The 115343-nt window shown below is 68.7% G+C and carries 104 protein-coding genes, 1 pseudogene and 2 riboswitches (2 of these 107 cut by a window edge); of the genes and pseudogenes, 52 read left to right on the forward strand and 53 right to left on the reverse strand.

Annotated elements, in window-relative coordinates; translation table 11 throughout:
- From BKA16_RS14505 to BKA16_RS14520, 4 genes and pseudogenes are all read right to left on the reverse strand, one after another.
- Window positions 1–458 (reverse strand): IS3 family transposase gene (locus BKA16_RS14505; protein WP_183373082.1). Its coding sequence is split into 2 segments (ribosomal slippage): window positions 1–171 and window positions 174–458, totalling 1167 coding nucleotides (it extends 711 nt beyond the left edge of the window); the frame shifts between segments, so codons are not numbered across the junction.
- A 172-nt stretch (window positions 459–630) separates the two neighbouring features.
- Window positions 631–1919 (reverse strand): IS3 family transposase gene (locus tag BKA16_RS14510; RefSeq protein WP_183369294.1). Its coding sequence is split into 2 segments (ribosomal slippage): window positions 631–1625 and window positions 1625–1919, totalling 1290 coding nucleotides; the frame shifts between segments, so codons are not numbered across the junction.
- A 20-nt stretch (window positions 1920–1939) separates the two neighbouring features.
- Window positions 1940–3016, reverse strand: a pseudogene (locus tag BKA16_RS14515) (IS256 family transposase); the annotation flags it as partial.
- Window positions 3017–3116: 100 nt separating this feature from the next.
- On the reverse strand, window positions 3117–3506 hold the full coding sequence (locus tag BKA16_RS14520; protein WP_183368810.1) for a helix-turn-helix domain-containing protein: 390 nt from the start codon (window positions 3504–3506) through the stop codon (window positions 3117–3119).
- 340 nt (window positions 3507–3846) lie between these two features.
- On the opposite strand from BKA16_RS14520, the gene BKA16_RS14525 reads away from it, so the two are divergent.
- The 4 genes from BKA16_RS14525 to BKA16_RS14540 all read left to right on the forward strand — a co-directional run bounded on the left by BKA16_RS14525 (window position 3847) and on the right by BKA16_RS14540 (window position 7114).
- The gene (locus tag BKA16_RS14525) at window positions 3847–4677 is read left to right on the forward strand and encodes a hypothetical protein (protein ID WP_221246854.1); all 831 of its coding nucleotides are present in this window, start codon (window positions 3847–3849) and stop codon (window positions 4675–4677) included.
- The gene (locus tag BKA16_RS14530) at window positions 4674–5291 is read left to right on the forward strand and encodes a hypothetical protein (RefSeq protein WP_221246855.1); all 618 of its coding nucleotides are present in this window, start codon (window positions 4674–4676) and stop codon (window positions 5289–5291) included. The genes BKA16_RS14525 and BKA16_RS14530 overlap by 4 nt, the downstream gene beginning before the upstream one ends.
- On the forward strand, window positions 5288–6088 hold the full coding sequence (locus BKA16_RS14535; RefSeq protein ID WP_183371358.1) for a YihY/virulence factor BrkB family protein: 801 nt from the start codon (window positions 5288–5290) through the stop codon (window positions 6086–6088). The genes BKA16_RS14530 and BKA16_RS14535 overlap by 4 nt, the downstream gene beginning before the upstream one ends.
- Before the next feature lie 612 nt (window positions 6089–6700).
- On the forward strand, window positions 6701–7114 hold the full coding sequence (locus BKA16_RS14540) for an SRPBCC family protein (RefSeq protein ID WP_183371359.1): 414 nt from the start codon (window positions 6701–6703) through the stop codon (window positions 7112–7114).
- An 83-nt stretch (window positions 7115–7197) separates the two neighbouring features.
- Here the strand turns inward: BKA16_RS14540 and BKA16_RS14545 are convergent, their stop codons facing one another.
- Window positions 7198–8325 (reverse strand): FAD-dependent oxidoreductase, encoded by a 1128-nt coding sequence (locus BKA16_RS14545; RefSeq protein ID WP_183371360.1) that lies wholly within the window; start codon window positions 8323–8325, stop codon window positions 7198–7200.
- A complete protein-coding gene (locus tag BKA16_RS14550; protein WP_343067431.1) occupies window positions 8322–9251 on the reverse strand; it encodes a DUF1295 domain-containing protein in 930 nt (309 codons plus the stop codon). Before BKA16_RS14550 ends, BKA16_RS14545 begins: the two co-directional genes overlap by 4 nt.
- 173 nt (window positions 9252–9424) lie before the next feature.
- Between BKA16_RS14550 and BKA16_RS14555 the strand changes: the two genes are divergently transcribed.
- Entirely contained in the window at window positions 9425–9862 is a 438-nt protein-coding gene (locus BKA16_RS14555; RefSeq protein ID WP_183371361.1) for a hypothetical protein, read from the forward strand.
- 20 nt (window positions 9863–9882) lie between these two features.
- On the opposite strand, the gene BKA16_RS14560 is transcribed toward BKA16_RS14555, so the two are convergent.
- Complete coding sequence (locus BKA16_RS14560) at window positions 9883–10239, reverse strand: hypothetical protein (RefSeq protein ID WP_183371362.1); 357 nt, start codon at window positions 10237–10239, stop codon at window positions 9883–9885.
- Window positions 10240–10481: 242 nt separating this feature from the next.
- Between BKA16_RS14560 and BKA16_RS14565 the strand changes: the two genes are divergently transcribed.
- The 5 genes from BKA16_RS14565 to BKA16_RS14585 are packed head-to-tail and all read left to right on the forward strand — an operon-like array spanning window position 10482 to window position 15190.
- Window positions 10482–11528 (forward strand): hypothetical protein, encoded by a 1047-nt coding sequence (locus tag BKA16_RS14565; RefSeq protein WP_183371363.1) that lies wholly within the window; start codon window positions 10482–10484, stop codon window positions 11526–11528.
- Window positions 11513–12280 carry a hypothetical protein gene (locus tag BKA16_RS14570; protein ID WP_183371364.1) on the forward strand — a complete coding sequence of 256 codons (768 nt, stop codon included), beginning with the start codon at window positions 11513–11515 and terminating at the stop codon, window positions 12278–12280. Before BKA16_RS14565 ends, BKA16_RS14570 begins: the two co-directional genes overlap by 16 nt.
- A gap of 8 nt (window positions 12281–12288) precedes the next feature.
- Window positions 12289–12783, forward strand: coding sequence for a hypothetical protein (locus BKA16_RS14575; protein WP_221246856.1), 495 nt, complete (start codon window positions 12289–12291; stop codon window positions 12781–12783).
- The gene (locus BKA16_RS14580) at window positions 12783–14438 is read left to right on the forward strand and encodes an asparagine synthetase B family protein (protein ID WP_183371366.1); all 1656 of its coding nucleotides are present in this window, start codon (window positions 12783–12785) and stop codon (window positions 14436–14438) included. Before BKA16_RS14575 ends, BKA16_RS14580 begins: the two co-directional genes overlap by 1 nt.
- Window positions 14435–15190, forward strand: coding sequence for a hypothetical protein (locus BKA16_RS14585; protein ID WP_221246857.1), 756 nt, complete (start codon window positions 14435–14437; stop codon window positions 15188–15190). The genes BKA16_RS14580 and BKA16_RS14585 overlap by 4 nt, the downstream gene beginning before the upstream one ends.
- Before the next feature lie 88 nt (window positions 15191–15278).
- Here BKA16_RS14585 and BKA16_RS14590 read toward each other — a convergent pair whose 3' ends face one another.
- The 4 genes from BKA16_RS14590 to BKA16_RS14605 all read right to left on the reverse strand — a co-directional run bounded on the left by BKA16_RS14590 (window position 15279) and on the right by BKA16_RS14605 (window position 18896).
- Window positions 15279–15947 carry an LGFP repeat-containing protein gene (locus tag BKA16_RS14590; RefSeq protein WP_183371367.1) on the reverse strand — a complete coding sequence of 223 codons (669 nt, stop codon included), beginning with the start codon at window positions 15945–15947 and terminating at the stop codon, window positions 15279–15281.
- A 170-nt stretch (window positions 15948–16117) separates the two neighbouring features.
- A complete protein-coding gene (locus BKA16_RS14595; RefSeq protein ID WP_183371368.1) occupies window positions 16118–16624 on the reverse strand; it encodes a flavin reductase in 507 nt (168 codons plus the stop codon).
- Window positions 16625–16627: 3 nt separating this feature from the next.
- Window positions 16628–17227 carry a superoxide dismutase gene (locus tag BKA16_RS14600; RefSeq protein ID WP_183371369.1) on the reverse strand — a complete coding sequence of 200 codons (600 nt, stop codon included), beginning with the start codon at window positions 17225–17227 and terminating at the stop codon, window positions 16628–16630.
- Window positions 17228–17351: 124 nt separating this feature from the next.
- Entirely contained in the window at window positions 17352–18896 is a 1545-nt protein-coding gene (locus tag BKA16_RS14605) for an acyl-CoA carboxylase subunit beta (RefSeq protein WP_183371370.1), read from the reverse strand.
- A gap of 99 nt (window positions 18897–18995) precedes the next feature.
- Here BKA16_RS14605 and BKA16_RS14610 point away from each other — a divergent pair, with 99 nt between their 5' ends.
- The 3 genes from BKA16_RS14610 (at window position 18996) to BKA16_RS14620 (ending at window position 22160) form a co-directional block, all read left to right on the forward strand.
- A complete protein-coding gene (locus BKA16_RS14610; RefSeq protein WP_221246858.1) occupies window positions 18996–19538 on the forward strand; it encodes a DapH/DapD/GlmU-related protein in 543 nt (180 codons plus the stop codon).
- A 143-nt stretch (window positions 19539–19681) separates the two neighbouring features.
- Entirely contained in the window at window positions 19682–19963 is a 282-nt protein-coding gene (locus BKA16_RS14615; protein ID WP_183371371.1) for a DUF1490 family protein, read from the forward strand.
- A 4-nt stretch (window positions 19964–19967) separates the two neighbouring features.
- On the forward strand, window positions 19968–22160 hold the full coding sequence (locus BKA16_RS14620; protein WP_183371372.1) for a heavy metal translocating P-type ATPase: 2193 nt from the start codon (window positions 19968–19970) through the stop codon (window positions 22158–22160).
- A 17-nt stretch (window positions 22161–22177) separates the two neighbouring features.
- On the opposite strand, the gene BKA16_RS14625 is transcribed toward BKA16_RS14620, so the two are convergent.
- The 3 genes from BKA16_RS14625 to BKA16_RS14635 form a co-directional block, all read right to left on the reverse strand.
- Window positions 22178–22993 (reverse strand): ABC-2 transporter permease, encoded by an 816-nt coding sequence (locus BKA16_RS14625; RefSeq protein WP_183371373.1) that lies wholly within the window; start codon window positions 22991–22993, stop codon window positions 22178–22180.
- On the reverse strand, window positions 22993–23928 hold the full coding sequence (locus BKA16_RS14630) for an ABC transporter ATP-binding protein (protein WP_183371374.1): 936 nt from the start codon (window positions 23926–23928) through the stop codon (window positions 22993–22995). The genes BKA16_RS14625 and BKA16_RS14630 overlap by 1 nt, the downstream gene beginning before the upstream one ends.
- Before the next feature lie 145 nt (window positions 23929–24073).
- Window positions 24074–24790 carry a TetR/AcrR family transcriptional regulator gene (locus BKA16_RS14635; RefSeq protein ID WP_387995953.1) on the reverse strand — a complete coding sequence of 239 codons (717 nt, stop codon included), beginning with the start codon at window positions 24788–24790 and terminating at the stop codon, window positions 24074–24076.
- Window positions 24791–24796: 6 nt separating this feature from the next.
- On the opposite strand from BKA16_RS14635, the gene BKA16_RS24315 reads away from it, so the two are divergent.
- Window positions 24797–25222 (forward strand): oxygenase MpaB family protein, encoded by a 426-nt coding sequence (locus BKA16_RS24315; RefSeq protein ID WP_382427477.1) that lies wholly within the window; start codon window positions 24797–24799, stop codon window positions 25220–25222.
- Window positions 25207–25485, forward strand: a complete 279-nt coding sequence (locus tag BKA16_RS24320; protein WP_382427479.1) for a hypothetical protein — start codon at window positions 25207–25209, stop codon at window positions 25483–25485. The genes BKA16_RS24315 and BKA16_RS24320 overlap by 16 nt, the downstream gene beginning before the upstream one ends.
- Here the strand turns inward: BKA16_RS24320 and BKA16_RS14645 are convergent.
- Complete coding sequence (locus BKA16_RS14645) at window positions 25439–26839, reverse strand: sensor histidine kinase (protein ID WP_343067433.1); 1401 nt, start codon at window positions 26837–26839, stop codon at window positions 25439–25441. The genes BKA16_RS24320 and BKA16_RS14645 overlap by 47 nt on opposite strands.
- Window positions 26840–26956: 117 nt before the next feature.
- Here BKA16_RS14645 and BKA16_RS14650 point away from each other — a divergent pair, with 117 nt between their 5' ends.
- Both BKA16_RS14650 and BKA16_RS14655 read left to right on the forward strand, forming a co-directional pair.
- A complete protein-coding gene (locus BKA16_RS14650) occupies window positions 26957–27631 on the forward strand; it encodes a response regulator (protein ID WP_183371376.1) in 675 nt (224 codons plus the stop codon).
- Window positions 27632–27685: 54 nt separating this feature from the next.
- The gene (locus tag BKA16_RS14655; protein ID WP_183371377.1) at window positions 27686–28462 is read left to right on the forward strand and encodes a COG4705 family protein; all 777 of its coding nucleotides are present in this window, start codon (window positions 27686–27688) and stop codon (window positions 28460–28462) included.
- A gap of 187 nt (window positions 28463–28649) precedes the next feature.
- Here the strand turns inward: BKA16_RS14655 and BKA16_RS14660 are convergent, their stop codons facing one another.
- Window positions 28650–29273: an LGFP repeat-containing protein gene (locus tag BKA16_RS14660; RefSeq protein ID WP_183371378.1), complete on the reverse strand. Its 624-nt coding sequence runs from the start codon at window positions 29271–29273 to the stop codon at window positions 28650–28652.
- A gap of 226 nt (window positions 29274–29499) precedes the next feature.
- Between BKA16_RS14660 and BKA16_RS14665 the strand changes: the two genes are divergently transcribed.
- Both BKA16_RS14665 and BKA16_RS14670 read left to right on the forward strand, forming a co-directional pair.
- A complete protein-coding gene (locus BKA16_RS14665; protein WP_183371379.1) occupies window positions 29500–30360 on the forward strand; it encodes an alpha/beta fold hydrolase in 861 nt (286 codons plus the stop codon).
- A gap of 153 nt (window positions 30361–30513) precedes the next feature.
- Entirely contained in the window at window positions 30514–31911 is a 1398-nt protein-coding gene (locus BKA16_RS14670) for an MFS transporter (protein ID WP_343067434.1), read from the forward strand.
- A gap of 72 nt (window positions 31912–31983) precedes the next feature.
- Here BKA16_RS14670 and BKA16_RS14675 read toward each other — a convergent pair whose 3' ends face one another.
- The 5 genes from BKA16_RS14675 to BKA16_RS14695 all read right to left on the reverse strand — a co-directional run bounded on the left by BKA16_RS14675 (window position 31984) and on the right by BKA16_RS14695 (window position 38997).
- Window positions 31984–34218 (reverse strand): NADP-dependent isocitrate dehydrogenase, encoded by a 2235-nt coding sequence (locus BKA16_RS14675; protein ID WP_183371380.1) that lies wholly within the window; start codon window positions 34216–34218, stop codon window positions 31984–31986.
- Between the two features lie 423 nt (window positions 34219–34641).
- Window positions 34642–36159, reverse strand: a complete 1518-nt coding sequence (locus tag BKA16_RS14680) for a flavin-containing monooxygenase (protein ID WP_183371381.1) — start codon at window positions 36157–36159, stop codon at window positions 34642–34644.
- 8 nt (window positions 36160–36167) lie between these two features.
- Window positions 36168–37091 carry a ferritin-like domain-containing protein gene (locus BKA16_RS14685; RefSeq protein WP_183371382.1) on the reverse strand — a complete coding sequence of 308 codons (924 nt, stop codon included), beginning with the start codon at window positions 37089–37091 and terminating at the stop codon, window positions 36168–36170.
- 20 nt (window positions 37092–37111) lie between these two features.
- A complete protein-coding gene (locus tag BKA16_RS14690; RefSeq protein ID WP_183371383.1) occupies window positions 37112–38014 on the reverse strand; it encodes an SDR family NAD(P)-dependent oxidoreductase in 903 nt (300 codons plus the stop codon).
- Window positions 38011–38997: an alpha/beta hydrolase gene (locus BKA16_RS14695; RefSeq protein WP_183371384.1), complete on the reverse strand. Its 987-nt coding sequence runs from the start codon at window positions 38995–38997 to the stop codon at window positions 38011–38013. The genes BKA16_RS14690 and BKA16_RS14695 overlap by 4 nt, the downstream gene beginning before the upstream one ends.
- A gap of 118 nt (window positions 38998–39115) precedes the next feature.
- On the opposite strand from BKA16_RS14695, the gene BKA16_RS14700 reads away from it, so the two are divergent.
- The 6 genes from BKA16_RS14700 (at window position 39116) to BKA16_RS14720 (ending at window position 43194) form a co-directional block, all read left to right on the forward strand.
- A complete protein-coding gene (locus BKA16_RS14700) occupies window positions 39116–40168 on the forward strand; it encodes a threonine aldolase family protein (protein ID WP_343067435.1) in 1053 nt (350 codons plus the stop codon).
- Complete coding sequence (locus BKA16_RS14705) at window positions 40165–40665, forward strand: LysE family transporter (RefSeq protein WP_343067436.1); 501 nt, start codon at window positions 40165–40167, stop codon at window positions 40663–40665. Before BKA16_RS14700 ends, BKA16_RS14705 begins: the two co-directional genes overlap by 4 nt.
- 3 nt (window positions 40666–40668) lie before the next feature.
- Window positions 40669–40791 (forward strand): hypothetical protein, encoded by a 123-nt coding sequence (locus tag BKA16_RS24090; RefSeq protein WP_281378418.1) that lies wholly within the window; start codon window positions 40669–40671, stop codon window positions 40789–40791.
- 96 nt (window positions 40792–40887) lie between these two features.
- On the forward strand, window positions 40888–41424 hold the full coding sequence (locus BKA16_RS14710; RefSeq protein ID WP_183371386.1) for a hypothetical protein: 537 nt from the start codon (window positions 40888–40890) through the stop codon (window positions 41422–41424).
- The gene (locus tag BKA16_RS14715) at window positions 41421–42680 is read left to right on the forward strand and encodes a flotillin family protein (RefSeq protein ID WP_183371387.1); all 1260 of its coding nucleotides are present in this window, start codon (window positions 41421–41423) and stop codon (window positions 42678–42680) included. The genes BKA16_RS14710 and BKA16_RS14715 overlap by 4 nt, the downstream gene beginning before the upstream one ends.
- A 52-nt stretch (window positions 42681–42732) precedes the next feature.
- A complete protein-coding gene (locus tag BKA16_RS14720) occupies window positions 42733–43194 on the forward strand; it encodes a carboxymuconolactone decarboxylase family protein (RefSeq protein WP_183371388.1) in 462 nt (153 codons plus the stop codon).
- A gap of 17 nt (window positions 43195–43211) precedes the next feature.
- Here the strand turns inward: BKA16_RS14720 and BKA16_RS14725 are convergent, their stop codons facing one another.
- Genes BKA16_RS14725 through BKA16_RS14740 form a run of 4 tightly spaced genes read right to left on the reverse strand, consistent with a single transcriptional unit; the run spans window position 43212 to window position 45883 of the window.
- Window positions 43212–43544, reverse strand: coding sequence for a GNAT family N-acetyltransferase (locus tag BKA16_RS14725; protein WP_183371389.1), 333 nt, complete (start codon window positions 43542–43544; stop codon window positions 43212–43214).
- The gene (locus tag BKA16_RS14730; RefSeq protein ID WP_183371390.1) at window positions 43541–44524 is read right to left on the reverse strand and encodes a pirin family protein; all 984 of its coding nucleotides are present in this window, start codon (window positions 44522–44524) and stop codon (window positions 43541–43543) included. Before BKA16_RS14730 ends, BKA16_RS14725 begins: the two co-directional genes overlap by 4 nt.
- 28 nt (window positions 44525–44552) lie before the next feature.
- Window positions 44553–45182: an LON peptidase substrate-binding domain-containing protein gene (locus BKA16_RS14735; protein WP_183371391.1), complete on the reverse strand. Its 630-nt coding sequence runs from the start codon at window positions 45180–45182 to the stop codon at window positions 44553–44555.
- Complete coding sequence (locus BKA16_RS14740; RefSeq protein WP_183371392.1) at window positions 45179–45883, reverse strand: VOC family protein; 705 nt, start codon at window positions 45881–45883, stop codon at window positions 45179–45181. Before BKA16_RS14740 ends, BKA16_RS14735 begins: the two co-directional genes overlap by 4 nt.
- 9 nt (window positions 45884–45892) lie before the next feature.
- On the opposite strand from BKA16_RS14740, the gene BKA16_RS14745 reads away from it, so the two are divergent.
- Together BKA16_RS14745 and BKA16_RS14750 are read left to right on the forward strand one after the other, a co-directional pair.
- A complete protein-coding gene (locus BKA16_RS14745; protein ID WP_387995945.1) occupies window positions 45893–47683 on the forward strand; it encodes an alpha/beta hydrolase in 1791 nt (596 codons plus the stop codon).
- 27 nt (window positions 47684–47710) lie between these two features.
- Window positions 47711–48568 (forward strand): crotonase/enoyl-CoA hydratase family protein, encoded by an 858-nt coding sequence (locus tag BKA16_RS14750; RefSeq protein ID WP_183371393.1) that lies wholly within the window; start codon window positions 47711–47713, stop codon window positions 48566–48568.
- A gap of 84 nt (window positions 48569–48652) precedes the next feature.
- Here the strand turns inward: BKA16_RS14750 and BKA16_RS14755 are convergent, their stop codons facing one another.
- Both BKA16_RS14755 and htpG read right to left on the reverse strand, forming a co-directional pair.
- Window positions 48653–49108: a nitroreductase family deazaflavin-dependent oxidoreductase gene (locus BKA16_RS14755; protein WP_183371394.1), complete on the reverse strand. Its 456-nt coding sequence runs from the start codon at window positions 49106–49108 to the stop codon at window positions 48653–48655.
- Window positions 49109–49121: 13 nt separating this feature from the next.
- On the reverse strand, window positions 49122–51089 hold the full coding sequence (gene htpG, locus BKA16_RS14760; protein ID WP_183371395.1) for a molecular chaperone HtpG: 1968 nt from the start codon (window positions 51087–51089) through the stop codon (window positions 49122–49124).
- Between the two features lie 29 nt (window positions 51090–51118).
- Between htpG and BKA16_RS14765 the strand changes: the two genes are divergently transcribed.
- Window positions 51119–51886 carry a PIG-L family deacetylase gene (locus BKA16_RS14765; protein ID WP_183371396.1) on the forward strand — a complete coding sequence of 256 codons (768 nt, stop codon included), beginning with the start codon at window positions 51119–51121 and terminating at the stop codon, window positions 51884–51886.
- A 43-nt stretch (window positions 51887–51929) separates the two neighbouring features.
- Here the strand turns inward: BKA16_RS14765 and recD are convergent, their stop codons facing one another.
- From recD to BKA16_RS14785, 4 genes are read right to left on the reverse strand one after another with little or no spacing between them, the layout of a single operon-like run.
- On the reverse strand, window positions 51930–53792 hold the full coding sequence (gene recD / locus BKA16_RS14770; protein ID WP_183371397.1) for an exodeoxyribonuclease V subunit alpha: 1863 nt from the start codon (window positions 53790–53792) through the stop codon (window positions 51930–51932).
- Window positions 53789–57136, reverse strand: coding sequence for a UvrD-helicase domain-containing protein (locus tag BKA16_RS14775; RefSeq protein ID WP_183371398.1), 3348 nt, complete (start codon window positions 57134–57136; stop codon window positions 53789–53791). Before BKA16_RS14775 ends, recD begins: the two co-directional genes overlap by 4 nt.
- Window positions 57133–60462, reverse strand: coding sequence for an exodeoxyribonuclease V subunit gamma (gene recC / locus BKA16_RS14780; protein WP_183371399.1), 3330 nt, complete (start codon window positions 60460–60462; stop codon window positions 57133–57135). Before recC ends, BKA16_RS14775 begins: the two co-directional genes overlap by 4 nt.
- Window positions 60463–60469: 7 nt before the next feature.
- The gene (locus BKA16_RS14785) at window positions 60470–60925 is read right to left on the reverse strand and encodes an acyl-CoA thioesterase (RefSeq protein WP_343067438.1); all 456 of its coding nucleotides are present in this window, start codon (window positions 60923–60925) and stop codon (window positions 60470–60472) included.
- A gap of 61 nt (window positions 60926–60986) precedes the next feature.
- Between BKA16_RS14785 and BKA16_RS14790 the strand changes: the two genes are divergently transcribed.
- Together BKA16_RS14790 and BKA16_RS14795 are read left to right on the forward strand one after the other, a co-directional pair.
- Window positions 60987–61598, forward strand: a complete 612-nt coding sequence (locus BKA16_RS14790) for a GNAT family N-acetyltransferase (protein WP_183371401.1) — start codon at window positions 60987–60989, stop codon at window positions 61596–61598.
- 68 nt (window positions 61599–61666) lie between these two features.
- Window positions 61667–63097: an NAD(P)/FAD-dependent oxidoreductase gene (locus tag BKA16_RS14795; RefSeq protein WP_183371402.1), complete on the forward strand. Its 1431-nt coding sequence runs from the start codon at window positions 61667–61669 to the stop codon at window positions 63095–63097.
- Window positions 63098–63266: 169 nt separating this feature from the next.
- Here BKA16_RS14795 and BKA16_RS14800 read toward each other — a convergent pair whose 3' ends face one another.
- Together BKA16_RS14800 and BKA16_RS14805 are read right to left on the reverse strand one after the other, a co-directional pair.
- Complete coding sequence (locus BKA16_RS14800) at window positions 63267–65027, reverse strand: BCCT family transporter (RefSeq protein WP_221246859.1); 1761 nt, start codon at window positions 65025–65027, stop codon at window positions 63267–63269.
- A 138-nt stretch (window positions 65028–65165) separates the two neighbouring features.
- Window positions 65166–65585 (reverse strand): PaaI family thioesterase, encoded by a 420-nt coding sequence (locus BKA16_RS14805; protein WP_183371404.1) that lies wholly within the window; start codon window positions 65583–65585, stop codon window positions 65166–65168.
- Between the two features lie 299 nt (window positions 65586–65884).
- Here BKA16_RS14805 and BKA16_RS14810 point away from each other — a divergent pair, with 299 nt between their 5' ends.
- The 8 genes from BKA16_RS14810 to BKA16_RS14845 all read left to right on the forward strand — a co-directional run bounded on the left by BKA16_RS14810 (window position 65885) and on the right by BKA16_RS14845 (window position 75690).
- Window positions 65885–66277, forward strand: a complete 393-nt coding sequence (locus BKA16_RS14810; protein WP_183371405.1) for a BlaI/MecI/CopY family transcriptional regulator — start codon at window positions 65885–65887, stop codon at window positions 66275–66277.
- Between the two features lie 55 nt (window positions 66278–66332).
- Complete coding sequence (locus tag BKA16_RS14815) at window positions 66333–67274, forward strand: M56 family metallopeptidase (protein WP_183371406.1); 942 nt, start codon at window positions 66333–66335, stop codon at window positions 67272–67274.
- Window positions 67275–67330: 56 nt separating this feature from the next.
- Window positions 67331–68767, forward strand: a complete 1437-nt coding sequence (gene guaB1, locus BKA16_RS14820; RefSeq protein ID WP_183371407.1) for a GMP reductase — start codon at window positions 67331–67333, stop codon at window positions 68765–68767.
- Window positions 68768–68777: 10 nt separating this feature from the next.
- A complete protein-coding gene (locus tag BKA16_RS14825) occupies window positions 68778–70160 on the forward strand; it encodes a hemolysin family protein (RefSeq protein ID WP_183371408.1) in 1383 nt (460 codons plus the stop codon).
- The gene (locus tag BKA16_RS14830) at window positions 70153–71229 is read left to right on the forward strand and encodes a hemolysin family protein (protein ID WP_183371409.1); all 1077 of its coding nucleotides are present in this window, start codon (window positions 70153–70155) and stop codon (window positions 71227–71229) included. The genes BKA16_RS14825 and BKA16_RS14830 overlap by 8 nt, the downstream gene beginning before the upstream one ends.
- On the forward strand, window positions 71229–72113 hold the full coding sequence (locus BKA16_RS14835; RefSeq protein ID WP_183371410.1) for a 3-methyladenine DNA glycosylase: 885 nt from the start codon (window positions 71229–71231) through the stop codon (window positions 72111–72113). The genes BKA16_RS14830 and BKA16_RS14835 overlap by 1 nt, the downstream gene beginning before the upstream one ends.
- 113 nt (window positions 72114–72226) lie before the next feature.
- Window positions 72227–74401, forward strand: coding sequence for a malate synthase G (locus BKA16_RS14840; protein ID WP_183371411.1), 2175 nt, complete (start codon window positions 72227–72229; stop codon window positions 74399–74401).
- 113 nt (window positions 74402–74514) lie between these two features.
- Window positions 74515–75690: a hypothetical protein gene (locus BKA16_RS14845; RefSeq protein WP_183371412.1), complete on the forward strand. Its 1176-nt coding sequence runs from the start codon at window positions 74515–74517 to the stop codon at window positions 75688–75690.
- 139 nt (window positions 75691–75829) lie between these two features.
- Here BKA16_RS14845 and BKA16_RS14850 read toward each other — a convergent pair whose 3' ends face one another.
- Window positions 75830–76468, reverse strand: coding sequence for a dihydrofolate reductase family protein (locus BKA16_RS14850; RefSeq protein WP_183371413.1), 639 nt, complete (start codon window positions 76466–76468; stop codon window positions 75830–75832).
- Between the two features lie 227 nt (window positions 76469–76695).
- Between BKA16_RS14850 and sfnG the strand changes: the two genes are divergently transcribed.
- From sfnG to BKA16_RS14880, 6 genes are all read left to right on the forward strand, one after another.
- Entirely contained in the window at window positions 76696–77862 is a 1167-nt protein-coding gene (gene sfnG / locus BKA16_RS14855; RefSeq protein WP_183371414.1) for a dimethylsulfone monooxygenase SfnG, read from the forward strand.
- A gap of 75 nt (window positions 77863–77937) precedes the next feature.
- Entirely contained in the window at window positions 77938–79134 is a 1197-nt protein-coding gene (locus tag BKA16_RS14860; protein ID WP_183371415.1) for an acyl-CoA dehydrogenase family protein, read from the forward strand.
- A 4-nt stretch (window positions 79135–79138) separates the two neighbouring features.
- Window positions 79139–80308, forward strand: coding sequence for an SfnB family sulfur acquisition oxidoreductase (locus tag BKA16_RS14865; RefSeq protein ID WP_183371416.1), 1170 nt, complete (start codon window positions 79139–79141; stop codon window positions 80306–80308).
- A 29-nt stretch (window positions 80309–80337) separates the two neighbouring features.
- Window positions 80338–81528 carry an LLM class flavin-dependent oxidoreductase gene (locus BKA16_RS14870; protein ID WP_183371417.1) on the forward strand — a complete coding sequence of 397 codons (1191 nt, stop codon included), beginning with the start codon at window positions 80338–80340 and terminating at the stop codon, window positions 81526–81528.
- A 41-nt stretch (window positions 81529–81569) separates the two neighbouring features.
- Window positions 81570–82082, forward strand: coding sequence for a flavin reductase family protein (locus BKA16_RS14875; protein WP_183371418.1), 513 nt, complete (start codon window positions 81570–81572; stop codon window positions 82080–82082).
- Window positions 82079–82495, forward strand: coding sequence for a hypothetical protein (locus tag BKA16_RS14880; RefSeq protein ID WP_183371419.1), 417 nt, complete (start codon window positions 82079–82081; stop codon window positions 82493–82495). The genes BKA16_RS14875 and BKA16_RS14880 overlap by 4 nt, the downstream gene beginning before the upstream one ends.
- Before the next feature lies 1 nt (window position 82496).
- Here BKA16_RS14880 and gcvP read toward each other — a convergent pair whose 3' ends face one another.
- From gcvP to secA2, 8 genes are all read right to left on the reverse strand, one after another.
- Window positions 82497–85379 (reverse strand): aminomethyl-transferring glycine dehydrogenase, encoded by a 2883-nt coding sequence (gcvP, locus tag BKA16_RS14885; protein WP_183371420.1) that lies wholly within the window; start codon window positions 85377–85379, stop codon window positions 82497–82499.
- 47 nt (window positions 85380–85426) lie between these two features.
- Window positions 85427–85532, reverse strand: a riboswitch (glycine riboswitch).
- Window positions 85533–85633, reverse strand: a riboswitch (glycine riboswitch).
- A 105-nt stretch (window positions 85634–85738) separates the two neighbouring features.
- The gene (locus tag BKA16_RS14890) at window positions 85739–86344 is read right to left on the reverse strand and encodes a MerR family transcriptional regulator (protein WP_183371421.1); all 606 of its coding nucleotides are present in this window, start codon (window positions 86342–86344) and stop codon (window positions 85739–85741) included.
- Window positions 86345–86814: 470 nt separating this feature from the next.
- Window positions 86815–87327 carry a bifunctional nuclease family protein gene (locus BKA16_RS14895; RefSeq protein ID WP_183371422.1) on the reverse strand — a complete coding sequence of 171 codons (513 nt, stop codon included), beginning with the start codon at window positions 87325–87327 and terminating at the stop codon, window positions 86815–86817.
- Between the two features lie 75 nt (window positions 87328–87402).
- Window positions 87403–88131, reverse strand: a complete 729-nt coding sequence (gene ftsR / locus BKA16_RS14900; protein ID WP_455550831.1) for a transcriptional regulator FtsR — start codon at window positions 88129–88131, stop codon at window positions 87403–87405.
- Window positions 88128–88589, reverse strand: coding sequence for a glycogen accumulation regulator GarA (garA, locus tag BKA16_RS14905; protein WP_343067440.1), 462 nt, complete (start codon window positions 88587–88589; stop codon window positions 88128–88130). Before garA ends, ftsR begins: the two co-directional genes overlap by 4 nt.
- A gap of 263 nt (window positions 88590–88852) precedes the next feature.
- On the reverse strand, window positions 88853–89257 hold the full coding sequence (gene gcvH / locus BKA16_RS14910; protein ID WP_183371424.1) for a glycine cleavage system protein GcvH: 405 nt from the start codon (window positions 89255–89257) through the stop codon (window positions 88853–88855).
- Window positions 89258–89333: 76 nt separating this feature from the next.
- A complete protein-coding gene (locus BKA16_RS14915; RefSeq protein WP_183371425.1) occupies window positions 89334–89984 on the reverse strand; it encodes a CDP-alcohol phosphatidyltransferase family protein in 651 nt (216 codons plus the stop codon).
- Window positions 89981–92275 (reverse strand): accessory Sec system translocase SecA2, encoded by a 2295-nt coding sequence (secA2, locus tag BKA16_RS14920; RefSeq protein ID WP_183371427.1) that lies wholly within the window; start codon window positions 92273–92275, stop codon window positions 89981–89983. The genes BKA16_RS14915 and secA2 overlap by 4 nt, the downstream gene beginning before the upstream one ends.
- A 99-nt stretch (window positions 92276–92374) precedes the next feature.
- Between secA2 and BKA16_RS14925 the strand changes: the two genes are divergently transcribed.
- The 5 genes from BKA16_RS14925 to BKA16_RS14945 all read left to right on the forward strand — a co-directional run bounded on the left by BKA16_RS14925 (window position 92375) and on the right by BKA16_RS14945 (window position 96894).
- Window positions 92375–93232, forward strand: coding sequence for an META domain-containing protein (locus BKA16_RS14925; protein ID WP_183371429.1), 858 nt, complete (start codon window positions 92375–92377; stop codon window positions 93230–93232).
- 113 nt (window positions 93233–93345) lie between these two features.
- Entirely contained in the window at window positions 93346–94176 is an 831-nt protein-coding gene (ppk2, locus tag BKA16_RS14930) for a polyphosphate kinase 2 (RefSeq protein WP_183371430.1), read from the forward strand.
- Window positions 94177–94208: 32 nt separating this feature from the next.
- Entirely contained in the window at window positions 94209–95459 is a 1251-nt protein-coding gene (locus BKA16_RS14935; RefSeq protein WP_183371431.1) for a polysaccharide pyruvyl transferase family protein, read from the forward strand.
- An 82-nt stretch (window positions 95460–95541) separates the two neighbouring features.
- Window positions 95542–96600: an IS630 family transposase gene (locus BKA16_RS14940; protein ID WP_183371356.1), complete on the forward strand. Its 1059-nt coding sequence runs from the start codon at window positions 95542–95544 to the stop codon at window positions 96598–96600.
- A 27-nt stretch (window positions 96601–96627) separates the two neighbouring features.
- Entirely contained in the window at window positions 96628–96894 is a 267-nt protein-coding gene (locus BKA16_RS14945) for a DUF503 domain-containing protein (protein WP_183373091.1), read from the forward strand.
- Here BKA16_RS14945 and BKA16_RS14950 read toward each other — a convergent pair.
- The 3 genes from BKA16_RS14950 to BKA16_RS14960 all read right to left on the reverse strand — a co-directional run bounded on the left by BKA16_RS14950 (window position 96845) and on the right by BKA16_RS14960 (window position 102046).
- Window positions 96845–98239, reverse strand: a complete 1395-nt coding sequence (locus BKA16_RS14950) for an MFS transporter (RefSeq protein ID WP_183371433.1) — start codon at window positions 98237–98239, stop codon at window positions 96845–96847. The genes BKA16_RS14945 and BKA16_RS14950 overlap by 50 nt on opposite strands.
- Before the next feature lie 92 nt (window positions 98240–98331).
- The gene (locus BKA16_RS14955) at window positions 98332–100725 is read right to left on the reverse strand and encodes a Tex-like N-terminal domain-containing protein (protein WP_183371434.1); all 2394 of its coding nucleotides are present in this window, start codon (window positions 100723–100725) and stop codon (window positions 98332–98334) included.
- A gap of 55 nt (window positions 100726–100780) precedes the next feature.
- Complete coding sequence (locus BKA16_RS14960; RefSeq protein WP_183371435.1) at window positions 100781–102046, reverse strand: MFS transporter; 1266 nt, start codon at window positions 102044–102046, stop codon at window positions 100781–100783.
- 173 nt (window positions 102047–102219) lie between these two features.
- Here BKA16_RS14960 and BKA16_RS14965 point away from each other — a divergent pair, with 173 nt between their 5' ends.
- Window positions 102220–103248, forward strand: a complete 1029-nt coding sequence (locus BKA16_RS14965; RefSeq protein ID WP_183371437.1) for a zinc-dependent alcohol dehydrogenase family protein — start codon at window positions 102220–102222, stop codon at window positions 103246–103248.
- Here the strand turns inward: BKA16_RS14965 and BKA16_RS14970 are convergent.
- Together BKA16_RS14970 and BKA16_RS14975 are read right to left on the reverse strand one after the other, a co-directional pair.
- Window positions 103217–104020 (reverse strand): ABC transporter ATP-binding protein, encoded by an 804-nt coding sequence (locus BKA16_RS14970; RefSeq protein WP_183371438.1) that lies wholly within the window; start codon window positions 104018–104020, stop codon window positions 103217–103219. The two genes, BKA16_RS14965 and BKA16_RS14970, sit on opposite strands and share 32 nt — an antisense overlap.
- Complete coding sequence (locus tag BKA16_RS14975; protein ID WP_183371440.1) at window positions 104017–104691, reverse strand: FadR/GntR family transcriptional regulator; 675 nt, start codon at window positions 104689–104691, stop codon at window positions 104017–104019. The genes BKA16_RS14970 and BKA16_RS14975 overlap by 4 nt, the downstream gene beginning before the upstream one ends.
- Before the next feature lie 204 nt (window positions 104692–104895).
- Between BKA16_RS14975 and BKA16_RS14980 the strand changes: the two genes are divergently transcribed.
- Window positions 104896–106449 (forward strand): 2-isopropylmalate synthase, encoded by a 1554-nt coding sequence (locus tag BKA16_RS14980; RefSeq protein WP_183373092.1) that lies wholly within the window; start codon window positions 104896–104898, stop codon window positions 106447–106449.
- Here BKA16_RS14980 and BKA16_RS14985 read toward each other — a convergent pair.
- Complete coding sequence (locus BKA16_RS14985; RefSeq protein ID WP_343067610.1) at window positions 106410–106865, reverse strand: MarR family winged helix-turn-helix transcriptional regulator; 456 nt, start codon at window positions 106863–106865, stop codon at window positions 106410–106412. The two genes, BKA16_RS14980 and BKA16_RS14985, sit on opposite strands and share 40 nt — an antisense overlap.
- Before the next feature lie 170 nt (window positions 106866–107035).
- Between BKA16_RS14985 and BKA16_RS14990 the strand changes: the two genes are divergently transcribed.
- The gene (locus BKA16_RS14990; RefSeq protein WP_183371442.1) at window positions 107036–108475 is read left to right on the forward strand and encodes an MFS transporter; all 1440 of its coding nucleotides are present in this window, start codon (window positions 107036–107038) and stop codon (window positions 108473–108475) included.
- Window positions 108476–108552: 77 nt separating this feature from the next.
- Here the strand turns inward: BKA16_RS14990 and BKA16_RS14995 are convergent, their stop codons facing one another.
- From BKA16_RS14995 to BKA16_RS15015, 5 genes are all read right to left on the reverse strand, one after another.
- The gene (locus BKA16_RS14995) at window positions 108553–109560 is read right to left on the reverse strand and encodes a glutathione S-transferase family protein (RefSeq protein ID WP_183371443.1); all 1008 of its coding nucleotides are present in this window, start codon (window positions 109558–109560) and stop codon (window positions 108553–108555) included.
- A gap of 19 nt (window positions 109561–109579) precedes the next feature.
- Window positions 109580–110158 carry a hypothetical protein gene (locus BKA16_RS15000; RefSeq protein ID WP_183373094.1) on the reverse strand — a complete coding sequence of 193 codons (579 nt, stop codon included), beginning with the start codon at window positions 110156–110158 and terminating at the stop codon, window positions 109580–109582.
- A 66-nt stretch (window positions 110159–110224) separates the two neighbouring features.
- Window positions 110225–110728 carry a M15 family metallopeptidase gene (locus tag BKA16_RS15005; protein WP_183371445.1) on the reverse strand — a complete coding sequence of 168 codons (504 nt, stop codon included), beginning with the start codon at window positions 110726–110728 and terminating at the stop codon, window positions 110225–110227.
- Window positions 110729–110737: 9 nt separating this feature from the next.
- Window positions 110738–112894, reverse strand: a complete 2157-nt coding sequence (gene helR / locus BKA16_RS15010; protein ID WP_183371446.1) for an RNA polymerase recycling motor ATPase HelR — start codon at window positions 112892–112894, stop codon at window positions 110738–110740.
- A gap of 113 nt (window positions 112895–113007) precedes the next feature.
- Window positions 113008–115343, reverse strand: the 3' portion of a protein-coding gene (locus BKA16_RS15015; protein WP_183371448.1) for an FHA domain-containing protein. 187 nt of this gene lie beyond the right edge of the window; the window shows 2336 of its 2523 coding nt (coding positions 188–2523); the start codon falls outside the window, past its right edge; the stop codon is at window positions 113008–113010.

Below are 115343 nucleotides of genomic sequence, written 5' to 3' on the forward strand. Positions count from 1 at the left end.
ATGGGCGTCGAACAGGGCATCCGCCCGTTGCGCTTCGACACGATCAGAGGTGGTGACCGGGTCTTTGAGCCACCGGTAGTAAGGCTGGCGGGAGAGCTTAAGCACCCGGCACGTCACCGTCACAGGAATCCCAGCTTCGGCGAGCTCTGTCACGAGCGGGTAGAGCCTTTTCCCGGCAGGTTCGCCTGCGACAGATACGCCGCGGCTCTGCGCAGGACCTCATTCTCCTGCTCCAGCAACCGGATTCGCTTGTTCGCTTCCCGTAGCTCCGCCCACTGCCCGCTCGTCACCCCGGGCTTGTTGCCGTCGTCGATATCGGCGCGGCGCATCCACTTCTGCAAGGTCATCGGGTGCACCCCGAAGTCCTTCGCAATCTGCTCGATCGTCACACCGATTTCACGGTCCCGGGCAACCCGAACCACGTCATCACGGAACTCTTTCGGATAAGGCTTGGGCACGATGGTCATCCTTCCAGGCCGGCCTTCCCAGGCAAGCCAGATCAGATGTCACCTATCCGTGCAGCAGTCCCCCCGGAGTTCGGGTACCGGTTCCTCGAGCTTGTCAACTTTTCTGTGTAAGTCGATTAGGTATTCGATCTACAAGTGATCCATCCCGGTGTTTCCGGAGAGCTCAGGTCGTGAGTGCCTCCTCCGGATTGAGGGTGGCGATCCGATCGTAGTGGAGTCGCTCGGCGTGGTCGGGGGTGAGGTCGTGGCAGTAGCTGTGAGGCCGCTGCCGGTTGTAGAACGCGACCCATTCGGCGGTGGCCAGTGACAGTTCCGCGACGCCGTGGAATCGGGGCTGGTTGTCGACGAGTTCGTTCTTGTAGTCGGCGTTGACCGATTCGGCTAACGCGTTGTCGTAGCTGTCACCGATGCTGCCGATCGAGGCGGCGATCCCCGCTGCGGCCAGCCGTTGCCCGAACGCGAGAGCCGTGTACTGCGACCCCGCATCGCTGTGATGAATCAGATGATCGAAAGCCGTTGTGCCACAACGTTTCCGGTTGTCAATCGCGTTGTCGATAGCGGTGGTGACCAGGTCGGAGGTCATCTCCGCGGCGACTTTCCAGCCGACGATCTTGCGGGCGAAGACGTCGGTGACGAACGCGGTGTAGGCCCAGCCGCCGACGGTGCGGCAGTAGGTGAAGTCGGCCACCCACAGCCGGTTGGGTGCGGCCGCGTAGAAGTGGCGGTCGACCAGGTCGGCCGGCCGGTGATGCTCGGGGTTGGGGGTCGTGGTGCGCGGGGACTTTTTCTTCGACGCCCCGCGCCAGCCCATCTCACTCATGAGACGCTCGACGGTGCAGCGCGCCACATCAATTCCATTGCTGCGCAATATGATCCATGTCTTGCGTGAGCCCAGGACGCGGGTCAGCGGGTGCTGCCGGCGCATGGTGAAAATCGCGTCGATGACGCGAGCATCCGCCCGCATGCGCGCCGACGGACTCCGCCGACGGTACTCGTAGTACGTGGACGGGGCGATGGCCATACCGTGCTCGGTGAGCACCTGGCACATCGAATCGACTCCCCAGACAAGACCATCGGCGCCCACCCGGTTTCCCTGGTGAGCGCCGATGAACCCCACGATCAGCGATGTGGCCGGTCGATCTCGGCCGCGAAGAAAGCTGATGCCGCCTTCAGGATGCCGTTGGCACGTTTGAGTTCGGCGACTTCCTTGCGGAGCCGACGCACCTCCTCAGCCGTATCGGCCGAAGCGCCGCCCGAGGAGACCGAGGCGGCCCCGACGCCGGGGGCCTTACGCACCCACTGGCGCACCGTTTCGGCTGCGCCCACACCGAGCAGGTCCGCGGTCTTCTTCATCGCCGCCCACTCCGTCGAACCCTGACCCACCAACTCCACCACCATCGTCACCGCGTCACGCTTCAACTCCGCCGAGTAGTGCTTCGTTCCTGCTGCCATGAGATCCATCTTCCCTTGAGACGAACCCTCCGGAAATCCCGGGACGGATCATTCAACGATTCGATGCTGTTGGTGGTGTAGATGACCCGCCGCAGCTCTGGCGGGAACGCCAGGAACGGAATGAACCGCTCCCACGCGTCCCGGAAGGTCTTGACCGCCGAGGGGTACTTGCGACCGAGGTCGGAGTCGGCGAACGCATCCAACGCATCGGCAGCGGCCTGTTCGGTCGAGGCCTGGTAGATCGGCTTGAGTAATGCGGCGACGGCTTTGCGGTCGCCGTAGCCGACGAACCGCATCGATGCCCGGATCAGGTGCACCACACACGTCTGAACGGTCGCCTGCGGCCAGGTCGCCTCTACGGCCTCGGCGAACCCGGTCAGGCCGTCGCAGCACACGATCAACACGTCCTCGACCCCGCGATTGCGTAGTTCGGCGCATACGGCGGCCCAGAATTTGGCGCCCTCGGTCTGCTGAATCCAGATCCCCAGGACGTGCTTAACGCCCTCCATATCGACGCCGACGGCGAGGTGGGCGGCCTTGTTGCGCACGTGTCCGCCATCGCGGATCTTGACGATGATCGCATCGAGGTAGATCACCGGATACAGCGCTTCGAGGTCGCGGGTCTGCCATTTGGCGACCTCGTCGGCGACTTCCTCGGTGATCTTCGAGATCGTCTCGTGCGACAGGTCGGTGCCGATCGTCGACGCGAGATGATGTTGGATGTCGCGGATCGTCATGCCGCCGGCGTAGAGCGAGACGATCATCGCATCGAGGCCGTCGAGGCGGCGTTGGCCCTTGCGGACCAGCATCGGGGTGAAGCTGCCGTCGCGGTCCCGCGGGACCGACAACGCCACATCGCCGATCTCGGTCGCCACGGTTTTGGCGGCGTATCCGTTGCGGGAGTTCGGAAACGACGCTGCATCCGGGTCCCCGGCCTCGTAGCCGAGGTGCTCGGTCAGCTCGGTGTTCAGGCCTCGTTCGAGGGTCGCTTTGAGTAGCGAGTTCAGCAGGCCGTCCTGCCCGCCGACCGGTTCTCCGGCATCGATCCGAGCGAACACGTCGTCGAGTGCTCCCGAGGCGATCAGTTCGTTGGCCATCTCGGTCTGCCGACGGCGTTTCTCTGCACGCGAATCATCCACGCTCACATCATGATTGACAGTCACTACAGCGGTTCCCTTCAGGGTTGAACCTCACCGCTTACACAAACCATCTGACACGCCCGATTCCGAGGTGCCCGGCCAGCAGCCGCGAGGACCAATGCGTGACCCCGTACTTTCTCGGTGGCGGCATCAACGTCGCCGACACGACATCGGCGTGATTGAGATACCTTGGGCGACCGGTCCTTTCAGCGTCGAGCAGACCATCGAGTCCGTCCTGGAGATACCGTGAACGCCACTTGAGGACCGTCGGTACCGACGTCCCGACGGCCTCACTGATTCGCGTATTAGCCATCCCATCGGCAGCAAGCACGACGATCCGCGCCCGACGCGCCAGACCAGCCGACGTCGTGGTCGACCTCAACAACTGATCGAGCTCGTCCGCATCACCATCACGCAGTTCCAGGGCCGGGGCTGGAGTATTAGCCATAACCAATTCTCTCAACCCAACAACCCTAAACTAATTAACGACACGCGACACTAGTGCTGATCGTCGACCCGGCTTACTGGGACGGATCCGGTCTCAATGAGTGGTCGTCGGAGTCGGATCGAAATCCGGTACCTCAGGCAGCGCCGAAGCACACAGGCCCGAGATACGACGAGACCACCACCGGACGACTGCACGATCCTGAGACCGCCCGTACATCGATCATGGGACGATATATAAACGAAAGAAGGGACATTCGCCTCGCCGCGCGTGGGCGCCGACCGGAACGACAGACGATCGACAAGCATTGTCGCGATCCGGGACCGACCGGAAGGACGGCAGCATGGACCAGAACGACTCGGTTGATGCGCCCGCGGCCGGTCAGTCCGCGATCTGGGCGAGCGTCGCGGCAGCGCGCCGACCTCGTCTCCATCGGCCCCGTGACATCCCCCGACCGGAGTCGGTCGACGAGGTCGCCGCATGGGCCGATCACGGGACTCTGCGCCGGACCGAGTACGTCTACGCACCGGTGTTCTGGTTGCTGCTCCCCGTCGCCGCGCTCGGATTCCTCGTCCACCATACGATCACGGACCCGACCGGAGCCGGGTGGAACATCACCGTCAACGGTGAGCACCGCGACTCCTGGCCGACCTGGGCGCCGTGGCTCGCCTGGATCGGCGTCGGCGTCTGGCTGCTCGTCGCCGTAGGGGTGCTCGTCGTGCGGCTGAGCATCCTGCGGGACCTGCGTGCGGAGAGCCGGCGGATCTACCGGCACGGTGTCGCGCATTCGATCCACCGCGCCTCGGTCGACTTCGACGACGGCGAGGGCCGCTGGGCGACGTACATCGCCCTGGACCACCGCTTGGACGACACGCAGGCCGCTCGGATCTTCCAGGCGTTCGACCAGTGGCTGCATGAAGCGGGTATGCCACCGCAGGGATCCGATCCGATCTCGTCGGACACGCTCTTCGGCGCACGGGCGGCAGGCGGGTATTTCATGCTGTACTTCCCCGGATCTCAAACGGCGGGAGAGACCACAGAGCATCAATGGGTGCTCATCACCGAACCGCACGCGGAGGACGACTACGCGATCTTCACCCTCGTGCCCACGCCGAAGACCATCGCGAGGATCCGCCGCAGGCTCCATCGGAGAGCACGAAGGAGCGCTCCGTGATCGGACGGAAGACTCCCGTCGAGTTGCGCGCCCTGTTCGTCTCCGACGAGGACGTCCGGGGCTGGATGTCTCCGCGGTCCACGCCGGCGGCCCGCACACGAGTCCGGCGATGGGTGAGAGTCGAGAACGTCGCCATGACGACGATCGTCGTCGGCGCCGCGCTGATGGTCCTCGCCCCGGTCGCGTCGATCGCGGTGGCCGTCTGGTCCACTGTCACCGACATCGGCCGACCGGACCTGTACTGGTGGATCTGGGGCATCGCGATCGGCGTGTTCGCGTGCGGGATGATCGCCTGGGTGATCGCCACCTCTCGGCGAGTATCGGCCCGCTATGCCGACGGGCACGTCTCAGTGGGCACCGTCGACCGAGCCGTCGAGCACCCTGGCGAAGGAGACGACCACACCTGGTACGACCTGCGGATCAGCGCCGACCTCCCGGACGGAACCACACTGCACCGCAGGCTGCAACGCGAGGGCGAGGGCCTCGATCGCCGCGTCGGCGGCCGCATCCGGTTCCGACACGACACGCTCGACCCCGACGACGTCCACGACGTCCACTTCGCGGGTTGGCCCGATAAGAAGAGACGACGCCGCCGCGAGAGGAGCGACCGATGAGCAGACGAGTCACGATCACCACCGGTAGGCGCACCGTCGCCCATGACGAAGACGACGCGGCGCCGTTCTGGCTCGAACATCTCGTCGCGCTCGTCATCGCCGGCGTGATCGTCGTCGCCGGCGCACTGGTGCTGCTGTCTCTGACCGATCGGGGTCGGGCCGCGTTGGTGTGGCTCGGTCTCGCGCTCGGCCTGGTCATGGCCTGCGGGCTTGCGATCGGACCGTGGCGCAGTCGGCGTGCAGGCAAGCCCCCGACGGTCTGGATCGGGGAGGCGCTCTCCGCTTTCGGCTGGAGCGCGACGACCGTCTGCCTCGCCGCGGGCATCCCGTACGTCTTCTGGCGCGGCCCGGACACTATCCCCGAGTGGGCGTTCGCCGTGCCGGGTGTCGGGGCGGTGGTCTTCATGACGATCGCGGGTCTCGGGGTACGGATCAGAAGGCAGCTTCCTGCCCTGAACCTAGATCCGCGGCGCGCGACGGTGCTGTTCAACGACAGCGATGCCGACGGACGTCAGAGTATCGCTCTGCGTTACCAGGGTGTCGACGGCGAGGAACACGACGCGGAGCTCGCCGACATGATCGACGACTCCTGGCTCGACAGATTCGCCCCGGGGACGATCTGGCAGGTGTACGCCTTTCGAGACCCGATGCTCGCGACCTCCGTCCTCTTCCTCACCGAGGCTCACGACGACGTCTGGCGCAACGGCTACAAGCTCGACGGCGTACGCCTCGGAGGAGAAGGCGGACCCGTACGACCCGGCCCGGGGTCACCGTTCTTCGGCGAAGACTCGACGTAGACGTTCGAATCGTGAATCGAACGGCGACCGAGCACAACGAACGATCGTGCCGAATCCGACGAGCGTCGGGACGGTGTCGGACTCGCCATCGACGACCCGGTCGACGCCGCTGACACGTCGGCAGTACAGCACTCGTGCCGACATCGTCACCGCCGAAGGCAACGAGCGAACAGGGAGCGGAACCTCGTGGACCACGTCGTCGTGCCGCGCGTGCGGGGCTGCAATGGAGGAACAGGCATCTGCCCCGCTCGATAGAACACGTGGAGTTCCTCTCCGGGAATCACAGTTGGAACTCCGCCATAGTCCACCATCGCATCCATTCCCGGCGGATCTTCGATCGACAATCTGTACCCGCCCCTCGAATATTCATCCCTTCGGTCGACGTGAGCGTGATACCGCTGTTTCCGATATCCGTTTCCGGACAGACGGGAAAGGTCTCACCGACGCCAAGAATCACGAACGAAGACCGGAAGAAGGCGATGTGATCGTGGTGACGGCCCGTCGGTGTCGGCGGCCGGAGCGTGTTGAACGCGGACGCGACGGATCGTCCGGCGTCCGCCGCTACCGAGAATCTCTCACTGCTGTCGACCGACCGCATGTAGCGTCACCGGTATGAGTCCCAGCGACGAATCCACTGTGGCGAGCCGGCACGTCAGCGCGGTGATCCGGTGTTCACCGGACCAGGTGTACCGGTACGCGGCCGATCCCGCGAACCTGCCGACATGGGCGGCGGGGCTGGCCAGTTCTGCGGTGACCGTCGACGGAGACACGCTCATCGCCGACTCGCCGATGGGCGAGGTGACGGTCCGCTTCGTCGAGCGGAACGCATTCGGCGTTCTCGACCACGACGTCACCCTGCCGTCGGGTACCACGGTCACCAATCCTGTTCGCGTACTGAGCCACCCGGACGGCGCCGAGGTCCTGTTCACGGTCCGCCAGATCGAACTCAGCGACGACGAGTTCGAGCGCGACGTCCGCCTGGTGGCCGACGATCTCAACAGACTCAAAGGCGTGTTGGAGAGGTAGGTCCTCGGTCCCCGACGACGCTCCGAGGTGACCGCCGAGTCGATCGCGAGGCGACGGTCGATACGTCGTTCTCGGTTCGCGAGTCATTCTCGGTCCGCGGACCGAATTCCTCCGTAGATGCCGCGCCGCACGATCCACGGTTGCAGGATCGTCTCGATCGTCCACGCCGGGAACCGGAACGCGTGCCCGGTGGCAGCGAACACCTGCAAGCCGTCCGCTTGCACGCCGAGCACTGAACCCCACCGCCGCTCGCGTGCGACGAAGCTCTTGGAACGTTCGGGACGGCCTGCGAAGTCCGCGCGGATGTTGTGCGCGAGCAGCCGATCCGCGCGATTGCGCGCCGAACTCCGTAGGTCATCGGTGGCGGCGACGTCGCCGATCGCGTATACGTGCGGCAGCCGGGGCACGCGCAGCTGCGGCGTCACCACGACGAATCCTTTCTCGTCGAGCAGGTCCGCGGGAAGCCACGACGTGTTCGGGACCACCCGACCGACGGCCCAGAGGACCGCATCCGCATGGGTGGAGGCCTGCCCGGTGGACCACTCGACGGGCGCCGAGGTGATCTCGTCGCAGACGGCGTCGTCGGGAATCACGGCTCGGTGCCCGGGATGCACGCCCACATCCTGCCGTTCCAGTCGCGTACGGACGGTCCGCCAGACGCGCGGATGATGCCGGGGCAGCGCTCGCGTTCCGGGATGGAACAGGTCGACGCGCTTGTCGGGCCACGTCGCGCTCAGGTTCGCGGCCGCACTCACCGCGGCCGCACCGCCGCCGACGATCGCCACGGATCGCGCGGCCGACAACGTCCGGTTGACCCCCGACAGATCGGCGTCGACGTCCGCGGTGGTCTGAATCCCCGGACGACGCCAGAACCCGTTCTGGACTCCGGTCGCGACGACCAGCGCGTCGAAGGGTTCGACTGTCTCGCGTCCGTCGACTCCGAGGACGGTGACGATCCGTTCCTCGACGTCGACCGACCGCACGAAGCCGTGCACCGTCCGGACCACGTCGAGCCGTCGGAAGCGATCGAACGGAATCCGATGGTCACGCGCCCACACGTCGGGTCGGCTCACCCGCAGACCCAGCTCCTGCCCGGACACCAGTCCCGGTTTGGAGGAGATGCCGACGACCTCGAAGTGCGACGCCAGGTGGATGGCGGTGAGCAGACCCGAGTCACCGAGCCCGGCGACGAGGATTCGGGGTCGGCTCATACGCTCGCCGTACCCCGTCGTTCCGGATCGGCACGCCCCGCACCGCGCGGCGGACGCGGTACGAACATCGGCACGCGATCGATGACGTCCTGGTATCCCGGTCGGCGGTCGAGGCTCCTGGCCTCCATCATCGGTATGCTCGCGCCGAGGAACATGGCCAGCATGACCAGTGCGCCGACGAACAGCCACCACCAGTCGCCGGGTACCGCTGCGATGCCGAACAGCGCGATCGACACCCAGAAGCCGAACTCGCCGAAGTAGTTGGGGTGTCGCGACCACGACCACAGACCCGTGTCCAGCACGGCCCCCGGCGCCCGGTCCGCGACGAACCTGTGCAGTCGGCGATCGGCGAGATACTCGATCGCGACGGACCCGAACCCGACGACCGTCGCGACGACGGTCAGCCACACCACGGTCTCGCCGGTGTGCGTCACCGCCACATACGCTGGAATCATGCCGACGAAGACCTGGACGGTCGGAACGAGGTGGATCGCCACGAGGTCGACGACGAGTTCGGCCCTGCCGCCTCGACTTCTGAGCATCGAGTAGCGCCAGTCCTCGTGACGCAGCCCCGGCCAACCGACGGCCCAGTTCGCCGTCAGCCGCACGGCCCACACGCCGACGACCATAGCCAGCAACCAGCAGTGTGCGGCGGCGATCCCCGCGTCGCCCGCCGCCCACCAGTAGATGAGCAGGGCCGGCGGGATCACGCTCCAATACGCGTCGTACATACTCGAATTCGAGAACGCGCGGCTGAACCCGAAGATCACCAGAGTGGCCCACACATCGGCGATGAAGGTGTCCAGCAGGAGGCGGCCGGAGTCGGGACCCCACGTCAGCCACGCCCCAGCGGCGACGAAGGCCAGGCAGTAGGCCACGATCACGCGGACGAACGACGCCGACCTCCCCGGAGTTCCGTCGCGCACAGGCAGTCCTTTCCGGTAGTCGGTCGGCCGATTCACAGAATCAGACGTCCGCTGGTGGGAGCCTATCAACTCGCCGGGGGCGAGAAGTGTCATCACGAGTTCGCGGTGGCGTACGACGGGCGGTCAGGCGCAGACTGGAGCGCGGAACCGACGTCGAGACACGAGGAGCGCCCATGCCGTCACAGATCCGGAGAAGCACGGCGGCCGTCGCCGCCGTCTGCCTGATGGTCGTCGGCGCGGCGGCCTGCTCCTCCGAATCCGACTCGGCGGACTCGGCGTCGCACAGCACCGCGCGACCCGCAGACGAACCGGGGACCCTCGATCCGGCGACGCCCGCACAGATCGTCGACAGCTATGCGGAGGCGGGTCTGGCCGCGACGAATCCGCACGATGTGACCTCGAGCGTGTGCGCCGACGCGCATTGCTCGGCGGCGGTCGCCACCGATGAGACCACCGTGATGCAGTTCGACGCACCGCGCGGCGCGATGATCTACTACCAGACGCACGGCGACGTCCTCGCCGTCGAGGACGTCATCGTGTCGTACTCCCCGAATGTCGACTCCGACGCGAGGAAGAAGTACGAGCAGGTCACGACGCTGGCCGTCGGATAGTGTCGCGCCCCGCCGGGACGTCAGCGCTTGGGTGTCAGGGTGATCGATCCGATCCTCGCACCGCCGAAGTACGCCGGACCGCGGTATCCCCCGTGCCCGTCGCGGTTGAGGACGACTCGGTGTCCGGGAAACAAGTCCACGTAGCCGCCGCTCGTGGTCGGGTGGATCCGATAGCGGCCGATGAGCACCAGGTCGCCGCCCTGCACGTGCGCATCACGCTTGAGCAGCACCGTGCCGCCCGACCACGTCGTGGACGTATAGGTGCCGGGCCGAACGTCGGCCGAGGCGTGCCCGACCGCTCCCAGCGTCAATGCGGTTCCGACGGCCACCGCGACGGAGCCGGCGCGGACCAGATTCCGGCGGGCACGTGTTCTCATGGCGCTCTCCTCTGGTCATCCCTGCTGATCGGGAACTCTCACACTACGCGCCGGAACGCGCCGTCGAGCAGCATCGTTCGACGACGCCGCGGCGAGCGGCACCGGATACGACGAATCGCCGAAACGGACCGCCTCCGGTGTCATGCCGTCTTCTGCGAGTATCGAACATCTCTCGTAATATGGTTCGAACGGACGACACCCCCACGTTGTCGACCTCGCCTCCGACGAAGGATTCACGACTGATGCTCTGCCCGCACTGCGGTGTCGACGTCCTCTACCGTGAGCGGCCGGACCGGACATGCGGCAAATGCGGTCGGGTGTTCGCGTTCGAGCCCAGGACGTCGCGTTACCGCCTGCACGACACCCGTGCACTACGCCTGGCCGCGCGGCTCCGCACCGACGAGAACTACCGCTTCACCTACGAACAGCTGCACTATCTGCTCGGCAAGAAGGGTCTCGATCGCCGGATCGATTCCGCTTGGCGTTCGGTGTTCTGGGGGACGCCCGCGGTGATCGTGGCCTTGACGATCGTCCCCGGCATGCCGTTGACGTTCGGACTCGGTGTCGCGGCACTGCGGCTCGACGTGGGCCTGGCGGTCGGTTGGCTGTTCGGGACCAGTGCGACATTGATCGTCCTGAGTCTGATCGTCAACGGTCTGTGTCGCCCGTCGATGCTGCGCGACCGCCGGATCACGATGGAGTACTCGGCCGCGGAGTTCGCCGAGCAGTTCTCGACTCGATGGAGGTCGGTGTACGGGCACGATCTCCCGGGCGTCGTCGACGAGCGGCGGGCGCCGATACGGCAACCCGAGCATCCGCGGTACACCGTTCTCTGTCCCGACCGCAGCGTGCTCGTGTGTCTGGCGTCGAACGCGATCTCGCAGACCCGCGCCCTCGCCCTCGTCTCGCATCCCGACCAGGCGCCGCCGGACACACCGGTCCTCGTGGTCCACGACGCCAGCCCGGCGGGCGTGCACCTGGTCGCCGAGGCCCGTCGCCGGTTCGGATCGCACGCGGTCGACGTCGGTCTCTCGCCGACCACGGTCCGTGAATCCGGCACCGCGCTGCCGCAGCTGCGCGAGCCGACCCTCGCACCGGAGGTCGCCGCGTCGCTGCCGCCGGACCTGTCCGACGACGACCGCGCCTGGCTCGAGATCGGCTGGTGGTCGCCCGTCGCGGCGGTGCCGCCGCGCAGACTGATCGCCGCCGTCGACCGCGCCGTCGACCGTTTCGAGCCCGCGACCGCAGCCGCCCGATCCGTAGGATTTCTCACATGGCCGACCGTCTGACCTCCCGACTGGTGCTGTCGGCGGCGGCGCGAGCGGGTGCGCCGACGAACCTGTGGTTCACCGAACGCCAGTTGTACTACGAGATCTGCCGCCTGATGGTGCCCGGTCACCTGATCCCGCGGTGGATCGGATTCACCGTGCCGCCGGTCCTTCCGTTCTCTCTCGTCCGCACCTGGATCCGACGCTGTCCGGGCGTGGACGGGCTCCTCGGCGACCCCGAGCCCGTCTCCTCCGATACCGGGGCCGCGACCGCCGAGCCCGACCTCTTCGACTACGCGCTCCCCCGACTGCTGATCTGCCAGTCCCCCGCAGTCGCCGACATGCTGCGCGCCAACGGACTTCCGATGGAATCCGCGTGCCCGGTGATCTGCGTCGACGACCTCCCGCTGCACTCGGGTCTGGCCCGAATGCTCCACACGACATCGCTGACCGACGACGGTGCGCGCATCTACGTCCTGCACGACGACTCCCCCTCCGGACTGACTCTCCCCGCGTCGATCGCGGCCATGATCGAGGTCCCCGATTCGGCGACCGTCGTACCGATCGGGCTGCGCCGGTCGCAGACCGCGCCGCTGCACCTGGCCCGAACGGGACTGGGGCGCCGCTCTGCCGTCGACGTCGAATCGGTGCCGCCCGCCATGCTGTTGCGCAGCGTGCACCGCCTCGTGCGCGATGTGACCCGCCGCCGCGAGCCCGCCGTCGACCTGCGCGCGGCACGAGCCGCGGGCTTCCTCACCTGGCCCGACCATTAGGAGACATGATGCGACAGCCTCCCCGCGAAGTGACCTACACCGATGAGCTGCTGGCCGACGGCACCGTGTACCGACGGTATTCCGACGGCCGCCAGGAGTGGCGGACGAAGGCGGCGGAGGGGCGCGCGTCCTGGCATGACGACCGCGGGCGCACCGGGGTCGACGAGCCGCTCGGACCGAAGATCGTGAAGCGGGAGTTCGGCGACGGAATGGTGATCTACGGCCGCGAGAACGGATTCGGCCGCACCGTCTGGAGCGACGGGATCATGACGGTGAACCGCTCCCGCTTCGGCGGACGATTCGGTGCGCTGGTCGCCGGTGTGGCGGGTACCGTGCTCGTCGCGGGACTCGTCTATCCGCCGGACAGCCTGGCTATCGGCGAGGAGGAGGCGCTGCGCGCACAGGGCGATCCGTCGAGCTCCGGCGGCGACGGCTCGAGCGGCGACACCTACTCCGACTGGGGCGACGGCGACGGCGGGAACGACGGCGGCGACTTCGGCTGATGGCGCGATTCACCGTGACGGGCGGAGTCCCGTCTCTCATCTCCGGACCGGGGGCGGCCGACGGGCCGTACCGCGCAGGCGGACTCGTCGCAGTCGGCGAGGCGACCGTGTTCGATCGGACCGCCGTTCGGCGCGCGCTGTCGTGCGATCTCCCGGACGACGTCACCGACGTCGAGCTCCTGCTGCAGGCGTACGTCGAACGCGGGTCGGCGGGTATCGCCGATGTCGAGGGCATGTTCGCGCTGGCGATCGTCGACGGCGACGATCTCGTGCTGGTCCGCGACCACGTCGGATCCCGGACCCTGTTCTATGCGCGCACGGTGAGCGGGTGGGCGGCGTCGACGTCGATCCGGGACCTCGCCCGACAACCCGGCTGCGACGACGGGCTCAACGTGCGCGCGGTCCGCTCGTTCCTCACGTTCGCGTATCTGCCGGGAGCCGAGACGTTCTTCCGCGGCGTCACCGAAGCACTTCCCGGACGAGTCCTGCGGCTGCGAGCGGACGGAACGAGCATCGAGGAGGTGTTCTGGGAGCCGGCCGAGGTCGACGATCCGCGCGATGCGCACCAGCACGCACGGGAACTCCGCCGACTGCTGGAGCGGGCCGTCGCACGCCGCCTGCCCGACGGCGAGCCGGTCGGAGTACTGCTGTCCGGAGGGGTCGACTCGAGTCTGGTCACCGCGCTCGCGGCGACCCTGCACGAGAATCCGGTCACCGCGTACTCGATCTCGTTCGACACCGACACCCCCAACGAACTCGGATACGCCGGAATGGTCGCCGCGCACTGCGGCGTCGGCCATCACGTACTGACGGTGCCGGGACAGGCGCTGGCCGACCGCATGGCCGAGACCGTCGCACTGCTCGACTGCCCGGTGGGCGACCCGTTGACCGTCCCCAACTTGATGCTCGCCGAAGCCGCTGCCGCGCAGGGGCATTCGGTGATTCTGAACGGGGAGGGCGGCGATCCGGTGTTCGGCGGTCCCAAGAATCTGCCGATGCTGATCTTCGAGTTGTTCCGCCATGAGCCCGGGACGCGGGCACGAGCGCAGGCGTACCTGCAGAGCTACCGCAAGTGTCTCGACGACCTTCCGGTGCTCCTGACGGTCGACGCGCTCGCCGATCTCGAGCAGACGGCGCCGTCGACCGAGGTCTTGGTTCCGTACCTGCAGCAAGGCGCGATGACGAGTCTGCTCAATCAGCTGCTGCACACGAACCTGCGTACGAAGGGTGCGCACCACATCCTGACCAAGGTGGAACGGTTGACGGCGGCGAGCGGCGTCGAGGGGCGCGCTCCGCTCTTCGACCGCGACATGATCGACTACGCGTTCCGGGTGCCGCCCGCACAGAAGTTGTACGGGACGAGTGAGAAGTGGATCCTCAAGCAGGCGGTGCGCGACGCGTTGCCCGCGACGATCGTCGATCGCCCGAAGAGCGGTATGCGGGTGCCGGTCCAACAGTGGCTCGACGGACCGCTCCGCGATCTGACCCATGACGTCCTGGGCTCGCGCGCGGCACTCGACCGGGGACTGCTGAACCCGGAGACCGTCCGCGCCTGGTTGCGCAAGGACGGTGCGCTGCTTCCCCGCCAGGGTGGGAAGCTGTGGCTGGTGTTGACATTGGAGTTGTGGTTGCAGTCATTCGAGGTGGGTAGATGAGCGCGCAGCGCGGGGCGTCCGACGGCGTCCGGATGAAGACCGACGCCGACTCCGTCGACGAGGTGATCGACGTCGCGAACTTCTCCGATGCGGCGTACAACGTGGTGACGCCGGTGCTCCGACTGGAACCCGCCGTCGCGCTGGCGGTGGTGTCGGCGTTCGCGGCGGTGGTGACGCGAGGCAAGGCGAGCGCGGCCGCCACCTCACCCGACGAGGACGGTGTCACCCGCTCACAGGTGTTCGAGGAGGGCGACGTCTACATGGTCGACAAGCCGTTCGACGGCTACGTCGCCGACCGGTACATCATGGACTTCTACGATGTCGCGGACGGCGACCTGTGCTCGCGGATGCACCTGCACACCGGGCTGCGATTCGTCCGCATCATGACCGGCCCGGACACCCGGGTGCGGGTGAGCAGCCTCTCGCCGATCCGGGTGACCGACGTCCCGGGCGTGACCGACGTCGAGTTGGATGCGTTCACCGACGACCTTCCTGACACCCCGCCCGGGGTGCACCGCACCCGCTACAACGTGGTGGTGCCTCCCTGCGCGTTCGTCGACATGCAGGTGCCGCGTGGGGTGAGCCACCAGTTCAACGCGATCGGACCCCACGCGGTGATCGACTCGGTGCATCCCGAGGAGTCCATCGAGGTGTTCCGCGAGTCGATGTCCGGCTATCGCATGATGGCGCAGACCCAGTTCCTGGCGGATACTCTGCCCGACGCGCAGTCGTGCGCGTTGGACCGAGAGTAGGACGCCGCGCCGGTCTCAGAGCTCCGCGACGTCGATCGGATCGCCGGGCGGGACGATCGAGACGTGGGTGGCAGCGCGGACTACGACGCTACAGACCGGACGGGACCGTCTTTCCCTTCACCGTGACGACGACCTTGCCGGTCTTCGTGTCGTAGGTGATCTTGCCGTGCTCGAACGTCGCCTCTTCACGGTCGCCGACGGTGTGCACGTCACTGGTGGGAACGCCCAGCGGACCCGCGGAACCGTTGCTGCCGGTCTGCGACGGCGCGCCGGACGCGTCGCGCTCGATGTTCCAGGCCTCACGGATCTTGCCCCAGACGATGTACGCGGGCGTGCCGTCGTCGTCGTTCGCGGCGACGATCGCACCGCCCTCGAACTGCTGGAACACGACTCCGCTGGCGCGCTTCTCGCCGTTGTGGTCGCCGGTCAGCACCAGCCCGAGCTGCTCCTTCTGCGCGGGTGTCGCCGCCGCGTACTTGACGGCGATCGGGCCGGTGAGCGTCACCTTCACATCGCGCTGTCCGACGATGGTCACGTCGGTCGAATCGGCCGACTCCGTCGACGTCGCGGTCGGGGTCGTCGACGCCGGCGCCTCCGACGAGGTCCGCGCGGCTTCCGACGTCGCCGACACCGTCGTCGTCAACGACGACGGCGCCGCATGATCGTCGGAGCCGCTGTCGGAACATCCGGTCGCGATCACCGCGGCCGCGGCCAGTCCGGATACGAACATCCCTCGGCGGTATGCCACCGTCGTCATCAGAAATCCCCTCGGGTCGTCGCGCCGACACGGGAGTGTCGGCGGTCACTCGGTACGCACCGACTGTACCCAGACCACCGCTGGCGATCCGACGGCGGGCCACGTTCGTCCGCGTCCGTTATGTCGGTTCGGGCCGGCTTCGTGTCCTGACCGGCGGAACCGCCGGCAGGTCAGGCGGCACGCTCGCCGGGGAGCGCGGAGACCGAACCGAATCGGCGACCCCACCTCATCAGTGGTGCACCGTCACCGATCTCTCCGACGCGCAGCACCTCGCCGACGACGAGCACCTGATCGTTGACCGGTGTCGCCGACACCGTCCGACACCAGAAGCTCGCCAGGGCGTCCGGCAGCCAGAGCGGTCCCTCGGTCGATCGTCGCGCGCCCGCCGCGATCACCGCCTCACGGCGTTCACCGGGAGACGTCCGGCCGGTGAGCCGCGAGACCAGTTCGACGTGCTGCACGCCCAGGATCGACAGACTCCACGTGGCGCCGTCCGTCATCGGGGTGAGCGCGTCGCGTCGCTCGCCGACCGACACGGCGAGCGTGAACGGGCTCACCGAGGCGGTCAGTACCGACGCCGCGACGAAGAACCCGTCCTCGTCATCGTCCCGAACGGAGACGAACGTGACGCCGCTGCCGTATCGCGAGAAGGCGTCGTACCTCGAATCGGCTCCCACCGGTCAGCCCGCGACCGCGGCGAAGCGCTCCTGCGCGTCGGCCCAGTTCACGACGTTCCAGAACGCCGTGACGTAGTCGCCCTTGACGTTGCGGTAGTCGAGGTAGAACGCGTGCTCCCACATGTCGAGCATGAGGATCGGGACCAGGGTGGCCGGGATGTTGCTCTGCTGGTCGTAGAGCTGGATCATGACCAGTCGCCGACCGAACGCGTCCCAGGCGAGGATCGCCCAGCCCGATCCCTGGATGGTCAGCGCGGTCTGCTCGAAGTGCGCGCGGAACTTGTCGAAGGATCCGAAGTCGTCGTCGATCGCGGCGGCCAGCTCGCCGGTCGGCTTGTCGCCGCCGTCGGGCGACAGGTTCGTCCAGAAGATCGAATGGTTGATGTGTCCGCCGAGGTTGAACGCGAGGGTCTTCTCCAGCCCCGCGACCGCGCTGAAGTCGCCGGTGTCTCGAGCCTCGTCCAGTTCGGCCAGTGTCGTGTTGAGCCCCTTGACGTAGGTGGCGTGGTGCTTGGAGTGATGCAGCTCCATGATCGTGCCCGAGATGTGGGGCGCCAGGGCGTCGTAGTCGTAGGGCAGGTCGGGCAGTGTGTAGTCGGTCATCGTCGAGCTTCCTTTCGATCGGTCGTGACCGCCACACTAAGACCTCAAGTGAAGTTGAGGTCAAGGTCGCCGAGAGAGACCTACGACACGTCGACCCCGAGGTCGGCGGCACCCGGCGACGCGATCACGCCCGGCCGATGGTCGCGACGATCAGCGCGCGGGTCTCGATCGGATCGATGACGTCGTCGATCTCGAAGTAGCGCGCCGCGTTGAGGGCTTTGGCGTGCTCGCGCATCGCGACCGTCGCCTGCGCGACGACGGTCTCACGGCGGTCCGCGTCCATCGCCGCGAGCTCTTTGGCCATGCCGAGCCGGACGGCGCCCTCGAGCCCCATCGGCCCGAGATGCGCGTCCGGCCAGGCCGCCGTCATGAGCGGCCGGTGCGTGCTGCCTCCCAGCATCGCCTGCGCACCGAGACCGTAGCCGCGTCGCAGCACGATACCGACCAACGGGGTGGTCAGCCGTGCACCGGCGTTCACCATCCGCGAGGCCTCCCGGACGAGACCCGTGCGTTCGGCGTCCGGTCCGACCATGAAGCCCGGGGTGTCCACGAGCGAGACGACCGGCAGCCGCCAGCGTTCACACAGCTCCAGGAAGTCCGCGGCCTTCGTCGACGCGGCGTGCGTGATCGCCCCGGCTTCGGCCGTCGACTGATTGGCGATCACACCGACCGGGATTCCACCGACCCGCGCCAGCGCCGTGACCAGTTCCGGCGCGAACGCCGAACGCAACCAGATCACAGTGTCCTCGTCGGCGATCGTCTCGACGACGGGTCGGACGTCGAACGCCTCGCGGTCGTTCGCAGGCAGCGCGTCCCGCAGATCCAGCTGACGTCCGTCGTCGATCGAGGTGCCCGCGATCGGACCGTCGAGCAGGCCGAGGATCTCCTTGACCACGGTCACCGCGTCCTCCTCGTCGTCGACGACGACGTCGAGCACCCCGTTGGGCTCCTGGTCGGCGACGGGACCGATCTGTTCGGGAGCGAACTCGCCGAGGCCTCCTCCCGCGATCATCGCCGGTCCGGCCATGCCCAGATTCGCTTCCGGGGTGGCGATCCGCAGGTCCGCCGATCCCGCGAGCACCGCATTCCCGGCGAAGCAGCGTCCGGACACGACGGCGATCCGCGGGGTCGTCATCGCTCCCCACAGGGCGAACGATCCGACGTCGAGCGCCGAGACCAGCGGCCAGTCGACGTCGCCGGGGCGCCCTCCCCCGCCCTCGGTGAAGAACACGGTCGGCAGATCCATCCGCGTCACGATCTCGATGAGCCGATCGGATTTACGATGCCCGCGCATGCCCTGGGTCCCGGCCATCACCAGGTAGTCGTAGGAGAAGACCGCGCACGGCGTGCCGTCGACCGTCGCCGTTCCGCCGATGATGCCGTCGGCGGGTCCGTCCAGGACGAGGTCGGCGACCTCGCGCTTGCCCTCCTGCGCGGGAGTCACGAACCGGCCGTACTCGACGAACGACCCGGCGTCGACGAGATCGGCGATGTTCTCGCGGGCGGTACGGCGCCCCTTGGCGTGCCAGGCGTCGACCTTCTCCGGTCGTGCGGCGTCGGTGGTGAGGAACCGGCGGACGATGACCTCGTCGGTTCCCTCGACCGGATTGTCCGAATGGTGATCGTTGATCGCAGGCTCCTTCGTCGCGCACGGCTGTCGATCCCCCATTCTGGCACCGTCGGCCGCGTGCCTCCGGTACCCGGACCCGCGGTCGAAACGGTCCCGAGCGAATCCCGGCGAGTTCGGCCCTGTGCGAGAATCGACGACGTGCGGAACGAACATCGGATGCGGACTCGTACCCCCGAGTCGAAGGCCTTCGCCGAGCGCGTCCAGACCGCGATGAGACTCTGCGCCGAGCTGAACGCTCTCGGATTCGACGACCTCGCGGGCCGCACCGCGAAGCTGACCGAGATCTTCGGTCGGGACGTACCCGATTCGCTGTCGATCCTGCCGCCGTTCCACTGCGACTACGGCCTCCACGCATCGTTCGGCGAGCGCGTGTTCATCAATCAGGGCTGCTACCTCCTCGATTTCGGCGGGATCACCATCGGTGACCGTGCGCTGATCGGCCCCCGCGTCACGCTCAGCACGGCCGGGCATCCGGTCGACCCCGACGAGCGATTCGACTACATCACGCACGCGCCGATCGCCATCGAGGACAACGTGTGGATCGGTGCGGGCGCGACCATCGCACCCGGCGTGACCGTCGGCCACGACTCCGTCGTCGGCGCGGGCACGGTGGTCGCCGAGGACGTACCGCCCCGGCACGTCGTGACCGGCACCGGCCTCGTCCGACGCCGCGCGCTGTAGACGCGTCGGCGGGCCGATCCCCCGTTCCGTCGGTCGCCCCGCCCGGTCACGGCACGGTATGCGATAATGCGCATGGGGTTGGTCTCCACGAACCGCTCACCTACGCTTGACGCTAATCGTCACCACTGGATTGGATTTCGAGAATGGCCTTCCTCCCCCTGCTCGCGAAAGCTGGTTCCACCGTCGTCACCGGTCTCGCCGGCGCCGTCGCCTACGACGCGGCACGCGCCGTCGTCAAGCGTGCGCCGCTGCGTGAGGGCGCGGTGGTCGCGGCGACGTGGAGCCTGCGCGGCACTCGCAAGGCCGAGGAGGTCGCGGAGAACGTCCGATTGAACGCCGCCGACGTCTTCGCGGAGGCCAAGGAGCGGATCGGCGAGGAGGCGACCCCTCCCGGCACGGGCGTCACACACGATCACGAGCACTGACACGATGGTCCCCCTTGACGAGGCGGCCCACGCGACGGCTCCCGTGTCGGTCAGATCCGACGCCGCCGGCCGCCTGCGTCTGACCGTCGGCTGGCTCACCGCGTCCGGCAGGAGTGTCGGCGATCGTCGTGCCGTGGCCATCGAGGAATCGGTGGCGGGCGTCGCGGGGGTGCGCGCCGTGCACGCGTATCCGCGGACGGGCTCGGTCGTCGTCTGGTTCCGCAGCGGTACCGATCGCCGCGCCGTCGAGGACGCGATCGAGGCGGCGGCGCACACCGACCCGACGAAACTGCCTGCACGAGCACCGCATTCGGCCGACGTCACGAACTCCGATCTCCTCCGGATGGGCGTCGGCGCTGCCGCTCTCGCCCTCCTCGGGCTGCGCCGTTACGGATTCCGGCGCCCGCCGCTGCTCGGTCCGGCCTCGCGCACCGTCGCGACCGGCATCACGATCTTCTCCGGCTATCCGTTCCTGCGCGGAGCGCTCCGGTCGCTTCGCGGCGGACGTGCCGGCACCGACGCCCTGGTGTCGGCGGCGACCATCGCCAGTCTTCTTCTCCGCGAGAACGTGGTCGCGCTGACGGTGCTGTGGCTGCTGAACATCGGTGAATTCCTGCAGGACCTGACTCTCCGCAGAACACGTCGGGCGATCTCGGATCTGCTCCGCGGAAATCAGGACACGACATGGCTGCGGACGGCCGACGGCACCGAGGTCCAGCTCCCGATCGACTCGCTCGAGGTCGGCGACGAGGTGATCGTCCACGAACAGATCGCAGTCCCCGTCGACGGCGTCGTCGTCGACGGACAGGCCGTCGTCGACCAGGCCGCGCTGACCGGAGAGAACCTCCCGGTCACCAAGCATGTCGGCGATCGGATTCAGGCGGGATCGGTCGTGGTGACCGGGCGAGTGGTGATCGCCGCCGACGCCGTCGGCGAGGACACCTCGATCGGCCGAATCATCGCGCGGGTCGAGCAGGCGCAGCGTGATCGCGCACCGATCCAGACCGTCGGCGAGGACTTCTCCCGCCGGTTCGTCCCCGCGTCGTTCGCGTTGGCGGCGATCACGCTCCTGGCGACTCGCGACCTTCGTCGCGCCATGACGATGCTGCTCATCGCGTGCCCGTGCGCGGTCGGCCTCTCGACGCCGACAGCGATCAGCGGAGCCATCGGCAACGGTGCGCGCCGCGGGATCCTGATCAAGGGCGGATCGCATCTGGAGGCGTCCGGCCGGATCTCGGCGATCGTCTTCGACAAGACCGGAACCCTCACCGTCGGCCGACCGATCGTGACCAACGTCGTGTCGTTCTCCGATCACTGGGAACCCGAGCAGGTGCTCGCCCACGCCGCGAGCTCGGAGATCCACTCCCGTCACCCGCTGGCCGAAGCCGTCATCCGCTCCACCGAGGACCGCAGCATCGAGATCCCGCCGCACGCCGAGTGCGAGGTGATCGTGGGACTCGGCATGAGGACTCGCGCCGACGACGGCCGGGAGCTGCTTCTGGGCAGTCCGTCACTGCTGCTCCGGCACGACGTGGCGATCTCCGGCGAGGCGGGCGCGTGGGTGGACCGATTGCGACAGCGCGGTGAGACGCCGCTCCTGCTCGCCGTCGACGGTGTTCTCGTGGGACTGGTCAGTCTCTCGGACGAGCTCCGTCCCGAGGCCCGCGACGTGCTCGACACGCTCCGCGGCGAGGGCGTGACCGAGATCGTGATGATGACCGGCGATCACCCGGTCACCGCCGAGGCGATCGCCGGTGAACTCGGCATCGAACGGTGGGCGGCGGAGGTCACCCCCGACGACAAGCTCGCGGTGGTCCGCGAACTGCAGTCGCGAGGTCACACCGTCGCCGTGGTCGGCGACGGGGTCAACGACGCGCCCGCGCTCGCCGCCGCCGACGTCGGCATCGCGATGGGACTCGCGGGTACGGATGTGGCGGTCGAGACCGCCGACATCGCGCTGGCCGGCGACGACCTCCGTCGGCTGCTCGACATCCGACACCTCGGATCGCACACCGTCGAGGTGATCCGGCAGAACTACGGTATGTCGATCGCGGTCAACGCGGTCGGGCTGCTCATCGGAGCGGGCGGGGCCCTCTCCCCCGTTCTCGCCGCGATCCTGCACAATGCGTCCTCGGTCGCCGTCGTCCTCAACAGTTCGCGACTGATCCGCTACGAATTGGAGCACCCCGGACACTGAGTCCGCGTTCGACTCGCCTACGCGTCGCGGCGGCGCAGCATCACCCAGGCCAGGAACAGCGTCGCCGCCACCTCGATCAGGAACACGGCGAACCCGGGCCAGGCCGCCAGGAGGTCCGGGTTGAACGGAACGGGCGTCGCGACCGCCTGTCCCGCGTTGCCGGGCATCAGCTTGCCGAGCCACTCGCCGAACGCTCCCGGCACCATCATCACCATGTTGCCCAGGATCAGGACGACGGCGAGCACGATGGTGATGGTTCCGGCGGTGTGCCGGACCAGGAATCCGAAGGCGACCGACAGCAGCGCGATGCCCGCCAGGAACAGTCCGCTCCCGTACATGGACCGCAGAACATCGCCCTCCAGCGGCATGCCGACGCCGTGCGCATCGAGGAAGTGGTTGCCGCCGACGTACCCGATCAACGCGGTCACCGTGCCGAGGACGAACATCAGCCCGCCCACCAGCACCGACTTCGCGAGCATCACCCGACCGCGCGACGGGACCGCCGCGAACGTCGTCTGGATCATCCTGGTGCCGTATTCGCTGGTGACGCACAGCGAGCCGATGACGACGGCGCAGATCTGGGCGATCATCATGCCCCAGGTGATAAACGATCCGGGCGACTCGTCGGCGCTGTCGGACGCCAGCCATTCGGCGTTGGCCGCACACAGCACGACGGTCAGACCGGCACCGAGGACGACGGTGGCGCCCAGCGTCCACCAGGTGGATCGGACGGAGAAGAGTTTGATGCATTCGGCGCGCAGCGCCGAGCCGAGGCCGGGCACCGCGGGTTCGGTGACGTCGTCGGTCTGAGCGGGCACGGTCATGGTGGACATCAGAGGGCTCCTTGTGCGATCGGTGCCGCCGCTTCGGGGCCGGCCTGGTATTCGACGGTGTCGGCGGTCAACGCCATGAACGCCTCTTCGAGCGAGCACTGCACACCCGAGAGTTCGTGGACGCGGACCTCGGCGGCGTACAGCGTGTCGCCGATCCCCGCGACGTCGAGCGAATCGACGCGCAGTTCGTCGTCGACGAGGTCCACGCGTGTTCCGTTGCGGGAGATCGCCTCTCGTGCTCGTTCTCGGTCGGGTGTCCGAACTCGGACGAAACTCGGCGCATGTGCGGTCATGAACTCGGTCATCGACGCGTCAGCGAGGATCCGTCCCTGACCGATGACGATGAGATGATCGGCGGTCAAGGACATCTCGGCCATGAGGTGTGAGGAGACGAACACCGTGCGGCCTTCGTCGGCGAGACGTCGGCACAGTCGTCGAACCCACCGAATGCCCTCCGAGTCGAGGCCGTTGACGGGCTCGTCGAGGATGACGACCGGAGGATCGCCGATCAGCGCCGAGGCGATGCCCAGCCGCTGCCGCATCCCGAGGGAGAACTTGCCCGCGCGTCTGCCCGCGACGTCCTCGAGGCCTACCTGGTCGAGGATCTGTCGGACCCGCGCCGTCGAGATGTCGTTACTGGCCGCCAACCAGCGCAGATGGTCGAGAGCGGACCTCCCCGGGTGGATCGCCTGCGCTTCGAGCAGTGCCCCGACTTCGCGGAGCGGCGCCCGCGCGTTCGAGTAGGGGCGACCGTTGACGGTCACGGTCCCGGAACTCGCGCGGTCGAGGCCCAGGATCATCCGCATCGTGGTCGACTTGCCCGCACCGTTCGGTCCCAGGAATCCGGTCACCTTACCCGGGCGGATGTCGAAGTCGATGCCGTCCACGGCGACCCGGTCGCCGTACCGTTTTGTCAGTTCTCGTGCCGAGATCATGTCGTCGCTCCTAGCGTGTCGGGGATCCCCATCGCTGAGAAACTATCGATGATCAGGCGATTCGCACATCGGGGAAGACACCCGATCGGCCCCTGGAATCGATCTCGGGGTTTCACCTGACGCACAGGCGCACCGTGCCGTCACGTCATCCACCGACAGTGCGGACGAAGCGGCGGCCGCGACCTGTGCCCCAGCGGAGGACGGGACGATGCACGTCGCCGATCAGGTCGGACCGGGCACTCACGGAGCCGTGAACGCCGCCAACAGCATCCGGGCGGCGGCCGCGACGAGGGCCGCGCGATCGGCGTCCGGCGCGCGCATCAACGCGATCGGCAAACACAGGCTCGCCGTGGCGCCCATCGTCAAGAACACCAGATCGTCGAGTTCGCGGTCGGTGAGGTCCGAGCGGATCCTGTCCGAGCGCGGCGCCCACGCCGGTCGCCAGGTCGGTTGTGATGTCGCGGATCGAGCGGGTCCGCAGCTCGTCGATCAGCGACTCCATCGACGCGAAGTACCGGTACACCGTACCGATGCTCACGTGCGCCGCGTCCGCCTCCTGCTGCGTCGTCGGCCGCTGTCCCGGATGCCGAGTGAGAAGAGCGATCGTCTCCGCGAGCAGACGGTCGCGCATGGCGACCGCGCGCTGCTGTCGAGGTGTGACACGTCGCGGCGCCGAAGAAGAAGCCATGAAGGTGAGGGCCCGCTCGCCGACGCCATCGTCGGCGACGTCTTCCCCTCTAGATAGGCGACGCACGCGGTCACCACGGCGCTGGCCCGCGGCGTCGACGCGGTATCCGAGGCGCCCGATTCGGTACGCGCACTGTTCGCGTCCCTCGACGACGAGCCGGACTGGGTCGACCATGCCGCGATGGACCGCGCGGCCGACGCCCTCGTCCAGCACACCGCCGCGTTCGGCATCGTGCTCGGCGCGGCGTCGCTGCTGCGTGGGGCGGCGAACACGATCGCGGACAGACCGCTCGCACAGACCGGACGGTACGTCTCTTCGCCCGCGGTCCGGTCCGTGGAGGTCGGCGAATGGCTCCGCAAGGTGATCAGTCCGGGCGGCATGCGCCGCGACGGCGGGGGTTTCGCGTACACGGTCCGCGTGCGGATCATCCACGCGCATGTGCGACGCGGACTGCGTGCGGCCGGTCGGTGGGACGCGGACGCGTGGGGCGAACCCGTCCCCCAGCCGTACATGGCGTTCACGATGGCCGAGTTCGGGCACATCGCGATCGACGCCATGGCGAAGATCGGCGTGGAGTTCTCCGACGCCCGATGGCCGTCGAACTGATTCGCGGTCTGCAGCGCGTCTTCCTCGGCGACGACGCCGCCGACGAGCTCGGCATCGCACGCAGTCGCCTGGCCGACGTCGTGCGGATCGCCCGGCCGTTGCTGGTCGCGAGCGTTCGGGTCCGTGCCTTCGCGGCGGGTGGTGGGGCGAGTCTGATCGCGCGCGGCTACCGCGAGCGCGATGGCGAGATGGACCGGATGCCCGCCGCGTACGGCGTCACCCACCAGATGGTCGACGACGCTCCGGCGGCTCCGGCGAGCTAGGCAGGTCGACGACGAACCTCGCGCCTCCGGACGGGGCGTCGCACACGACGATCGTGCCGCCGTGCGCGTCGACGATCTCCTCGACGATCGCCAGTCCCAGCCCGGTGCCGCCGGTTCCCCGCGCGCGATCGGTGTCGAGTCGAACGAATCGCTCGAACACGCGACGGCGGTCGGCCGTCGGCACGCCTGGTCCGTCGTCGTCGACGACGATCCGCGCACCGTCGGCATGGCCGGTCACCGTCACGTGGACGGCCGCCTCGGCGTGCGCGACGGCGTTGTCGAGAAGGTTGCGGACCACGCGGACCAGGGCCGCGCGATCGCCGCGGATCCGGGCTGGTTCGATCGTCGCGGTGAATCCGCCCGCGTCACCGACGGCCGCGATCTGCTCGGCGACCACCTCATCGAGATCCACGTCCGCCGCTCGTAGCCGCAGCCCGGCTTCGTCGGCGCGCGCCAGCAGCAGGAGGTTCTCGACGATCGACTGCAGACGGCGGGTCTCGGGCAGCAGCGTGCCGGTCACCAGGTCGGCGTCGACCGCGTCGGGTCGGGAGCTCGCCAGCTCCAACGCGGCGCACACCGTGGCGAGCGGACTGCGCAGTTCGTGTGACGCGTCGCCGACGAACCGCCGTTGAGCGAGGTGCCCGGATTCGACACGGTCGAGCATCTCGTTCATGGTCGTGGCCAGGCGCGCGATCTCGTCGCGGGTGGGCGGCACCGGCACCCGCGTCGACAGGTCCGCGGCATCGATCGACGACACCTGGTCGCTGATCGCGTCGACCGACGACAGCGACCGGCGGACCAGCGCCGCGGTGACCAGCGCCGCGACGACGGCGATGAGCGGCGCGCCGATGGCCAGCAGCACACCGACGACGACGATCGTCTGCTCGGCGGACTCGTCGCTCGCGGCGACCATCACGCGCAGTCCCGAGCCGTCCGCCCGCGCCGTCGTGACCCGCAGTTCGTCATCGGGCCCCGACGTCGCATCGGCGCCCTGCACATCGTCGGCGTCGGCGGACAGGTCGACGAGCGGCGAACTCCACTCGCGACTCGACGTGCGGACCACGTGTCCCCGTCCGTCGACGACCTGCACCACCGCGACACGACTGTCGACGGCGAACAGGTCGTCGTCGAGGCCGCCGGGCGAGGTCTGTTCGAGACGGCCCGCGACGTCGCTCGCACGCACGGACGCCGCCGAGTCGACCGATTCGCCGAGCGCCAACCGCAGCAGGAGGAGGAGCGCTCCCGCCCCCAGTGCGAGGGCGAGGGCGACGACCACTCCCGCGGCGACGGCCGACCGGCCCACGATCGGCCAGCGCGACGGTCGGACCGCATCTGCGATCAGTGAACGTGACACAGCGAGCACCGCCTTTCTCTCCCGGCCGTCGCACGGTTCCCCGAGTATGTCAGCGCGAGGACCCACGCGTGCGCGGTGCACACTGGATACGTCATCGTCGTCGTCGGAAGGCATACCGTGCGTGTACTCCTCGTGGAGGACGAGCCCCTGCTGGCCAAGACGATCGAACGTGGACTCACCCTCGAAGGATTCGTCGTCTCATCGGTGCACACCGGTCCCGAGGGGCTGGCCGTCGCGTCGACCGAGGACTTCGACGTGATCGTCCTGGACATCATGCTGCCCGGGCTCAGCGGTTACGAGGTGGTGCGGACGCTTCGCGCGCGGGAGCGGTGGACGCCGGTGCTCATGCTCACCGCGAAGGACGGCGAATACGATCAGGCCGACGCACTCGATCTGGGCGCCGACGACTATCTGACGAAGCCGTTCTCCTTCGTGGTGCTCGTCGCACGCCTGCGCGCGCTCATCAGGCGCGGGGCCCCGCAGCGTCCGACGCTGCTCACCGTCGATGATCTGGTGCTCGATCCGTCCGGACACACCGTGCGTCGCGGCGATGCGACCGTCGATCTGACGCCGCGCGAGTTCAATCTGCTGCACTATCTGATGCGCAACGCTGGTGCCGTCGTCACCAAGCACGCGATCCTGTCGAATGTGTGGGACACCGATTACGACAGCGGCGAGAACGCCGTCGAGGTGTATGTGAGCTATCTCCGCAAGAAGATCGACGCACCGTTCGGCACATCGAGCATCGACACCGTGCGTGGTGTCGGATATCGGATGAAACGTCACTCCTGAAAGGTCCCTGATCGTCACAGCGTCGCCACAGCGACGACCGTCGATCCTGGTCGCATGACGACCCCGACGCGCCGGCCACAACTCAACAAGGTTCCCGAAGTCACCGTGTACTTCTGGATCATCAAGATTCTCGCGACGACCGTCGGCGAGACCTGCGCCGACTACCTGAACATGACGCTCGGCTGGGGGCTGACGAACACCACGTACGTCATGGCGGCGCTGCTACTGGCGGCCTTGGCGATCCAGTTCGGCGTCCGCCGGTACGTCCCGTGGGTGTACTGGCTCGCCGTCACGACGATCAGCGTGGTGGGCACGCTGATCACCGACAATCTGACCGACCACCTCGGAGTGCCGCTGCAGACGACCACGACGGTGTTCGCCGTCGCGCTCGTCGCGGTCTTCGGCGTCTGGTTCGCCTGCGAACGCACACTGTCGATCCACACGATCCACACCGCGCGCCGCGAAGCCTTCTACTGGCTGGCGATCCTGGTCACGTTCGCGCTCGGCACCGCGGCGGGAGACCTGATCGCCGAGCAGTTCGCACTCGGCTATCGCACCTCGATGCTGCTGTTCGCTGCGGTCATCGCACTGATCGCCGTCGCGCACCGGGTGGTCGGGCTCGACGCGGTCGTGGCCTTCTGGGCCGCGTACGTCATGACCCGCCCGCTCGGCGCGTCGATCGGCGATCTCCTGTCCGCACCGCGCGCCGACGGAGGCGTCGGACTCGGCGCCACGTGGACCTCGGTCGTGTTCCTCGCCGGGATCATCGGTCTGGTCGCGTATCTGACCGTGACCCGCAAGGACGTGACGCCGTCGGCGGTCGCCGCATAGGCCGCATCCGACGACGACGGTGACATGCGCGGCAGCCGGCGACGTGCGCGGCAGCCGGGAATGCCGCGCATGTCACCGGGTGCCGCGGATGCATCGATGCACTGATCGACCGGCGAATCCCAGACAGAGACAGAGCCGCCCCGACCGTGTGACGGTCGGGGCGGCTCTGCGTTCTTGTGACGATCGACTACTCGGCAGCCACTGTCTTGCCGTCGACGGTGACCTCGACCTTCTGCGTCTTCGTGTCGTAGGTGATCTCACCGTTCTCGAAGGTCGACTTCTTCATGTCGCCCTCGTCGGTCTCGTCGCTCGTCGGAGCGCCGAGCGGACCGGCCGAACCGCCCTTGCCGTCCTCGGACGGCTCGCCGTCGGTGCCTCGCTTGACGTTCCACGCGTCGCGGATCTTGCCCCACGTGATGTACGCGGTGTCGCCCTTGGAGGTGATGACACCACCGTCGAACTGCTGGAACGAAACGCCGTTCTCGCCGGTTCCGGAGGCGTCGGCGCCGGTCAGAGCGTCGCCGAGATCGGTCTTCTGCTTCTCGGTGGCCGACGAGTACTTGGCGGCGATCGCACCGGTCAGCGTGACCTCCTCGCCGCTCGCGGACTTGACCTTGACGTCTCCACCCATGTCCGAGTCGCTCTTGTCCGAATCGGCGGCCCCGCTCGAGTCGGCTGCCTGCGAGCTCGACGTATCGGAGGCCTTCGAGGCGTCGTCCTTGTTGTCGTCGCTGCAGCCTGCCGCGACCAGAGTCGTGACTGCCAGTGCCGCCACGATTCCCGCGGTACGGCGTCGAACGATCTTCGTCATAGTCTCCCCTTCGATGTCTTTCACGATCCGATGCGAGTGAATGCGTGAACATTGACCCGCAGAAGACAATAGCGGCTATCGCCGTACACCGTCACGTACTCCGATATTTCGATTTCGATACGGATTCATTCGGACGGCCCACATAGTCGTCGCACCACCCGAAACGGTCACCCGAATCCTCGATCGATATATTCGATGTATAGGTCATTGAAATTAAGGATAGTGAATGAACGACATTCAGCCTGAAACCATCGTGATGAACACCGCCGGCGGGCAGATCACCGGCGACCGGTGGTCCGGTCCCACCGCGTCCGGCGCACCGATCGTCCTCCTGCACGGCGGTGGTCAGACCCGCCACTCGTGGGACCGCAGCGCGCGTGCGCTCGCCGCGCGCGGACGCGAGGTGTACACCATCGATCTGCGCGGGCACGGCGACAGCTCGTGGGCGCCCGACGCCGACTACAGCATCGACGCATTCGTCGCCGACCTGCTCGTCGTGCTCGGAACGCTCGACGCCGCCCCCATCCTCGTCGGCGCCTCGCTCGGCGGCATCACGAGCCTGTGCGCGACGGGCGAGCATCCGGGCAGCGCCGCAGCCCTCGTCATGGTCGACGTCGTGGTCGACGTCGAACCCGAGGGCATCGGTCGCATCCAGGACTTCATGACCGGCCACATGGACGGCTTCGCCTCGCTCGACGAGGTCGCCGACGCCGTCGCGGCCTACAATCCCGAGCGCCGCCGGCCTCGCAATCTCGACGGGTTGAAGAAGAACGTTCGCCTCCACGACGACGGGCGCTGGTACTGGCACTGGGATCCGGCGTTCATCATCTCCTCCGGCAACGAGCCCCGTCGCCACACCGACCCCGCGCGTCTCGGCGCCGCGGCACGGGAAGTCACCGTGCCGACGCTGATCGTGCGGGGCGGCAAGTCGGACGTCGTGAGCGAGGCAGGCGTCGCGAGCATGCTCGAGCTGGTCCCGCACGCCGATGTGGCGGACGTCAGCGCCGCCGGACACATGGTGGCCGGCGACGACAATCAGGTGTTCGCCGCGGCGATCGACGAATTCCTCGCCGCACACGATCTCTGATCGGGCGTCGCCGGTCGGCGAACGTGAGCAGCGACACGTGAGCGGCGTCCGTATCGCGACGACCGGCGGACGCCGAGGCAATAGGGTTGATACGCATATTTGTGTAGAAAGTTGAAAACCCTGTCTGAAACCCATTCGCGCACCGCAGTCTTCGTGCTCTGTGCCGCGGGAATCGTCGTCTCGCTGATGCAGACGATCATCGTTCCGCTCATCCCCGCCCTTCCTCAACTCATCCACACCTCCGCGAGCAACTCCTCGTGGGCGCTCACGGTCACCATGCTGGTCGGGGCGGTCGCGACCCCGATCGCGGGTCGCGTCGGCGACATGATCGGCAAACGTCTGGTCATGATCGTCAACATGGTCGCCGTGGCGGCCGGTTCGGTCGTCTGCGCCCTCTCGACCGCGTTGGCGCCGTTCCTGATCGGCCGCGCACTCCAGGGTGTCGGCATCGGCACGATCGCCGTCGGCATCAGCATCATACGTGACATCGTCCCCGCGCACCGCCTCGGTCCGTCGGTCGGCGCCATGAGCGCCTCGCTCGGCGTCGGCGGTGCGCTCGGCCTGCCGTTCGCGGCCGTCGTCGCCGAGCAGATCAGCTGGCATGCTCTCTTCTGGATCAGCGCGGCGACGGCGCTGGCGAGCGGTCTCGCCGTACGGGCGTACATCCCGGAGAGCTCCACGCGGTCGGGCGGCAGGTTCGACACCGTCGGTGCGCTCGGGCTCACCGCATCGTTGACGTCCTTCCTCCTTCCGGTATCCAAGGGCGCCGAGTGGGGGTGGACGGCACCGCCGACCGTCGGGCTCTTCATCGTCTTTCTCGTCGTCACCGCCCTGTGGTGGCGGTGGGAGCGGCGCGCCGCCGAACCGCTCATCGATCTCACCGTGCTCACCCGACGGCCGGTGATGCTGACCAACATCGCGTCGGTCGCGACCGGATTCGCGTTCTACGCTTCGCAGATGGCCCCGATCCAGCTGCTGATGGCGCCGACGTCGACGCCGGGAGGCGTCGGCATGTCCATGGTCGCGGCGAGCCTGGTCCTCATGCCGTTGGGCCTGGTGATGTTCGGCTTCTCGTATGTGAGCTCCTGGCTCACCGAGCGGCGCGGCGCCCGGGTCTCGTTGGCGACGGGCGGTGCGATCATCGGCGTCGCCTACCTCGTGTTCATCCTCGCTCTGGAAGGTCCGTGGCATGTCGGCCGGCTGTCGATGCTGCTGATGGGGTGTCTCGTCGGCATGGGACTGGGCTTGGCGTACTCCTCGATGCCCGCGCTCATCATGGCGGCCACGCCGGTCGGTCAGACCGGTGAGGCGAACGGCGTCAACTCGCTGATGCGGGCCGTCGGCACCGCGATGTCGACCGCGGTGGTCGGCATGGTCCTGACCGCGTCCACCGTGTCGACGCGCACGCCGCAGGGTTCGATCAGCACTCCGTCGATCGGCGCCTACACCGTGACCGGTGTGATCTGTATCGCGATGACCGTGATCGCCGTCGTCGCCGCGCTCTCGATCCCCCGCGATCGCCCGCGGCGCATCGACGACGTCGCCGTGTGACCTCCGCGGACGTATCGACCCCCGAGGAGACGGAGACGTCCTCGGGGGTCGATGCGCGTACCGACGTCGATATCAGGCGTTCGCGGACTCCAGATCGGCGTTCAGGGTGGTGCTCGGACGCATCGCCGCGGCCATCTTCGCCTCGTCGCCCTCGTAGTATCCGCCGAGGTCGACGGGATTGCCCTGCACCGCCGACAGCTCGGCGACGATCGTCGCCTCGTCGCCCGCCAGCTTCTCGGCGAGCGGCGCGAAGTGCGCCGCCAGTTCGGTGTCGTCGGTCTGCGCCGCCAACTCCTGCGCCCAGTACAGGGCGAGGTAGAACTGGCTGCCGCGGTTGTCCAGCTCGCCGGTCTTACGCGACGGCGACTTGCGGTTCTTCAAGAGCTTGCCGGTCGCGGCGTCGAGGGTGTCGGCCAGGATCCGGGCCTTCGGGTTGTCGTTCTTCCGGCCCAGGTCGTCCAGGCTCGCCGCCAGAGCCAGGAACTCGCCGAGCGAGTCCCAGCGGAGGTGGTTCTCCTCGACCAGCTGCTGCACGTGCTTGGGCGCGCTGCCGCCGGCACCGGTCTCGTACAGGCCGCCGCCCGCCATCAGCGGGACGATCGACAGCATCTTCGCGCTGGTGCCCAACTCCAGGATCGGGAACAGGTCGGTGAGGTAGTCGCGCAGAATGTTGCCGGTCACCGAGATGGTGTCCAGACCGCGCCACGCCCGCTCGAGGCTGTAGCGCATGGCGCGGACCTGCGACATGATCTGAATGTCCAGACCCTCGGTGTCGTGGTCGGCCAGGTACTTGTTCACCAGACCGATCAGGTTGTTCTCGTGCGGACGGTACGGATCCAGCCAGAACACGGCGGGCATCCCCGACTCGCGAGCGCGCGTGACCGCGAGCTTGACCCAGTCGCGGATCGGCGCGTCCTTGACGATGCACATGCGCCAGATGTCCCCCTGCTCGACGTCCTGCGAGAGCAGGACCTCGCCGGTGGACGCGTCGACGATGTTGGCGACGCCGCCCTCGGGGATCTCGAAGGTCTTGTCGTGCGAGCCGTACTCCTCGGCCTTCTGCGCCATCAGTCCGACGTTCGGCACGGTGCCCATGGTGGTCGGGTCGAACGCACCGTTGGTCTTGCAGAAGTTGATGATCTCCTGGTAGATGCGGGCGAACGTCGACTCCGGCATCACGGCCTTGGTGTCCTTGGTCCGGCCGTCGGCGCCGTACATCTTTCCGCCGATGCGGATCATGGCGGGCATCGAGGCGTCGACGATGACGTCGCTCGGCGAGTGGAAGTTCGAGATGCCGCGGGCCGAGTCGACCATCGCGAGCTCCGGCCGATGCTCGTGGCAGCGGTGGAGATCCTCGATGATCTCCTCCTTCTTGGACGCGGGCAGGCCGTCGATCTTGTCGTACAGGTCCACCATGCCGTTGTTGACGTTGACGCCGAGCTCGTCGAACAGATCGCCGTGCTTGGCGAAGGCGTCCTTGTAGAAGACCTTCACGCAGTGACCGAACACGATCGGGTGCGAGACCTTCATCATGGTCGCCTTGACGTGCAGGGAGAACATGACGCCGGTCTCCTTGGCGTCGTTGAGCTGCTCCTCGTAGAACTCCAGCAGGGCCTTCTTGCTCATGAACATCGAATCGATCACGTCGCCCTTGTCGAGGGGAACCGTCTTCATGAGGTGGACTTCGCCGTCGGGGGTCACGACCTCCATACGCGCATCGCACGCGTGGTCGAGGATCATCGACTTCTCACCGGCGTAGAAGTCGCCGTGGGTCATGTGCGCGACGTGCGACTGCGACGCCATCGACCACTTGCCCATGCTGTGCGGGTTCTCCCGCGCGTACTCCTTGACGGCCTTCGGTGCACGACGGTCCGAGTTGCCTTCGCGCAGAACAGGGTTCACCGCGCTGCCGAGAATCGCCGAGTAGCGGTCGCGGACGGCCTCCTCCTCGGGAGTCTTGGGGTCCTGCGGGAAGTCGGGGACGTCGTAGCCCTTGCCCTGCAGTTCGGCGATCGCGGCGTTGAGCTGCGGAACCGAGGCGCTGATGTTCGGCAGTTTGATGATGTTGGTCTCGGGCAGCTGGGTCAGCCGACCGAGCTCGGCGAGATTGTCGGGGACCTTCTGCTCGTCGGTCAGGCGATCCGGGAAGGCGGCCAGGATGCGAGCGGCGACCGAGATGTCACTGGTCTCGACGTCGATTCCGGCGGGCCCGGCGAAAGTGCGGATGATCGGCAGGAACGCCTCGGTGGCCAGGCGGGGGGCCTCGTCGGTGAGCGTGTAGATGATCGTCTGCTTCGGGGAGGTCATTGGTGTCGCAGCCTCATTTCGATCGTGTTCTTGTGGAACTCGTGTACCTTGCGTCGCTGACATTGTCCCGCCGAACGTGACGTGGTGCGAGGCGTCCTCAAGAATGCGAGGCAACCCACACACCGCTGTGTCACCGACCTGCGCTGCTTGCTGTAGACAGCAGACACCGGCCGCCGACGGATGCCAGATGGGTGCAATCGACGACGTCGGCGTCGTGTTTCGACGACCCCCGGACGCGGAGCCCGGGAATCAGCGGAACACGACACATCCGCCGAGGATTCGCAGCACTCGGCGAGGGGTTCGACGCCGGATGCTTCCGGGGAGCAATGATACCGCCGACCCGGTCGGCGCCCACGCCGCGACACCGGTCCGCCCGCACCGGTCCGCCCGCACCGGACCGACGCGTCGGTGACGATCGTCTCGCTACCCGCGAGTAGGAACACGGACCGAGACGGTCGGCCCCACGGCGGGCGCCGCCGCGTCGGCGTGGACGCGGATCCGATAGTCGCGCAGGTCCACCTCGCGCAACTGATTCGCGTACTGGGTCGCGAAGCCCGGGAACATCGTCGAGTTGAATCCGTCGTCGGTCAGGTACCAGCTCTGGCAGCCCGAGTTCCAGGTCGTCGATGCGAGGCGCTTCTGGATGTCTCGGTTGTAGCGCTCCTGGACCTCGGCGCGGACGTCGAGCGCCTTCCACCCGTTGTGCTCGAGGTGGACCACCATGTCGGTGAGATAGTCGATCTGCGACTCCATGTAGACCAGAGCGGAGTTGTGTCCCGGACCCGAGTTCGGACCGAAGGTCACGTGCAGGTTGGGGTATCCCTCGACGTTGACGCTGCGGTAGGCGTACGCGCCGCCTGCCCACTCGTCGGCCAGGACACGGCCGTCGACACCGACGATCTCGAACGGGGTTCCCTGCTTGCTCACCTCGAAGCCGGTCGCGTACACGATGCAGTCCACCTGGTGCTCGATGCCCTCGACCGTCCGCACCCCCTCCGGGGCGATCCGCGCGATCGGCCAGGTGACGAGTTTGCAGTTGTCCGCTTGCAGCGCCGGATAGTAGTCACTGGTCATCAGCAGGCGCTTGCATCCCGCGGAGAAGTCGGGGGTCAACTGCCGTCGCATCCACGGGTCCTTCACCTGAAGGCGCAGATTCAGTCGGCTCAGCGCCTCGACCGCCCGGGTGAGCGGGGTGTCCCAGACGACGCCGAGCGCGACCGACTCGTGCCCCCAGAACCACCCGGCGCGCGCCAGACGCTGGGCGCCCGGGATCGACCGGTAGATCCTCTTCGTGAACTCCCCGGTCTCCAGGTCGACCTTCGGCAGGACCCAGCCGGGCGTGCGTTGGAACACCTTGACCGATGCCGCCTGCTTCACCAGGTGCGGAATGATCTGCACACCGCTGGCCCCGGTTCCGATCACCGCCACCTTCTTGCCGGTGAAGTCGTAGTCGTGGTCCCACCGCGCACTGTGGATCACGTGACCCGCGAAGTCGTCGCGGCCGCGGATGTCCGGCATGGCGGGATTGGCGAGCGGACCGGAGGCCATGACCACCGATCGCGCGGTGACCGGCCGACGACGGCCGGCGAATCGGATGGTCCACTCGCCGGACTCCTCGTCGTAGGAGATGCCGGTGACCTCGCGGCCGAACCTGATGTGCCGGGCGAGATCGTGATCGGCGACCATCGAGTCGATGTAGTCGAGGATCTCCGCACTCGCCGAGTACGTGTGCGACCACTCCGGGTTCTGCGCGAAGCTGTACGAGTACAGGCGCGACGGAATGTCGCACGCCGCTCCCGGGTAGGTGTTGTCCCGCCAGGTCCCGCCGACCCGATCTCCGCGTTCGAAGATCGTGAAGTCGTCGATCCCCTTCTGCTTCAAGCGGATCGCGGTGCCGATACCCGCGAAGCCCGCGCCGATGACTGCTACTGCGATCGTCATGTCGTTCCTCAGGCCGCGGGCTCGTAGGTCAGTTCCTGCGACCACGTCGGGGTGCGATGCACGAGCCCGAACGGGATCTTCGCGGTGAGCTTCACCAGCGAGTCGGCCACCAGGTGGTAGGGCAGGTTGTCGCGGTCGATGACCCACGAGCCGTGCAGGGACACCAGCCGGAACATGGGCAGTCGTCTGGCGTACTCGCTGCGGCTGCCGACGGCCTTGTACTTGGCCATGGCCCCGAACAGCTTCTGCTCGTCGACGCCCATGTCGACGATGTTGTCGCGCATCTTGTTCAGCAGCGGCATGTAGCTGAGGAACCCGATCATCATCGACGGCTTCAGCCAGCCGCCGACGAAGTCGGCCAGCAGTTTCCGCATCTCGGCGTGGCCGAGGATGTCCATCACCTCGTAGTCGACGGCGAGGTGACGCGACTCGTCGGAGTTGATGTGGCGGAACACGTCCTGTGCGACGGGATCCTTGACCTCGTCGGTGATGAACTTGATGAGGGCGCCGTCGAGCGCCACCTCGAGCATCGGAATCACCGTGCCCAGGAACGAGAGCGACATCCCGTCGGAGTACTTGTCCAGGTAGTTGATGATCAGCTGGACGTTGACGTTCGGCGACGGGATCTCGTCGCCGTCGAGCATCCCCCAGCGTCGCATCAACGCCAGCTCGGCGTTCGCGTGCTTCTGCTCCTCCGCGTGGAAGTGCTCGTAGATGCTCTTGAGCGTCGGGGTGGGCGCCTTCTTCGCCATGGCGGCGAAGCCGCGGGCACCGACGTTCTCGATCCACATGAGATCGGAGAGGAACGGCTTGAGTCTGGCGTGCAGTTCGGGGTCGATGAGCTCGGCGCCCGGCGCGTCCCAGTCGATGTCGGCGAGCGCCCACTGCCGATCCTTGATCATCTTCAGCATGCGGTCCATGTCCATGGCCATGATTGCGGTGTCCTTCTCGGTTAAACGGCGGTCGTCTCGCGGGGATCCGCGGACACGGTCTCGGCGGGTTCGTCGGTCGGCAGGAGTCGGTTGAGGACCCCGGCGCCGAGCGTGTACGGAACCGGCAGGTATCGCTTGAGGTGCCAGATCACGGAGGCGTCGAACTGCGGCACGACGTAGAGCCGTCCGAGGTCGTTGGCGTCGAGCGTCGCCGCCGCGATCGACTCGGGTGAGCGACCGGTGTGCTCCATCAACCAGCCCGCCAGCCCCTGCCCGGTGTCGGTGATGCGTCCGTCCCGAGCGACGTTCGTCTTGACGAAGGTCGGGCACAGGACGGTGACGGCGACTCCGGTGCCCGACGTCTCCGCGGCCATCGTCTCCGACAGCGACATGACGCCGGCCTTGCCGACGTTGTAGGCGCCCATCACCGGCGCGGCGGCGAAACCCGCCGCCGACGCGACATTGATGATTCCGCCGCGGCCCGCCTGCCGGACGAGCGGCGCGAACGTCTCGCACCCGTGGACCACGCCCCAGAGGTTGATGCCCAGCGCCCAGTTCCAGTCGTCCATGCCGATGGAGCCGACCGGCTTGCCGCCGATGCCGACACCCGCGTTGTTGACGACGAGGGTCGGCGGGCCGCCGAACTCGGCGACCGCGACGTCACGGAGCCGGTGTACGTCGTCGAGGACGGCCACGTCACAGGTCTGGGCGACCGCTCGACCGCCCCGAGCCGTGATCGTCGCGACGGTCTCCGTCGCCCGAACCGGATCGATGTCCGCGCACACGACGTGTCCGCCACGCCGTGCGAGTTCGAGTGCGAACGCCCGGCCGATTCCGCTTCCCGCCCCGGTCACGACGGCCCGTGCGCGGTGACTGCGACGGTTGCGGACCAGGCCCGCCAGTAACGAGTCGATGCCGATCATGATGCGGCTCCTTCGGATATGCGTGCGTTCTCGAGTGCGGAAGCGATGAAGTCGCGGATGCGCAGCAACGCCTGATCGGCTTCGGGACCGAGTCGGTCGAGTGCCTGGAAGACGTGCATCTGTCCCGGCCAGATCTCCAGGTCGGCGCGGCCGCCGTGGGCGGTGACCTGCTCGACGACGTAGCGCGCGTCGGCGGAGAGCATCTCGGCGCCACCCGCCTGGACCAGCATCGGCGGTGCGGCCGCCGAACCGCGGAAGTCGATCGCCAATCGCGGGTCGGACGGATCGGCGTCCGCCGTGTACAGCTCGACGAGCCTGCGTGCCGCCCGCGCGGTGATCATCGGATCGCGACGACGCCGCTCCTGCCCGGCCGCGAGAGCGAACGTCGGATCGATCACCGGCGAGGCCGTCACGACGCCCGCGGGTACCGCCCGGCCGGCCGACGCTCGGTTCAGTACGAGTCCCACGGCGAGATGTCCGCCGGCCGAGTCTCCGACGACGACGATGTCTCGGCTCGCGTATCCCTGGTCGCGCAACCAGTTCCAGCCTGCCTCGACGTCGTCGTGCGCGGCCGGGAACCGATGCTCGGGGGCCAGCCGGTAGTCGAGGACGAACACCGGGAGTCCGGTGGCCGCCGACATCCTGGCCGCGTATCCGCGATGGGTCGTCGGCGAGCACATCATGTAGGCGCTGCCGTGCAGGAAGTAGATCACTCGGGAGCTTCCCAGGTCGGCCCCCGGGCCGTACACCCACTCTCCGCGCACCGCCCCGTCGTCGACGTACACCACGCGGGTGTCCGCGGGCGTCGTCCCGAACGCTCCCATGAGCAGGGCGATCAGACGACGCGACGTCGCGACGCCGATGCGGCTGGTCCCGATCACGTCGGTGAACGTGCCGAGACCGTACCGCGTCGCCGCCGCGGCCGCCTTCGTCCGCTTCGTCGCGACCGCCGGAACCGGCGGCGCGATTCGATGTCTTCTCATGACTTACATGTCATCAACCACAGTGCCACTTGTCAATGTAACTATGGTCGATGTCGGAATACGATCGGGTCGAATCATCGATCCGAGTCGTGCCCGTCGGCCGCGTTATCGTGGCCGGGTGACCGCCGATTCCACCGCGCCGCAGACCGACTTCGCGTCCGACAATTACGCGGGCACCCACCCCGAGGTCATGTCCGCGCTGGCCGAGGCCAATCGCGGCCGAGCCGTCGCCTACGGCGACGATCCGGTCACCGCTCGGCTGGCGACGACGATCACCGAGCACTTCGGCGAGCAGGCCCGCGCCTACCCCGTGTTCACCGGGACGGCGGCGAACGTTCTATCGCTCCAGGCGCTCCTGCCCCGGTGGGGCGCGGTGGTCACGGCGGCGACGGCGCACATCGTCACCGATGAGGGCGGCGCGCCCGAGCATGTCGCCGGACTCAAACTTCTTCCGGTCGATGCTCCGGACGGCCGGATCGGCCCGGAACTGATCGACGCGGCCGCCGCCGATCTGGGCGACCGGCAGCGAGCGCAGCCGGCCGCCGTGTCGATCACCCAGGCCACCGAGCTGGGCACCGTGTACTCCGCCGCGCAGATCCGCGCGGTCAGCGACGCGGCGCACGCCCACGGCATGCGGGTGCACATGGACGGGTCGCGACTGGCGAACGCGGCCGCACACCTGAACCTGCCGCTGCGCGCACTCACCGTCGACGTCGGTGTGGACGTGCTGAGTCTGGGCGGCACCAAGAACGGTGCGATGGGCGCCGAGGCCGTCGTCGTGCTGAATCCCGACGCCGTCTCCGGCGTCGAATACCTCCGCAAGTCGTCGGCGCAGCTGGCCTCCAAGATGCGGTTCCTGTCGGCCCAGCTCGTCGCCCTCTACGACGGCGACCTGTGGCTGCGCAACGCCGCGCACGCCAATGCGATGGCCACCCGGTTCCGCACTCTGATCGAGGCGTCGGACTCCCCGATCGAAGTCACCCGGCCGACGCAGGCGAACGCGGTGTTCGCCGCCCTGCCCGCGGGCGTCGCCGACGCACTCCGGACCCGGTTCCGGTTCTACGACTGGAATCCGGCGACCGGCGAGGTCCGGTGGATGTTCGCCTTCGACACGACCGAAGCGGATGTCGACGAGTTCGCCGCCGCGGTGGTCGGCGCTCTTCCTCGGTGACCGTCTCCACGTGGTGGGCGCTTCTCGGCGCCTGCCTGCTGATCAGTCTGACGCCCGGCGCCGGTGCGGTGAACACGATGAACAACGCGCTCAACGTCGGTTTCCGGCGGTCGGTCTGGGGAATCCTCGGTCAACAGACCGCGCTGCTCGTCCAACTCGTCGTGGTCGCCGCCGGCCTCGGCGTCGTCATCGCGAACTCTCCGACCGCATTCGACGTGATCCGCTACTGCGGTGCCGCGTACCTCGGCTACCTCGGTGTCCGCCGGATACTCGACGCCCCGGCCGACGCCGACGCCGACGACTCGGAGATCGCGCCGGCACGCGAGTCGGCGCGGTCGATGTTCGGTCGCGGCATGTGGGTCAACCTGCTGAACCCCAAGGCCATCGTCTTCCTCCTCGCGTTCATCCCCGGATTCGTCGCCCCCGAACGCGACCCGTTCGTTCAGTACGGGCTGATCGCGCTCACGGTCGTCGCCGTCGACATCACGGTGATGTGACTGGTGTTCGCACTGCTCGGCCGGGGCTTCCATCGCCTCACCTCGACCCGGCGCGCCCGCCGTCGACTCGATGTCGTGTTCGGCCTGCTGTTCATCGGCGTCGGAGTGATGCTCGCACTGATGTGAACCGCGCCGCGGCGAACCGTGTCGTACGTCCGGATGGTCCAGTCCGAGCCCTGTGACAGAATGTGACCATACGGAACGCTGCGAACAGGGGGCAGAGTGCTCGGAATCGTCCTTCTCGTCATCGGCGTCGTCGGCCTCCTGCTGACGCTGCTGTCGCTGATCGGTTTCGAGTTCGCCTCCGTCGACGTCCACATCGGCGACTCCGGCGCCGGCCTCCTGTCGGTCACGACGCCGTTCTTCACCGGATTCGGGCTCCTCGCCGGCGGACTCATCGTGTTCGGGGACGTCAGCACGGTGGTGGCGCTCGGCGCGGGGGTCGCCGCCGGTGTGGTCCTCGCCGTCGCCGCGTTCGCGGTCCTCGGATACCTCGTCGGGTCCGAGGAGGAACTCCCCTCCTACGACCTCGTCGGCTCGACGGTCCGCATCGTCGAACCCGTCAGCGGCGGCCGCTTCGGCACCGCCGAGGTCAGCACCCCGCTGGGCGCACGTCAGGTGACCGTCACCTCGGACGAGGCGTTCGCCCACAACGATCGCGCGGTGATCGTGTCCAGGCTCGATCACCGCGACGGTTACTTCGTCTCGCCGTTGACCTTCGGCGAGACCACGCATCCAGAAGGGAATGATCACCCATGACCGCGATCATCACGGCCGTAGTCGTCGTCGCAGTCCTGCTTGTGCTCGTCGTGCTCCTCCTGCTGTCCCGCTATCGCGTGCCGGGCGCCGAAGAGGCGTTCATCGTCACCGGAACCGGCAAGGGACATCAGGGCAAGGTGTACCGCGGCACGGGGACGTTCGTGCTGCCGGTCGTGCAGCGCGCGACCCGCGTCCAGCTGTCGTCGATCAAGGCGGACCTGGACACCTCGACTCCCGCGAACGACGGAATCGAGCTCAAGGTCCGCGGCGTCGCCGTGGTCAAGGTCGGCGACACCCCGGAGGACATCCTCAAGGCCGGTCCCCGCTTCGGCGACGACCTGAATCGCGTCAAGACACTCGTCACCGAGCAGCTCTCCGGTGAACTCCGTTCGATCGTCGGCACGATGACCGCCAAGAGCATCCTCGTCGACCGCCAGCAGCTCGTCGATCAGGTGGCCCAGTCGATCAAGGAGATCCTGGCCAATCAGGGTCTGCTGCTCGACAGCTTCTCGATCAACGACGTCCAGGACTCCGACGGCCAGTACTTCAGCGACCTCGCCGCCAAGGAGCGGTCGGATCAGGCGGCCATCGCCGCGCAGTCGCGGGCCGAGGCGCACCGAGTCGCCGAGCAGAGTCGCATCGCGAACGAGCAGGCGATCATCGAGCAACAGCGCGAACTCGACATCCAGCGCGAGGCGGCCCGCCAGGCCACCGACCGCGCGGCCGCCGAGGCAGACGCCGTGCGTCCGCTCGTCGAGGCCGAACGACGCCGTATCCAGGTGGAGAAGGACAACGAGGTCGCCGAGCAGAACGCGCGTCTGCGCGACACTCAGCTCGACGCCGAGGTCCGTCGTCCCGCCGAGGCCGATCTGTACGCGGCCCAGCAGCGCGCCGAGGCGCGCAAGGCCGAGATCACCGCCGAGGCCGAGGCCAAGGCCGCGGGCATCCGCATCACCGGTGAGGCCGAGGCCGAGGCCCTCGAGAAGCGTGCCGACGCGCTCGGCAAGCTCGACAAGGTCGGCCAGCTCGAACTGGTCCTGACCAAGCTGCCCGACATCGTCAGCGCCGCGGCCCAGCCGCTGACCGACTCGAACATCACCCTGGTCGGCGACTCGGTGAGCCCGCTCACCCAGAGCGCCGGGACCGGCGTCGCGAGCACCCTCGAGGTGATCCGATCGACCACCGGCATCGACGTCGCGGGCATGCTCGCCAACCTCGGCGAGTCCAGGGCCGACGACGGGAGCGCCGAGGGCTGACCCGCCGCGGACGAGTGCCGCGGCCGAGCCACGCCTGATCTACGGTGGAGGCATGCCGACACCCCGCGTGAAACTCGACAAGCAGAATCCGGATGTCTACGCGCGGCTCGTGGCCGTGTCCACGGCGGTCAAGGCGGCCGCGGACACGGCCGGTCTGCCCCGGATCGTGATCGAACTCGTCAACGTGCGGTGCTCGCAGATCAACGGCTGCGCGTTCTGCCTCAGCCTGCACCATGCCGATGCGATCGGTGCGGGCGCCACCGAACAGCAGATCGTCGTCCTCCCCGCCTGGCGCGAGGCGCGGAACCTGTACGACGACCAGATCTGCGCCGCGCTCGAACTCGCCGAAGCGGTGACCGAGCTCCCCGGTCACCACGACATGGACTGCGCGTACGAGCGCGCCGCCGACATCCTCGACGCCGCGCAGATCGGCGCCGTCGAATGGGCGGCGCTCACGATCAACGCCTTCAACCGGCTGTCGATCATGAGCGAGTACCACGTCCGCCCCCGCTGAGGGCGTCGAGTCCGGCGTCAGCGCGAGGCGAGGAACGCGAGGATCTCCGGGGTCACGGGGTCGACGATGTCGGCGACGTCGTCGTGCTTGGACACGTAGTGCGCGACCAGCGGGCACACCGGGACCACGCGCTGTCCGGCGGCGCGAGTGTCGGCCAGCGCCTCACGGACGAGGATCGAACTCAGACCGCGGCCGGAGAACTCGTCATCGAGTTCGGTGTGCGGGAAGATCCGCTGCGCCCCGCGGTCGACGAACTGGGTGAAGCCCGCGAGCTCACCGCCGACGGTGATGTCGTAGCGGCCCGCCGCGTCGTTGCGCGCGACGTCGATCTGTTCGGTGTCCTCGCTCATCGTCCTGGTCTCCTTCTCGGCTTCAGCCGACTGTTGGGCAGTGGCGGTGCGGGGATCCGTTGATCCGGTCCCCAACCGTCCACAGTTCCGAAACGCGATGCGCCGCTCTCCCATTCCGTGCGGAATCCGGCGATCTCATCGTGGTCGCGGCCCACGAAGTTCCACCACATGACGATGTCCTCCTCGAACGGCTCACCGCCGAGCAGGATCAGTCGTGCCGGTCGATCGGTGGGGTTGTCCAGGGTCAGCGTGCTCGCGCCGGTTCCGACGTACGCCAGGCTCGCGTGGCCGATCTCGACGCCCGCCACGATCAGGCGGTCGGTGTCGACCACCACGCCGTGTTCGTACGTCGGGTTCACCGCGAGGTCGACCCGGGCGCCGGGGTCGAGGATCAGTTGGGCGCCGAGCAGCGGGGTCGCCGTCACGACCGGCGACGCGGATCCGCCGAGTTCGCCGATGAACACGCGCATGCGCCCGACGGCGGTCCCGTCGGCGGTCAGCGCGACTTCGCCGGGCGCGTGGTGCTGGAAGCCGTGCGGATCGTCGCGGACACCGTCGGGCAGGGCGAGCCACAGCTGCATGCCGTGCAGCACGTCGGTGGCCGTGGTGGAGACCTCCGAATGGCTGATCCCGTGTCCGGCCGACATCAGGTTCACCTCGCCGGGCAGCACCATCGCGTGCACGCCCGCACTGTCGCGATGCTCGATCTCGCCCTCGAACAGCCAGCTGACCGTCTGCAGCCCGGTGTGCGGGTGCGGCAGGACGTTCATGCCGCCGCTGGAGGAGACCGGCTCGGGTCCGTAATGGTCGGCGAAACACCACGCGCCGATCATCGAGCGGGAATGCGTCGGGAGGGTCCGCCGAACCAGCATCGCGCGGATGCCGCCGAGCGGAACTTCACGGGGCTCGACCACCTCGACTCCGGTCGCCGACGTCGCCGAGCAACCGATCTCGACGGGCTGCGCTTCGAGATTGCTCATGGCGACGAGGATAGCGCCCTCGCCGGGTTCAGGCCTGCAGGCGGAATCGCAGTGCGGCGACGAGGTCGTCCACCGCCGATGCGAGCACGTCGACGCGGGCGGCCGCGTCGGGGGCGACGAGTGCGCGATGGCGGTCGGCCGCGCCCAGCGGGAGATCGGAGGCGGCCCGGAAACTGGCGGCGGTGGCGTCGTCGCCCGCGTAGTCGACCGGCTCGGCGAGCTGCGAGGCGATCCACCGCAGCTGTCGGTCGCGGCGCCCGCCCTGTCCGCACAGCAGCTGCAGTTCGGCCCGCTTCTCGAGCAGCGGGTCCCAGTCCGGTTCGTCGCCCGCCGCATCCGGCGCCATCCGAGTACGGGCGCGCGGATACGGGTCGTCGGGCAGCCATTCGTCGACGACGATCCGCGCCGTTCCGCGACACGCCAGCGAGTACTGGCGCGGTCCGCTCTCGGCCCACTGCTCGACGCGCGCCAGCGTGCCGACATGCTCGCGGTCGTCGCCGCCCCCGACTTCGGATCCGCGTTGGATGAGGACGACGCCGAACGTCGAGTCGCCGACGAGGACGTCGTCGAGCATCGTCGCGTACCGGGGTTCGAAGATGCGCAGGGGCAGCGCCTCACCCGGCAGAAGGACCGAGCCGAGCGGGAACATCGGAGTCATCGCCGCGCCCCGCTCGGTGCGGCACCCTGCTCGATGAGCAGGGTCGGTGTTCCGAACGCACGGTCGCGCACCGTGCACACCCGGGTGCCCGGCTTCCGACCGGCCCGCACGTCACCGGCGTCCAGTCCCGCGTCGACCAGGTTCCGTCGATCGGCGTCGATGTCGGCGGACAGCCAGGCGATCCCGGCGAACCGATCGCGCTCGGCCATCGCGGGACCCGCGACCACTTCGACGATCACGGTCGCCGTACGGAAGAACAGCTGGGTCACATCGTCGTCCAACGCCCGCGCGCGACGCAGGCTCATCCCGAGCCGGCCCGCGTAGAGTGCGATCGCCGCGTCGGCGTCCGGGTGGGTCAGCAGGACGTGATCGATCCGGCGGGCGGCCGCATCGTCGGAGGTCACCGAGGTGATGCCGATCGGCGCACATCCGATGTCCGCCGACCTCTCGTCCCGATCGACGACGTCGAGCCCGCGACGGCGCAGTTGCACCCGTGCCTCGGGCAGGTCGGCGACCGCGAAGTCGACGTGCGGGTCGTCGGCGGTCCCGAACTCGACGACGCCGTTGCCCGCTGTCGCGCGTGTCGCTCCTGCCCGCCCGCCGACGAGGATCCGGTAGGCCGCGGCCGACGCGACCGGATCGGTGACGGGCAGGATCAGTCGGACGTCGGAGACTGCGATCGGATCGCGCGGGATGCTCACCAGCCCATCGTGACACAGCCGCGCGCGACCTCGACACGGGCGAACGGTAAGTTGGACGATCGGGGTGGAGGAGCGAAGGAGACCGCAGTGCCCGCCGACGAGGCAGTCGAAGTCGACACCGACGAGTCGTCGCCGACCCCGCCGCGGCCGCACCTCTCGCGGTGGATCACCGCCTACCGCAAGCACCTGTCGTTCACCGGGGCGTGTCTGGCCACCGTCTTCTTCTGGTTCTCGGTGACGCCGTCGTTGCTTCCGCGCGGACCGCTGTTCCAGGGCATCGTCGGAGCGTGCGCCGCGGCCGTCGGCTACTGCCTCGGAGTGTTCTGCTCGTGGCTGGCCCGCTACCTGGTGTCACGGACGCGGCCGTGGCGGCATCCGCCCGCCGCGGCATGGATCGGACTCGGCGTGGTCGGCGCCGTCGTGACCTCGGTGATGCTGTACTTCTTCTCCGTCTGGCAGGACGAACTGCGCGACATGATGGGCGTGCAGCGCTTGGCGTGGACCGCCTATCCGGAGATCCTCTCGATCGCCGTCGGCGTGTTCGCGCTGATCCTCGTGGTCGGTCAGGCGTGGGGCGCTCTGGTGCGGCTGCTCTCGCGCAGGCTGGCGCGCGTGGTTCCGCCGCGGATCTCCGCCGGCGTATCGACCCTCGCGGTGATCCTGGTGAGCGTGTTCTTCATCAACGGCGTCCTGTCGCCCTATGTGATGGACGGTCTGAACTCGACGTTCGCCGCGGTCAACGAGGAGTCGACGCCCGATTCGGCACCACCGGAGTCCTCGCTCAAGTCCGGCGGTCCGGGTTCGCTGGTCAGTTGGGCGAGCCTGGGGCGGATGGGGCGGGCGTTCGTCTCCACGGGACCGTCGCGGCGCGACGTGGCCGCGTTCACCGGTCGGCGGGCGAAGGAGCCGATCCGGGTGTACGTCGGCGTCGATTCGGCGCCGGACATCGACACCGCCGCCGACCTCGCCGTCCGGGAACTGGTCCGGACCGGTGCGTTCGACCGCAAGCTGATCGGGATCGCGTCGGCGACGGGTACCGGGTGGGTCAACCGTGCCAACCCGGACACGCTCGAGTACATGTACGGCGGGGACACCGCGACGGTGTCGATGCAGTACTCGACCCTGCCGAGCTGGTTGTCGTTCGTGGTCGATCAGGAACGCGCTCGACAGGCCGGACGCGCCCTGTTCGAAGCCGTCGACAAGCTCGTCCGCGCGATCCCGGAGGCCAGGCGGCCGATGATCGTCGTCTACGGCGAGAGTCTGGGCACGTTCGCGGCCGAGTCGCCCTTCGGTTCGATACCGACGATGGCGGCGCGCACCGACGGCGCACTGCTGACCGGGCCGACGTTCAGCAACACTCTCTGGCACGACACGACGAACAATCGAGATCGCGGATCTCCCGCCTACCTTCCCGTCTACGAGGACGGCGGTCAGGTCCGGTTCATCACCGATCCGGCCGACCTCGATCGGCCCGCCGACGCGCCGTGGCCCAAGACCCGCATCGTCTACCTGCAGCACGCGTCCGATCCGATCGCCTGGTGGTCGCCCGAACTCGTTCTGGGCAAGCCGGACTGGCTGTCCGAGGCGCGCGGGCCCGATGTGCTCGACGCCACCGAGTGGATTCCGTTCGTCACATTCCTCCAGGTACTGGCCGACATGGCCGTCGCCGCCGACGTCCCCGACGGTCACGGCCACAACTATCTGGCGGCCATTCCGAAGGCCTGGGACCGCATCCTGGAACCGCCCGGGTGGACCGACGCCGACACCGATCGGCTGCTCCCCCGGCTGACGCGCGACTGATCGCTACCAGCGGGTAACCTTCGTTCCATGAGCAATGATGCGAACACTCCGGCCTACCGCGACTCCGACCAGTACAAGGCGTTCGACGTGACCGTCGCCGACCACGTCGCCGAGGTCACCTTGATCGGCCCGTCGAAGGGCAATGCGATGGGGCCGGACTTCTGGGCCGAGCTCGTCCCGCTGTTCGAGGGCATCGACGCCGACAAGGATGTGCGCGCCGTCGTCCTGACCGGCTCCGGAAAGCACTTCTCGTTCGGACTCGATCTGCCCGCGATGGGCGCCGACCTCGCGCCGGTGCTGGCCCCCGACGCGAAGGCGGGCCCGCGCACCGAGTTCCACGACATGGTCAAGCGCATGCAGCGGGGCGTCAACACGCTCGCGGACTGCCGCAAGCCGGTCGTCGCCGCCGTCTCCGGCTGGTGCATCGGCGGGGGCGTGGACCTGATCACCGCGGCCGACATCCGCGTCGCGAGCGCCGACGCCAAGTTCAGCGTCCGTGAGGTGAAGGTCGGCATGGTCGCCGACATGGGCTCACTGGCCCGTCTCCCGCTGATCGTCGGGGACGGCCACACCCGCGAACTCGCATTGACCGGTAAAGACATCGACGCCGCGCGCGCCGAGAAGATCGGACTGATCAGCGACGTCTACGACGATCAGGGCGCCGCCCTGGCCGCGGCGCGCGGCATCGCGGCCGAGATCGCCGCGAATCCGCCGCTCGTCGTCCAGGGCGTCAAAGACGTCCTCGACCACTCGCGCAGCGCCGCCGTCGACGACAGCCTGCGCTTCGTCGCCGCGTGGAACGCCGCCTTCCTGCCGAGCGCCGATCTCACCGAGGCGATCTCGGCGGTGTTCGAGAAGCGGACACCGGACTTCGCGGGCGAGTAGATCGTCGGATCCGGACTCACGCCGCGGGGCGATCGTCTCGACACGCCCGCCGCCGGCGGCGTGAGTCCGTTCCGACTGGTCCGGTCAGCCCGGCGTCAGGCGGAACACCGGGATCAGGCGGTCGGTGCGCTGTTCGTACAGGTCGAAGTTCGGCCACACCGCGCGCAGGGTCTGCCAGGCGACGGCACGGTCGTCGCCGGTCAGTTCGGCGGCCGCGAACGGTGCTCCGCCGATCCGGACCTGCCCCGCGGCACGCACGTTGTGCACCCACGCCGGCGTCTTCGGGCCGCCGAAGTACGAACCCGCGATCAGCCACTCGGGGCCCTGCGGCACCGCCAGCAGGGTGGTGGTGTGCTCGGCGCCGCTGCGGCGTCCGACGACGGTCATCGTCAGGCTCGGCAGGCCGGCGATGCGCAGCAGATCGACGCGTCCACCGCTCACCGTCTGGATCAGACCGTCGACCTTCACGATGGTCGGCAGATGCCTCGGCATCCACGGAATGGATCCGATCCGAACGGCGAGCGGTGTCAGCAGTCCCATTGTTCGCGTCCCGTCAGCTCAGCGACTCGGTGAGCTGAGCGGCGATCAGCTTCGCGACGGCCGCCGGGTTCGCCAGCTCACCGCCCTCGGCGAGTACGGCCGACGCGTACACCAGCGACGCCGCATCGGCCAGAGCCGAGTGATCCTCGGTCTCGTCGAACTTCGCGCGCAGGCTCGTCACGAGCGCGTGATCGGGGTTCAGTTCCAGGATGCGCTTGGAGTGCGGCACGGGCTGACCGGACGCGCGGTACAGCTTCTCCAGCTGCGGAGTCATCGAGAACTCGTCGCCCACCAGGCACGCCGCCGAATCGGTCAGACGCGAGGTCAGGCGCACCGAGGAGACGTCGTCGGCGAGGGTCTCCCCGAGCCAGTCCATCAGCGGTGAGAACTCCTCGTTCTGCGCCTCGTCGGCGGTGTCGGCATCGTCGCCGTCGAGGTCGACGACACCCTTGGCGACCGACACGAACTTCTTGCCGTCGAACTCGGGAACCGCGGTGACCCACACCTCGTCGACGGGATCGGACAGCAGGAGCACCTCGATGCCCTTGGCGGCGAACGCCTCCAGATGCGGGCTCGCTTCGAGCTGCGTCCGCGACTCGCCCGTCATGTAGTAGATGACGTCCTGTCCGTCGGCCATCCGAGTCACGTAGTCGGCCAGGCGGGTCGGTTCGGTCTCCGACCGCGTCGAGGCGAACACCGACGCCTTCAAGATCGCCTGCGCGTTGTCGGAGTCGTTGACCAACCCCTCCTTGAAGACGCGGCCGAAGTTCTCCCAGAACGTCGCGTAGTCGTCGGGCCGCTTGTCGGCGATCTCCTGGACGGTCGAGATGACCTTCTTGGTGAGACGGCGACGGATGGCGCGGATCTGCCGGTCCTCCTGCAGGATCTCCCGGGAGACGTTGAGCGACAGATCGGCGGCGTCGACCACACCCTGCACCCAGCGCAGGTATTCGGGCATGATGTCGGCGTCGTCCATGATGAACACACGCTTGACGTACAGGTGGATCCCGCCCGACCGCTCGCGCATGAACAGGTCGAACGGCGCCTGGGTCGGGATGAACAGCAGCGACTGATATTCGAAGGTGCCCTCGGCGTGCAGCGAGATGGTCTCCAACGGTTCGTCCCACGCGTGGGAGACGTGCCGGTAGAAGTCGGCGTACTCCTCGTCGGTCACCTCGCTCTTGTTCTTCGACCAGAGCGCCTTCTGCGAGTTCAGCGTCTCATCGACGGGTTCGGCGGGTTCGACGGCGTCCTCGCCCTCCGCGGGTTCCACGGGTGCGGGCGTCTCGCCGAGCATGCGGATCGGCCACGCGATGAAGTCCGAGTACTTCTTCACCAGGCCGCGCAGCACGAAGCGGTCGGTGTAGTCGTTGACCGCGTTGTCGGTGTCCACCGGGCTCAGCGCGAGAGTGATCGCGGTGCCCTGCGGGGCGTCGGCGGCGTCGTCGATGGTGTAGGTGCCGTCGCCGGTGGACGCCCAGCGCGTGCCGACGGTCTCCCCCGCCTTGCGGGTCACGAGGGTCACCTCGTCGGCGACCATGAACGTGGAGTAGAAGCCGACACCGAACTGACCGATCAGCTCCTCCGAGGAGGCGTTGTCCGCTTCGGCGAGCTTGCGCCGCAGCTCGGCGGTACCCGACTTGGCGACCGTGCCGATGAGGTCGACGACCTCCTCGCGCGTCATGCCGATGCCGTTGTCGACGATCGTGAGGGTTCGCGCCTCGGCGTCGGGGATCAGCCGGATGTGCAGATCGGATATGTCGGCGTCCAGGTCTTTGTCCCGGAGACCCTCCAACCGGAGCTTGTCGAGCGCGTCGGACGCGTTCGAGATCAGCTCACGTAGAAAGCTGTCCTTGTTCGAATAGATCGAGTGGACCATCAGGTCGAGCAGTTGGCGAGCCTCCGCCTGGAACTCGTGCACCTGTGACGTCAACGCAGTATCTCCTTGTCTCCCGCTAGGGGGAACATCACCGTTTCGCATCGAGCAGTCTACCGACCTCGAGGCGTAGCATGACGTCCGTGTCCGGCATAGCGCGCGCAGTGTTCGTCCACGCCCATCCCGACGACGAGTCGTTGTGGACCGGGGGTGCCGTCGCCACGCACATCGCGGGCGGCGGCGACGCCGATCTGATCACCGCCACCTGGGCGCCCGGCACGCATCGACACGACGAACTCCTCGACGCCGCGGCCGCGCTGGGCCTCCCCCGCCCGCCCATCACGCTCGGGTATGCCGATTCGATGGTGCCCGAGTCCGCCCCCGACGCGCCGTCGCTGCTCGACGTGCCGTTCGACGAGCAGGTCGGCGTCCTCGTCGAACAGTTTCGGACGCTGCGTCCGGACGTCGTGGTCACCTACGACGCGTTCGGCATGTACGGGCACCCCGACCACATCCACGTGAACCGACTGGTGTGCGCCGCCGCCGACGCCGCTCCGCTGGTGCACTACCGTCCCGACACCGGTGACCCGTGGCAGGTCCGTTCGTTGTACTTCGCCACGATCCCGGTGTCGACGGTGACTCTGCTGCGCCCGCACCTGCCGGACGAGCGGCACCTGCCGATCATCGGGACTCCCGACGACGACATCGACGTCACCGTCGACGTGCGCGCTCAGATCGGCGCCAAGATCCGCGCCATCACCTCGCACAGGACCGAGATGAAGCGCAGCGCGTCGATGCGCAACTTCGCGTCGCTGCCGTCCGACGAACAACGACTGTTCCTCGGCTGGGAGTCGTATCTGCGGCGCGATCTGGTGCCCGGCGGAGCCCGGCTGGCGGAGTGACGCCCGCGCCGGCCGCCCGAGAGTAGTTCAGGTGCCCGAGTGCTCAGGTGCCCGAGGCGTCCGATGTCGTGCCGCCCACCTCGCGCAGCCGAGTCCGCAGACCGCTCGCTCGCGCCACGCGGCGCCCGACCGCGGCGCGCAGGGAGTCGGGCGTCCCGACGATGCGGACACGGCTCTCCGCTCGGGTGATCGCGGTGTAGAGCAGTTCGCGGGTCAGCAGTTCGGCGTCGGCGGGCGGCAGCACCACGGTCACTTCGGCGAACTGGCTGCCCTGGCTGCGGTGGATCGTCATCGCGTAGACCGGGACCACGTCGGCGAGTTGGCTCGGGTGCAGCCGTTTGATCGTGTCGCCCCGCTCGAAGACGGCGGCCAACGCGTCGCCGTCGGCGATCACCACACCGGAGTCGCCGTTGTAGACGTCCTGCGCGCGGTCGTTCGCGGTCACCAGCAGCGGCTCGCCCGCGTACCACGCGCCGCCCACCGGGTGAGCGCCGCCGTCGTCGGCCGTCCAACCCAGGATCCGGCGCGACCAGCCCGCCACACCGAATCGCCCGTCGCGGTGCGCGCACAGCACCCGGTGCGATCGCAGTGCCGACACGGCGGCACGGGCGTCACCGGTCCGGGCCGCCGCACGCAGATCCCGGGCCCAGGCGACGACGCTTCCTCGGACACCGTCCAGGTCGTCCGGATCGACGAGCGTCACGGGGCGGTCCCCGTCGCCGGTGACCAGGTCGAGCACGCGGTCGGCGTCGCCGGCGTTGACCGCCTCCGCGACGTCGCCGATCCGGTCGCCGTACCGGTGACCGCGGCGCAGCGTGATCACTCCGCGCGTCAGCGCCGACCGCTCGCCGTCGGTGAAGTCCGCCCGATCGAGTGCGGCCGCGGAACCGAACGCCTGAGGCGGCCCGACCCCGGTGGTCTCGTCGGGATCGCGCTCGACGAGGTCGGCGAGCACCGCGCCGGCCTCCACCGACACCAGCTGATGCGGGTCGCCCACCAGGATCAGCCGAGTGTCGGCGCGCAGCGACTCCAGGAGTCGGCACATCATGGTGACCGGCAGCATCGACGTCTCGTCCACCACGACGACGTCAAAGGGCAGCCGGTTTCCCGCCCCGCGCACGAACGTGCCGTCGGGTCGTGATCCGAGCAGCCGGTGCACGGTGACCGCGGTCGGATCGCTGTGCAGACGCCTCCGGGTGCGGCTGTACTCGCCGATCGAGGACTGCAGCTGGGCGGCGGCACGACCGGTCGGCGCGCACAGACCGATCCGGATGTCGTCGCCGAGGAGCGTCTCGGTCATCGCCAGGATCCGCGCGACGGTGTAGGTCTTACCGGTGCCGGGGCCGCCCGCCAGCACCGTCGTCCAGCTGGTCGCGGCGAGTGCCGCCGCCGCGCGCTGTCGGTCGTAGCCGGTGTCGTCGCCCGCACCGAACGCCTCGTCGAGTGCGGCGGTCAGCGCGGCGGCGTCGACTGTCGGTCTGGTCGCGGACCGCTCGTCGAGGATGCGCCGGATGCTCTGCTCCTGCCGGAAGTACTTGCGCAGGTACAGCAACGGTCCGTCCGCCGATTCGGCGAGGGCGAGCGGGGCGAGCGGTCCCGACGGCGCGCCGGTCACCAGCTCGGACGCGGCCAGGGCCGCGGTGAGTCGGGTGGCCGGCGGCCACGGCAGGTCGCCCGTCGCCCCGTCGCCCCGGTCGGCGACGGTCTCGGCGATCCGGTCGAGCTGGACGCAGGTCGAGCCGGTTCGGACGGCGCGGACCGCCAACGCGGTGGCGAGCAGGACGTCGTCATCGACCGTCGCACCGGACAGCCGCGCCACACTGCGCGCCACGTGCACGTCCGACGGAGCGAGCACGCCCGCCTCGTTGAAGGCGCTGAGAAGGCCCGTCTCGGACTCCACGATCATCGCCGCCCCCTCTCGTTCCCCGCGAGCAAGTCGCTCATCGCCACCACCAACTCGGGCGGCAGCCGCCACTCGAAGACCCCGCACCCGTCGGGAGTGCCGGGACCGGCCATACCGCGGACGAAGTGGTACTGCACGGGCCCGATGTGCGTCCGCGGGCGGTAGTCGGCGATGCGCCACGCCAGGTAGCGGTGCAGCGCCACCGAGTACAGCAGCGCCTGCAGCGGGTAGTGCGCGCTCATCATCTCCTCGGCCATCGCCTCGCGGTCGAAGTCCTCGACCGCGAGGTCGCCGGGCCGCAGCCGGTTCGTCTTGTAGTCCACGACCGTGTAGCGCCCGTCCGGGGTCCGCAGCACCGAGTCGATGCTGCCGGTGAGGAATCCGCGGAAGCGGTCGGCGGACACGGTGCGCACTCGATCGGCGTAGTCGGCGAGCGGATCGTCGGTCGGGAGGTGCTCGGCGAGGAGGTCGCCGACCTGGTCGAGACCGAAACCGCCCCCGGTGGACGCCAGCGGCATCTCGAAGTCCATCTCCGCCAACCGGTCGCGCGGCCCGATGCTCCACAGATCGCCGAAGCCGAGCGGTGTGGTGAGCACGCCGACGAGGGCCGCCGCGAGAACGTCGACGTCGATGTCGACGCCTCGGCGCGCCGCACCGTCGACAACCAGTTCGCGTACGTGCGCGTCGATGTCGGACGCCGCGGTGTCGACGTGTTCGAGCACCTCGTGGACCAGGGTGCCGAACCCCGCGCCGAACGGCAGACCGTTCATCGGCGACGGCGTCCCGTCGGTCACCGTCGACTCGCCGACGGTGGGATCGGGGCCGTCGACCGGCTCGTCCGACCCGGTCTGCTCGTCGGATTCGCTCCCGGTCCCGATCAGCGCGGCCCCCGAGTCCGGGTGCGCCGCGGCATGCGCTGCCGCGACGATCGCCGAGTACGAGGTACGTCGCCACTGCTGGTCCACGGTCCGTCGGAACCGGGCGACGTCGAGTGTCGGCGCCGGACCGGTCCGTTCGGCTCGCGGCGCTCGGACGCCGGTGTGTCGGCCGGCCGGTTCGACGGTGATCGACGGGCAGAGGGACGCCACGTGGCGGAGCACGCCGACGCAGTCGATCTCCTCGGCGGGGATCGGGACGGTGTCCGGTACCGGCGACAGGGCGCCGGAAGCGGCCGCGCCCTGCCGGTCGGCGACGGTGAACAGCAACCGGTGCAGTGCGCCGCGGGCGGTCGTCGTGCTCGGCGCCCACCACAGGACCAGTTGCGATCGTGCGCGCGTGGCCGCCACGTACAGCAGCCGCAGGTCCTCCCCCGCGCTCTCGGACCGGGCCAGTGAGTCGCGCCGAGCGTAGCCCCGGGCCTGTTTTCCCGCCACGTCCAGGTAGCGGCGGTGATCGCTCTCGTGATAGACGAAGGTCGCCGGATTGGGATGCGAGGCGCCGTCCCACCCGAACGGCACGTACACCACCGGAAACTCCAGCCCCTTGCTCGCGTGCACCGTCATGATCTGCACGGCGGCCGTGTCGCGGTCCAGACGGCGGGTGGCGTCGCCGCGACCGGACCACTGCGACAGATCGGCGATCTGCTCGCCGAGCCAGTCGACGATCGACGTCAGTGCTCCGCCGGTCTCCGCGGCATACCGGTTGCACACGTCGGCCACCTGTCGCACATCGGTGAGCAGACGTTCGCCGCCCGCCGAACCGAGCAGGCGTCGCGCGGTCTCGAACTCGTCGAACAGTCGCGCGGCCATCGCCGCGAACCCGGCGTCGGCGAACACTCGGGCCAGTTCGGCGAACTGGCCCGCGAGCGTGCCGACACCGGTGTCGCCCTGGATCTGGAGGGTGTGCGCGGTCTGCCCGACGAGCGGGGTGAGCGCCGCCAGGCGCACCCGCGGTTGGCGGGACGGATGGTCGATCGCGGTCAGGACGTGCCACCAGTGGCGGGCGGCGTCGGTGGCGAACACCGAGGTGCCGGAGGTGACGACCGAGGCGACCCCGCGCCGCGCGAACGCCTCCTGCAGCGGTTCGATGGTCTTGTTCGCGCGCAGGAGCACGGCGATGTCGCCCGGTTCCACGCGACGGGTACGTCCGTCGATCTCGATCGTCGTCTCGGAGGACAGGAGGGCCGCGACGTCGTCGGCCACGTCGTCGATCACCCGCTCGCGGACCTGCGCGACGAGCGGGGTGGTGCCGTCCTGGGTGTGCCGGGTGAAGTCGCCGCGGGTGAAACCGCGGATTCGGATCGCCGCGGCGCCGTGCAGTCGGCTGCCGCGGTGGTGCGCCTGGACCGGGTGGTAGGCGATCTCGCGATGTCCGAACGTCGCACCGCCGAACACCACGCCGAGACCGTCGACGACGGCGGCGTCCGAGCGTCGGTTGACGGTCAGCAGTCGCCGGTCCGACGCGGTCTCGACGGCGTTCAGATAGCTGAGGACCTCGGCGCCGCGGAAGGCGTAGATCGACTGTTTCGGGTCGCCGACCAGGATCAGCGGCAGGTGTCCGTGAAAGCACCGACGGACGATCTCCCACTGCTGCGGGTCGGTGTCCTGGAACTCGTCGATCAGGACCACCGCGAACTGTTCGCGGATCCGCGCGCAGGCCAGATCGCCGGTCTCTCCGGACGTCACGATGGCGAACAGCGTGTTCTGGAGGTCGTCGTAGGTCCGTACCCGCGCCAGCCGTTTGCGGCGCTGTGTCTGGCTGCGGACGTGCTCGGCCATCCGCACGCGCAGATCGGATTCGTCGGTGCGCTCGTCGTCGCGGGTCGGGGCGAGGATCGCGTTCGCGTTGCGGACCGCCGAACGGCCGATCTCCAGTGACTCCTCGAACGGGGGCGCCTCGTCGGGGCGTCCGGCGAAACGCGCCAGATATGCGTCGCGCGCCACGTCGGCGACGATGTCGTCGACGTTCTCCACGATCGGATACTGCTGTTCGCGTTCGCCGAGGAAGCCGAGGGCCGCGAGCATCCGGTTGCAGAACGTGTGCGTGGTGGCCATGGTGGCGGCGTCGAAGTCGGAGAGGGCCGCGACGATCCGCGCCCGCCGGCGAGCGACCTCGTCGTCCGACGCGTCGCGGAGCCAGGCCGCCAGCTCGTCGTCGGCGTCGACCGCGGCGGCGTCGACGGCCGCCAACGACTCGGTGAGACGAGAGCGGGTCCGGTCGCGCAGCTCGGCGGACGCCGCGTTCGAGAACGTCGCCATGAGCAGTTTCGACACCGGTACGCCCTCGGCGATGTAGCGGACGGCGAGGGAGACGATCGCATACGTCTTGCCGGTGCCCGCGCTGGCCTCGAGCACCGTGGTGCCAGTGGGCAGCGGCGCGCGCAGATCGAAGGCGTTCGACGCGGTCATCGGTCCTCCTCGTTCGCGATCAGCGGTCCGAAGACCGCCGCCGCCAGCCGCACGTACATCGGGGTCGACGCGGTCCCCGGCAACGACGCGGCGTCGTCGAGCACGTCGGGGACGGCGACGCAGAGTTCCTCGAAGGTCACCGCCGCCTCCGGATCGCCGTGGAACACCAGGCCCGCATAGCGGTTCTTGTCGCCGTACGACTTCTGATACGCCCAGCCCGCACGTCGCATCGCCTGCCGATCGTTGCCGCCGCGGACGAATTCGCGGGCCGCGGACTCCGCGGCGTCGAGGGTGAGGCCGATCGGTGCGGTCAGACCCGCATCGCGGATCGCGATCAGCGTCGCCAGGATGTCTGCGGCGTCGCCGGGCGGGGCCAGGCGACTCATCCGCGCCGACGGCCGGTACCCGCCCGCGCTGCCGACGACCACGGCCTCGGTCACCGGCGACGAACCTCCCGCCGCCATGGCGAGCAGCCTGATCCAGGCCGCGAGCCGATGTTTGGCGCCCAGCCGCGAGTAGCTCACCGGGACCAGGCGTCCGTCGAAGACGTCGCCGACGGTGCCGTAGAGGCGGCGTCCGCCGGACAGGTCGACCCGGACGTCGATCGCATCGGCGGCGTCGGATCGGTATCCGTGCGCCGCGGCGGCCACCGCCTGCGCCTTCTCCCGGATCGGACCGAAGGCGTCGGCTCCGAACGCGAACGGCGGCAGCGAACCCCGCCGCAGCTCGGCGCCCTGCGCGGCGATCGGGTCCCGCCCGTCGAGCAGCGCCTGCAAGTATCGGTTGCCCACTCCCCACTGTTCGAGGCCGTCGAGTGCGATCGCGAGCTGGTCGGGGTAGGACTCCTCCCCGTCGGGGATGCCGACGCCGAGTCGTTGGCGGGCGAAGCCCTCGACGGGTGCGGCGAAGAAGGACACGAGCTCGTCGAGGCCGACGTCCGCCTTCTCCGGTGGGGCGAGCCGGGCCTCGGAGATCGACGACAGCGCGGGCGCCGGACGCTGCGAACGCGTCACCGCGCTGAGCTCTCGTGCCCCCGCGAGCAGGGTCGTGTCGAAGCTGAACGGGCCGTGCCCGTCGACGTCGACGAAGTTGCGTTCGTCGAACGCCTGCAGGCTGTGCCGGTGGACGATCGGCGACTCGTCGCCGCGGTGACCGATCAGCGTGTCGACGGCGTCGACGAGTTCGCTCACCACCACCGCGGGCGGCAGCCGAGTGCCGGTGAGCGGGTTCGCTCCGGTGTAGAACACGAGCAGGTGATCGTCGGCAGCGGTGACCGCGTCGAGGAAGATCTGGCGGTCCTCGTCGCGACGGTTGCGCTCGCCGATCAGCGGGGCGACGGCCAGTGCGTCGTCGCCGTCGATGGAGCCGGGCCGCGGGTAGACGCCGGTGTCCATGCCGAGCAGCACGATCGCCCGGTGCGGCACCGAGCGCATCGGTGTCATGGAGCAGACGGTGAGTTCGCCGGTGCAGAAGTTCGACCGGGTCGGGCGCGCCGCGACGAGGCCGGCCACGAGATCGCGCAGGTCACCGAGTTCGAGTTCGGTGTCGTCGTCGCCAGGCAGGGCGTCGGCGATCATGCCGACGGCCTGCGCGCGCTGCCATTCGCCGTCGTCGGTGACGTCGGTGAGGGCGTCGACGGCGCCGGTCAGCAGATCGGCCCACGCGCCGACCGAGTGGCGGCCGTCGACGGCGTCGATGAACGTCGCGAGACGGTCGCAGAACTCGGCGAAGCGCCCGACGAGGTCGGTGTCGGTCGAGTCGATGCCCGACAGCGGCAGCGCGGTGGCCAGCCACTCGTTCTCGGACTCCTCGGCCACCACGCCGAGGAGCACGCGGTCCAGCCCGGTCGCCACGGTGCCCTGCGGGAAGCCGCCGAGCCCGAATCGATCGCGTTGCCGCGCGTCGACTCCCCACCGCATACCCGACCGGACGACCCATCCGGAGAGTGTGTCGACGTCGTTGTCGGTGAAGCCGAACCGGGCGCGGACGGGTTCGGCGGCGACGAGGTCGAGGAGTTCGCCCGCCCGCACGCGGCCGGCGGCGAGATCGAGGATCCGGGCGAGCACGTCGAGGACGCCGTTCGACTCGCGCAGACCGCGGTCGGCCAGCCGCACTCGCAGATCGAACGCCGGATGGTGCAGCCCGGTCTGACCGAACGCCCCGCGGATGAGCGGTGCGAAGGCCTCCACATCGGGGCACATGATCAGCACGTCGCGCGGTTCGAGGGTCTCGTCGTCGGCGAACAGGTGCAGCAGTCGGTCACGCAGCACCTCGACCTGACGTTCGGGCCCGTGGCAGGCGTGCACCTCGATCGAGGTGTCGGCCACCAGTGACGCGGACTCGAGTCGGTCTCGCTCGAGCCCGGACTGCAGCGCCGCTAGCACCGTGCGCGGGGACGCGGCGCCGTCGTTCTCGGTCTCGTGATGGAGGTCGGCGTCGATCGACGGTGCCAGCACCTGTTGCATCTCCTGCACGTCACGAGAGAGCGCCGACAGGAGCGGATGGTCGGGCGCGGCCGCGGTGTACGCCGAACGCAGGACGCGGGTGTCGACGGGATCGGCGGCGACGCGCCGCCACAGCGCGTCGGACGGGTGCGGCAGATAGAGGCCGACCTCGCGGTGGGCGGCCAACGCCTCCAGCACCGCGTGGAGGGTCTGCGGGATCCGCGTGGACCCGAACACCGACAGTCGCTCGGGCAGGTCGACGGCGCCGGGGCTCTCGCGGAGTCGGCCGGTGAGCTCGGACAGGTCCTGGGCCGGATGCGGCACACCGACCTCCTCGCGCACCAGACGCCAGAACCAGGGCTGCCAGCGCAGGTGTTCGGCGAGCTCGTTGCCCGCTCCGTCGGTGTCGCGCCCGGCCGCCCAGTCGGTGATCATCGTCGGACGCTGCCACCCGTAGGCGCCGAACAGTCCCGCGACGGTCGCCGCCGTGGCGAAGCGGCGGCCGCTGCGCAGCTCGTCTCCGGGCCCGCCCGACAGTCCGAGATGGGCGGCCAGCACGTCCAGGCGCGGATCGGCGAGGTGGGCGTCGAGCACCCGGAGCACCGGCCAACGGAGCCGGTCGGCGAACCAGTTCTGGGCGGCGTCGGCGTCGTCGGCCAGTGCCGCGCTCACCTGGCTCAGCAGCGCCGCCGGAGAGTCGAAGGAGATGTTCGCCGCGATCTGCAGCCGCAGCGACAGGCGCTGTTGCAGCCAGCGTTCGACACCGCGCTCGGGTACCGCGACGATCTCGGTGGTCATCGGGTCGTCGAGCGGTGTGGCCAGCACATCGGCGAGGACGCCGACGAGGGTGTCGGCTCGGGCCGCACGGTGAACGGTCAGCATGCGGTGCTCAGCGGCGCCGGCGCAACGGCACCGGATCGCCGAGACGCTCGCGCAGGCGATCGACGAGGAAGTCGGTGAGCGGCATCGGTCGCTGCGTCGCCGGATCGACCGCGGTGACGGTGGTGTCCGACAATGCCGCGACCTCACCGGTCGGCGCGACGAGGCGGCAGCCGAAGTCGAACGACGAGGTGCCGATCCGGCTGATCCAGACGTGGACCGTGACCGGCTCGGCGCTGTAGTGCAGGATGCTCACGAACTCGAGTTCCTGGCGCGCGAGGACCGTCCAGAACTCTGTGCGCGCATCGCCGAACCACTCGGTCATGGCGCGTACGCGCGACTCCTCGACGATTCGCGCGATCTGGACGTTGTTGATGTGGCCGAGCGAGTCCTGATCGCCCCAGCGCATCGCGACGTCGACCGTGAACGGCTGGTGCGCCGCACTCGCCTTCTGTTGATCCGACACGCAGACGACCATATCTCCGGCCTCTGACACGCGATCCACTCGCGTCGATACACTGCCCGGTGTGGCCATCGACTCCCAACGCCTGCGACTGCATCCGGTGTCGCACGAGGACGTCGAACGTCTGTATCGACTGGACGCCGACCCCGAGGTGATGCGCTTCGTGAGCGGTGGTCGATCCACCGCACGCAGCACGATCGCCGACTGGGTGGTCCCCCGGTCGCAGGCCCAGTTCGCCTCGCACGGAACCGGATTGTGGACCGTGTCCCTACGTCGCGGCGGAGCCTTCGTCGGGTGGGTGCAGTTGCGGCTGCCGCGGCACAGTTTCGCCCACGAACTCGAGTTGAGCTATCGGATCGCCCGCGAGCACTGGGGGCGCGGGTACGCCGCGGAGGCGTCGTCGGCGCTCATCGCGGTGACCTTCCTCTCGACCGACACCACACGCGTCTTCGCGAGCACTCACGCCGATCACCTCGCGTCCCAGCGCGTGATGGGCAAACTCGGAATGCGGCTGTCGCCGATGTCGCTGTCGCCGGAGCAGTTCGACGGCGCCGACGGCGACATCGAGTACGAGATCCTGCGCGAACAGTGGGCGTCCACGCGCGGGCGACACGCCGACGGCCATCGCTCCGGCCGTCATCGGCGGGCAATCGGCACCGTCGACATGACCGCCTGACACCCAGGTATTACCGTTGAGCGGTACGCGCTCACGCATAACGAACAACGAACACTGGAGACACACCGATGAGCAACACCATTGCCACCGATCCGATGAGGCGCCGACAGGTCGTCATCATCGGATCGGGCTTCGGCGGGCTGTTCGCGGCGCAGCGCCTCAAGAAGGCCGACGTCGACGTCACCCTGATCGCCAAGACGACCCATCACCTGTTCCAGCCGATGCTCTACCAGGTCGCGACGGGCATCATCGCCGAGGGCGAGATCGCACCGGCCACCCGCGTCATCCTCCGTGACCAGCGCAATGCGCGCGTCCTCCTCGGTGAGGTCTTCGACATCGATCTGGAGAAGCAGACCGTCTCCTCGCAGCTTCTCGAGCGCACCACCGTCACCGCGTACGACGACCTGATCATCGCCGCCGGCGCCGACCAGAGCTACTTCGGCAACGACCAGTTCGCCGAGTACGCGCCCGGTATGAAGACCATCGACAACGCCCTCGAACTCCGCGGCCGCATCCTCGGCGCCTTCGAGCAGGCCGAACTCTCGAACGATCCCGTCGAGCAGGAGATGCTCCTGACGTTCGTCGTCGTCGGCGCCGGACCGACCGGTGTGGAGATGGCCGGTCAGATCGCCGAGATGAGCGATAAGACCTTGAAGGGCGCCTTCCGCAACATCGACCCGACCAAGGCGAAGGTGATCCTGCTCGACGCCGCGCCCGCCGTCCTCCCGCCGTTCGGCGAGAAGCTCGGCAACAAGGCGAAGGCCCGCCTGGAGAAGCTCGGCGTCGACGTGCGGCTGGGCGCGATGGTGACCGACATCGACGACGACAGTCTCACCGTCAAGTACCCGAACGGGGAGATCTCGACCATCCAGAGCCAGTGCAAGGTCTGGTCGGCGGGCGTACAGGCCAGCGGCCTCGGGAAGATCCTCGCCGATCAGTCCGAGACCGAACTCGACCGCGCGGGGCGCGTCAAGGTGGGACCGGATCTGACGATCCCCGGCCATGACAACGTGTACGTCGTCGGCGACATGATGGCCGTCGACGGTGTCCCGGGCGTGGCTCAGGGCGCCATCCAGGGCGGCCGGTACGCGGCCGACGCGATCCGCGCCGCGCTCAAGGGCCACACCCCGGACCAGCGCAAGCCGTTCAGCTATTTCGACAAGGGCTCGATGGCCACCATCTCGCGGTTCAGCGCGGTGATGCAGGTGCCGATCCCCGGGACCAAGAAGAAGTTCGAGACCGAGGGCTACTTCGCGTGGCTGGGCTGGCTGATGCTGCACCTGGTGTACATCGTCGGATTCCGCAACCGCCTGAACACGTTCGTCAACTGGTTCTTCGCCTTCTCCACCCGGGGACGCACCCAGCTCGCGGTGACCGAGCAGCAAGTGTACGCGCGCCACGCACTCACCGAACTCTCCTACCTCGAACGCCTCCGTCTCGCCGACGACGAGCGCGCCCGCGCCAAGAAGGCGCTCGAGGACCGCAACGGCACCGCGTAGTTCCGCTTCCGGGTAGTTCCGACTTCCGGCCGCCTGTCTCGTGACAAGCGGCCGGAAGTCGGGCCCGCAGCGGAAACGGCTACGGGCCCGCCTCGCGGCCACCGGTCACGCCCAGTGGCGTGATTCTCGGTAGTGGAGTGCGGGCCCGTAGCCGGATTGCTGTCTTCCGTTACGCGGACGTCTCCGGCGTGTCCACCGACTCGTCGGCGGCGGCCTCGTCGTCGCCGACGTGGACGACCGGTTGGGAGCCCGTCTCGCTGTAGCGTGTCACGAGGTCGAAGTCGTCGCCGTAACTGCCGGTGCCGATCGCGACGGCGCGCTCGACGAGCAGCGAGCTGCGTGATTCGACGAGCATCGTCGGGTCGTTGCGCAGATCCTTGTACAGGGCGACGCAGAGCAGCAGCATGACGATCACGAACGGCACCGAGGCGATGATGGTGATCGACTGCAGTCCGTCCAAGGCCGTCTCGCCGCCCACCGAGAGCATGATCGCGGCCACCGCACCGGTCAGGACACCCCAGAAGATGACGGTCGGCTTACGCGGCTCGTGCGCACCCTTCTCCGACAGCGAGCCCATGACGATCGACGCGGAGTCCGCGCCGGACACGAAGAAGATCGCGACCAGGAGCATCACCAGCACCGCGGTGACCGTCGACCACGGCATCGTGTCGAGCAGATTGAACAGCGCACCCGTCGAGTCGACGTCGCTCGGATCCTTCACCAGATCGCCGAACTCGTCCTGACGGTGGATGGCGGCGCCGCCGAAGACACAGAACCAGACGAGGCTGACCATGGTCGGGACCAGGAGCACGCCGGCCACGAACTGACGGATCGTGCGGCCGCGGCTGATGCGCGCGATGAACATGCCGACAAAGGGGGTCCAGGAGATCCACCACGCCCAGTAGAAGATCGTCCAGCTCGACAGCCAGCTCGCGAGCTGCTCATCGCCGTCGGCGCCGGTGCGCGAGCTCATGCCGACGTAGTCCTGGATGTAGTCGCCGAGCGCGCTCGGGATCAGGTTCAGGATCAGCAGCGTGGGCCCGACGACGAACACGAACACGGCCAGCAGCAGCGCGAGGACCATGTTGATGTTCGAGAGCCACTGGATGCCGCGCGCGATGCCCGACACGGCCGACAGGATGAAGCAGCAGGTCAATACCGCGATGATGACGACCAGGATCGGCGTGCCGACACTGCCGACCCAGCCGGCGAACTTCAGCCCGTCACCGATCTGCAGGGCGCCCAGACCGAGCGACGCGGCCGATCCGAACAGGGTCGCGAAGATCGCGAGGATGTCGATGATCTTGCCCGCCGGTCCGTTGGCGCGGTCGCCGAACAGCGATGTGAACGCCGCCGACAGCAGCTGCGACCGCCCCTTGCGGTACATGCCGTAGCCGATCGCGAGTCCGACCACCGCGTAGATCGCCCACGGCTGCAGGCCCCAGTGGAACATCGTGGTGGCCATCGCGGTCTTGAACGCCTCGACGGTCTCCGGCGCGACGGTGCCCGGCGGCGGATTCACGAAGTACGTCAGCGGCTCGGCGACGCCGAAGAACATGAGACCGATCCCCATGCCGGCACTGAACATCATGGCGATCCACGAGCTGGTCCGGAACTCCGGGCCCTCGTCGTCCTTACCGAGATTGATGCGGCCGTACTTGCTGACGGCCAGCCAGATCACGAAGATGACGAATCCGGTGGTGGCGATGACGAACAGCCATCCGAGGTACTTGATCACCCCGTCCTGAGCATCGGCGGAAATCGTCTTCAAGCCCTCTTTGTCGAGGAATCCCCAGAGGACGAAGGCGATCGACAGCGCCGCGGTGATCGAGAAGACCACCCAGTCGCGTGTCGGATTCTCCTTGGATTTACTCGGCGTTGACACAGGTCTCCTTCGCCACGAGCTCCACACGGTCATTTGTCGTTCCATACCCGTCGCAGGGCGCAAACCACCCTGAGACGACCATCTCAACTTTTCGACCGTAACAGGTTGTTCTCAGGTGGCAAACGGACCGCTACGAGAAGACGCCCCGATCCCTCGGGGCGTCCACACTCGTTCGCGACGGTCTCACCGCGCGATGTTCTGCATTCTCACACGGGATTGCGCGATGAGCCGCCCCTGGTCATCGACCATGTCGACCTGCCACAACTGCTGACGGCGTCCGCGATGAACGGGTGTCGTCGTCACCGTGATGTCCCCGTCGGAAACGGACCGCAGAAAGTCCGTCGAGTTGTTCACGCCGACGGCGGTCCCGCCGATGCCGCTCTCCTGCACCCAGCAGAAGGCGCTGATGCTCGCCGCGCTCTCGGCGATCGCGCAATAGGTGCCACCGTGGACGATGCCGAACGGCTGGTGGTGGTCGGGGGTGATCGTCAGGTGACCGCGGATCCCGTCGCCCGACGCCTCGTCGACGACGAAGCCCAACAACTTGTCCATGCCGCCCGACTCCGCTGCCTGCCGCAGGGTCTCGGCGAGTTTCTCGTTCATACCGGTCAGCGTGCCATCACCGACCCGAACGCGGGTAATCGCCCCGACGCTTCCGGACCCGGAGAGATCAGTGACCCCCGCACTCGTATACGAGCACGGGGGCCACTGGCGGATCGGAGGTCTCTGCAGCCCTCAGGACACTCAGACGATCCTTGCGATTGAATGTAGGCTATCCTTACTTACGTGTCAAGCGCGGATCGTCGTGAGACACGGACCACTGACGGGAACCTTCTCCGACCGGGCGACGTTGAGCACGGTGGACAGGGCAGAGAACAGACTTCGACGGGAGCCGACGTAAGATGAAGAAGATGAACGGCCTGGGAGAGCTCGAACGCGCAGTGATGGACACCCTGTGGGCGTCGGCGACGCCGCAGACGGTGCGGCAGGTGCATGCCGAATTGTCCCGCTCCCGATCGCTCGCCTACACCACGGTGATGACCGTGCTGCAACGCCTGTCGAAGAAGGAGCTCGTCACCCAGATCCGTGACGATCGCGCCCATCGATACACCGCCACCCGTCCGCGTGAGGACCTCGTCGCCAGCCTGATGGTCGACGCCCTCAAGGGGGCCGAGGCGCCGGGGTCACGTCATGCGGCACTGGTCTCGTTCGTCGGTCAGGTCGACGCCGACGAGATCGCCGCCCTCCGCGAGGCTTTGGACGAACTCGAATCGTCCCGCGGCGCCAAACACTAGAGTCAGCACCGACCACCGAGCATCTGCTCGTCGACATCAGCGGAGAGGGGAGCCGATGACCGCGTTGCTGTTCGGCATCCTCACCGTCGCGTTGATCGGTCCCATCCCCCAGGCGCTCTCGCGCGCCGCCTGGCCGCTGTACGCTCCGCGCGCCGCGATGGCGCTGTGGCAGGCCGTCGCCCTCGCCGCCGTCCTGTCCGCCTTCAGCACCGGCCTGGCCATCGCGGCGAACCTCCTGTCCCCCGGCCCCGACGGCGCTCCGACGACCAATCCGTTCGACGAGGCCGCACGTCTGGGCTGGTTCCTGTGGACCGTGTACGTCGTGATCTTCGCGCTCACCCTGCTCGTCGGCGCCCGATTGATGTACACCGCCGTCCGCGTCGGCATCCGCACCCGCGCCCGACGCAACGCGCACCGCAATCTGATCGACCTGGTCGATCGCGTCGACATGCACCGGCAGACCGGCCGGGACATCCGCGTCCTCGATGTCGAGGCGCCCCTCGCCTACTGTCTTCCCGGGCTGCGCAGCAGCCGTGTGGTTCTGAGCGAGGGTGTGCTCGCCCGCCTGTCTGACGCCGAGCTCTCCGCGGTGATCGAACACGAGCGCGCCCATCTGCGCGCGCGCCACGATCTCGTCCTGGAGGCGTTCATCGCGCTGCACGAGGCGTTCCCCCGGTTCGTCCGGTCGCGGTCGGCGCTGGGCGCGGTGGAACTGCTCGCCGAGGCCCTCGCCGACGACCAGGCCGCGAACGCCACCGCACCGACCACCGTCGGTCGCGCGCTCGTCGCCTGCGCGGACGCGACGGCCCCGCGCGGCGCGATGGCGGTCGGCGGTCCGACGACACTGGTCCGGGTCCGCCGACTCTGCGACGTCCGCCCGGTACCCCTCATCTCCGCGACGGCGTATGTCCTGGCCGTGGCGATCCTCGTCGTTCCGACCCTCGCCGTGGCGATTCCGTGGCTCACCGAGCTCCACCGCCTCGTCTCCCATGCGTGAGGACCGCCCGCGGACGGTCTCCGCTGACGATCTCCCCTGCTGAAAGGCGAATGTACGTGCGCTTCCTCGAGGGCCATCGCCCCGACCACGACTTGACCTACGACGATCTGTTCATCGTGCCGAACCGCTCCGCGGCCACGTCGCGGTTCGACGTCGATCTGTCGACCGAGGACGGCTCCGGCACGACGATCCCGTTGGTGGTGGCGAACATGACGGCCATCGCGGGCAAACGGATGGCCGAGACGGTGGCCCGCCGCGGCGGCCTGGTGGTCCTGCCCCAGGACGTGCCGATCGACGCGGCACGCCGCACCATCGCGCACGTGAAGACCCGGCATCTGGTGGCCGACACCCCCGTGGTGATGTCGCCGAACGATCTGATGGCGAACGCGCAGGCCCTGATCCCCAAGCGTGCCCACGGCTACGCCGTGGTCGTGGACGGTTCGGCTCCGGTCGGCGTGGTGCCCCGCGCGGGCGTCGGCCACGAGATCGACATGTTCACCGATCTGCGGTCGGCCATGACACCGATCCCGGTGACCCTGCCCGCAGACACCGATCCGCGTGTCGTCTTCGACGCGCTCGTCGACGCGAACGCCGACCTCGCCGTCCTGGTGAACGGCGACGGCGCGCTGGCAGGCGTGCTGACACGCACCGGCGCCCTGCGGGCGGGCATCTACCGGCCGAACGTCGACGCGCAGGGGCGGCTGCGGATCGCCGCCGCCGTCGGCATCAACGGCGACGTGGTCGCGAGCGCTCGGGCCCTCGTCGAGGCCGGCGCCGACCTCCTCGTCGTCGACACCGCGCACGGACACCAGGAGAAGATGATCTCCGCGCTGTCGGCCATCGCCGCCGCCGACCTCGGTGTGCCCCTGGCGGCGGGGAACGTCGTCTCCGAACGCGGAGCGCTCGACCTCGTCGACGCGGGCGCGACGATCGTCAAAGTGGGTGTCGGCCCCGGTGCGATGTGCACCACGCGCATGATGACCGGGGTCGGTCGCCCGCAGTTCTCGGCCGTGGTCGAGTGTGCGGCCGCCGCGCGTGAGCGCGGCGCACACGTCTGGGCCGACGGCGGCATCCGCCACCCGCGCGACGTCGCACTCGCCGTGGCCGCGGGCGCGTCCAACGCCATGGTCGGATCGTGGTTCGCGGGCACCTACGAGTCGCCGGGCGATCTGCACGCCGACGCCGGCGGCGAGTACAAGGTGAGCTTCGGCATGGCGTCCAAGCGGGCCGTCGCCGCACGATCGGCCGGTGACAACGCCTACGACCAGGCGCGCAAAGCGCTCTTCGAGGAGGGCATCTCGTCCTCGCGCATCCGCATCGATCCGGAGCGGCCCAGCGTCGAGGACCTGATCGACCACATCTGTTCGGGTGTGCGCTCGACCGCCACCTACACCGGTGCGACCTCGCTCCCCGAACTTCACGAGAAGGTGGTCCTCGGCGTGCAGTCGGCGGCCGGCTTCGCCGAGGGCAGACCGCTGCCCGGAGGATGGTGATCCCACCCCGATGGACATCGTGATCATCGTCGCGAGCCTGATCGGCTTCGTGGCCTTGACCCTGGGAACGGCCCTGTTCGTCGCGGGTGAGTTCTCGCTCACCGCCCTGGAGCGATCGACGATCTCCGACGACGTCGCGCGCCGCGGCGACCGTCGGGCGCGTGCCGTCGACCGCGCGCACCGCACTCTCTCGTTCCAACTGTCGGGCGCACAGCTCGGCATCACGATCACCACGCTGATCACCGGTTACATCGCCGAACCGGTGCTGGCCAAACTGTTCGATCCGATCCTCGAGGCGCTCGGCGCGCACGGTTCGGTCAAGACCGGGATCTCGCTGGCCGCATCGCTGATCATCGCGACCTCGCTGTCGATGGTGCTCGGCGAACTGGTGCCCAAGAACCTGGCCATCGCCAAACCGCTCGCCGTCGCCCGATTCACCTCCGTGCCCATGATGGCGTTCTCGCGCGTCTTCAAATACGCGATCACCGGACTGAACGGAAGCGCCAACGCGCTGGTCCGCAGGTTGGGAGTGGAGCCGACCGAGGAACTGCAGTCGGCGCGATCGTCCGCAGAGCTCGCGGCGATCGTCCGCAATTCGGCTCTGGAGGGCGAACTCGACGCCGACACCGCACGGCTGGTGGATCGGTCGCTGCGGTTCGGCGATCTGACCGCCGAGGACCTGATGACACCGCGTGTCCGGGTGGAGAGCCTGGAACCCGGAGACACGGTCCGCGATCTGATCGCCGCGTCGTCGCGGACCGGTCACTCGCGCTTCCTCGTCGCCGACGACGGTGATCTGGACAATCTGATCGGCGTCGTCCACATCAAGCAGGCGTTCACCGTGCGGACGGCGGCCCAGTCGACGACGCCGCTGCGATCGTTGGCGCGGCCGGTGACCCGGGTGCCGGACTCACTCGACGGCGACGCCCTCAAGGACCGGATCTCGGCCGACGGACTCGAGGTGTGCGTCGTGGTCGACGAGTACGGCGGTACGGCCGGGATCGTGACCTCGGAGGACCTCATCGAGGAGATCCTGGGCAACGTGACCGACGAACACGACAACGAGGAGTCCGAGGTGGCGCGCGTGGGCAACGGCTTCCGCTGCGCCGGACTGCTCCGCCTCGACGAGGTCGCGGACGCGATCGGCTACCGCGCCCCGGACGGCGCGTACGAGACGCTCGGCGGCCTGGTCATGTTCCAGCTGCGCCGCATTCCCGAGGTGGGCGACGTCGTCGACCTCCCGGTCCGCGAGACCAACGCGGACACCGAGGACTCCGCCGCGCCGCAGCGCTGGCGCGGCACCGTGGTCCGCATGGATCAGCGACGGGTGGACCAGGTGTGGTTGACCACCGTCGACGAGGCCGCGCCGGAGATCGGAGCCGACCATGGGTGACATCGGCGGAGTCCTGCTGACCGTTCTGTTGCTGGCCGCGAACGCCTTCTTCGTCGGTGCCGAGTTCTCCCTGATCGCGGCGCGCCGCGATCGTCTGGTCGCCCTCGAGGACGCGGGCAAGAAGCGCGCTCGCACGGTGATCACGGCGACCGGGAACCTCTCGTTGATGCTCGCCGGCTGCCAGTTGGGCATCACCATCTGCTCGATCCTCCTCGGCCGGATCGGCGAGCCCGCGATCGCGCATCTCCTGGAGAAGCCGCTGGAACTGGTGCACATTCCCGACGGGCTGCTGCACCCGATCTCGTTCGTGGTGGCGCTGATGCTCGTCGTCGTGCTGCACATCCTGCTCGGCGAGATGGTCCCGAAGAACATCGCCCTCGCCGGCCCGGAGAACGCGGCCATGGTGTTGGTGCCGATCCACCTGTGGTTCCTGCGCCTGGCCAAGCCGATCATCTGGCTCTACAACGCGTTGGCGAACGGAACCCTCCGACTGATGCGAGTCGAACCCAAGGACGAGCTCGCGACGACCGTCACCGAGACCGAACTGGCGCAGATGATCGGCGAGTCGCGCGAGTTCGGCCTGCTCGACGCCGGTGAGCACGACCGACTGACGCGGGCGCTCGACACCGTCCGCCGCACGGTGCGCGAGGTGATGATCCCCCTGTCGGGCGTGCGCAGCGTCCGACTGCGACCGGACCCCGAGACCGGCGGACTCGGCCCGCGGCTGGGCTCGGTCGAGGACGCCGTGCGCGAGACCGGCTTCTCCCGGTTCCCGGTCCGCGGACTCGACGGATCGTACATCGGCTATCTGCATCTCAAGGACGTGCTCGACGACGTCTTCGACGAGAACGTCGACGCCGACTCGCTGGTGGCGGTCGACCGCATCCGCCCGCTGCCGAAGATCAACGCCGCGGTGCCCCTCGACGAGGCGGCCACGCAGATGCAGAAGGCCAGTGCACACCTGGGCGCCGTGGTCGACGACGGCGGCGCGATCATCGGCATGCTCGCCCTGGCCGATCTCGCCGAGGCCTTCGTCGGCGACGTCCGCGACTCCACGCACCGGATCTGATGCAGGCTCTCGCACGCCCGGAATGGACCGCCCGCGCGGCCGACCACCGGGCGCGGATCGAACGGCTCGTCGGCCCGTACCTGCGGATGCGCCGACGCGGTGTGAAGCATCCGGTGATCGACTTCCTGTTCACCTACTACTCGGCGCGGCCGGCGCAGGTCACCGGCTGGCACCCCGGATACGGTGTCGTGCTGCGCGACGCCCCGGAGTTCGAGGATGCGCGCGGCTACGAGGTCGGCGACGACGGCGGCGTCGCGGTGTCGGCCGAACACCTGGCCGACCGGCTGCATCTGGTCACCGCGACCGCGCGGATCGTCGACGCCACCGCGTCGCGCCCGGCGCGGATGGGCTGTTTCGGACTGCACGAGTGGGCCATGGTGTACCGCACCGACGAGAAGCGGCATCCGCATCCCCTGCGTCTCGGGGCGGCGGGCACCGACGCCGTCGTCGAGGCCGGCCGTCTGCAGTGCACCCACTACGACGCGTTCCGGTTCTTCACCGAACCGGCTCGTGGGCGCAACCCGATCGCGTTGACCCGCGACGACGCCGTCCACAACGAGCAGCCGGGCTGCCTGCACGCGACGATGGATCTGTACCGCTACTGTCTGCGTCTGTCGCCGCTGATCGGCTCCGATCTGCTCGCCGACTCCTTCGACCTGGCCCTGACCGCCCGGGAACTGGATATGCGGGCGAGCCCGTACGATCTGGCGGGCGTCACCGACATGGCGGGCCGACCGTACGAACCGGTGCCGATCGAGACCCACGAGGGCCGGGCCCGGTACGTGAGCGAGCAGACTGCGATCGCACGACGGGGCGCGGCGCTCCGCGATAGACTGAGCAGCACCTGTCGGGGCCTCGTCGAGGTCTCCCGGACCGGTCGATGAAATGAAGTTACCAGCGGGTATCATAGTCGCCGCAGGGTGCATCCGTACCCGGAATGAACCACAACGTCATAGATGTTGGATTGTTCGCTTCCTACGCACACCGAAAGGTCGTCATGTCTGATCGTGTCACCGTCAACGGCTTGCAAGTCGCTGAGGTCCTCTACGACTTCGTCAACAACCAGGCTCTTCCGGGTACCGGCGTAGACGCCGAGAAGTTCTGGGCCGGGGCCGCCGCGGTGATCAACGATCTGGCTCCGCGCAACCGCGAGCTCCTCGCCGTGCGGGACGACTTCCAGACGAAGATCGACGCGTGGCACCGCGACCACGCCGACGCCGACTTCGCCGAGTACAAGGCCTTCCTGACCGAGATCGGCTACCTGGTCCCCGAGCCCGCCGACTTCGAGATCACCACGACGGGCGTCGACGACGAGATCACCACGGTCCCCGGTCCGCAGCTCGTCGTCCCGATCCTCAACGCCCGTTTCGCGATCAACGCGTCGAACGCGCGCTGGGGCTCGCTCTACGACGCCCTGTACGGCACCGACGCCATCAGCGAGGCCGACGGCGCCGAGAAGGGCTCGTCGTACAACAAGGTCCGCGGCGACAAGGTGATCGCATTCGCGAAGGCGTTCCTGGACAAGGCCGTCCCCCTCGAGCACGGCAGCCACGCCGATGCCACGAGCTATGTCGTCGACGGCGACAAGATCGTCGTCACCGTCGACGGCCGGGCCACGACGTTCGCCGATCCGACCGCGTTCGTCGGCTACACCGGCGACGCCGCGGCACCGACCGCCGTCGCGCTGCGCCACAACGGCCTGCACCTGGAGATCCAGATCGACGCCGCGTCGCCGATCGGTTCCACCGACGCCGCCGGCGTCAAGGACGTGCTCGTCGAATCGGCCGTCACCACGATCATGGACTTCGAGGACTCGGTCGCCGCGGTCGACGCCGACGACAAGGTCCTCGGCTACACCAACTGGCTCGGCCTGAACAAGGGCGACCTGTCCGAAGAGGTCACCAAGGGCGGCAAGACGTTCACCCGCGTCCTCAACCCGAACCGGGTGTACACCGCGCCGGACGGCTCCTCGTACGAGGTCCACGGCCGCAGCCTGCTCTTCGTCCGCAACGTCGGGCACCTGATGACCAACCCCGCCATCCTCGACGCCCAGGGCGACGAGGTCCCGGAGGGCATTCTGGACGCCCTGATCACCTCGGCGATCGGCATCCACGGCATGAGCCCCGAGGGCCTGCAGAACTCGCGCACCGGCTCGATCTACATCGTCAAGCCGAAGATGCACGGTCCCGACGAAGTCGCGTTCACCTCGGAGCTGTTCGGCCGCGTCGAGGACGTCCTCGGCCTCGACCGCAACACCCTCAAGGTCGGCATCATGGACGAGGAGCGTCGCACCTCGGTCAACCTGAAGGCGTGCATCAAGGCCGCGTCCGAGCGCGTCGTGTTCATCAACACCGGCTTCCTCGACCGCACCGGCGACGAGATCCACACCTCGATGGAGGCCGGTCCGTTCGTCCGCAAGGCCGACATCAAGGGCCAGACCTGGTTCAACGCGTACGAGGACTCGAACGTCGACGTCGGTCTGCACGCGGGTCTGGAGCACAAGGCGCAGATCGGCAAGGGCATGTGGGCCATGCCCGACCTGATGGCCGACATGCTGGCGCAGAAGATCGGCCACCCGACCGCGGGCGCCACCACGGCCTGGGTCCCGTCGCCGACCGCGGCCACGCTGCACGCGCTGCACTACCACGAGGTCGACGTCTTCGAGCGGCAGGACGAGATCGCCAAGCGCGATCCCGCGTCCGTCGACGACATCCTGACGATCCCCCTCGCCAAGAACTCGGCGAAGGGCACCGACTGGACCGACGAGGAGAAGCGCGAGGAACTCGACAACAACGCGCAGTCGATCCTCGGCTACGTCGTCCGCTGGATCGATCAGGGCGTCGGCTGCTCGAAGGTGCCCGACATCCACGACGTCGCACTCATGGAGGACCGCGCGACCCTGCGCATCTCGAGCCAGCTCCTGGCCAACTGGATCCGCCACGACGTGGTCTCCGAGGACGACGTCGTCGACGCCCTCAAGCGGATGGCGCCGGTCGTCGACCGCCAGAACGCAGGCGACCCGGCGTACCGCCCGCTCGCGGCCGACTTCGACGGCAACATCGCGTTCAACGCCGCCAAGGCGCTGATCCTGCAGGGCGCGTCGGAGCCGAGCGGGTACACCGAACCGATCCTGCACCGGGCGCGCCGCGAGTACAAGGCGGCCAACGCCTGATATACCTCAGTGGTGTGAGAACGCCGAGCCCGGGCCGGATTCGGTCCGGGCTCGGCGTCGTAGGAGGCCGATGACGCGACGCGCGAGCGTCGGGACGGAAGAAGGGATCCGGGGTGTCCAAGCACTCGACGGGTAAGAACCGGCAGTTCATCGCGAGGCCGCTGGTAGCGGTTGCGCTGATCGTCATCCTCGTCGCGGCCGCGATCACCGCATGGACCAAGCTCGGCGATCACATCGACGACGACGCCGAGACCGAGGCGCAGACCTGTGTCGAAGGCGCCGCGACCGTGCCGATCGTCGCAGATCCGGCCATCGCGCCCGGCCTGCAGAAGATCGCCGAGAACTACAACGCGACGTCGCCGATCGTCCGCGACCACTGCGTCACCGTGCAGGTACGACCGGCGGACTCCCGCGCCACCCTCGAGGGGCTGACCGCGAAGAACTGGGACGCGCAGGCGTTCGGCCCGTTCCCGGGCGCGTGGGTGCCGGAGTCGTCGGTGTGGGCCGCCGCACTCCAGACGGCGAAGGCCGAGGTGCTGCAGGGCCCGCCCGAGTCGCTGGTGTCCTCCCCCGTCCGGCTGGCCGTCCAACCCGAGGTGGCCGCCGCCGCGAACGGCCGCATCGCCTGGGCCGACCTGCCCGACCTGACTCGGGCCAACTCACTGCGCGCATTCGGTCACAGCGACTGGGGTTCGCTGCGCATGGCGATGCCGAACGGTCCGCAGTCGGACGCCACCGCCCTGGCCGCGCAGGCCGTCGCCGCGGCCACCGCCCGGCAGAACGGCCCGCTGACCGCGGCACAGGTGAATCGTCCCGCGGTCCGCAGTGCCGTCGAGCAGTTGATGTCGGCGCCGCCGACGGTGGGCGACGGCTCCACCGAGGCCGCCGTCCAGGCGATCGCGCGCGTCGGCGACGCGGCGGACGCCGAGGTCCGTGCTGTTCCGGTCACCGAACAGCGCCTGTACGGATCGACGAAGGACGACAAGCGCGCTCGCGTGACCGCCGTGGCGCCGAAGGGCCCGACGCCGGTCGCCGACTACCCCGTCGTGAAGCTGTCCGGCGACCAGGTGCCCGCACATGTCGGTGACGCGATCGCCGAGTTCTTCACGTTCGTCGGCAGACCGCCGCAGATGGCGATCCTCACCGGCATGGGTTTCCGCGGTGCCGGTCCGCTGCCCGCACCGACCGCGACGGTCGACTTCGGCGACGTGACCGATCCGCTGCCGACGCCCGAGCCGGCCGCGACGGTCGCGATCAGCCGAATCGTGCTGCCGGCCGCGGCGCCCTGACGCCGCGTGCGGCGGGTGTCCACCGCACTCCCCGACCGATCCGCGGCATTCGGCGACATGCGCGGCATTCCCGACTGCCGCGCATGTCGCCGGGCGCCGCGCATGTCTCGACGGCGCATGGTCGATCGACGGGGAGAGTCTAGGCGAGGCGGTTCCAGAACTGGTGCGTCAGCCCGCTCCCGGTGGTCACCGATTCCACCGTGAACCGATCCTGCAGGTCGGCGTTCCCGTCCCAGATCGACACCCCGCCGCCGAGGACGATCGGCGACACGACCAGATGCATGAAGTCCACCAGGTCGTCGGCCAGGAACTGGCGTACCGTCGAGGGTCCGCCGCCGAGACGGATGTCATCGTCGCCCGCGAGATCGCGGGCCACGCCGAGGACCTCGGCCGGCGATCCGCCGACGAAGTGGAAACTCGTGCCGTTGTCGAAGTGGATCGGCGGCCGCTCGTGGTGGGTCATCACCACGACTGGCGTCCGAAACGGCGGCGCGTCACCCCACCAGCCGACCCACTCGTCGTCGGTCCACGGCCCCGTCTGCGGTCCGAACTTCCGGCGCCCCATGATCTCGGCGCCGATCCCCTGACCCCACAGACTGTAGAACGCCCGGTCGGCGGTGACCGGTTCGTCGGTGTTGTGCACCCCCTCGATCACCCGCCCGTCGAAAGCCGCGAACAGCGCCGACGCCCCGCCGATCGGCTCGTCGAACGTCACCGTCCGGCCGGCGCTGAATCCGTCGAGTGACGTGTTGAGATTGTGGACCCGAATCCGCGACATGCGGTGATCGTACGCGCACACGGCGTCCTCCGAAGGACCGACGACGCGGCGGCACCGGTGCCGCCGCGGATCGCCTCACCCTGATTGGAACCACGACGATTCCATTCCTGGACCGACCGCGGCGCACGGCGCAGACTCGTCTCGTGACCGCATCACCGGTCATTCGACGCCGCTGATCGCTGCGCCGTCGCCCACCACCGCCAGGCCTTGGGGAGGTCTATTCCGTCATGTCCGAAATCAATGCGCAACGGCTCGAAGCCGCGGCCGCACCCCTGCAGTTCGCCTACTGGGTGCCCAATGTCAGCGGCGGCCTCGTCGTCTCCAAGATCGAACAGCGCACCGACTGGAGCTACGACTACAACCGCGAACTCGCGGTGCTCGCCGAGAACAACGGTTTCGACTACGCGCTGACCCAGGTGCGCTACATCGCCTCGTACGGTGCCGCGTACCAACAGGAGTCGACGGCGTTCTCGCTCGCACTGCTGCTGGCGACGGAGCGGCTCAAGGTGATCGCGGCCGTCCACCCCGGGCTGTGGCAGCCCGGAGTCCTCGCCAAACTCCTGACCACGGCCGATCACCTGTCGGGTGGACGCGCCGCGGTGAACGTGGTGTCCGGATGGTTCAAAGACGAGTTCACCAAGCTCGGCGAGCCGTGGCTCGAACACGACGAGCGGTACCGCCGCACCGAGGAGTTCATCACCTACCTGCGCACCATCTGGACCGATGAGCACGCCGAGCTGTCGGGCGACTTCTATCGTCTGCACGATTTCGACCTCAAGCCGAAACCGCTCGACCTGCCCGGTCGCCCGCATCCGGAGATCTTCCAGGGCGGCAACTCGACGGCGGCGCGGGCCATGGCCGGCCGCGTGTCGGACTGGTATTTCAGCAACGGCAAGGACTTCGACGGCATCACAGAACAGGTGGTGGACGTCAACACCGAGGCCGCACTGCACGGGCGTTCGGTGAGATTCGGGCTGAACGGCTTCCTCATCGGCAGGGACAGCGAGTCGGAGGCCCGTGACGTGTTGCGGGAGATCGTCGAGAAGGCCGATCGCGAGGCGGTCGAGGGGTTCGGCTCCGCGGTGACGCAGGCGGGTACGTCGACGTCGAACAAGGAGGGCATGTGGGCCGACTCCGAGTTCGCCGACCTCGTCCAGTACAACGACGGGTTCCGAACCGGTCTCATCGGCACACCCGAGCAGATCGCCGAGCGCATCGTCGCCTACAAGACGCGCGGAGTGAACCTGTTCCTCCTCGGTTTCCTCCACTATCTCGAGGACGTCGAGTACTTCGGCACCCGGATCCTGCCTCTGGTCCGCGAACTCGAGGCCGACCTGAACTCCAGCGGCACGCTCGAGCGCGAACTCGCACGGAACGGTGTGCTCAGCGCCTGAGCGCGCACCTCACCTCATCGGTTTCGACTCGCCTCGCCCGCTCGATCAGCGGGCAATCACCCAAGGACACCTCTCATGACCGTCACGAACGACCAGACAACCGACCACTACGCCGCGGCTCGCAGCCGGGCCGACCTCGTCGCCGCCGAACTCCGCGCGAGCGCCGCCGAACGGGATCGGACCAACGCCGACCCGACGGCCGAGATCGAGTTGCTGCGAGAGCACGATCTGCTGCAAGTCGGCGAACCAGTGGAGTTCGGCGGGTCGGGGCTCGACTACGCACAGAGTCAGCAGATCACCCGGCGTGTCGCCCGCGGCGACACCTCGATCGCCCACCTCCTCGGATATCACTACGCGCAGCAGCGGATCCCGCATCTCTTCGGCACTCCTGAACAGGCCGAGGCGCTCTCGCGGCGCAACGCGCAGGAGAAGCCCTTCTGGGGCGGCGTGCAGAATCCGCGGGGTGCCGACGGCCTGGTGCTGACCCGGGTCGGCGACGAGTACCGACTCGACGGCCGCCGCACGTTCGCCTCCGGGGCGAGCGTCGCCGACCAGCTGTCGGTCACCGCGTCGTACGGCGACGCCCTGGTCTTCCTGACCCTGCCGACCGACCGGACCGGATTCGAGCCGCAGGGCGACTGGGACAACATCGGACAGCGGCTGACCGACTCGGGCGGTGTGGTGTTCCGTGACGCGCCGGTCCGCCCCGACGAGATCCTCGGCTCGCCCGACAGCCCGCCGACCTTCACACCGTATCAGACCCTGGTGACCCCGCACTGGCAGCTCGCCTTCGTCAACTTCTACATCGGGACCGCCGAGGGCGCCCTGGAGGAGGCCCTCGACTGGACGCGGTTGAACGCCACGGCGTGGGAGACGGCCGGACTGGAGTCGGCCACCGACGATCCGTACATCCTCGAACTCGTCGGAGCGCTCAAAGCCGAGATCAGCGGAGCGGCGCTCCTCGCCGACCGGGCCGGACAGGCACTCGTCGAGGCTCTGGCGACCGGCGAGTCCCTGACCGCCGAGCAACGCGCCGACACCGCGGTCACGATCGCCGAGGCCAAGTTCGTGACCACCAAGGTCTCGCTGGAGGCGGCCTCCCGCCTGTTCGAGATCCAGGGCGCCCGGGCGACGACCACGGCGTACGGATTCGACCGGCACTGGCGGAACCTGCGCACGCACACCGTCCACGATCCGGTCGCCTACAAGGCGCGCGAGATCGGCGACTGGACCTTGAACCGTCGGGCACCGCAGTTCACGCTGTACAGCTGACGCGATGACGATCACCGACCACGAGAGCGCACTGGCCGCCGCGCGTGAGCTCGCGCCGTTCATCGCCGAGGGCGCGGCGGCCCGCGACACCGGACGGTCGCTCCCGTACGACGAGGTCGACGCCCTCTCGGCCTGGGGCCTGCTGTCGATCACCGTGCCCACCGAGTTCGGTGGTCCGGGTCTGGGCGTTCGCACTCTCGCCGAGGTGGTGACCGTCGTCGCCGCGGCCGACCCGAACGTCGCACAGATCCCGCAGAGTCACTTCGTGTTCCTCGACGCAGCTCGCCGTGCGGGTTCGGAGTCGCTGCAGAAGCAGCTGTACTCGCTCGTGCTCGACGGCGCCCGCATCGCCAACGCGCAGACCGAACGCGGCGGGCGCACCGTGCTCGACGACGCCACCACGCTGCGCCGCCGGGACGGTCGGCTCGTCGTGTCGGGCACCAAGTACTACTGCACGGGCGCGGTGTTCGCCGACGTCCTCGCGGTGCGCGCGCTCGGCCCCGACGGGGGCAGCGTGATCGCCTACCTTCCCGCGGACGCGGTCGGGGTGCGGATCGACGTCGACTGGGACGGATTCGGTCAGCGCACCACGAGCAGCGGAACGGTGTCGTTGCGCGACGCCGTCGTCGACCCCGATCTGGTACTCGACTACACCGGCCTCGTCGCCGAGCCGTCGACGTACGGCACGCGCGCACAGCTCCTGCACGCGGCGATCGACGTCGGGATCGCCCGCGGCGCGCTCGACGAGCTCCCCGGTCTCGCCGCGCGAGCACGCCCCTGGTTCGAGGCGGACGTCGAGCGCGCGGCCGACGATCCGCTGCTCGTCGCGCAGGCGGGCGAGCTGGAACTCGCGGTCCGCTCGGCACAGGCCCTCCTGCACGAGGCCGCCGACCGGATCGATGCGGCGGACGAGCACGGCGGTCCCGACGCGATCGCCGCGGCGGCACTGGCCACCGCGGCCGCCAAGGTCGCCGCCGGGCGCGCCGCACGACGCGTGGGCGGCGAGCTGTTCGACATCGGCGGCACCCGTACCGCTGCGGCACCGGCCGATCTCGACCGGTACTGGCGGGACGCGCGCACGCACACTCTGCACGACCCCGAGCGCTGGAAGCTCCAGCATCTCGGGCGCTGGGCCGTCGACCGACGTCGGCCGCCCAGCCACGGCACCCTGTAACACCGACCTCTCGTCATGAAGGGAACACGATGTCCGTCGACCGCGACTCGTTGAAACTCCACTGGTTCCTGCCGACCTACGGCGACTCCCGACTGATCGTCGGCGGCGGACACGGTCTGCCGGCGGGCACGGCCGGAGGCGACCGCGACGCCTCGATCGGCTACCTGTCGTCGATCGCCCGGGCCGCCGAGGACTTCGGCTTCACCGCCGCCCTCACTCCCGCGGGCGCATGGTGTGAGGACGCCTGGCTGACCACGGCGATGGTCGCGCAGGAGACTCGGGACCTCGGGTTCCTCGTCGCGTTCCGCCCCGGTCTGATCAGCCCGACCCTCGCCGCGCAGATGGCGGCGACGTTCTCACGGCACGCGCCCGGCCGCGTCCTGCTCAACGTGGTGACCGGCGGCGAGCCCGCCGAACAGCGGGCGTACGGCGATCACCTCGACAAAGCCGCCCGCTATGCGCGCACCGACGAGTTCCTGTCGATCGTGCGCGATCTGTGGGCCGGTGAGACGGTGACCCGCCACGGCGAGCACATCCGGGTCGACGGCGCGTCCCTCGCCTCGCTGCCGGTCCCGACGCCGCCGGTCTACTTCGGCGGATCGTCGCCGGAGGCCGGACCTGTCGCGGCGCGGCACAGCGACGTCTACTTGACCTGGGGAGAGCCGCCCGCCGCCGTGGCGACGAAGATCGACTGGATCCGCGGGCTGGCCGAGGCCCAGGGCCGCACCGTGAGGTTCGGCATCCGACTGCATGTGATCGCCCGCGACACGTCCGAGCAGGCCTGGGCCGAAGCATCGCGACTCCTGTCCGCGATCGACGACGAGACCCTCGCGAACGTCCAGTCCGGTCTCGGTCGAAGCGAATCGACCGGCCAGGCCGCGATGCGCGCACTGCACGAGCGGACGCGCGCCGACGGCTCGTGGCGCGATCCGCGCGCCCTCGAGGTGTATCCGGGCCTGTGGTCCGGTGTCGGACTCGTCCGCGGAGGCGCCGGAACCGCATTGGTCGGCTCCCATGCGGAGGTGGCCGATCTCATCGCCGAGTACCGCGCGCTGGGCATCGACGAGTTCGTGCTGTCCGGATACCCGCATCTCGAGGAGCTGTACTGGTTCGGAGAGGGGGTCGTCCCCGAGCTCAAGCGTCGGGGACTCTTCGACGACGGCCGCTCGTCCGTCCCGCCGGTGTCGACCGGCAACCCGTTCGTGCCGGCCGGACGCTGATCCGGTCGATCCCACCACTGCATGTCAGGAGTCACGACACCATGACCGTCACCGCTGAGACCTCCACCGCCGACGACCGGGCCGAACTGCGCCGCGTGTTCGGGCACTTCCCGTCCGGGATCGTGGTGGTGGCCGCCCTCGGGCGCCACGGTCCGATCGGGCTGCTCGCGTCGTCGTTCACCTCGGTCTCGCTCGATCCGCCGCTCGTCTCGGTGAACATCGCGCACACCTCGACCACCCTGCCGGAGCTGCGTCGGACCGAGCACTGGGGCGTCACCGTGCTGTCTCGGGACCAGCGCGGCGTCGCCGATCTGCTGCGTCGACCCGCATCGGAGCGCTTCGACGGCATCGACTGGGCCGCCACCGACGACGGCGCCGTCCACCTCGACGGGGCCGCCGCGGGTTTCGCGACCCGCGTCGACGACCTCGTTCCCGCCGGCGACCACGTCATCGCGTTGCTCGCGGTGCAGGGCCATTTCGCCGAGTCGGGCGTCGACCCGCTCGTCTTCCACCACAGCCGTTTCCGGCGTCTCGAACAGGAGAACCTCGCATGACCCCGCTGCGCATCGCCGTAGAGTCCGACCGTGACTGGACCGAGCTGACCCGCCCCGACGCCGTCACTCCGATCACTCGCGTCCGGGTCGGCTCGCTCGGTGAGGCGGCGCGGGCGACGAACCGCTCGTCGACGCCGGTGTTCGTCGACGTCGACGTGCATCTCGCCGCGTCTGTGAAGGAGGCCTACGCCGAGTACGGGGCCGCCCACCCCGGGTGGAGGCCGGGCGCCCGTGTCGGAACGATCGTGCACCCCGGTACCGCGTCGACACTCGCGAACCTGCTGGGTGACATCGCGGTCACCGGCGTCGCCGACGGTGTGACGCTCCGCGGCCCCGACATCGCGACGCTGGTCCGCGAACTCGTCGACACCGTCGCCCCGCGGCTCGGGGTGGAGGTCGCGCTTCCCGCGTGATCTACTCGGCGAACGCGTCCAGCGGCGGGCAGCTGCAGACGAGGTTGCGGTCGCCGAACGCGCCGTCGATGCGGCGGACCGCGGGCCACACCTTCACGCGGCCACCGGCCGACGGGAGTCCCGTCGGATAGACGGCGGTGAGTCGGTCGTAGCCGTGCTCCCACTCGCCCACCAGGCATTCCGCGGTGTGCGGAGCGCCGGCGAGCGGATTGTCGTCGACGGTCCACGTGCCGTCGGTCACCTTGTCGATCTCGCCACGGATCGCGATCATCGCGTCGACGAAGGCGTCGATCTCGGCCAGGTTCTCGCTCTCGGTCGGCTCCACCATCAGGGTCCCCGCGACCGGGAAGCTCATCGTCGGCGCGTGGAAGCCGTAGTCGGCCAGACGCTTGGCGACGTCGTCGACCGAGACACCCGATTCCTTCGACAGCTCACGCAGGTCGAGGATGCACTCGTGACCGACCCAGCCGTTCTCACCCGTGTACAGCACCGGGTAGTGCTCGCCGAGACGCCGCGCGATGTAGTTGGCCGAGGCGATCGCGGTGAGCGATGCCGTGCGCAGTCCCTGTGCGCCCATCATCGCGACGTACGCGTACGTGATCGGCAGGATCGACGCCGAACCGTACGGGGCCGCGGAGATCGTCACGCCGGTCTGGTCGAGTTCGGAGGCGAGCGGGTGGCTCGGCAGGAACGGTGCGAGGTGCTCGCGGACCGCGACCGGGCCGACGCCCGGGCCGCCGCCACCGTGCGGGATGCAGAACGTCTTGTGCAGGTTCAGATGCGACACGTCGCCGCCGAACCGGCCCGGACGCGCCAGACCGACCATCGCGTTCAGATTCGCGCCGTCGACGTACACCTGGCCGCCGGCCTCATGGACGGCGTCGCAGATGTCGGTCACCTCGTGCTCGAACACGCCGTGCGTCGACGGATAGGTGATCATGATCGCGGCGAGTTCGTCACGGTGCCTGTCGATCTTGGCACGCAGATCGTCGATGTCGACGTCTCCGGTGTCCCGGCTGGCGACCACCACCACGCGCAGCCCCGCCATGACCGCCGATGCGGCGTTGGTGCCGTGGGCGCTCGACGGGATCAGGCACACCTCGCGCGCATCGTCGCCGCGCGAACGATGGTAGTTGCGGATCGCCAGCAGGCCCGCGTACTCGCCCTGCGATCCGGCGTTGGGCTGCAGGCTCACTCGGTCGTATCCGGTGACGGCCACGAGCCAGCTCTCCAGCGTGGTGATCATCTCGCGGATGCCCTCGGAGTCGCCGAGCGGCGCGAACGGATGCAGCCCGCCGATCTCCGGCCAGGTGATCGGCTCCATCTCGGTGGCCGCGTTGAGCTTCATGGTGCACGACCCGAGCGGGATCATGCTCCGGTCGAGCGCGATGTCCTTGTCCGACAGGGCACGCAGGTAGCGCAGCATCGCGGTCTCGGTGCGATACGTGGTGAAGGCCGGATGGGTCAGGTACTCGCTCGTCCGGTTCTCGATGTCGGCGGCGAACGCGACCGGTGCGGCGCCCGCGGATCCGAACGCCTCGAGGACGACGGCGACGTCGGCCTCGGTCGTCGTCTCATCGCACGCGACGCCCACCCGGTCGGCGTCCACCCGCCGCAGGTTGATCCCCTGCGCCTTCGCGACGGCGACGACGTCGTCGGCACGACCGTCGACGCGGACCGTGACGGTGTCGAAGAACGACGCGTGCTCCACGGTCTGTCCGGCGCCGGTCAGACGGTTCGCCAGATCGGCGGCGGCGGTGTGCACCCGTCGGGCGATCGCCTTGAGTCCGTCCGGCCCGTGGTAGGAGGCGTAGGTGGCGGCGATGATCGCCAGGAGCACCTGAGCGGTGCAGATGTTGCTGGTGGCCTTCTCCCGTCGGATGTGCTGCTCGCGCGTCTGCAGCGCGAGGCGGTAGGCGCGGTTGCCGTCGGCGTCCTTCGACACGCCCACCAGGCGGCCGGGCAGCTGTCGGGTCACCTTGGTGTGCACGGCGAGGAAGCCGGCGTGCGGTCCGCCGAAGCCCATCGGGACGCCGAAACGCTGGGTGGTGCCGAAGCAGGCGTCGGCGCCGAGCTCGCCGGGAGCGGTGACGAGGGTCGCGGCGAGCAGGTCCACCCCGGCGGCGACGAGCGCACCGCGACCGTGCGCGGCGTCGATGATCGGTCCGGCGTCGACGATCTCGCCCGATGCGCGCGGGGTCTGCAGGATGACGCCGAAGAAGTCGCCGTCGGGCAGTCCGCCGTCGTCCGAGGCCGGGTCGAGGACGACCTCGACCACCTCGATGCCCAGCGGCTCGGCACGGGTCTCGATCACGGCGCGGGTCTGCGGGAACAGACCGGTGTCGACCACCACGCGCGGCGACTTCGACTTCCCGGCGCGGCGCAGGAGCGTCATGGCCTCGGCCGCGGCGGTCCCCTCGTCGAGCATCGACGCGTTGGCGACCTCCATGCCGGTCAGGTCGGACACCATGGTCTGGAAGTTGAGGAGCACCTCCAGCCGTCCCTGGCTGATCTCGGGCTGGTACGGCGTGTACGCGGTGTACCAGGCCGGGTTCTCCAGGATGTTGCGCTTGATGACGGCGGGAGTGTGCGTGTCGTAGTAGCCCAGGCCGATCATCGAGCGGGCGACGACGTTCCGGTCGGCCAGTGCTCGCATGGCGGCGGTCGCATCCGCTTCGCTCAGCGGTGCGGGCAGAGCGTCCAGGCCGGTGGCGACGCCGTCGGAGTCGACGCCGTCGGCGATGGTCGCCGGAACCACGTCGGCGGCGAGCTCGTCGAGGGAGGCCACGCCCAGGACGTCGAGGATCCGCGCGATCTCCGCGGCGTCGGGGCCGAGGTGGCGATCGGCGAAAGTAGCGTTCGTCGGCAGAGACGTGTCCGTCACGAGGGGACCTATCCTTCTCGGTCCGAGCACGGCGCTCGGACTGCTGGTCCTCCCCCTCTGTCCATGCCGCCGGGGCGACGCCTGAGAGATTCGGTCGCGGTCGACCTTTCACCGTGGGCGGACGGGCGGACCCGTCTCTTTCCAGAGGCGCCGTCAACTGCCACGGTCCCTGGTGCCTGAGAGTTTGACGGAGAGGTGTTGCTCCTTCGGCGGCCGCCCGAGGTGATCGGACGACGCTCTCCCGCGGCGCAGCGGCGCACGGCCAGGATAGCAAGGGCGACGGCGGATCACCCGATTGCGCCGCGGGCCCGTCCGGTCTCGATTCCTACGCGGTCTCAATTCCTATCCGGTCGTGGTCCCTACCCGGTCTTGGTGGTGCGGCTCTTGCGACGAGCCGCCAGCTCGTCCTCGGGTGCCGACTCGCTGACGCCGCCGTCGGCGCGTTCGGCCGGGAAGTCGGCGATGGTGCCGGTCAGCTCCCGCATGGCGCCCGAGACGGCGATGCCGAAGACTCCCTGACCGCCCTGCAGAAGATCGACGACCTCTTCGGCGGAGGTGCATTCGTAGACGGTGGTCCCGTCGGAGAAGAGCGTGATGCGCGCGAGGTCTTTGACGCCGCGCCGACGGAGGTGGTCGACGGCCACGCGGATGTTCTGCAGGGAGATTCCGGTGTCGAGCAGGCGCTTGACGATCTTCAGGACCAGGATGTCCTTGAACGAGTAGAGGCGCTGCGTCCCGGAACCGCCCGCACCGCGGATCGACGGAACGACGAGCTGCGTACGAGCCCAGTAGTCGAGCTGACGGTAGGTGATACCGGCGATCTGGCAGGCGGTCGGCACCCGATAGCCGACGAGGTCGTCGGGGACGGTGTCGTTCGGGAACAGACCCGGAGCGATGTCGTCGAGGCCGTCTTGAACGGGCTCGGTCACACCATCGGTCCGAAGATCGGTCGGCTTATCGCCCACGGTTACTCCCTCGCGCAACTGGACCCTGGCTGCGAGCCCTGCTCTTCGTCAGGATACTCCCGCACACGGTCGACATGTGTTGTACCGAAGCGATCCGCTCCGGCGTCGAGTAAGAAACTATGAGGATTCCAACCCCCGTTCAACGCAACACACCGTAAACCTCAACTTTAGGTACAGCTGTTGGTCAACGGTGACCGGGCGGTTACTTCCCCGTTACCAAAGATGCTGGTGTTACTCGTGTGACTGGAGTGGCGATCGATTGCGAATTTTACGGGTTCCGGGGGTCGACCTCGCTCGACCGGAAGAAATTGACCCCGCTCGATCGGCAGGAGCTTCTGGTGACCGTCGAGGTCCCACCGGAGCCAGGGCCGCGGGGGTCGAGACTGCGGGGGGTCGAGACTTGGGGGGGTCGAGACTGCGGGGGGTCGAGACTGCGGGGGGTCGAGACTGCGGGGGTCGAGACTGGAGAGTCAGGACTGCGGGCCCTCGGGGCCGAGGAAGTCCTCCGGGGAGATCTGATCGAGGAACTCGCGGAACGCCTCGACCTCGTCCTCGCTCGCCTCACCGTCGTCGACGGCGCTCTCGTCCTCTTCCGGGATCAGGAGCCCGGCGTCGTCGAGCACCTCGTCGACGGCCGTGATCGGGGCGCCCGCGCGCATCGCGACGGCGATCGCGTCGGACGGGCGCGCCTCGACGACGACGTCGCCGTCGAAGACCATCTCGGCGTAGAAGGTGCCCTCGCGCATGTCGACGATGCGGACCTCGACCAGACTCCGGTCGAACGCCTGGAGGATATGACCGATCAGATCGTGGGTGAGCGGCCGCGGCGGCTCGACGCCGCGCTGCTCGAGCGCGATGGAGGCCGCTTCGCTCTGCCCGATCCAGATCGGCAGATACCGCGATCCGGTCACCTCGCGCAGCAGCAGCACCGGCTGGTTCTGCGGCGGCTCCACTCGGATGCCGACGATTCGCATCTCGCCCATGATCGTGTCTCCTTAGACGGTGCCGCCGACCGGCGTCGGCCGGTCGGCCCGATGAAGTCGGTCGAGTCTTCCAGGTCAGTCGAGCGCCGAGCGCACCGCGGCCTTGACCAGCTGCGTGTGCAGGGTGACCGAGAGCGCGGCCATCTCGCGAACGAGTTCCTCGGCGCGGTCGCGGGCACCGGTCCCCTTGCCCTTGGCGATGGGTCCGGCGATCTGCGCGACGAGTCCGGCCTCGCGGTCAGCGCTGATCTTGAACGCACGCAGGTGACGCGTCTCGACACCGAAGTTCGCCAGCGCCGCCGCCGCCTCGACCAGCCGCACGGCGTCCTCGTCGAAGAAGCCGCCCGGCCCCGCGGACAGGAGCCCGTTGCGGGTCAGTTCCGCGATGAACGCGGAGTCGACGCCCGTCCGCTCGATGAGCGTCTCCCGCGCGACTCGACCGCCCCGCGACGCGAAGTCGGTCTCCGGCGCCACGGCCGTGCGCGCCGACGTGAGCAGACGCGCGCCGCTCGCCGAATCCGACGACTGCTCGTCGATGGCGTCGAGCTGTTCGCGGATCACCTTGAGCGGGAGATACCGGTCGCGCTGAGCGGTGAGGACGAACCGGAGGCGTTCGCAGTCGGCGTCGCTGAATCGACGGTATCCGGACGGGGCACGCTCCGGAGTGACGAGCCCCTCCGCTTCGAGGAAGCGGATCTTGGAGATCGTCACATCCGGAAAGTCCTCCGACAGGACTGCGAGTACGGCGCCGATGGACATGGTCCTCTCGTCACCCGCGTCCTTGCGCGCGGCGGAGGACGTCACGATGCTGCGGTGCCGGCTTCCCCGGCCCGCGGACCGGACAGGAACACCAGACGGAACTTGCCGATCTGGACCTCGTCGCCGTTGGCGAGTGTCGCGGTGTCGACCGGCTCACGGTTGACGTAGGTGCCGTTCAGGCTGCCCACGTCGACCACCTGGAAGTCGTCGCCGTCGCGCCGGAACTCGGCGTGCCGTCGACTGACGGTGACGTCGTCGAGGAAGATGTCGCTGTCGGGGTGACGACCGGAGGACGTCGCGGCCTGGTCGAGCAGAAAACGCGAACCGGCGTTGGGGCCGCGCTTGACGATCAGGAGAGCGGTTCCCGGCGAGAGTCGCTCCACACCGGTGTCACCGGGCTCAGCGGACGTCGCCGGTGCGTCGATCTCCTTGATGAACTCCTCCCGGAAGACCGAGGTCGTCTCCACAGGCGCTTCAAAGCCGTTGTCGTTACCGGTCACCACATCTCCTTAACCACTGCGGTCCGCGCCCGGGGTTTCGCCGGGAGCAGCGACCGTTTCGCCATTGTCTCGTATGTCTCAGCCGCGTTTCGCCACTGAAACGCACGTCGTCGGGTAGGTCAGAACGTTCATCTTCGAACCTACCGTCTGTGTTCCGCCGCCGCCCGGGTTGAGCGGCGATTGAACGAACTACAGAATCATATCCGCCCCACCGAGAAGACGGTGGCCTCGTCCACGTTGACGAGACGGAGCCCTCAGCGGACCGGTCAGCCGCCGATGACGGCGGCGTAGCCCGCCGCGTCGAGCATGCCCCCGAGCAGTGCGTCCAGATCGACGTCGTCGGCGACGGTGATCTCCACCAGCCACCCGTCCTCGTACGGCGACGAGTTGACGAGCTCGGGTGCCCCGTCGAGGGCGTCGTTGACCGCCGAGACGGTCCCGTCGAGCGGTCCGAAGATGTCCGAGACGCTCTTGGTCGACTCGACCTCGGCGAACGACTCACCCGTCTCGACGGTCGCGTCGGCGTCCGGGAGCTGGACGAACACCACGTCGCCGAGAGCGTCCTGCGCGTAGTCGGTGATGCCGATGCGGACCGTCTTCTCCCCCACCGGGGCGATCCACTCGTGCTCGGCGGTGTAACGCAGGTTGTCCGGAATCTTGGTGTCGCTCACGGAGACTGCCCTTTCGTTGTACTGCGGAACGGACGACGGCCGTCGGATCGCTCCCCCGACCGGATCGATCAGAATCTTATCGCTCGGTCCCGGACTCGGCAGCATCAGGCCGACGATCGCCTCGCGCGACCCGCGGCATGGTCCGCACGACGGCGACGGTCTGAATCCAATACAGGACCATCGACCACACGTACATGCCGACGCCCCAGATCAGGAACGCCCAGCCGATCGGGTAGGTGACGGTGCCGACCCAGCCGTCGATGTGGCCGGCGAGCAGCCACGGGAACGCGCTCATCAGGGCGAACGTCGCCGCCTTGCCGACGTACAGCGTCGGGAGCGCGGTGATCCCGCGCGCGGACAGCAGCGGGGCCGTCGCGAAGAGCAGGACGTCGCGGCCGATGATCACCGCGATCATCCACCACGGGACGAAGTCGCGGATGCCGAAGCAGATCGGGATGACGATCACGTACAGCCGGTCGGCGGCCGGGTCGAGCAGCGCACCGAGTTTGGACGACTGCCCCAGCCAGCGCGCGAGCTTGCCGTCGAGCCAGTCGGTCAGACCCGAGACGAACAGGACCACGAACGCCCATCCGGCCGACTCCTCGACGAGGAGGAGCCAGATGAACACCGGGATGAGCAGCAGGCGCGCCACGCTCAGCGCGTTCGGCACCGTCCAGATCGCGTCGCTGCGTTCGGCGGGAGCACCCGCCGCCCGATCATCGGTCACCGGAAGATGCCCACGATCCCCTGGATCGCCTGAGCACCCGCCGAGGCGAAGTGGTTCTCGTGCACCAGGTACGTCCACGTCATCGTGGAACGATGCATGTCGGCGTCGTCGAAGTCGATGCCGTCGGCGGTGATCGTCGCGGTCCGGAAGGTCTCCCGGGAGGCCGTCATCGCGTCGTCGACGATGGTGGTGAACTCGGCGAAGATCAGCTTGTGGAACTCCTCGAGGGGGCTCTGCTGGCCGAGCGCACGCAGATGGATGCTCGCCTGCACGTCGGCGACGTAGGCCAGATGGTCGGCCCAGCCCCGGTCCAGGTGGTAGAGCACGATCTGCCGGGCGACGTCCTCGAGCACGTCGTCGCCGACCGTCTCCGCCAGCTCCTCGTACCGCTCGGACTCGAGGTCCTTCAGATCGGCGAGCGCCCGATCGGTGGTCAGGACGTCCATGCGGCGCCGCACGATCGAGTTGCGCTGTTCGTTGACCTGCCGGTTGAAGTCCCAGGTGTTCGCGTGCAACTGCAGCATCGCGCCCTCGGCGATGCGCTGCGCCTGCTCGACCACCTCGACGCCGCGCGCACCCACCGATCCGTCGCCGTCGACCGGGCGGATGTCGCGCAGATGGGTCTGGTTCTTCGTGACGAGCGGATCCTCCAGACTGGAGAAGAACACCGACCGACCGGGGTCGCCCTGGCGGCCCGCGCGACCGCGCAGCTGATTGTCCAACCGTTCGGTGTCGTAGCGGCCGGTGCCCACGACGCACAGTCCGCCGAGTTCGACGACCTCCTCGCGTTCGTCGTCGCCGCCGGTGGACCCGCCGAGGCGGATGTCGGTGCCTCGACCGGCCATCTGCGTCGACACGGTGACCGCGCCCTTGCGCCCGGCCTCGGCGATGATCGCCGCCTCCTCCGGGTCGTTCTTCGCGTTCAACACAACCGACTCCACGCCGGCGCGCTCGAGGAAGTACGCCAGCTCCTCCGACTGCGCGACGTCGTGGGTGCCGATCAGGACGGGCTGGCCGGTCTCGTGCGTCTGGCGGACGTAGTCGACGACGGCCTCCATCTTGTTGGCCTTGTTGTCGTAGACGCGGTCGGGTTCGTCCTCGCGGACGTTCGGCATGTTCGACGGGATCTGCGAGACGCCGAGCCCGTAGAACTGGCGGAGCTGCTCGCCCGCTGCGATCGCGGTGCCGGTCATGCCAGCGACACGCGGGTAGCGGCCCATCAGCGCCTGGACGGTGATCGTGTCGATGACCTCGCCGGACGCGGTCGGCTTGAGCCCCTCTTTGTACTCGACGGCCGCCTGCACACCGTCCGGCCAGCGCTGCAGCCGCGCGACGCGGCCGCGGGAGGCGTTGATCAGGTGCACCCCGCCGTCGCGGACGATGTAGTGCACGTCGCGTTCGAGGAGGTAGTACGCGTACAGCGCCACGTTGACCTGGACCAGGGTGGTCCCGACATGCTCTTCGCCGTACAGGTCGATGCCGCCGAGGGTGTCCTCGACGAACTGCGCGCCCTCCTCGGTGAGGGACACGTTGCGACCGTCGGTGTCGACGTCGTAGTGCTTGGTCCGCAGGTGCGACACGACCTCGTGGATCGCGCTGTTGGGGGCGTCCGCCTCGGTGGAGCCCGCCAGGATCAGCGGCACCAGCGCCTCGTCGACGAGCACCGAGTCGGCCTCGTCGACGATCACGACCTCCGGTTCGGGCGCGACGAGTTCGTCGGCGTGCAGCGCGAGCTGATCGCGGAGCACGTCGAAGCCGATCTCGTTGACCGAGGCGTAGGTGACGTCGCACGCGTAGGCGCTCTGGCGCTCTTCGCGGGTCGAGTGCTCCGACAGGGCGCCGACGGTGACGCCGAACATCGCGTAGAGCGGTTTCATCCATTCGGCGTCGCGGCCGGCGAGGTAGTCGTTGACCGACACCACGTGCACGTGCTTCCCCTCGAGCGCGTACCCGATCGCCGCGATCGCGCCGGCGAGCGTCTTGCCCTCGCCGGTCGCCATCTCGACGACGTCGCCGTCGAGCATGCGCAGTGCGCCCTGCAGCTGAACGTCGAACGGCGTCATCGACACCGACCGGCCGCCCGCCTCGCGGATGAGCGCCAGGAACTTGGCGCGGCCCTCGACGCTCTCGATCTCCAAGCCCGCTGCGGCGCCTGCCAATTCGTCGTCGGCGAGCCCCTCCGCCCACTCGGTGTGCTCGTGCGACTGCTCGATCAAGGAGATGGACTGCGACTGATTACGCGACGTCTGGGCGCCGAGCAGGCGCCACATGGCGTTCGTGAGCTTTCCCACTGGGGCTTGTCTCCCTCACCTGAATTCGTTGACCGATCGTGATCTACCGTACGCGGCGCGCTGATCGCCGCGCCGATCCGACTGCACTACCGTGACCGTATGAACCGCCGACGACGTCGAGACCTCCCCGCCCGAGCTCGCATCGCCTCGCTGACCGTGACCGGCGCGGTCGTCGTCGCGACGCTCGCCGCCTGCGGTTCGCCGTCCGGATCCGGCGATACGGGTTCGCACGTCGTCGACCCCGCCGAACTCGTCGGGAAGACCTACGTCTCCGACGACGCCACGGAGAAGACCGTCCCCGGCGGCGGCCCGTTGATCATCAGCTTCGGCACCGACGCGCGGATCAGCGTCAACGCCGGGTGCAACGGACACGGCGGCACCGTCGCCTTCGACGGCGACACGATGACGGCGGGTCCGCTCGTCGGCACCATGATGGCGTGTCCGCCGCCGCACGACACCGTCGACAAGTGGGTCGGCGACCTGTTCGACGCTCCGCTCACCTGGTCGTTGACCGGCCGGACCCTGACTCTCGAACGCGGCGACCTGTCGGTGAGTCTGGACCAGCGGGTCGACCGGCCGGTGGCCGGAACCAACTGGCGGGTCAAGGCCCTGATCGGTGCGGACGCGGTGACGTCGTCCCAAGCGCTGGACCGGGCGAAGCCGACGCTGACGATCGGCGCCGAGGGGACCCTGCGGGGATTCACCGGCTGCAATCGGATGACGGGCGAGGCCACCGTCGCGGGCACCGGTCCGACGCAGACGGTGACGATCGGGCCGATCGCGACGACGCGCAAGGCGTGCCCCGGGGACACGGGCGAGATCGAGAAGTCGATCCTGGCGGTCCTGCGCGACGCCGTCACCGCCACCGTCGACGGCGACCGTATGCGACTGACGAACGTCGCGGACCCGGCGATCGGACTCGAGCTCTCCGTCTCCCGCACCTCTGACGGCAAGTAGTCGGTGTCGCGGACGGTCGGTGTCGTGGACGGTCGGTGTCGTGGACGGTCGGTGTCGCGGATAGTCGGTGTCGCGGACGCCGACGCTCGCGCCCGGACTCTATGATCTTCCTCATGGGTAAGAAGTCGGGCAGCGAACCGAAACTCTCCAAAGACGTCTACGAGTCCGAACTGTTCCGGCTGCAGACCGAGCTCGTCGCCATGCAGGAATGGGTCCGCGACACCGGTGCGCGCGTGGTCGTCCTGTTCGAAGGCCGGGACGCCGCGGGCAAGGGCGGCGCCATCAAGCGGATCACCGAGTTCCTCAGCCCGCGCATCTGTCGCGTCTCCGCGCTCCCGGCGCCCACCGACCGCGAGCGCGGACAGTGGTACTACCAGCGTTATGTGGAGCATCTGCCGACCAAGGGCGAGATCGTGCTGTTCGACCGGTCCTGGTACAACCGCGCCGGCGTCGAGAAGGTGATGGGCTTCTGTACGCCCGAGGAGCACACCCGGTTCCTGCGGCAGACCCCGATCTTCGAGCAGATGCTCATCGACGAGGGGATCATGCTGCGGAAGTACTGGTTCTCGGTGTCGAACGAGGAGCAGCTGCGACGCTTCCGTTCGCGACGCGACGATCCGGTGCGCCAGTGGAAGCTCAGCCCGATGGACCTCGAATCGGTGTTCCGGTGGGAGGACTACTCCCGCGCGAAGGACGAGATGATGGTCCACACCGACACCTCGACCAGCCCGTGGTTCGTCGTCGAGTCCGATCACAAGCGCAACGCCCGGCTCAACATGATCTCGCATCTGCTGTCGACCGTCCCGTACGAGCACATCGAGCGGCCGCGGGTGAAGCTGCCGAAGACGCCGATCGAGACCGGGAACTACCATCGCCCGCCGCGCTCGCTGTCCCGGTTCGTACCCGATCACGTCGCGAACATCATCGGCGACACCGAACGCTGACCGACGCGCATCACGGATTCGAGGACATCAGTATGCCGTTGCCGTCACACCTGCCGTCTGCCGCCGATCTGCGCCGGGCCACGGAGAAGGTCCGCAGACGGGTCGACACCGCGGACGTCGTGTATCTGGTCACCACCGCGGGTTTCCCCAATTACGGGGACGAGCTGATCACGCAGGCGTGGCTCCGTTGGCTCGCCGTACGGCGGCCGCTGGCGCGCGTCGTCGTCGATTCGCCCCGCCCGGGCAACGCCGCACTGTTGTTGCGGCAGGCCAATCCGCGGGCGGTGTTCGTCGACACCCTGTGGCAGTTCGTGCACTACGCCGACAGTGAGAATCCGGACGGAGTGGATCCGGACGCGCCGTGGGAGTGGGTGGCGCGCACCGCGAGCACGCTCGGCGCATCACCGCGCGACGACGCCGGCGTCGACATGCTGTTGCGGGCGCGGACCATCCACCTGGTCGGCGGCGGCTACATCAACGCGATGTGGCCGCACCACATGCATCTGATCCCGGCCATCGCCGCCGTCGCCGCCAAGACCGGTGCCCGCACCGTCGCTACCGGCGCCGGTCTGACTCCGGCCGTGACCGGAGCGGCCCGCGATGCGATGCTCGCCGCCGCGGCGACCTTCGACGTCGTCGACGTACGCGACGCGCCGACCGAGGAACTGCTCGGCGGGGTCCCGGGGCTCTCCCGGACCGGAGACGACGCCTGGCTCTCTCCCCATGCTCGCCGGCCCCGCTCCTCTCCGAGCGACGGCGGCGTCGTCCTGTGCGCGCAGAGCGACCTCGCGGACGGTTTCGGCTGGGACGGTCGCACCGGTCTGGCCGCGCTGGCCGCGTTCATCGAGGCGACTCTGGACGCGTGGGAGACGCCCGGCCGCGACGTCACGGTCGTCGAATGCATTCCCGGCTACGACTACACGATCCCGACGATGCTCGGCGACCGCCTCGACGGAGCGCGTGTGGTGCCCTTCCGTCAGGTGTGGCACGACGGTCTGCCCGCCGGCGGCACCTGGCTGTCCACCCGCTACCACCCCCATCTGCTCGCGGCGGCGGGCGGCGACTCGGGCGTGGCCGTGTCGGCGAGTCCGGACTACTACGCCACCAAGCATCAGGCCCTGCTCGACGTCGGCTCGCGGTGGACGACGGTGTCCGGTGACGTCGACACGCCCCCGCAGCGGCCGACGGCGGGCGGCTTCTCCCCCGACGCCGTCGCCGCGAACATCGAGCGCAAACGCGCGTTGGCGGCACGGGTGTATCCGCGCGGAGCCCGGCTGCGGTAATGTGGCCGGTCCCATGTGGATCGGTACTCTAGTGTCGCGTGTCGTTAATTAGTTTCTGGTTTCGGGCTTGAGAGAATGAGTTATGGCGAATTCTCCGGCTCCGGCTTTGGATCTGCGTGAGGGCGATGCTGTCGAACTCGATCGATTGTTGCGGTCGACGTCGACGCCGGCGGGTGTGGTGCGGCGGGCTCGGATCGTGACGTTGGCGGCCGAGGGTATGGCGAACTCGCACATCAGCGTGGTCGTTGGAGTGTCGGTCCCGACGGTACGCAAGTGGCGTGAACGGTACCTGCACGACGGGATGGTCGGTCTGCTCGATGATGATCGACCCGGCCGGCCGCGGCATATCGATCACTCCGACATCGTGTCGGCGACGTTGATGCCGCCACCGAAGAAGTACGGAGTCACGCACTGGTCTTCCCGGCTGCTGGCTGGGCATCTCGGGGTCGGGAACGCGACGATCGCCCGGGCGTGGCGCGAGTACGGAGTGCAGCCGTGGCGGTCGGGAACGTTCAGGTTCTCCACCGACCCAGAACTGGTCGCCAAGGTCACCGACGTCGTCGGCTTGTACCTGGAACCGCCGACGAACGCGATCGTGCTGTGCATCGATGAGAAGTCGCAGATCCAAGCACTCGATCGGACTGCGCCGATGTTGCCGATGCAGCCCGGTCAGATCGAACGCCGAACCCATGACTACAAGCGCCACGGAACGACCACGCTGTTCGCCGCGCTGGATATCGCGACGGGCCAGGTCACGGCCGCGGTCAAGCCGCGACACCGCCACCAGGAGTTCCTGGCGTTTCTGAGGCAGATCGACCGCGCCTACGGCGGCCAGGAACTGCATCTGGTGATGGACAACTACGCCACTCACAAGAAGGCTGAGGTCCGCGACTGGCTGGCCGAGCACCCGAACATGCACGTGCACTTCACTCCGACGTCAGGGTCATGGCTCAACCTCGTCGAGGTGTGGTTCGGGATCATCGACCGGCAAGCGATCCGCCGAGGAGTGTTCACCTCAGTCAACGACCTGAACGCGAAGATCCGAGCATTCATCAACGGATGGAATGGGCGGAAGCACCCGTTCGTGTGGACCAAGACTGCCGACGAAATCCTGAAGAAAGCCCAACCGAAAACTAATTAACGACACGCGACACTAGAATTCGATTTCCTGCTCGGCGACGTCCACTCCCTCAAGGAGAAGCGATCGGTCGTCCGCCCGATCGTCGCCGAGATCCGTCGCAGATACGACGTGTCGGTCGCCGAGACCGATCATCGCGACCTGCATCGTCGCGCGGGCATCGGTGTCGCCGTGGTCAGCGGCGACGCCGCGCACGTCACCGAACTGCTCGACGCTCTCGAACGGCATGCCGCGTCTCGTCCGGAGGTCACCCTTCTGTCGGCGCGCCGACGTCTGGTGTCGTCCGAGGATCTGTGACATCGGGCTCCTCACCCACGGCGGCGCGCCGGTACTCCCTCGAGACCTCCCGGTACACCGGTGTGGTGGCGGCCAGCGCCGCGGCGGCGACGGTGACGGCTCCGGCGATCGCGAAGATCAGGGCCAGCCCGCGTGCCGGACCGGACCCGAAGACCGGTTCGATCGCTGCGGCGCCGTCGCCGTCGGCCCACGGGATCACGATGTGCTCGGCGATCGGCGCGACGACGAACGCGGTGACCGGGGCGGCCGCGGCTTCGAAGGCACCCGCGAATCCGAACACCCGCCCCTGCTGGGGCAACGGCACGACCCGCTGGATCACAGTCTGTTCGGCGGCCTCGACGGCGGGGATCACCAGCATGAACAGCCACACACAGGCGATCAGCAGCCACGGCCACGCCCGAATGCCGATCACCGCGCCGAGCACCCCGGTGATCGCGACCGCGACGAGCATGGTGCGCAGCGGGTTCGCACCGAGTCCGAATCGGGCGATCAGACCGCCGCCGACCATGAAGCCGGTGGCTCCGATCGCGAACACGACTCCCCACATCTGGACCGAGAACAGCTCGAGACCGTACGGATCGAGCAACGCCATGTGTACGCCGCCGACGAAGTTGTTGAACGTGGAGAACACGATCAGCGCGAACAGTCCGGGCACCAGATGCACGGCCCGGATCGAACCACGCAGATCGAAGGCGCCCACCGCGTCGGACGCGGCGGGCGCGGTCTCCTCCGGCAGCCGGACGAGCAGGATGTGGACCAGTCCGGCGGCGACCAGGACGAGAGCGATGACGATCGTCGCGCCCATCCCGAAGAATCCGACGGAGAGTCCGGAGAAGACGCTGGTCACCAGGAACGAGACGCCCTGCACGGCGCCGACCCATCCGTTGGCGTTGGCCCGGCGGTCGGGATCGATCAGGATCGTGACGGTGGTCGCGAGCGCCACCGCGCGCATGTTCTCCACGACGGCGCCCGCCAGCACGATCACCGCGAACAGCCACAGCCACGGTGACGACAGCGACCCCGAGGCGTCGTCGGGCATGACCGCGAAGACCACCGCCGCGAGACCGAACATGGCGAAGGTGAACACGGCCGAACCGCGCATCACGGCGAGCTTCCGGAAACGGTCGACGAGAGTCCCGAAGCCGATGCTCGACACGGCGATCAACAGCATGTAGCCGCCGCCGATCACTCCGGTCGCGATCACGTTCCGGGTCTGCAGGTACAGCCAGAACGTCAGCGCGAACCAGAGATAGCTGGTCGTCAGACCGGCGACCGCCGTGTTGACCAGGATGTGGGCGAACGTGCGGTCGCGTTCACGGGCTGATCGTCCGTGCGGATCACTCATGTCGGCGACGATAGACCGGGCGCGTCAGCGCGTCGACCGGTTTTCGGTCCGGTCGGCGCTGTCAGCGGTGGAGCGCTCGGTTCGGCACTCTCCTAGCGCCCGAAGCCCGCATCGCGCAGCGCCTGCGCCATCGATCCGGCGGCGGGCCGGTCGTCGCGGCCCCGGTTCTGCCCGCCCCGGTTCTGTCCGCCCCGGTTCTGTCCGCCCCGGTTCTGCCCGCCCCGGTTCTGTCCGCCGCGGCCCTGACCGCCTCGCTGATCGGCGCCGCGGTTCGGGCCGCCGCGCTGTTGCTTCTTCTCTCCGGGCTCGTCGTTCAGCCGCAGCGAGAGTCCGATGCGCTGGCGGTCGACGTCGACCTCCATCACCTTGACGCGCACGACCTGCCCGGAGCGGACCACGTCGTGCGGGTCGGACACGAACTTGTCCGACATCGCCGACACGTGCACCAGTCCGTCCTGGTGCACGCCGACGTCGACGAACGCCCCGAACGCCGCCACATTGGTCACGACGCCTTCCAGCACCATGCCCGGTTGCAGATCGGAGACCTTCTCGACGCCGGAGGCGAAGGTCGCCGTCTCGAAGGCCGGTCGGGGGTCACGGCCGGGCTTCTCGAGTTCGCTGATGATGTCGGTGACCGTCGGCACGCCGAAGCGGTCGTCGGCGAACGTCGCCGGCTCGAGGGTGCGCAGCGTCGCCGTGTCTCCGATCAGATCGTCGAGGCCGCGTCCGGACCCGTCGATGATCCGGCGGACCACCGGATACGCCTCGGGGTGCACACCCGACGCGTCGAGCGGGTCGGCTCCGCCACGGATCCGGAGGAAGCCCGCGCACTGTTCGAACGCCTTCGGTCCCAGACGCGGGACGTCGAGCAGCCCCTGACGACTGTCGAACGCGCCGACCTGGTCGCGGTGGGCGACGATCGCCGTCGCCAAGCCCGGTGTCACACCGGACACGCGAGCCAGCAGCGGCGCCGACGCCGTGTTGAGGTCGACGCCGACGCCGTTCACGGCGTCCTCGACCACGGCGTCGAGGCTGCGCGCGAGGGTGGCGGGGGCGACATCGTGCTGGTATTGGCCGACGCCGATCGATTTCGGGTCGATCTTGACCAGTTCGGCCAGCGGGTCCTGCAGTCGGCGCGCGATCGAGACCGCGCCGCGGATCGACACGTCGAGGTCGGGCAGCTCCTGCGAGGCGTACTCCGACGCCGAGTACACGGAGGCGCCCGCCTCGCTCACGACGGCCTTGGTCGGGGCCGTGGCGCCGGACCTGCCGATCTCGGCGACGAGTTCGGCGGCCAGCGCGTCGGTCTCGCGGGAGGCGGTGCCGTTGCCGATGGCGATCAGCTCGACGCCGTGGCGAGCGATCATCTCGGCGAGCTCGGCCTTGGCCTGATCCCACTTCTTGGCGGGCTGATGCGGGTAGATCGTCCCGGTGTCGACCACCTTCCCGGTCGCATCGACGACGGCCGCCTTGACGCCGGTCCGGAATCCGGGGTCCAGGCCGAGGGTGGCCCGCGTGCCCGCGGGCGCCGCCAGCAGGAGGTCCTTCAGGTTGGTCGCGAACACGGCGACGGCCTGCTCTTCGGCGCGCTGGCGCAGCCGCATGCGCGCCTCGATGGTCGCGGTGATCATGAGCTTGGTGCGCCAGGCCCAGCGGACCGTCGCACTGAGCCACGGTGTCGCCGCGCCCGGTCCGGACAGCTCGACGCCGAGGGTCTGCGCGACCATGGCCTGGTACGGCTCGTCCTCCCCGCCGTCGAAGGTCAGCGTCAGCGCTTCCTCCTTCTCGCCGCGCAGGACGGCGAGCACGCGATGCGACGGCATGTCCTCGAGCGGTTCGGCGAAGTCGAAGTAGTCGCGGAACTTCTGCGCGGCCTGGTTCTGCTCGGCCCCGCTGCGCACCTGCGTGCGCAGGCTGCCCGAGTCCCAGAACCGGGTGCGGATCGCCCCGACGAGTTCGGCGTCCTCGGCGGCGCGCTCGATGAGGATGTGCCGGGCGCCGTCGAGCGCCGCGGCCGCATCGGCGACGTCGCCGGTGACGAACTCGGCGGCCGCGTCCTCCGGCGCCGTCGACGCATCGGCCAGGAGTGCGTCGGCGAGCGGTTCCAGACCGGCCTCGCGGGCGATCTGCGCCTTGGTGCGGCGCTTCTTCTTGTACGGCAGGTAGATGTCCTCGACACGCGCCTTGGTGTCGGCGGCGAGCAGGGACGCGCGCAGCCGATCGGTGAGCTTGCCCTGCTCGTCGATCGCGGTGATGACCGCGGCACGGCGCTCGTCGAGTTCGCGCAGATAGCGCAGTCTCTCGTCCAGCAGACGCAGTTGCGCGTCGTCGAGGCTGCCGGTGGCCTCCTTGCGGTACCGGGCGATGAACGGAACGGTCGAGCCGTCGTCGAGCAGCGCGATCGCGGCGGCGACACGGCTCTCGGCGACTCCGAGTTCTCGGGCGATACGGGCGTCGACTGACTCGACGGGCACAGTGGTGGTCACCGCATGCAGGCTACCGAACCCGAGCCGGGCACTCGCGGCCGCCACAGCGCGCCGGTCAGGGCACGACCGTGTCCGACTCGCCGACCTCCTCGGACGCCGCCGACGACGATGTCGACTCCTCGCCCCGTCGTCGCACCAGGACGGCGACCGCGGCCAGGACCAGTGCGATGGTCGCGATCTGCAGGATCGCGCCGCCGACCATCGGGGCACGTGCTCCGAAATGGGAGGCCAGCAGGCCGAGCAGCGGCGAGCCGATCGGCGTCCCGCCCATCAGCAGGGTCATGTAGAGCGCCATCACACGGCCCCGGACCCGGCTGTCGACGTTGGTCTGGACGTACATGTTCGCCGCGGTGAGCGTCATGAGCGCGGACAGGCCGAGGATCGGCAGGACGATCGCGTAGACGACCACCGTCGGCGCCAGGCCGGAGACCCCGAGCAGCACCGCGAACATCGAGGCCGCCCCGACGACGAACTTGAGGCCGGGCGCCTTCTTTCGGCGGGCCGCCAGGAGCGCTCCCACGAGCGAACCGATGCCCATCACCGAGCCGAGCACGCCGTACATGCTCGCACCCACCTGGAACTCCGTCCGTGCCATCAGCGCGTTGGTCATCTGGAAGTTCATCCCCCAGGTGCCGATGGCGAACGCCACGCCGAGCGCGATGAGCAGATCAGGTCTGCCGCCGACGTATCGGAATCCCTCGCGCAGCTGCCCCTTGGCGCGCGCGACGGGCTCGCTGCGGACCAGTCTGGATTCGTCGAGCAGCAGCAGCCCGATCAGGAAGGCGAGGTAACTGACACCGTTGGTCAGGATGGCCCATCCGCTGCCGAAGGCGCCGATGATCAGGCCGCCGATACCGGGTCCGATGAGGCGAGCGGCGTTGAACGCCGAACTGTTGAGTCCGATCGCGTTCGTGAGTCGGTCGGTGCCGACCATCTCCGAGACGAACGACTGCCGGGCCGGAGCGTCCAGCGCGGTGCCGATGCCGAAGACGAAGGCCAGGACGTACACGAGATTCGTGGTGGCGACCCCGGTCACCGCCAGGGCGCCGAGGATCAGTGAGGAGATCGCCATCCACGACTGGGTGAACATCAGCAGTCTGCGCTTGTCGAAGCGGTCGGCGAACAGCCCGCCGACCGGCGACAGGAGCAGCGCCGGAAGGAACTGGAGCGCGGTCGTGACGCCGACGGCCACCGACGAGTTGTCCGAGAGCTGAAGCACCAGCCAGTCCTGCGCGCCGCGCTGAACCCAGGTGCCGATGTTGGAGACGAGCGCGCCGGTCACGTAGATGCGGAAGTTGGGTACGGCGAGGGAGGCGAACATCGTGGGTCCTGATCGCTGCCTCGTCACCGTCAACGCACTCCTCACCTCACCGGCGATCGAGCGCGTCGCCGGTCCACCGTCGCAATTAGTCAGTCCAGACTGTCTAACGTACTCGGTCCGACGGTTGTTCCGCGTACCGACAGGCCGTCGGATCCGGCGTATACGCTGATCACATGCGCGCTGTGATGATGCACTCACCGGGGAACGTGTCCGTCGTCGATCGGGACGACCCGATCATCGAACAGCAGACCGATGCGATCATCCGCGTGGCCGCCACGTGCATCTGCGGTTCGGACCTGTGGCCCTACCGCGGCGCGAACGACGTCCACGACGCCCACATGGGACACGAGTACGTCGGGTACGTCGAGGAGGTCGGCTCGCAGGTCTCGTCCGTACGACCGGGACAGTTCGTCGTCGGCTCGTTCATGGCGTCGGACAACACCTGCGAGGTCTGCCGCGCCGGTTACCAGTCGGGCTGTGTGCACGTGCAGGGCATGGGCGGTATCGGCACGCAGGCGCAGTATGCGCGGATCCCGCTGGCCGACGGGACGCTCGTAGCGTGTCCCGAGACGCCCGACGCCGACCTCGTCCCGTCGTATCTGGCCGCCTCCGACGTCCTCGGCACCGGATGGTTCGCCGCCGTGGCCGCGCAGGTCGGCCCCGGCGACACTGTCGCGGTGGTCGGCGACGGCGCCGTCGGCCTCATGGGTGTTCTCGCCGCGCGCGAGCTCGGCGCGGAGCGGATCATCGCGATGAGTCGGCACGCCGACCGGCAGGCGCTGGCCGTCGAGTTCGGCGCCACCGACGTCATCGAGACTCGCGGCGACGAGGGAGTCGCCGCGATCACGGAGATGACGAACGGACTCGGCGCGCACGCGGTGATCGAGGCGGTCGGCACCCAGGAGTCGATGATGCAGGCGATCGGATCGACTCGGGCCGGCGGGCACATCGGATTCGTCGGCGTCTCACACGGCCAGGAGATCCCCGGAAACCGGCTGTTCCGGTCGCTGGTGCACTTGCACGGCGGCCCCGCCCCGGTGCGCCGGTTCCTCCCGGATCTGATGGACCGGATCGCCTCGCGCAGCATCGATCCCGGCAGAGTGTTCGACCGGACACTCCCGTTGGAGCAGGCGGCCGACGGCTACCGCGCGATGGACACGCGAGAGGCGATCAAAGTGCTGCTGGAGCCGTTCGCCGGATAGCGCGGGCACTCCATCGCCGGCCCTCGTGATCGACGGCGATCGGATGCTCGAACGCCTGGCTGATCACGTCGGTCGTGATCACGTCGTCCACCGGACCGGCGGCCACGACGTCGCCGTGGGCGATGACCATCGCATGGCTGGTGGTCTCGGGCAGTTCCTCCAGATGGTGTGTCACCAGGATCGACGCGACCTCGGGCGAGGTGTGGGCGAGCGAGTCGACGGTCTCGAGCAACTGTTCGCGCGCGGCGACGTCCAGGCCGGTGGTCGGCTCGTCGAGCAGCAGCAGATCGGGCTCGGGCGCCAGGGCACGGGCGACGAGCGCCCGTCCGCGCTCGCCCTGGGACATGTTCGGCCAGAGGAAGGTCTCCCGGTCGGCGAGTCCGACCTCGGCGATGGCGGCCCGCGCTCGGGCGACCTGCCCGGCGGTCGGCTCCCATCGCATCGCGGCGTCGATCGTACCGGTGAATCCGGTCAGGACCACCTCCAGCACCGACAGCGGAGAGCGCAGCGGATGCCGTGGATTGACGTGGCCGATGTGGCGCCGGAGTTCGGCCATGTCGACGCGTCCCAGGCGCTTGCCGAGCACCTCGACCGTCCCGGACGTCGGATGACTCTGTGCCGCACAGAATCCCACGATCGTCGTCTTGCCCGCTCCGTTCGGTCCGAGTAGTGCCCAGTGCTCGCCGGCACGCACTGTCAGATCGATGCCGTGCAGGATCTCCCGTCCGCTGCGCCGGAACGTGACGGCGTCGAGCGCCAGGACGTCTGTCATTTCAAGGTCTCCTTCATGGCGGTCAGATGACCGCGACTGCATTGTGCGGCGTCCGCGGATCGGCGATCGGCGATCGCCTCCGTCAGGGCGGTGTGTGCATCGCGATCAGCGGTGTCATGGTACTCCCCGGTCATCGCGAGCATGTCGACCATGGCCTCGCGCACCCGCGGGGTCGACAGGTCGAACATGTCGGTGAGCAGATCGTTGCCCGCGGCCACGACGACGGCTCGGTGGAAGTCCAGATCCGCGTCGACGTACGACGCCGCCGACACCGACGACGCCGCCGACCGATCGGCCAGCGCCTTCCGGATCGCACGCAGGTGAGCAGGCGTTCGACGCTGCGCCGCCAGAGCCGCCGCCTCGGTCTCGACCGCGATGCGGGCTTCGATCACCGACGCGATCGACGCTCGGCTCATGAGCGCGACCCGGTCGGTCGGCGCGTCCAGGGCCGCGACGAATACGCCCGCCCCCTGGCGCGTGGTCAGGACTCCGCGCCCCGCGAGCTGCCGGATCGCCTCGCGGACAGTCGATCTGCCCACACCGAGCTGAGGAGCGAGCGTCGTCTCACCGGGCAGTTTGGCGCCCAGCCGCCACTCCCCCGCACGGATGCGATCGAGCAGCAGCTGGGCCGCCTGATCTGCCAGCGGCGTCCGCTGAACCCGTTGCGCCATGCTCCCGCACCCCTCTACTTGTCTGAGAACTTGTGCTAGATTCTAGCCCATGGCACACGATCTCCTTCTTCTTCGCCGCGGCGAGCGCTGACCGATACGACCGGCAGCTCGCCGCGGGCCCCTCGTACGCCGGTCGCCTCAGTCAACGCCTCACGAAGGAGCATCCCCGTGACCACACCGTGGAACCGCCAGCAGACCTCGACCATGCCGTCGCACAAGTACCGCGACGTCCACCGCCGAGTCGACGTCCCCCTGGTCGACCGGACCTGGCCGTCGAACACTATCGAGTCCGCACCCCTGTGGGTGCCGGTCGACCTGCGCGACGGCAACCAGGCCCTCCCCGAACCGATGGACCCGACACGCAAGCGCGCGTTCTTCGAGATGATGATCGAGATCGGCTACAAGGAGATCGAGGTCGGCTACCCGTCGGCCTCGTCGACCGACTTCGACTTCGTCCGTCTGCTCGCCGAACAGGATCTGGTGCCCGACGACGTCACCGTCGTCGTGTTCACCGCGGCCCGACGCGATCTGATCGAGCGCACGGTCGCCTCGATCGACGGGATCGGCTGCGACGTCGTGATCCACCTGTACACGGCCACCGCTCCCGTCTGGCGCGATGTGGTCCTCGGCCGCGGCCGCGCCGAACTCCTGGAGCTGATCGCCTCGGGCGGACGCGACGTCCTCGAGTTCGCGGGCGACCTGCCGAACGTCCGATTCGAGTTCTCACCCGAGGTGTTCAACCTGACCGAGCCGGACTACGTGCTCGAGGTGTGCGACACGATGACCGCACTGTGGGACGCCTGCCCGGACCGCCCGGTGATCCTCAACCTGCCCGCGACCGTCGAGGTCGCGACGCCGAACGTCTACGCCGATCAGATCGAGTTGATGCATCGCAGTCTCGCGCGGCGCGACTCGGTGATCCTGTCGGTGCATCCGCACAACGATCGCGGGACCGGGGTCGCCTGCGCCGAGCTGGCTGTCCTGGCCGGCGCTCAGCGCGTGGAGGGCTGCATCTTCGGAAACGGCGAGCGCACCGGCAACGTCGACATCGCGACCCTCGCACTGAACCTGCACGCACAGGGCGTCGACCCGATGATCGACTTCTCCGACATCGACCGGATCAGGCGGGTCGTGGAACACGCGAACGGCATCGATCTGCATCCGCGCCACCCGTATGTCGGCGATCTCGTGCACACCGCGTTCAGCGGTACGCACCAGGACGCCATCCGCAAGGGGTTCGCCGCCCGCCGCGACGGTCGGCGCGGACAGCCGTGGGAGGTCCCCTACCTGCCGATCGATCCGGCCGACATCGGCCGCACCTACGACGCCGTGATCCGGGTGAACTCGCAGTCGGGCAAGGGCGGCATCGGATATCTGCTCGAGACCGGCTACGGTGTCCGGCTGCCGAGACGGATGGAGATCGACTTCGCCCGCGTCGTCCAGGCGCACACCGACGCGCACGGATCCGAGGTCGACGCCGAGACCCTGTGGCGACTGTTCACCGAGAGCTATCTGCGCGACACGGACGGGTCCGAGTGCGGGGTCGAGATCGTCGAGACCCACCACAGTCCGTCGAGCGTGTCGAAGATCACCGGAGTGCTCGCGATCGTGGCGTGGGAGTCGCCCGATTCTCGGGGGTGGGCGTGCGGCGTCGGCGACTCCCCACGGTCCGCGGCGGTCGCGGCGCGGCGATCGGCGGGCGTACTCGCCGCCGAGAGTCAGGCGTCGTCGGCGAGCCGCTCGTACGCGTCGTTGTAGGCGCGCAACTCCCGCAACAGCCCCTCCGGGGTTCCGGGCGCGAGGTCGGCGAACACCGACTCGAGATGCCGGGCGCGACGGCGCCCGTCGTGCTCGTAGGCCGCCAGCCCGGCGTCGGTGGGTCGGTGCAGGCGGCTGACCTGGCCCGGAACCTCGTATCGCTCCACGTAGCCGTTCTTGATCGCGGCGTTGACCTGGCGATTGACCGTCGACTGCTCCAAGCACAGCTCCTCGGTCAACTCGCGCAGCGTGCGGGGGCGTCCGTCCTCGAACAGCCACAGGATCGCGAATGCCGACGCCTCCAGGATCGCGCCGGAATCGACCTGATTCCGGCGGCGGCGCAGTCTCAGCAGTTCGTCGACCAGCCCCCGATACACCTCTGACGACCAGATCGAATCGCCCGCGTCCGACTGCACCTCGCCTGCCCTCTCCACGCCGCGATCGGCGCCGTCCTCCACCGGTCGGCGCACTCGTCGCCACGGCCGGATGATTTTGACTGTGCATCATACATATGTATCTTGCATACTCTAAAGTGCGTGCGGTCGAACGCGCGCTCCGTAGACAACCGTGAAGGAATCCTCCCCGAATGACGTCGGACACCGTCGCCGCGAAGCCACAGCCGCAACCCGCCTCGGGTGCTGCCATCGTCACAGTGATCGTGCTGTGCCTCGGCGGTCTGGTCGCATCCCTGATGCAGACGCTGATCGTCCCGATCCAGCCCCAGCTCCCCGATCTCATCGGAACCACGCGCAGCAATGCGTCGTGGATCATCACCGCGACGCTGCTCGGCGGCGCCGTCGCCATGCCGGTCGCCGGTCGCCTCGGCGACATGTTCGGCAAGCGCAGAGTGCTGCTCGCCAGCGCGGTCCTCCTCGCGATCGGTTCGCTGATCCCGGCGATGACGTCGACGCTGATCCCGGTGGTCACCGGTCGCGCACTGCAGGGTCTGGCGATGGGCTTCATTCCGGTCGGCATCAGCCTGATGCGCGAGGTGACCCCGCCGAAGATGACCGCGTTCGCTGTGTCGGCGATGAGTGCCACACTCGGTGTCGGCGGCGCGATCGGCATGCCGCTGTCGGCGTGGATCGCCGAGGCGTTCGACTGGCACATGCTGTTCTGGGTGTCGGTCGTGCTGGCGCTGGTCGTCGCCGCCCTGGTCTTCTTCGCCGTCCCGCCGGTGCATGACGCGGTCGGCGGACGCTTCGACTTCGTCGGCGCCGTCGCCCTGGCCGTCGGTCTGTGCAGCACCCTGATCGCCGTCACGAAGGGCAACGACTGGGGGTGGCTGTCGGGAACCACCGTCGCGTTCTTCCTCGTCGGCGTCGTCGTGCTCCTGCTGTGGGGCTTCGCCGAGCTCCGCGTGTCGAGTCCGCTGGTCGACCTGCGCACCACCGCCAAGCCGTCGGTCCTGCTGACCAATATCGCGGCCGTAGCGGTCGGCTTCGGCATGATGGCCCAGGCCATCGTCATCCCGCTGCTGATGCAGCTCCCCGAGGCCGCCGGCGGCATGGGCCAGTCGATCCTGCACGCCGGTCTGTGGATGGCCCCGGGCGGTCTGATGATGATGGTCTTCGCCCCGGTGTCCGGCTATCTGATGAACACCATCGGCGCCAAGTTCACACTGGCCATCGGCGCGGCCGTCCTCGGCGTCGGCTACCTGTTCGGCTTCCTGCTGATGAACGCCCCGTGGCAGCTGGCCCTCGCATCGGTGATCGTCTCCGCAGGCGTCGGCATCGGATACGCCGCCATGCCGACGTTGATCATGAACGCGGTCCCGATCACCGAGGCCGGTGCGGCGGTGGGTCTCAACGGACTGATGCGCTCCATCGGCACGACGACCTCGTCCGCCGTGATGGGCGTCCTGCTCGGCTCGGCGATCCCGACGCACTCGCACTTCCAGATCTGCTTCATCGTCGGGGCGGTCGCCGCCTTCGTCGGCGTCGCCATCACGCTGGTGATCCCGTCCGTGAAGCGCAAGGAGGAGAGCGTGCTCGCCCCGGCCCCGACCGCGAAGACCATGAGCTGACCCCGTTCGTCACACCGCGGCCCGCCCGATCTCGTACGCCGATCGGGCGGGCCGCGGTGTGTGCGCGACGCTCGGGCCTACAGCGGTGCGGGTGCGGTCCCCGTCCCGAACGGCGAACCACCGAGCTTCTCGCGGCCGTGATCGGTGTTCCAGTTGGTCAGGTCCGGTCCCTTCGGGACGATGCCCGACGGATTGATGTCCCGGTGCACCTCGTAGTAGTGGCTCTTGATGTGGTCGAAGTTCGTGCAGTCGCCGAACCCCGGCGTCTGGTAGAGGTCACGGGCGTACGCCCAGAGCACCGGCATCTCCGACAGCTTGGACCGATTGCATTTGAAGTGACCGTGGTAGACGGGATCGAACCTGGCCAGAGTGGTGAACAGGCGGACATCGGCTTCGGTGATCGTGTCGCCGACGAGGTAGCGCTGGTTCTCGAGACGCTCGCTCAACCAGTCCAGCGCCGCGAACAGCTGATCGTAGGCCGCGTCGTAGGACTCCTGCGATCCGGCGAAACCGCACCGGTAGACACCGTTGTTGACGTCGCGGTACACGCGCTTGTTGACCTCGTCGATCTCGGCGCGCAGATCCTCCGGATACAGCTGCGGCGCGCCGTCGCGGTGGAACTCGACCCACTCGGTCTCGAAGTCGATGGTGATCTGCGGGAAGTCGTTCGTGACGACCGCTCCGGTCGGGACGTCGACGATGGCCGGGACGGTGATCCCCTTCTCGTATCCGGGGACACGCGCGAAGTACGCGTCCTGCAGTCGCGGGATGCCCAGCACCGGGTCCACCCCGCCCGGATCGAGGTCGAACGTCCACGACCGCTTGTCGTGGGTCGGTCCGCACACGCCCATGCTGATCGCGTTCTCCAGACCGAGCAGGCGCCGCACGATGATGGTGCGGTTGGCCCACGGGCAGGCGTACGAGACCACGAGGCGATACCGGTCGGCTTCGACGGGATAGCCGTCGGCGGCGTCGCGGGTGATCCGGGTCTCGATGTAGCGGGTGTCCCGTTCGTACGGCTGATTCGCCGTCACGTACGTGTCGTGTTCTGCGCTGTCGTGTTCTGCGCTGTCGTGTTCTGCCATCGGCTCGTCCCTTCTGGATTCACATGCCCTCGAAGGCGCGGCCGAGTTCGACGTCGACGTCGATCAGCCGGGCCTTCTTGATCTCTGGTTTGTCGACCTCGTCCGCGACGAATTTGGCGATGACACGCCGGATCTCGTCGTCGACCTGAGCGATGGTCCGGATGATGGATCCACGCATGGTGTCCGACGAGACGTCGACGATCACGTCGCGAGGACGCGGTTTGGCCACTTCGATGCGCAGTTGCAGCGGTTCGGCGCAGCGAACGGTCAGCGGGAGGGTCACCAGTCCGGTGACGTCGTAGCGGATGCGGTCGAGTTTCAGGTCGACCAGCAGCGCGATCTTGAGCGGGAGCTCCACGACGAAGGTGATGGTCTCGGCGACGTTCCGTCGGATCCGCGGTTCGGCGATCGACACGTCGGCTTCGACCCTGGCGACCCCGCCCGGACCGACGAGCAGCGGCCCCACCTGGAACGACTCCCCCGCGACCGATGCGAACGCCGACCCGATCCTGTCCTCGGTGACCGCCACCTCGAAGAACCGGCGCCCGAACTGCTCGTACGTCATATAGGTGCGGCCGTCGTCGCTCACCGACGGCATCTGCTCCGAGATCGCATTGTCTGCCACCCATACATCGTGGCCCAAAGCACTCGAATTGACTAGGTGTCAGCGTCGGCTGGCGTCCGGAACCGGTGCCGGACAGCGGGTTCCGGGGAACGTCGAGAGTTCGAAATGCCACCACTCGTTGTCGAAGGAACGGCACAGTCCGTAGCGGTTCCCGTTGCGCTGCAGCCAGGCCGCCCCGGCCCGCGGTCCGACGTCGACGGCGCGGCCGGTCACATGGGTCGACTCGTTGGGCGGCAGCACCCAGCGACGGGCGATCGCCGGGCTTCCGTAGTCGCGGACGCCCTGCCGCCACAGCCGGTTCTGTTCGGCGCGCGATCGCTTGCCCGATGTGATGGACAGCGGCACGCCGGACCGCTGCGCGTCCTGCTTCGCCAGCGTGTAGGCCACCGCGAGTTCGGGAGTGAGGCCGCCGGTGCCCGCCGCGAGCGGAATCCCGAGAACGCGGGCGGGCGGCGCGGCATCCGCCTGCCCGGCCGCCGCGACTCCCGCCGCGAGACCGACGACCGACACCAGCACGGCCACCACCACTGCTCGAACACGCATGCGCCGAGACTACCCCGGATCGAGGACTCGGCTCTCGTCGGCGGGACCCAGCACCACCAGTTCCCGAGTGGATCGCGTCATCGCGACGTAGCGGTCCACCGCACCGGCGACGCCGTCGCCGAACCGTGCGGGATCGACGAGCACGACGAGGTCGAACTCGAGCCCCTTCGCCGTGCTCGGGCTCAGTGACGCGACCCGCGCCCGGACACGGAAGGCGGGCGCCCCGATCACGCAGACCGTGCCCTCACGGTGTGCGTCCAGCCAGTCCGCGACGACCGTGTCGAGATCGGCGATGCGTCCGCGGCGCACCGGGATCCCGGTGGCACGCACCGACGACGGGACGTTCGCGTCCGGCAGCACAGCCCGGATGACCGGTGCCGCGGCGTTCATGATCTCCCGCGGGGTGCGGTAGTTGACGGTGAGCGTGGCGATCCGCGCCCGGCCGATCCCGACCCGCCGCAGCCGCTGCGGCCAGCTCTCGACGAATCCGTCCCGCGCCTGCGCTCGATCGCCGACGATCGTGAAGCTTCCAGACGGGCAGCGGTCGACGAGCATGCGCCACTGCGCGTCGGTGAGTTCCTGTGCCTCGTCGACGACGATGTGCGCGAACGGTCCGGCGAGCGCGTCGGGTTCGGGTCGGTCGAGTCCCGCGTCGTCGACGATGACGCTCTGAATGTCCTCGGCGCGCAGCATCGACACGAGCGCCTCACCGTCATCGGACGAGGTGATCAGATCCTCGACGACGCGGTCCATCGCGCGCCGCCGCTGTGCGGTCTCGGCCCGGTTTCGGGCGGTGCGGCGGGCCGCGTCGGGATCGCCGAGGCGACGGCGTGCGGCGTCGAGCAGCGGCAGGTCGGCGACCGTCCAGGCTCGCGGGCGGTCCCGTTGGAGTGCGCGCACCTGCTCGACGGTCAGGTGCGGCGCGCACCGTCGCAGGTATGCGGGCACGCTCCACAGATCCGACACGAGATCCTCGGGGTCGATGACCGGCCACACCCGACCGAAGGCGACGGCCAGGTCTCGGTTCCTCGCGGGTTCGGTGCGCAGCACCGCGGGCGGGACGTCGTCGTATCCGTCGACGACGATGTCGAGCAGAGCCTCCCACACCTCGGCGCGCGCCTCGTTGTGCGGCACTCCGGGTTCGGCCGCGGCGATCGCCTCGGCCCAGTCGGTCCGGTCGATCCGGACCTCGCCGTAGGCGGTGTCGACGTCCGTGGCGTCGCGCGGCGGCTCTTCGTAGAAGCGCACGGCGGGTTCGACGGCGGCGATCATCGCGACCGTCGCCTTGAGCGCCGCGATCTCCGGGTCGGGCTCCGCCGGGAGGTCCTCGCCGCCCGGAACCATCTCGGCCACCGTGCATGTCGTGACACCGTCCTCCCCGAGACTCGGCAGCACGTCGGCGATGTACGACAGGTACGGCCGATGCGGTCCGACCACGAGGATCCGTCCCCGACCGCCCTGCAGGCGCGGGTCGGCGTACAGCAGATAGGCGGCCCGGTGCAGAGCGACGACGGTCTTGCCGGTGCCGGGTCCGCCGTCGACGACGAGCGCCCCGTGCGAGGATGCGCGGATCGCCGCGTCCTGGTCGGCGGCGATGGTGGCCAGGACCGACGTCATCGTCGCCGACCGACTCGCGCCCAGGCTCGCGATGAACGACGACTGGGCGTCGAGGGCCGCCGCACCGGTGTCGTCGAAGTCGAATCGCTCGTCCCAGTAGTCGATCACCCGCCCGCGCGACCACCGGTAGTGGCGCCTGCTCACGATGCCCGCGGGGTCGGCGACGGTCGCCGCGAAGAACGGCGCCGCCTCGGGTGTGCGCCAGTCGACGAGCAGCGTGGTCCCGTCGGCGTCGGTGAGGCCGATGCGCCCGATGTACATCGGGGCTCCGTCGGCGGGAACTGTTCGGCCGAGCACCAGATCGCCGCCGAGCGCGCGGAGACGACGCCTGCGCGCTTCGAGTCGGCGGATCTCCAGGTCGCGTTCCACCCCGCCTGCCCCGCGTAGATCGGTGATGCGGCGGGCCGCGTCGAGATCGGCCTCGGATTCGGCCAGCTGCTCGGCGACACGGAGCCCGATCGCCGTCAACCGCTCCTCGTCGTGGCCGATCACGACGGGGTCGGATTTGGTGGGAGAGGTGTGGCTGAGGTCGAAGACAGTGCTGGTCACAGGGCCCTTTCATCGAGGAGAGGCACCATTGTGCACCCTCGCCACGGCCTTGCCGCAAGCCCCGATCCGCGATATACAGTGAAGTGGGACAGACGAGTTCGACGACGCGTCCGCTACCTCCGTCGCAGCCTCCAGTACACGAATCCGGCGAGGACCACAGCCATCGCGGCCAGTGCGCCGTAGCCGATCGCGCTATGGGCCGCCGACGGCTCCCAGAACGGATACATGATCGGATCGTCGCGGCTGGCGCGGTCGACGGGGTTGACCTGCGACACGTCGGGCGCGATGTACGGGACGTCGACCGCCTGGGCCGCATTGGCGAATCCCCAATAGGTGGGCAGTAGATAGGTGAACGGCGTGACGACCGCCGAACTGATCGCGATGACTCCACCGGACAGGACCAGCTGCACCATGACGACGATGACCAGCGGCGGCATCGTCTGCTCGCTCGATCCGACCGCAGCCGAGATCGCCAGTCCGACGAGGACGCCCACCCACGCGACGGTCGCGACCGCGAGGAACAGCGTCAGCGCGGGCGGGAGCATCGGATACGCGGTGCCCGGTTCGGTCACGTCGTCGGCCGTCGGCATGGCGCGCAGCCCGTAGACGATCCCGATCATCACCGCGGCCTGCAGGGGCGCCACCGCGCAGAACACGGCGATCTTGGCCGCCAGATACGCGGCCGGACGGAGGCCGACGGCGCGTTCGCGTTCGTAGATCCCGCGTTCGGCGACGAGGTCGCGCACGGCCAGTGCCGTGCCCATGAACGCCGCCCCGATCACCAACACGGTCAGCAGTTGAAGCACTTCGCCGACATCGTCCGGCGGCGGACCCTTCATGTCCGGCCGGGTGAATCCCTTGTCCCCCGGCACCACCAGCACCAGCAGGCCGAGCACGATCGGCATCACGAGGAGGACGGCCAGATATCCGCGGTCGGAGACGATCAGTCGGATCTGCCGCCTGCCGAGGGTGCTCAGCTGACGGGTCACGCCGGCGCGCGCGATCTTCGGGGTGGGTCCGGGCGGAGTCGACGGCGGTGGGGCCGCCTCTCGCGGATGACGCATCCGATAGGCGGCCCACGCGCGCTCCGGCTGCTCGGCGACGTGGGCGAAGATCTCGGCCCAGTCGGTGGTGCCCATCTCCGCCGCGACGTCGCCGGGTGCCCCGCAGAACGCGGTCCTGCCGCCCGGGGCCAGGAGCAGGACCTGATCGCACAGGCTCAGGTAGGTGAGCGAGTGCGTCACCACCAGCACCACGCGGCCGGCGTCGGCCAGGCGACGCAGCGTCCGCATCACCTGTTGGTCCAGGGCCGGATCCAGGCCGGAGGTCGGCTCGTCCAGGATCAGCAGCGACGGTCCCGTCAGCAGTTCCATGGCGACCGAGGCACGTTTGCGCTGTCCGCCGGAGAGTGTGTCCACGCGCGTGTCGACGTGATCGGTCAGCTGCAGTTCGGCGAGCACGCCGTCGATCACCTCGTCACGGTCGGACGTCGACAGGTCCTTCGGGAGTCGCAGCTCGGCCGCGTACCGCAGCGCCTGGCGCAATGTCAGCCGACCGTGCAGGACGTCGTCCTGCGGCACCATCCCGATGCGTGAGCGCAACGCCTCGTACTCGGCGTGCACGCCGCGCCCTTCGAAGGTCACCGCGCCGACGGTCGGCGTGTTCAGCCCGGCCACGATTCTGGACGCCGTCGACTTGCCTGCGCCGGACGGACCGATGATCGCCGTCAGCGTGCCCGGGGCGGCCGCGAACGACACGTCGTCGAGCAGCTTCTTCCCGTCGACGGTGAGCCCGACGCCGGTCACGGCGAGACCGCCGGACACCGACGCCTGGGGCCGCCCGCGGGTCAGGGCGCCCGCGGACACGACGAAGTCGGAGTTGCCGATGGTGACGACGTCGTTCTCGGCGAGTCGCTGCGAGGACGTCCGGCGACCGTTGACGAAGGTGCCGTTGACACTGCGCAGGTCCTCCAGGAGCAGTCCCTGCGGGGTCGACGTCAGACGCGCGTGATGGCGGGAGGCGAGGACGTCGCTGACGACGATGTCGTTGTCGGGGGTCCGGCCGATGGTCGTGACGCCGCTGACCGCGATGGACTCGTGTCCGCGCTGCTCGCCCGGCACCTCGTAGATGGCCGACGCGTTCTGGTGCAGTGCGGCCAGGTGCGGCGCCTGCGGCAGGGCACCGAATCGCGGCGGCGCCTGGTGGTATCCGCCGGGCGGCGCCTGCGCGGGAGTCGGCGCGGTTCCCGGTGCGCGTCCGGGCCGCGGCGCCGGCGCCCGCCCGGGCGTCGGCGGGCGCTGCGGGAACGACGGCGGCGCACCGCTGCTCGCCTGCGGCGCCACCTCGACGATCGGTCCGGCGGTGCCGTCGCCGAGCCGGATCCGCAGCTGCCGGTCCGCGCGCAGACGGGCGATGCGTCCGCCGTCGAGGTAGAAGCCGTTGGTGCTCC

Origin of the sequence: Gordonia humi (assembly GCF_014197435.1) — a bacterium.
Taxonomy (GTDB): Bacteria; Actinomycetota; Actinomycetes; order Mycobacteriales; family Mycobacteriaceae; genus Gordonia; species Gordonia humi.

Excerpts from the sequence above, each read along its gene's own strand:
- BKA16_RS14680 (WP_183371381.1), bottom strand. The coding sequence starts at position 36,159 with ATGACGATCGCAGTAGCAGTCATCGGCGCGGGCTTCGCGGGTATCGGC.
- BKA16_RS24320 (WP_382427479.1), top strand. The coding sequence starts at position 25,207 with ATGGCCGTCGAACTGATTCGCGGTCTGCAGCGCGTCTTCCTCGGCGAC.
- BKA16_RS14825 (WP_183371408.1), top strand. The coding sequence starts at position 68,778 with ATGGACATCGTGATCATCGTCGCGAGCCTGATCGGCTTCGTGGCCTTG.
- BKA16_RS14860 (WP_183371415.1), top strand. The coding sequence starts at position 77,938 with ATGACCGTCACGAACGACCAGACAACCGACCACTACGCCGCGGCTCGC.
- BKA16_RS14805 (WP_183371404.1), bottom strand. The coding sequence starts at position 65,585 with ATGAACGAGAAACTCGCCGAGACCCTGCGGCAGGCAGCGGAGTCGGGC.
- BKA16_RS14615 (WP_183371371.1), top strand. The coding sequence starts at position 19,682 with ATGGCCTTCCTCCCCCTGCTCGCGAAAGCTGGTTCCACCGTCGTCACC.
- BKA16_RS14635 (WP_387995953.1), bottom strand. The coding sequence starts at position 24,790 with ATGGTCGACCCAGTCCGGCTCGTCGTCGAGGGACGCGAACAGTGCGCG.
- BKA16_RS14800 (WP_221246859.1), bottom strand. The coding sequence starts at position 65,027 with ATGGAACGACAAATGACCGTGTGGAGCTCGTGGCGAAGGAGACCTGTG.
- BKA16_RS14620 (WP_183371372.1), top strand. The coding sequence starts at position 19,968 with ATGGTCCCCCTTGACGAGGCGGCCCACGCGACGGCTCCCGTGTCGGTC.
- BKA16_RS14655 (WP_183371377.1), top strand. The coding sequence starts at position 27,686 with ATGACGACCCCGACGCGCCGGCCACAACTCAACAAGGTTCCCGAAGTC.
- BKA16_RS14950 (WP_183371433.1), bottom strand. The coding sequence starts at position 98,239 with ATGAGTGATCCGCACGGACGATCAGCCCGTGAACGCGACCGCACGTTC.
- BKA16_RS14980 (WP_183373092.1), top strand. The coding sequence starts at position 104,896 with ATGCCGTCGCACAAGTACCGCGACGTCCACCGCCGAGTCGACGTCCCC.
- BKA16_RS14735 (WP_183371391.1), bottom strand. The coding sequence starts at position 45,182 with ATGACTCCGATGTTCCCGCTCGGCTCGGTCCTTCTGCCGGGTGAGGCG.
- BKA16_RS14560 (WP_183371362.1), bottom strand. The coding sequence starts at position 10,239 with ATGAGAACACGTGCCCGCCGGAATCTGGTCCGCGCCGGCTCCGTCGCG.
- BKA16_RS14555 (WP_183371361.1), top strand. The coding sequence starts at position 9,425 with ATGCCGTCACAGATCCGGAGAAGCACGGCGGCCGTCGCCGCCGTCTGC.
- BKA16_RS14600 (WP_183371369.1), bottom strand. The coding sequence starts at position 17,227 with ATGACCGACTACACACTGCCCGACCTGCCCTACGACTACGACGCCCTG.
- BKA16_RS14865 (WP_183371416.1), top strand. The coding sequence starts at position 79,139 with ATGACGATCACCGACCACGAGAGCGCACTGGCCGCCGCGCGTGAGCTC.
- BKA16_RS14695 (WP_183371384.1), bottom strand. The coding sequence starts at position 38,997 with ATGAGAAGACATCGAATCGCGCCGCCGGTTCCGGCGGTCGCGACGAAG.
- BKA16_RS14725 (WP_183371389.1), bottom strand. The coding sequence starts at position 43,544 with ATGAGCGAGGACACCGAACAGATCGACGTCGCGCGCAACGACGCGGCG.
- ppk2 (WP_183371430.1), top strand. The coding sequence starts at position 93,346 with ATGGGTAAGAAGTCGGGCAGCGAACCGAAACTCTCCAAAGACGTCTAC.
- BKA16_RS14565 (WP_183371363.1), top strand. The coding sequence starts at position 10,482 with ATGCTCTGCCCGCACTGCGGTGTCGACGTCCTCTACCGTGAGCGGCCG.
- BKA16_RS14520 (WP_183368810.1), bottom strand. The coding sequence starts at position 3,506 with ATGGCTAATACTCCAGCCCCGGCCCTGGAACTGCGTGATGGTGATGCG.
- BKA16_RS14795 (WP_183371402.1), top strand. The coding sequence starts at position 61,667 with ATGAGCAACACCATTGCCACCGATCCGATGAGGCGCCGACAGGTCGTC.
- BKA16_RS14880 (WP_183371419.1), top strand. The coding sequence starts at position 82,079 with ATGACCCCGCTGCGCATCGCCGTAGAGTCCGACCGTGACTGGACCGAG.
- BKA16_RS24315 (WP_382427477.1), top strand. The coding sequence starts at position 24,797 with ATGGACCGCGCGGCCGACGCCCTCGTCCAGCACACCGCCGCGTTCGGC.
- BKA16_RS14965 (WP_183371437.1), top strand. The coding sequence starts at position 102,220 with ATGCGCGCTGTGATGATGCACTCACCGGGGAACGTGTCCGTCGTCGAT.
- BKA16_RS14665 (WP_183371379.1), top strand. The coding sequence starts at position 29,500 with ATGAACGACATTCAGCCTGAAACCATCGTGATGAACACCGCCGGCGGG.
- BKA16_RS14940 (WP_183371356.1), top strand. The coding sequence starts at position 95,542 with ATGGCGAATTCTCCGGCTCCGGCTTTGGATCTGCGTGAGGGCGATGCT.
- BKA16_RS14570 (WP_183371364.1), top strand. The coding sequence starts at position 11,513 with ATGGCCGACCGTCTGACCTCCCGACTGGTGCTGTCGGCGGCGGCGCGA.
- BKA16_RS14715 (WP_183371387.1), top strand. The coding sequence starts at position 41,421 with ATGACCGCGATCATCACGGCCGTAGTCGTCGTCGCAGTCCTGCTTGTG.
- BKA16_RS14765 (WP_183371396.1), top strand. The coding sequence starts at position 51,119 with ATGACGTCCGTGTCCGGCATAGCGCGCGCAGTGTTCGTCCACGCCCAT.
- BKA16_RS15005 (WP_183371445.1), bottom strand. The coding sequence starts at position 110,728 with ATGCGTGTTCGAGCAGTGGTGGTGGCCGTGCTGGTGTCGGTCGTCGGT.
- BKA16_RS14605 (WP_183371370.1), bottom strand. The coding sequence starts at position 18,896 with ATGGGGGATCGACAGCCGTGCGCGACGAAGGAGCCTGCGATCAACGAT.
- BKA16_RS14750 (WP_183371393.1), top strand. The coding sequence starts at position 47,711 with ATGAGCAATGATGCGAACACTCCGGCCTACCGCGACTCCGACCAGTAC.
- BKA16_RS14720 (WP_183371388.1), top strand. The coding sequence starts at position 42,733 with ATGCCGACACCCCGCGTGAAACTCGACAAGCAGAATCCGGATGTCTAC.
- BKA16_RS14585 (WP_221246857.1), top strand. The coding sequence starts at position 14,435 with ATGAGCGCGCAGCGCGGGGCGTCCGACGGCGTCCGGATGAAGACCGAC.
- BKA16_RS14525 (WP_221246854.1), top strand. The coding sequence starts at position 3,847 with ATGGACCAGAACGACTCGGTTGATGCGCCCGCGGCCGGTCAGTCCGCG.
- BKA16_RS14580 (WP_183371366.1), top strand. The coding sequence starts at position 12,783 with ATGGCGCGATTCACCGTGACGGGCGGAGTCCCGTCTCTCATCTCCGGA.
- BKA16_RS14685 (WP_183371382.1), bottom strand. The coding sequence starts at position 37,091 with ATGGCCATGGACATGGACCGCATGCTGAAGATGATCAAGGATCGGCAG.
- BKA16_RS14675 (WP_183371380.1), bottom strand. The coding sequence starts at position 34,218 with ATGACCTCCCCGAAGCAGACGATCATCTACACGCTCACCGACGAGGCC.
- BKA16_RS14690 (WP_183371383.1), bottom strand. The coding sequence starts at position 38,014 with ATGATCGGCATCGACTCGTTACTGGCGGGCCTGGTCCGCAACCGTCGC.
- BKA16_RS14990 (WP_183371442.1), top strand. The coding sequence starts at position 107,036 with ATGACGTCGGACACCGTCGCCGCGAAGCCACAGCCGCAACCCGCCTCG.
- BKA16_RS14970 (WP_183371438.1), bottom strand. The coding sequence starts at position 104,020 with ATGACAGACGTCCTGGCGCTCGACGCCGTCACGTTCCGGCGCAGCGGA.
- BKA16_RS14870 (WP_183371417.1), top strand. The coding sequence starts at position 80,338 with ATGTCCGTCGACCGCGACTCGTTGAAACTCCACTGGTTCCTGCCGACC.
- BKA16_RS14730 (WP_183371390.1), bottom strand. The coding sequence starts at position 44,524 with ATGAGCAATCTCGAAGCGCAGCCCGTCGAGATCGGTTGCTCGGCGACG.
- BKA16_RS14935 (WP_183371431.1), top strand. The coding sequence starts at position 94,209 with ATGCCGTTGCCGTCACACCTGCCGTCTGCCGCCGATCTGCGCCGGGCC.
- BKA16_RS14535 (WP_183371358.1), top strand. The coding sequence starts at position 5,288 with ATGAGCAGACGAGTCACGATCACCACCGGTAGGCGCACCGTCGCCCAT.
- BKA16_RS14755 (WP_183371394.1), bottom strand. The coding sequence starts at position 49,108 with ATGGGACTGCTGACACCGCTCGCCGTTCGGATCGGATCCATTCCGTGG.
- BKA16_RS14830 (WP_183371409.1), top strand. The coding sequence starts at position 70,153 with ATGGGTGACATCGGCGGAGTCCTGCTGACCGTTCTGTTGCTGGCCGCG.
- BKA16_RS14840 (WP_183371411.1), top strand. The coding sequence starts at position 72,227 with ATGTCTGATCGTGTCACCGTCAACGGCTTGCAAGTCGCTGAGGTCCTC.
- BKA16_RS14625 (WP_183371373.1), bottom strand. The coding sequence starts at position 22,993 with ATGTCCACCATGACCGTGCCCGCTCAGACCGACGACGTCACCGAACCC.
- BKA16_RS14590 (WP_183371367.1), bottom strand. The coding sequence starts at position 15,947 with ATGACGACGGTGGCATACCGCCGAGGGATGTTCGTATCCGGACTGGCC.
- BKA16_RS14630 (WP_183371374.1), bottom strand. The coding sequence starts at position 23,928 with ATGATCTCGGCACGAGAACTGACAAAACGGTACGGCGACCGGGTCGCC.
- htpG (WP_183371395.1), bottom strand. The coding sequence starts at position 51,089 with ATGCGAAACGGTGATGTTCCCCCTAGCGGGAGACAAGGAGATACTGCG.
- BKA16_RS14960 (WP_183371435.1), bottom strand. The coding sequence starts at position 102,046 with ATGTTCGCCTCCCTCGCCGTACCCAACTTCCGCATCTACGTGACCGGC.
- BKA16_RS14540 (WP_183371359.1), top strand. The coding sequence starts at position 6,701 with ATGAGTCCCAGCGACGAATCCACTGTGGCGAGCCGGCACGTCAGCGCG.
- BKA16_RS14810 (WP_183371405.1), top strand. The coding sequence starts at position 65,885 with ATGAAGAAGATGAACGGCCTGGGAGAGCTCGAACGCGCAGTGATGGAC.
- BKA16_RS14850 (WP_183371413.1), bottom strand. The coding sequence starts at position 76,468 with ATGTCGCGGATTCGGGTCCACAATCTCAACACGTCACTCGACGGATTC.
- BKA16_RS14545 (WP_183371360.1), bottom strand. The coding sequence starts at position 8,325 with ATGAGCCGACCCCGAATCCTCGTCGCCGGGCTCGGTGACTCGGGTCTG.
- BKA16_RS14575 (WP_221246856.1), top strand. The coding sequence starts at position 12,289 with ATGCGACAGCCTCCCCGCGAAGTGACCTACACCGATGAGCTGCTGGCC.
- BKA16_RS14775 (WP_183371398.1), bottom strand. The coding sequence starts at position 57,136 with ATGACCGCGTCGAACGCCTTCGATCTGCGCGCGCCGCTGCCCACTGGC.
- BKA16_RS15000 (WP_183373094.1), bottom strand. The coding sequence starts at position 110,158 with ATGCCGTCGGTGAGCGACGACGGCCGCACCTATATGACGTACGAGCAG.
- BKA16_RS14895 (WP_183371422.1), bottom strand. The coding sequence starts at position 87,327 with ATGGGCGAGATGCGAATCGTCGGCATCCGAGTGGAGCCGCCGCAGAAC.
- sfnG (WP_183371414.1), top strand. The coding sequence starts at position 76,696 with ATGTCCGAAATCAATGCGCAACGGCTCGAAGCCGCGGCCGCACCCCTG.
- recC (WP_183371399.1), bottom strand. The coding sequence starts at position 60,462 with ATGCTGACCGTTCACCGTGCGGCCCGAGCCGACACCCTCGTCGGCGTC.
- recD (WP_183371397.1), bottom strand. The coding sequence starts at position 53,792 with ATGATCGTGGAGTCCGAGACGGGCCTTCTCAGCGCCTTCAACGAGGCG.
- BKA16_RS14925 (WP_183371429.1), top strand. The coding sequence starts at position 92,375 with ATGAACCGCCGACGACGTCGAGACCTCCCCGCCCGAGCTCGCATCGCC.
- BKA16_RS14815 (WP_183371406.1), top strand. The coding sequence starts at position 66,333 with ATGACCGCGTTGCTGTTCGGCATCCTCACCGTCGCGTTGATCGGTCCC.
- BKA16_RS14660 (WP_183371378.1), bottom strand. The coding sequence starts at position 29,273 with ATGACGAAGATCGTTCGACGCCGTACCGCGGGAATCGTGGCGGCACTG.
- BKA16_RS14875 (WP_183371418.1), top strand. The coding sequence starts at position 81,570 with ATGACCGTCACCGCTGAGACCTCCACCGCCGACGACCGGGCCGAACTG.
- BKA16_RS14995 (WP_183371443.1), bottom strand. The coding sequence starts at position 109,560 with ATGGCAGAACACGACAGCGCAGAACACGACAGCGCAGAACACGACACG.
- BKA16_RS14835 (WP_183371410.1), top strand. The coding sequence starts at position 71,229 with ATGCAGGCTCTCGCACGCCCGGAATGGACCGCCCGCGCGGCCGACCAC.
- BKA16_RS14975 (WP_183371440.1), bottom strand. The coding sequence starts at position 104,691 with ATGGCGCAACGGGTTCAGCGGACGCCGCTGGCAGATCAGGCGGCCCAG.